Annotated in this window: 109 protein-coding genes, 1 tRNA gene, 3 pseudogenes and 2 riboswitches (1 of these 115 running past the window's edge); of the genes and pseudogenes, 40 read left to right on the top strand and 73 right to left on the bottom strand. The window is 72.9% G+C overall.

What is annotated here, in order from left to right:
* The 4 genes from EV384_RS21700 to EV384_RS21685 form a co-directional block, all read left to right on the top strand.
* Nucleotides 1–335 carry the 3' portion of a helix-turn-helix transcriptional regulator gene (locus EV384_RS21700; RefSeq protein ID WP_207232399.1) on the top strand. 163 nt of this gene lie to the left of the window's left edge, so only the last 335 of its 498 coding nucleotides appear in the window; its start codon lies off the left edge, out of view; it ends in the stop codon at nucleotides 333–335.
* A 5-nt stretch (nucleotides 336–340) separates the two neighbouring features.
* Nucleotides 341–751, top strand: a complete 411-nt coding sequence (locus EV384_RS21695; RefSeq protein WP_130336070.1) for a VOC family protein — start codon at nucleotides 341–343, stop codon at nucleotides 749–751.
* 212 nt (nucleotides 752–963) lie between these two features.
* Nucleotides 964–1,335, top strand: a complete 372-nt coding sequence (locus EV384_RS21690; RefSeq protein ID WP_130336068.1) for a pyridoxamine 5'-phosphate oxidase family protein — start codon at nucleotides 964–966, stop codon at nucleotides 1,333–1,335.
* Nucleotides 1,336–1,579: 244 nt separating this feature from the next.
* The gene (locus EV384_RS21685; RefSeq protein WP_242624195.1) at nucleotides 1,580–3,973 is read left to right on the top strand and encodes an ATP-binding cassette domain-containing protein; all 2,394 of its coding nucleotides are present in this window, start codon (nucleotides 1,580–1,582) and stop codon (nucleotides 3,971–3,973) included.
* A 131-nt stretch (nucleotides 3,974–4,104) separates the two neighbouring features.
* On the opposite strand, the pseudogene EV384_RS21680 reads toward EV384_RS21685, so the two are convergent.
* Nucleotides 4,105–4,308, bottom strand: a pseudogene (locus EV384_RS21680) (DnaB-like helicase N-terminal domain-containing protein); the annotation flags it as partial.
* A gap of 732 nt (nucleotides 4,309–5,040) precedes the next feature.
* Here EV384_RS21680 and EV384_RS21675 point away from each other — a divergent pair.
* The 3 genes from EV384_RS21675 to EV384_RS21665 all read left to right on the top strand — a co-directional run bounded on the left by EV384_RS21675 (nucleotide 5,041) and on the right by EV384_RS21665 (nucleotide 8,516).
* Nucleotides 5,041–6,054, top strand: coding sequence for a tyrosine-type recombinase/integrase (locus tag EV384_RS21675; RefSeq protein WP_130336064.1), 1,014 nt, complete (start codon nucleotides 5,041–5,043; stop codon nucleotides 6,052–6,054).
* 9 nt (nucleotides 6,055–6,063) lie between these two features.
* A complete protein-coding gene (locus tag EV384_RS21670; protein WP_130336062.1) occupies nucleotides 6,064–7,140 on the top strand; it encodes a DNA glycosylase AlkZ-like family protein in 1,077 nt (358 codons plus the stop codon).
* Between the two features lie 400 nt (nucleotides 7,141–7,540).
* A riboswitch (ZMP/ZTP riboswitch) is annotated at nucleotides 7,541–7,624 on the top strand.
* Nucleotides 7,625–7,637: 13 nt separating this feature from the next.
* Complete coding sequence (locus tag EV384_RS21665) at nucleotides 7,638–8,516, top strand: bifunctional 5,10-methylenetetrahydrofolate dehydrogenase/5,10-methenyltetrahydrofolate cyclohydrolase (RefSeq protein WP_130336060.1); 879 nt, start codon at nucleotides 7,638–7,640, stop codon at nucleotides 8,514–8,516.
* A 52-nt stretch (nucleotides 8,517–8,568) separates the two neighbouring features.
* Here the strand turns inward: EV384_RS21665 and EV384_RS21660 are convergent, their stop codons facing one another.
* Entirely contained in the window at nucleotides 8,569–9,348 is a 780-nt protein-coding gene (locus EV384_RS21660) for an endonuclease/exonuclease/phosphatase family protein (RefSeq protein WP_130336058.1), read from the bottom strand.
* Between the two features lie 196 nt (nucleotides 9,349–9,544).
* Here EV384_RS21660 and EV384_RS21655 point away from each other — a divergent pair, with 196 nt between their 5' ends.
* Nucleotides 9,545–10,318 (top strand): sulfite exporter TauE/SafE family protein, encoded by a 774-nt coding sequence (locus EV384_RS21655; RefSeq protein WP_278045627.1) that lies wholly within the window; start codon nucleotides 9,545–9,547, stop codon nucleotides 10,316–10,318.
* Between the two features lie 45 nt (nucleotides 10,319–10,363).
* Here the strand turns inward: EV384_RS21655 and EV384_RS21650 are convergent, their stop codons facing one another.
* Nucleotides 10,364–10,963 carry a malonic semialdehyde reductase gene (locus EV384_RS21650; protein ID WP_130336056.1) on the bottom strand — a complete coding sequence of 200 codons (600 nt, stop codon included), beginning with the start codon at nucleotides 10,961–10,963 and terminating at the stop codon, nucleotides 10,364–10,366.
* Between the two features lie 99 nt (nucleotides 10,964–11,062).
* Between EV384_RS21650 and EV384_RS21645 the strand changes: the two genes are divergently transcribed.
* Both EV384_RS21645 and EV384_RS21640 read left to right on the top strand, forming a co-directional pair.
* Nucleotides 11,063–11,425: a winged helix-turn-helix transcriptional regulator gene (locus tag EV384_RS21645; RefSeq protein ID WP_130336054.1), complete on the top strand. Its 363-nt coding sequence runs from the start codon at nucleotides 11,063–11,065 to the stop codon at nucleotides 11,423–11,425.
* A 25-nt stretch (nucleotides 11,426–11,450) separates the two neighbouring features.
* Nucleotides 11,451–12,230 carry a GNAT family N-acetyltransferase gene (locus EV384_RS21640; protein WP_130336052.1) on the top strand — a complete coding sequence of 260 codons (780 nt, stop codon included), beginning with the start codon at nucleotides 11,451–11,453 and terminating at the stop codon, nucleotides 12,228–12,230.
* Between the two features lie 30 nt (nucleotides 12,231–12,260).
* On the opposite strand, the gene def is transcribed toward EV384_RS21640, so the two are convergent.
* Nucleotides 12,261–12,770, bottom strand: a complete 510-nt coding sequence (gene def, locus EV384_RS21635; RefSeq protein WP_130336050.1) for a peptide deformylase — start codon at nucleotides 12,768–12,770, stop codon at nucleotides 12,261–12,263.
* Between the two features lie 605 nt (nucleotides 12,771–13,375).
* Between def and EV384_RS21625 the strand changes: the two genes are divergently transcribed.
* Nucleotides 13,376–14,500 (top strand): NAD-dependent epimerase/dehydratase family protein, encoded by a 1,125-nt coding sequence (locus EV384_RS21625; RefSeq protein ID WP_130336048.1) that lies wholly within the window; start codon nucleotides 13,376–13,378, stop codon nucleotides 14,498–14,500.
* 74 nt (nucleotides 14,501–14,574) lie between these two features.
* Here EV384_RS21625 and EV384_RS21620 read toward each other — a convergent pair whose 3' ends face one another.
* From EV384_RS21620 to EV384_RS21575, 11 genes are all read right to left on the bottom strand, one after another.
* A complete protein-coding gene (locus tag EV384_RS21620) occupies nucleotides 14,575–15,837 on the bottom strand; it encodes a hypothetical protein (RefSeq protein ID WP_130336046.1) in 1,263 nt (420 codons plus the stop codon).
* Nucleotides 15,834–16,511: a carbohydrate deacetylase gene (locus tag EV384_RS21615; protein WP_165440012.1), complete on the bottom strand. Its 678-nt coding sequence runs from the start codon at nucleotides 16,509–16,511 to the stop codon at nucleotides 15,834–15,836. Before EV384_RS21615 ends, EV384_RS21620 begins: the two co-directional genes overlap by 4 nt.
* 11 nt (nucleotides 16,512–16,522) lie before the next feature.
* On the bottom strand, nucleotides 16,523–17,578 hold the full coding sequence (locus tag EV384_RS21610) for an aminoglycoside phosphotransferase family protein (protein WP_165440011.1): 1,056 nt from the start codon (nucleotides 17,576–17,578) through the stop codon (nucleotides 16,523–16,525).
* Nucleotides 17,575–18,711, bottom strand: coding sequence for a hypothetical protein (locus EV384_RS34950; RefSeq protein WP_165440010.1), 1,137 nt, complete (start codon nucleotides 18,709–18,711; stop codon nucleotides 17,575–17,577). The genes EV384_RS21610 and EV384_RS34950 overlap by 4 nt, the downstream gene beginning before the upstream one ends.
* Nucleotides 18,712–18,740: 29 nt before the next feature.
* A complete protein-coding gene (locus tag EV384_RS21605) occupies nucleotides 18,741–19,673 on the bottom strand; it encodes an aminoglycoside phosphotransferase family protein (protein ID WP_165440009.1) in 933 nt (310 codons plus the stop codon).
* Between the two features lie 71 nt (nucleotides 19,674–19,744).
* Nucleotides 19,745–20,779, bottom strand: a complete 1,035-nt coding sequence (locus EV384_RS21600; protein ID WP_130336038.1) for an aminoglycoside phosphotransferase family protein — start codon at nucleotides 20,777–20,779, stop codon at nucleotides 19,745–19,747.
* Between the two features lie 82 nt (nucleotides 20,780–20,861).
* The gene (locus EV384_RS21595; RefSeq protein WP_130336036.1) at nucleotides 20,862–21,827 is read right to left on the bottom strand and encodes a phosphotransferase; all 966 of its coding nucleotides are present in this window, start codon (nucleotides 21,825–21,827) and stop codon (nucleotides 20,862–20,864) included.
* Nucleotides 21,820–23,679: an ABC transporter ATP-binding protein gene (locus EV384_RS21590; RefSeq protein ID WP_130336034.1), complete on the bottom strand. Its 1,860-nt coding sequence runs from the start codon at nucleotides 23,677–23,679 to the stop codon at nucleotides 21,820–21,822. Before EV384_RS21590 ends, EV384_RS21595 begins: the two co-directional genes overlap by 8 nt.
* Entirely contained in the window at nucleotides 23,676–26,240 is a 2,565-nt protein-coding gene (locus tag EV384_RS21585) for a glycosyltransferase (protein ID WP_130336032.1), read from the bottom strand. The genes EV384_RS21590 and EV384_RS21585 overlap by 4 nt, the downstream gene beginning before the upstream one ends.
* A 311-nt stretch (nucleotides 26,241–26,551) precedes the next feature.
* Nucleotides 26,552–27,319: a TetR/AcrR family transcriptional regulator gene (locus tag EV384_RS21580; protein ID WP_130336030.1), complete on the bottom strand. Its 768-nt coding sequence runs from the start codon at nucleotides 27,317–27,319 to the stop codon at nucleotides 26,552–26,554.
* Nucleotides 27,320–27,354: 35 nt separating this feature from the next.
* Nucleotides 27,355–27,867 (bottom strand): MarR family winged helix-turn-helix transcriptional regulator, encoded by a 513-nt coding sequence (locus EV384_RS21575; protein ID WP_207232397.1) that lies wholly within the window; start codon nucleotides 27,865–27,867, stop codon nucleotides 27,355–27,357.
* 51 nt (nucleotides 27,868–27,918) lie between these two features.
* Here EV384_RS21575 and pip point away from each other — a divergent pair, with 51 nt between their 5' ends.
* Nucleotides 27,919–28,866 (top strand): prolyl aminopeptidase, encoded by a 948-nt coding sequence (gene pip / locus EV384_RS21570; RefSeq protein ID WP_130336028.1) that lies wholly within the window; start codon nucleotides 27,919–27,921, stop codon nucleotides 28,864–28,866.
* Between the two features lie 31 nt (nucleotides 28,867–28,897).
* Here pip and EV384_RS21565 read toward each other — a convergent pair whose 3' ends face one another.
* Nucleotides 28,898–30,160: a chorismate-binding protein gene (locus tag EV384_RS21565; RefSeq protein WP_130336026.1), complete on the bottom strand. Its 1,263-nt coding sequence runs from the start codon at nucleotides 30,158–30,160 to the stop codon at nucleotides 28,898–28,900.
* Nucleotides 30,161–30,283: 123 nt separating this feature from the next.
* On the opposite strand from EV384_RS21565, the gene EV384_RS21560 reads away from it, so the two are divergent.
* Nucleotides 30,284–30,484 (top strand): DUF5999 family protein, encoded by a 201-nt coding sequence (locus EV384_RS21560; protein ID WP_088962150.1) that lies wholly within the window; start codon nucleotides 30,284–30,286, stop codon nucleotides 30,482–30,484.
* Between the two features lie 122 nt (nucleotides 30,485–30,606).
* On the opposite strand, the gene gcvP is transcribed toward EV384_RS21560, so the two are convergent.
* Nucleotides 30,607–33,432, bottom strand: a complete 2,826-nt coding sequence (gene gcvP, locus EV384_RS21555; RefSeq protein ID WP_130336024.1) for an aminomethyl-transferring glycine dehydrogenase — start codon at nucleotides 33,430–33,432, stop codon at nucleotides 30,607–30,609.
* A gap of 76 nt (nucleotides 33,433–33,508) precedes the next feature.
* Nucleotides 33,509–33,606, bottom strand: a riboswitch (glycine riboswitch).
* 126 nt (nucleotides 33,607–33,732) lie between these two features.
* The gene (locus EV384_RS21550; RefSeq protein WP_130336022.1) at nucleotides 33,733–34,620 is read right to left on the bottom strand and encodes an NAD-dependent protein deacetylase; all 888 of its coding nucleotides are present in this window, start codon (nucleotides 34,618–34,620) and stop codon (nucleotides 33,733–33,735) included.
* Nucleotides 34,621–34,792: 172 nt separating this feature from the next.
* Here EV384_RS21550 and EV384_RS21545 point away from each other — a divergent pair, with 172 nt between their 5' ends.
* Both EV384_RS21545 and EV384_RS21540 read left to right on the top strand, forming a co-directional pair.
* A complete protein-coding gene (locus EV384_RS21545) occupies nucleotides 34,793–35,452 on the top strand; it encodes an NAD(P)H-binding protein (protein ID WP_130336020.1) in 660 nt (219 codons plus the stop codon).
* Nucleotides 35,453–35,602: 150 nt separating this feature from the next.
* Entirely contained in the window at nucleotides 35,603–36,307 is a 705-nt protein-coding gene (locus EV384_RS21540) for an SDR family NAD(P)-dependent oxidoreductase (protein ID WP_130336018.1), read from the top strand.
* A gap of 43 nt (nucleotides 36,308–36,350) precedes the next feature.
* On the opposite strand, the gene EV384_RS36815 is transcribed toward EV384_RS21540, so the two are convergent.
* From EV384_RS36815 to EV384_RS21465, 15 genes are all read right to left on the bottom strand, one after another.
* Nucleotides 36,351–37,043 carry a DivIVA domain-containing protein gene (locus EV384_RS36815; RefSeq protein WP_130336016.1) on the bottom strand — a complete coding sequence of 231 codons (693 nt, stop codon included), beginning with the start codon at nucleotides 37,041–37,043 and terminating at the stop codon, nucleotides 36,351–36,353.
* Nucleotides 37,040–38,206, bottom strand: a complete 1,167-nt coding sequence (locus EV384_RS21530) for a globin domain-containing protein (protein ID WP_130336014.1) — start codon at nucleotides 38,204–38,206, stop codon at nucleotides 37,040–37,042. The genes EV384_RS36815 and EV384_RS21530 overlap by 4 nt, the downstream gene beginning before the upstream one ends.
* Before the next feature lie 2 nt (nucleotides 38,207–38,208).
* A complete protein-coding gene (locus EV384_RS21525) occupies nucleotides 38,209–38,607 on the bottom strand; it encodes a group I truncated hemoglobin (RefSeq protein ID WP_130336012.1) in 399 nt (132 codons plus the stop codon).
* 477 nt (nucleotides 38,608–39,084) lie between these two features.
* The gene (locus tag EV384_RS21520) at nucleotides 39,085–39,675 is read right to left on the bottom strand and encodes a MerR family transcriptional regulator (protein WP_207232396.1); all 591 of its coding nucleotides are present in this window, start codon (nucleotides 39,673–39,675) and stop codon (nucleotides 39,085–39,087) included.
* A 209-nt stretch (nucleotides 39,676–39,884) separates the two neighbouring features.
* Nucleotides 39,885–40,349, bottom strand: coding sequence for a bifunctional nuclease family protein (locus EV384_RS21515; protein WP_130336010.1), 465 nt, complete (start codon nucleotides 40,347–40,349; stop codon nucleotides 39,885–39,887).
* Nucleotides 40,350–40,559: 210 nt separating this feature from the next.
* The gene (ftsR, locus tag EV384_RS21510) at nucleotides 40,560–41,261 is read right to left on the bottom strand and encodes a transcriptional regulator FtsR (protein ID WP_207232395.1); all 702 of its coding nucleotides are present in this window, start codon (nucleotides 41,259–41,261) and stop codon (nucleotides 40,560–40,562) included.
* A 50-nt stretch (nucleotides 41,262–41,311) separates the two neighbouring features.
* Nucleotides 41,312–41,764, bottom strand: coding sequence for an oxoglutarate dehydrogenase inhibitor Odhl (gene odhI, locus EV384_RS21505; RefSeq protein ID WP_007071101.1), 453 nt, complete (start codon nucleotides 41,762–41,764; stop codon nucleotides 41,312–41,314).
* A gap of 216 nt (nucleotides 41,765–41,980) precedes the next feature.
* Entirely contained in the window at nucleotides 41,981–42,361 is a 381-nt protein-coding gene (gene gcvH, locus EV384_RS21500; protein WP_130336006.1) for a glycine cleavage system protein GcvH, read from the bottom strand.
* A 57-nt stretch (nucleotides 42,362–42,418) separates the two neighbouring features.
* A complete protein-coding gene (locus EV384_RS21495; RefSeq protein WP_130336004.1) occupies nucleotides 42,419–43,372 on the bottom strand; it encodes a DUF881 domain-containing protein in 954 nt (317 codons plus the stop codon).
* A gap of 10 nt (nucleotides 43,373–43,382) precedes the next feature.
* Nucleotides 43,383–43,715, bottom strand: a complete 333-nt coding sequence (locus EV384_RS21490; RefSeq protein ID WP_007071104.1) for a small basic family protein — start codon at nucleotides 43,713–43,715, stop codon at nucleotides 43,383–43,385.
* The gene (locus tag EV384_RS21485; protein ID WP_130336002.1) at nucleotides 43,712–44,656 is read right to left on the bottom strand and encodes a DUF881 domain-containing protein; all 945 of its coding nucleotides are present in this window, start codon (nucleotides 44,654–44,656) and stop codon (nucleotides 43,712–43,714) included. Before EV384_RS21485 ends, EV384_RS21490 begins: the two co-directional genes overlap by 4 nt.
* Nucleotides 44,653–45,294: a cardiolipin synthase ClsA gene (gene clsA, locus EV384_RS21480; RefSeq protein WP_423202911.1), complete on the bottom strand. Its 642-nt coding sequence runs from the start codon at nucleotides 45,292–45,294 to the stop codon at nucleotides 44,653–44,655. Before clsA ends, EV384_RS21485 begins: the two co-directional genes overlap by 4 nt.
* A 325-nt stretch (nucleotides 45,295–45,619) precedes the next feature.
* Nucleotides 45,620–46,099 carry a MarR family winged helix-turn-helix transcriptional regulator gene (locus EV384_RS21475; RefSeq protein ID WP_130335998.1) on the bottom strand — a complete coding sequence of 160 codons (480 nt, stop codon included), beginning with the start codon at nucleotides 46,097–46,099 and terminating at the stop codon, nucleotides 45,620–45,622.
* 48 nt (nucleotides 46,100–46,147) lie between these two features.
* Complete coding sequence (locus EV384_RS21470; RefSeq protein WP_130340720.1) at nucleotides 46,148–47,335, bottom strand: PP2C family protein-serine/threonine phosphatase; 1,188 nt, start codon at nucleotides 47,333–47,335, stop codon at nucleotides 46,148–46,150.
* Nucleotides 47,336–47,491: 156 nt separating this feature from the next.
* Nucleotides 47,492–48,238 carry an SAM-dependent methyltransferase gene (locus EV384_RS21465; protein WP_130335996.1) on the bottom strand — a complete coding sequence of 249 codons (747 nt, stop codon included), beginning with the start codon at nucleotides 48,236–48,238 and terminating at the stop codon, nucleotides 47,492–47,494.
* A gap of 130 nt (nucleotides 48,239–48,368) precedes the next feature.
* Here EV384_RS21465 and EV384_RS21460 point away from each other — a divergent pair, with 130 nt between their 5' ends.
* The 3 genes from EV384_RS21460 to EV384_RS21450 all read left to right on the top strand — a co-directional run bounded on the left by EV384_RS21460 (nucleotide 48,369) and on the right by EV384_RS21450 (nucleotide 50,004).
* Nucleotides 48,369–49,250, top strand: a complete 882-nt coding sequence (locus tag EV384_RS21460) for a universal stress protein (RefSeq protein WP_130335994.1) — start codon at nucleotides 48,369–48,371, stop codon at nucleotides 49,248–49,250.
* A 71-nt stretch (nucleotides 49,251–49,321) separates the two neighbouring features.
* The gene (locus EV384_RS21455; protein WP_130335992.1) at nucleotides 49,322–49,531 is read left to right on the top strand and encodes a phosphatidylethanolamine-binding protein; all 210 of its coding nucleotides are present in this window, start codon (nucleotides 49,322–49,324) and stop codon (nucleotides 49,529–49,531) included.
* The gene (locus tag EV384_RS21450) at nucleotides 49,528–50,004 is read left to right on the top strand and encodes a hypothetical protein (RefSeq protein WP_130335990.1); all 477 of its coding nucleotides are present in this window, start codon (nucleotides 49,528–49,530) and stop codon (nucleotides 50,002–50,004) included. The genes EV384_RS21455 and EV384_RS21450 overlap by 4 nt, the downstream gene beginning before the upstream one ends.
* On the opposite strand, the gene EV384_RS21445 is transcribed toward EV384_RS21450, so the two are convergent.
* On the bottom strand, nucleotides 50,001–50,201 hold the full coding sequence (locus EV384_RS21445) for a hypothetical protein (RefSeq protein WP_130335988.1): 201 nt from the start codon (nucleotides 50,199–50,201) through the stop codon (nucleotides 50,001–50,003). The genes EV384_RS21450 and EV384_RS21445 overlap by 4 nt on opposite strands.
* A gap of 133 nt (nucleotides 50,202–50,334) precedes the next feature.
* On the opposite strand from EV384_RS21445, the gene EV384_RS21440 reads away from it, so the two are divergent.
* The gene (locus EV384_RS21440; RefSeq protein ID WP_130335986.1) at nucleotides 50,335–50,988 is read left to right on the top strand and encodes an HhH-GDP family DNA glycosylase; all 654 of its coding nucleotides are present in this window, start codon (nucleotides 50,335–50,337) and stop codon (nucleotides 50,986–50,988) included.
* Nucleotides 50,989–50,991: 3 nt separating this feature from the next.
* On the opposite strand, the gene EV384_RS21435 is transcribed toward EV384_RS21440, so the two are convergent.
* The 7 genes from EV384_RS21435 to EV384_RS21410 all read right to left on the bottom strand — a co-directional run bounded on the left by EV384_RS21435 (nucleotide 50,992) and on the right by EV384_RS21410 (nucleotide 57,991).
* Complete coding sequence (locus EV384_RS21435; protein ID WP_165440008.1) at nucleotides 50,992–51,168, bottom strand: hypothetical protein; 177 nt, start codon at nucleotides 51,166–51,168, stop codon at nucleotides 50,992–50,994.
* Between the two features lie 79 nt (nucleotides 51,169–51,247).
* On the bottom strand, nucleotides 51,248–52,525 hold the full coding sequence (locus tag EV384_RS21430; RefSeq protein WP_130335982.1) for a hemolysin family protein: 1,278 nt from the start codon (nucleotides 52,523–52,525) through the stop codon (nucleotides 51,248–51,250).
* A 42-nt stretch (nucleotides 52,526–52,567) separates the two neighbouring features.
* Nucleotides 52,568–52,765 (bottom strand): hypothetical protein, encoded by a 198-nt coding sequence (locus EV384_RS21425; protein ID WP_089014379.1) that lies wholly within the window; start codon nucleotides 52,763–52,765, stop codon nucleotides 52,568–52,570.
* A gap of 54 nt (nucleotides 52,766–52,819) precedes the next feature.
* Nucleotides 52,820–54,583 carry a selenocysteine-specific translation elongation factor gene (gene selB / locus EV384_RS21420; RefSeq protein ID WP_130335980.1) on the bottom strand — a complete coding sequence of 588 codons (1,764 nt, stop codon included), beginning with the start codon at nucleotides 54,581–54,583 and terminating at the stop codon, nucleotides 52,820–52,822.
* Nucleotide 54,584: 1 nt separating this feature from the next.
* Nucleotides 54,585–55,883, bottom strand: a complete 1,299-nt coding sequence (gene selA, locus EV384_RS21415; RefSeq protein WP_130335978.1) for an L-seryl-tRNA(Sec) selenium transferase — start codon at nucleotides 55,881–55,883, stop codon at nucleotides 54,585–54,587.
* Between the two features lie 22 nt (nucleotides 55,884–55,905).
* Nucleotides 55,906–56,001, bottom strand: a tRNA-Sec gene (locus EV384_RS34945).
* A gap of 436 nt (nucleotides 56,002–56,437) precedes the next feature.
* A complete protein-coding gene (locus EV384_RS21410) occupies nucleotides 56,438–57,991 on the bottom strand; it encodes an OFA family MFS transporter (protein WP_130335976.1) in 1,554 nt (517 codons plus the stop codon).
* 258 nt (nucleotides 57,992–58,249) lie between these two features.
* Between EV384_RS21410 and EV384_RS21400 the strand changes: the two are divergent.
* A pseudogene (locus EV384_RS21400) lies at nucleotides 58,250–58,502 on the top strand (ISAzo13-like element transposase-related protein); the annotation flags it as partial.
* Between the two features lie 156 nt (nucleotides 58,503–58,658).
* On the opposite strand, the gene nrfD reads toward EV384_RS21400, so the two are convergent.
* The 4 genes from nrfD to EV384_RS21375 all read right to left on the bottom strand — a co-directional run bounded on the left by nrfD (nucleotide 58,659) and on the right by EV384_RS21375 (nucleotide 65,444).
* On the bottom strand, nucleotides 58,659–59,921 hold the full coding sequence (gene nrfD, locus EV384_RS21395; protein ID WP_242624194.1) for an NrfD/PsrC family molybdoenzyme membrane anchor subunit: 1,263 nt from the start codon (nucleotides 59,919–59,921) through the stop codon (nucleotides 58,659–58,661).
* Nucleotides 59,918–60,961: a 4Fe-4S dicluster domain-containing protein gene (locus EV384_RS21390; protein ID WP_130335974.1), complete on the bottom strand. Its 1,044-nt coding sequence runs from the start codon at nucleotides 60,959–60,961 to the stop codon at nucleotides 59,918–59,920. The genes nrfD and EV384_RS21390 overlap by 4 nt, the downstream gene beginning before the upstream one ends.
* A complete protein-coding gene (gene fdh / locus EV384_RS21385; RefSeq protein ID WP_242624193.1) occupies nucleotides 60,954–64,280 on the bottom strand; it encodes a formate dehydrogenase in 3,327 nt (1,108 codons plus the stop codon). The genes EV384_RS21390 and fdh overlap by 8 nt, the downstream gene beginning before the upstream one ends.
* Nucleotides 64,281–64,859: 579 nt before the next feature.
* Complete coding sequence (locus EV384_RS21375; RefSeq protein ID WP_130335968.1) at nucleotides 64,860–65,444, bottom strand: hypothetical protein; 585 nt, start codon at nucleotides 65,442–65,444, stop codon at nucleotides 64,860–64,862.
* Between the two features lie 749 nt (nucleotides 65,445–66,193).
* Here EV384_RS21375 and EV384_RS21365 point away from each other — a divergent pair.
* The 3 genes from EV384_RS21365 to EV384_RS21355 all read left to right on the top strand — a co-directional run bounded on the left by EV384_RS21365 (nucleotide 66,194) and on the right by EV384_RS21355 (nucleotide 69,229).
* Nucleotides 66,194–66,535: a hypothetical protein gene (locus tag EV384_RS21365; protein WP_130335966.1), complete on the top strand. Its 342-nt coding sequence runs from the start codon at nucleotides 66,194–66,196 to the stop codon at nucleotides 66,533–66,535.
* Nucleotides 66,532–67,185 (top strand): nucleotidyl transferase AbiEii/AbiGii toxin family protein, encoded by a 654-nt coding sequence (locus EV384_RS21360; RefSeq protein WP_130335964.1) that lies wholly within the window; start codon nucleotides 66,532–66,534, stop codon nucleotides 67,183–67,185. Before EV384_RS21365 ends, EV384_RS21360 begins: the two co-directional genes overlap by 4 nt.
* Before the next feature lie 250 nt (nucleotides 67,186–67,435).
* On the top strand, nucleotides 67,436–69,229 hold the full coding sequence (locus EV384_RS21355; protein ID WP_130335962.1) for a bifunctional metallophosphatase/5'-nucleotidase: 1,794 nt from the start codon (nucleotides 67,436–67,438) through the stop codon (nucleotides 69,227–69,229).
* A 50-nt stretch (nucleotides 69,230–69,279) separates the two neighbouring features.
* On the opposite strand, the gene EV384_RS21350 is transcribed toward EV384_RS21355, so the two are convergent.
* Complete coding sequence (locus EV384_RS21350; RefSeq protein WP_242624192.1) at nucleotides 69,280–69,471, bottom strand: hypothetical protein; 192 nt, start codon at nucleotides 69,469–69,471, stop codon at nucleotides 69,280–69,282.
* A gap of 110 nt (nucleotides 69,472–69,581) precedes the next feature.
* Between EV384_RS21350 and EV384_RS21345 the strand changes: the two genes are divergently transcribed.
* Nucleotides 69,582–70,616, top strand: coding sequence for an NAD(P)-dependent alcohol dehydrogenase (locus tag EV384_RS21345; RefSeq protein WP_130335958.1), 1,035 nt, complete (start codon nucleotides 69,582–69,584; stop codon nucleotides 70,614–70,616).
* Nucleotides 70,617–70,667: 51 nt separating this feature from the next.
* Here the strand turns inward: EV384_RS21345 and EV384_RS21340 are convergent, their stop codons facing one another.
* Nucleotides 70,668–71,834 (bottom strand): geranylgeranyl reductase family protein, encoded by a 1,167-nt coding sequence (locus tag EV384_RS21340; protein WP_130335956.1) that lies wholly within the window; start codon nucleotides 71,832–71,834, stop codon nucleotides 70,668–70,670.
* 138 nt (nucleotides 71,835–71,972) lie between these two features.
* On the opposite strand from EV384_RS21340, the gene EV384_RS21335 reads away from it, so the two are divergent.
* Nucleotides 71,973–72,209 (top strand): hypothetical protein, encoded by a 237-nt coding sequence (locus tag EV384_RS21335; RefSeq protein WP_130335954.1) that lies wholly within the window; start codon nucleotides 71,973–71,975, stop codon nucleotides 72,207–72,209.
* Between the two features lie 70 nt (nucleotides 72,210–72,279).
* Complete coding sequence (locus EV384_RS21330; RefSeq protein WP_130335952.1) at nucleotides 72,280–73,728, top strand: MFS transporter; 1,449 nt, start codon at nucleotides 72,280–72,282, stop codon at nucleotides 73,726–73,728.
* A gap of 217 nt (nucleotides 73,729–73,945) precedes the next feature.
* Here EV384_RS21330 and EV384_RS21325 read toward each other — a convergent pair whose 3' ends face one another.
* The 5 genes and pseudogenes from EV384_RS21325 to rho form a co-directional block, all read right to left on the bottom strand.
* Nucleotides 73,946–74,530: a hypothetical protein gene (locus EV384_RS21325; protein WP_130333472.1), complete on the bottom strand. Its 585-nt coding sequence runs from the start codon at nucleotides 74,528–74,530 to the stop codon at nucleotides 73,946–73,948.
* Between the two features lie 724 nt (nucleotides 74,531–75,254).
* Nucleotides 75,255–76,016: a hypothetical protein gene (locus tag EV384_RS21315; RefSeq protein WP_130335950.1), complete on the bottom strand. Its 762-nt coding sequence runs from the start codon at nucleotides 76,014–76,016 to the stop codon at nucleotides 75,255–75,257.
* 285 nt (nucleotides 76,017–76,301) lie between these two features.
* A complete protein-coding gene (locus EV384_RS21310; protein ID WP_130335948.1) occupies nucleotides 76,302–77,426 on the bottom strand; it encodes a DUF3626 domain-containing protein in 1,125 nt (374 codons plus the stop codon).
* Nucleotides 77,427–77,495: 69 nt separating this feature from the next.
* A complete protein-coding gene (locus EV384_RS21305; protein ID WP_130335946.1) occupies nucleotides 77,496–77,966 on the bottom strand; it encodes a VOC family protein in 471 nt (156 codons plus the stop codon).
* Between the two features lie 11 nt (nucleotides 77,967–77,977).
* A pseudogene (gene rho, locus EV384_RS21300) lies at nucleotides 77,978–79,222 on the bottom strand (transcription termination factor Rho); the annotation flags it as partial.
* 438 nt (nucleotides 79,223–79,660) lie between these two features.
* Between rho and EV384_RS21295 the strand changes: the two are divergent.
* From EV384_RS21295 to tsaA, 3 genes are read left to right on the top strand one after another with little or no spacing between them, the layout of a single operon-like run.
* A complete protein-coding gene (locus EV384_RS21295; RefSeq protein ID WP_165440007.1) occupies nucleotides 79,661–80,530 on the top strand; it encodes an MEDS domain-containing protein in 870 nt (289 codons plus the stop codon).
* Complete coding sequence (locus EV384_RS21290) at nucleotides 80,527–81,480, top strand: sensor histidine kinase (protein WP_130335942.1); 954 nt, start codon at nucleotides 80,527–80,529, stop codon at nucleotides 81,478–81,480. The genes EV384_RS21295 and EV384_RS21290 overlap by 4 nt, the downstream gene beginning before the upstream one ends.
* Nucleotides 81,477–81,887: a tRNA (N6-threonylcarbamoyladenosine(37)-N6)-methyltransferase TrmO gene (gene tsaA, locus EV384_RS21285; protein ID WP_130335940.1), complete on the top strand. Its 411-nt coding sequence runs from the start codon at nucleotides 81,477–81,479 to the stop codon at nucleotides 81,885–81,887. Before EV384_RS21290 ends, tsaA begins: the two co-directional genes overlap by 4 nt.
* Before the next feature lie 61 nt (nucleotides 81,888–81,948).
* On the opposite strand, the gene EV384_RS21280 is transcribed toward tsaA, so the two are convergent.
* Both EV384_RS21280 and EV384_RS21275 read right to left on the bottom strand, forming a co-directional pair.
* A complete protein-coding gene (locus EV384_RS21280; protein WP_130335938.1) occupies nucleotides 81,949–82,578 on the bottom strand; it encodes an MBL fold metallo-hydrolase in 630 nt (209 codons plus the stop codon).
* The gene (locus EV384_RS21275; RefSeq protein WP_130335936.1) at nucleotides 82,575–83,663 is read right to left on the bottom strand and encodes an S-(hydroxymethyl)mycothiol dehydrogenase; all 1,089 of its coding nucleotides are present in this window, start codon (nucleotides 83,661–83,663) and stop codon (nucleotides 82,575–82,577) included. Before EV384_RS21275 ends, EV384_RS21280 begins: the two co-directional genes overlap by 4 nt.
* Nucleotides 83,664–83,807: 144 nt before the next feature.
* Here EV384_RS21275 and EV384_RS21270 point away from each other — a divergent pair, with 144 nt between their 5' ends.
* Complete coding sequence (locus tag EV384_RS21270) at nucleotides 83,808–84,227, top strand: hypothetical protein (protein WP_130335934.1); 420 nt, start codon at nucleotides 83,808–83,810, stop codon at nucleotides 84,225–84,227.
* A gap of 27 nt (nucleotides 84,228–84,254) precedes the next feature.
* Here EV384_RS21270 and EV384_RS21265 read toward each other — a convergent pair whose 3' ends face one another.
* From EV384_RS21265 to EV384_RS21255, 3 genes are all read right to left on the bottom strand, one after another.
* Complete coding sequence (locus tag EV384_RS21265; protein ID WP_130335932.1) at nucleotides 84,255–85,544, bottom strand: MFS transporter; 1,290 nt, start codon at nucleotides 85,542–85,544, stop codon at nucleotides 84,255–84,257.
* The gene (locus tag EV384_RS21260; RefSeq protein WP_130335930.1) at nucleotides 85,541–86,203 is read right to left on the bottom strand and encodes a GntR family transcriptional regulator; all 663 of its coding nucleotides are present in this window, start codon (nucleotides 86,201–86,203) and stop codon (nucleotides 85,541–85,543) included. Before EV384_RS21260 ends, EV384_RS21265 begins: the two co-directional genes overlap by 4 nt.
* A gap of 77 nt (nucleotides 86,204–86,280) precedes the next feature.
* Nucleotides 86,281–87,387: a CapA family protein gene (locus EV384_RS21255; RefSeq protein ID WP_130335928.1), complete on the bottom strand. Its 1,107-nt coding sequence runs from the start codon at nucleotides 87,385–87,387 to the stop codon at nucleotides 86,281–86,283.
* Between the two features lie 262 nt (nucleotides 87,388–87,649).
* Between EV384_RS21255 and EV384_RS21250 the strand changes: the two genes are divergently transcribed.
* Nucleotides 87,650–88,819 (top strand): low temperature requirement protein A, encoded by a 1,170-nt coding sequence (locus tag EV384_RS21250; protein WP_242624191.1) that lies wholly within the window; start codon nucleotides 87,650–87,652, stop codon nucleotides 88,817–88,819.
* A gap of 44 nt (nucleotides 88,820–88,863) precedes the next feature.
* On the opposite strand, the gene EV384_RS21245 is transcribed toward EV384_RS21250, so the two are convergent.
* From EV384_RS21245 to EV384_RS21235, 3 genes are read right to left on the bottom strand one after another with little or no spacing between them, the layout of a single operon-like run.
* Nucleotides 88,864–89,721, bottom strand: coding sequence for an alpha/beta fold hydrolase (locus EV384_RS21245; protein ID WP_130335925.1), 858 nt, complete (start codon nucleotides 89,719–89,721; stop codon nucleotides 88,864–88,866).
* Nucleotides 89,718–90,668: an SDR family NAD(P)-dependent oxidoreductase gene (locus tag EV384_RS21240; RefSeq protein ID WP_130335923.1), complete on the bottom strand. Its 951-nt coding sequence runs from the start codon at nucleotides 90,666–90,668 to the stop codon at nucleotides 89,718–89,720. Before EV384_RS21240 ends, EV384_RS21245 begins: the two co-directional genes overlap by 4 nt.
* Nucleotides 90,669–90,684: 16 nt before the next feature.
* Entirely contained in the window at nucleotides 90,685–92,214 is a 1,530-nt protein-coding gene (locus tag EV384_RS21235) for a flavin-containing monooxygenase (protein ID WP_130335921.1), read from the bottom strand.
* 113 nt (nucleotides 92,215–92,327) lie between these two features.
* Between EV384_RS21235 and EV384_RS21230 the strand changes: the two genes are divergently transcribed.
* A complete protein-coding gene (locus EV384_RS21230; RefSeq protein ID WP_130335919.1) occupies nucleotides 92,328–92,990 on the top strand; it encodes a TetR/AcrR family transcriptional regulator in 663 nt (220 codons plus the stop codon).
* Between the two features lie 6 nt (nucleotides 92,991–92,996).
* Here the strand turns inward: EV384_RS21230 and EV384_RS21225 are convergent, their stop codons facing one another.
* Together EV384_RS21225 and EV384_RS21220 are read right to left on the bottom strand one after the other, a co-directional pair.
* Complete coding sequence (locus EV384_RS21225) at nucleotides 92,997–93,458, bottom strand: hypothetical protein (protein WP_130335917.1); 462 nt, start codon at nucleotides 93,456–93,458, stop codon at nucleotides 92,997–92,999.
* Nucleotides 93,458–93,934 (bottom strand): hypothetical protein, encoded by a 477-nt coding sequence (locus tag EV384_RS21220; protein ID WP_130335915.1) that lies wholly within the window; start codon nucleotides 93,932–93,934, stop codon nucleotides 93,458–93,460. The genes EV384_RS21225 and EV384_RS21220 overlap by 1 nt, the downstream gene beginning before the upstream one ends.
* A 43-nt stretch (nucleotides 93,935–93,977) precedes the next feature.
* On the opposite strand from EV384_RS21220, the gene EV384_RS21215 reads away from it, so the two are divergent.
* Nucleotides 93,978–94,976, top strand: a complete 999-nt coding sequence (locus EV384_RS21215) for a helix-turn-helix transcriptional regulator (protein WP_130335912.1) — start codon at nucleotides 93,978–93,980, stop codon at nucleotides 94,974–94,976.
* Nucleotides 94,977–95,009: 33 nt separating this feature from the next.
* On the opposite strand, the gene pdxR is transcribed toward EV384_RS21215, so the two are convergent.
* On the bottom strand, nucleotides 95,010–96,485 hold the full coding sequence (pdxR, locus tag EV384_RS21210; RefSeq protein ID WP_165440006.1) for a MocR-like pyridoxine biosynthesis transcription factor PdxR: 1,476 nt from the start codon (nucleotides 96,483–96,485) through the stop codon (nucleotides 95,010–95,012).
* Between the two features lie 28 nt (nucleotides 96,486–96,513).
* Here pdxR and EV384_RS21205 point away from each other — a divergent pair, with 28 nt between their 5' ends.
* Nucleotides 96,514–97,125, top strand: a complete 612-nt coding sequence (locus EV384_RS21205; RefSeq protein WP_130335910.1) for a LysE family translocator — start codon at nucleotides 96,514–96,516, stop codon at nucleotides 97,123–97,125.
* Between the two features lie 9 nt (nucleotides 97,126–97,134).
* Complete coding sequence (locus tag EV384_RS21200) at nucleotides 97,135–97,836, top strand: B3/B4 domain-containing protein (protein WP_130335908.1); 702 nt, start codon at nucleotides 97,135–97,137, stop codon at nucleotides 97,834–97,836.
* Nucleotides 97,837–97,911: 75 nt separating this feature from the next.
* Here the strand turns inward: EV384_RS21200 and EV384_RS21195 are convergent, their stop codons facing one another.
* Complete coding sequence (locus EV384_RS21195; protein ID WP_130335906.1) at nucleotides 97,912–99,171, bottom strand: WD40/YVTN/BNR-like repeat-containing protein; 1,260 nt, start codon at nucleotides 99,169–99,171, stop codon at nucleotides 97,912–97,914.
* A complete protein-coding gene (locus EV384_RS21190; protein ID WP_130335904.1) occupies nucleotides 99,164–99,700 on the bottom strand; it encodes an RNA polymerase sigma factor in 537 nt (178 codons plus the stop codon). The genes EV384_RS21195 and EV384_RS21190 overlap by 8 nt, the downstream gene beginning before the upstream one ends.
* Before the next feature lie 147 nt (nucleotides 99,701–99,847).
* Here EV384_RS21190 and EV384_RS21185 point away from each other — a divergent pair, with 147 nt between their 5' ends.
* Nucleotides 99,848–100,270 carry a VOC family protein gene (locus EV384_RS21185; RefSeq protein WP_130335902.1) on the top strand — a complete coding sequence of 141 codons (423 nt, stop codon included), beginning with the start codon at nucleotides 99,848–99,850 and terminating at the stop codon, nucleotides 100,268–100,270.
* Entirely contained in the window at nucleotides 100,267–101,226 is a 960-nt protein-coding gene (locus tag EV384_RS21180) for an RNA polymerase subunit sigma-70 (RefSeq protein WP_130335900.1), read from the top strand. The genes EV384_RS21185 and EV384_RS21180 overlap by 4 nt, the downstream gene beginning before the upstream one ends.
* Before the next feature lie 157 nt (nucleotides 101,227–101,383).
* Here the strand turns inward: EV384_RS21180 and EV384_RS21175 are convergent, their stop codons facing one another.
* Both EV384_RS21175 and EV384_RS21170 read right to left on the bottom strand, forming a co-directional pair.
* Nucleotides 101,384–101,989 carry an MBL fold metallo-hydrolase gene (locus tag EV384_RS21175; RefSeq protein ID WP_130335898.1) on the bottom strand — a complete coding sequence of 202 codons (606 nt, stop codon included), beginning with the start codon at nucleotides 101,987–101,989 and terminating at the stop codon, nucleotides 101,384–101,386.
* A gap of 40 nt (nucleotides 101,990–102,029) precedes the next feature.
* Nucleotides 102,030–102,440 (bottom strand): hypothetical protein, encoded by a 411-nt coding sequence (locus EV384_RS21170; RefSeq protein WP_130335896.1) that lies wholly within the window; start codon nucleotides 102,438–102,440, stop codon nucleotides 102,030–102,032.
* 69 nt (nucleotides 102,441–102,509) lie between these two features.
* On the opposite strand from EV384_RS21170, the gene EV384_RS21165 reads away from it, so the two are divergent.
* A complete protein-coding gene (locus EV384_RS21165) occupies nucleotides 102,510–102,938 on the top strand; it encodes an archease (RefSeq protein ID WP_130335894.1) in 429 nt (142 codons plus the stop codon).
* Nucleotides 102,939–102,944: 6 nt separating this feature from the next.
* Here the strand turns inward: EV384_RS21165 and EV384_RS21160 are convergent, their stop codons facing one another.
* Nucleotides 102,945–104,363: an RtcB family protein gene (locus EV384_RS21160; protein ID WP_130335892.1), complete on the bottom strand. Its 1,419-nt coding sequence runs from the start codon at nucleotides 104,361–104,363 to the stop codon at nucleotides 102,945–102,947.
* Nucleotides 104,364–104,440: 77 nt separating this feature from the next.
* Here EV384_RS21160 and EV384_RS21155 point away from each other — a divergent pair, with 77 nt between their 5' ends.
* Nucleotides 104,441–105,247, top strand: coding sequence for an SDR family oxidoreductase (locus tag EV384_RS21155; protein WP_130335890.1), 807 nt, complete (start codon nucleotides 104,441–104,443; stop codon nucleotides 105,245–105,247).
* 27 nt (nucleotides 105,248–105,274) lie between these two features.
* Here the strand turns inward: EV384_RS21155 and EV384_RS21150 are convergent, their stop codons facing one another.
* Nucleotides 105,275–105,865 carry a helix-turn-helix domain-containing protein gene (locus EV384_RS21150; protein WP_130335888.1) on the bottom strand — a complete coding sequence of 197 codons (591 nt, stop codon included), beginning with the start codon at nucleotides 105,863–105,865 and terminating at the stop codon, nucleotides 105,275–105,277.
* Nucleotides 105,866–105,913: 48 nt separating this feature from the next.
* Between EV384_RS21150 and EV384_RS21145 the strand changes: the two genes are divergently transcribed.
* Nucleotides 105,914–106,759, top strand: coding sequence for a class I SAM-dependent methyltransferase (locus EV384_RS21145; protein ID WP_130335886.1), 846 nt, complete (start codon nucleotides 105,914–105,916; stop codon nucleotides 106,757–106,759).
* 119 nt (nucleotides 106,760–106,878) lie between these two features.
* On the opposite strand, the gene EV384_RS21140 is transcribed toward EV384_RS21145, so the two are convergent.
* The 4 genes from EV384_RS21140 to EV384_RS21125 are packed head-to-tail and all read right to left on the bottom strand — an operon-like array spanning nucleotide 106,879 to nucleotide 111,855.
* Complete coding sequence (locus EV384_RS21140) at nucleotides 106,879–107,976, bottom strand: ABC transporter ATP-binding protein (protein ID WP_242624190.1); 1,098 nt, start codon at nucleotides 107,974–107,976, stop codon at nucleotides 106,879–106,881.
* Complete coding sequence (locus EV384_RS21135; RefSeq protein ID WP_130335884.1) at nucleotides 107,973–109,043, bottom strand: ABC transporter ATP-binding protein; 1,071 nt, start codon at nucleotides 109,041–109,043, stop codon at nucleotides 107,973–107,975. The genes EV384_RS21140 and EV384_RS21135 overlap by 4 nt, the downstream gene beginning before the upstream one ends.
* A gap of 15 nt (nucleotides 109,044–109,058) precedes the next feature.
* Nucleotides 109,059–110,048 carry an ABC transporter permease gene (locus EV384_RS21130; protein ID WP_130335882.1) on the bottom strand — a complete coding sequence of 330 codons (990 nt, stop codon included), beginning with the start codon at nucleotides 110,046–110,048 and terminating at the stop codon, nucleotides 109,059–109,061.
* 58 nt (nucleotides 110,049–110,106) lie between these two features.
* The gene (locus tag EV384_RS21125; protein WP_130335880.1) at nucleotides 110,107–111,855 is read right to left on the bottom strand and encodes an ABC transporter substrate-binding protein; all 1,749 of its coding nucleotides are present in this window, start codon (nucleotides 111,853–111,855) and stop codon (nucleotides 110,107–110,109) included.
* Nucleotides 111,856–111,866 lie beyond the last annotated feature (11 nt).

The following is a 111,866-nucleotide window of genomic DNA, read 5'->3' as shown; positions in this document are numbered from 1 at the left end:
GCGGCGTGAACATGTCGGCCGGGCACCTCAGCCGCCAGTTCCGGCTCGCCTACGGCGAGTCGCCGTACGGCTACCTCATGACAAGGCGCATCGAGCGTGCGATGGCGCTGCTGCGTCGTGGCGACCTCAGCGTCACGGAGGTCTGTTTCGCGGTCGGCTGCGCGTCGCTGGGCACCTTCAGCAGTCGCTTCACGGAGTTGGTCGGTGTACCGCCCAGCGTCTATCGACGCCGGGCGGCGCGCGCGACGGCGGGGATGCCGCCGTGTGTCGCGAAGCAGGTGACCAGACCGATCAGGAATCGAGAAGCGCCGGCCCCCGAGCCGCACTTAGCATGATCTTCATGGACGTCACCATTCACACGAGCTTCCTCCCGCATGTCGACCCGGACGCCTCCCTGGCCTTCTACCGCGACGCCCTCGGCTTCGAGGTCCGCAGCGACGTCGGACAGGGCAAGATGCGTTGGATCACGGTCGGCCCCGTCGACCAGCCCGGCACGTCCATCCTCCTGGCGCCGCCGGCCGCCGACCCTGGGGTCACCGAGGACGAGCGCCGCACCATCGCCGAGATGATGGCCAAGGGCACCTACGGCTGGATCCTGCTGGCCACCCGGGACCTCGACGGCACCTTCGAGAAGCTGCAGGCCGGCGACGCCGAGGTGGTCCAGGAGCCGACCGAGCAGCCGTACGGCGTCCGCGACTGCGCCTTCCGCGATCCCGCGGGCAACCTGATCCGCATCCAGGAGTTGCGCTGAGCCGTCCGGCGATCGCAGCCATGACCTGCAGCGACGGCACCGTGAAGGAGCCCGCGCACGACGTCGGTGGTGGCCGCCTGATGGCCGCCGTCACCGACTCCGATGGCAACGTCCCCGAGCTGCTTCACGACCGATGAGTTCCGACCCCCGCTCCCGGCGCTCAGCGTCGTCGCGACACCGAGCATCGGCTCACCCACGACAAAGAGGTATGGGTGGCCACTGCCTCGGCGGACGGTGCGCCGTACCTGGTGCCGCTGTCCTTCGACTGGGGCGGCGAGGCGCTGCTGGTGGCCACCACGACGGACAGTCCGACCGGCAGGAACCTGGCTGCCACCCGGGCCGTTCGGCTGGGGCTGGGCCACACCCGCGACGTCCATGTCCAAGGCGAAGTCGAGGTCGTCGAGATCGACGCGCTGCCGCAGGAGCGGGGTGACCGGTTCGTCGTACACACCGGCTTCGACCCGCGTGCGCTGGCCACGCAGAACCGCTGGTTCCGCATCTCCGCGCGCCGCATCCAGGCTTGGCGCGAGGTGAACGAGATGCCCGGCCCCGAGCTGATGCGGGACGGCCGCTCGTTGGTCTGACGCCCCGGCCGGGCGCGCCGCGTGGCCGAGGCCACAGGGGCTCCACGGGCCGAAGCGGCGTGGATACCTTGGTTCTTGGGCCGAGCGACACCCCGGCCGACACCGCCGATCAGGTAGACAGTGACCGTTGCCGCGACCGCGCCCACGACCCAGAACCAGACGTACTGCTCGAAGCTCGTCAGATAGAGCCAGGCGACGCCGACGGAGACCGCGAAGGCGGACCCGCCCAACAGATGGAGACACGATGAGCATGGTCACGAGGACGGACACGCAGTCGCCTGCGCTGCACGTTGCCGACAGCCACGAGCTGATCCGCGTGCAGGGCGCGCGCGAGAACAACCTCAAGGACGTCAGCATCGAGATCCCGAAGCGCCGGCTGACGGTGTTCACCGGCGTCTCCGGCTCCGGCAAGAGCTCGCTCGTGTTCGGCACGATCGCCGCGGAGTCGCAGCGGCTGATCAACGAGACCTACAGCGCCTTCGTGCAGGGCTTCATGCCGACGCTGTCGCGGCCGGAGGTCGACGTACTGGATGGCCTGACGACGGCGATCATCGTGGACCAGGAGCGGATGGGCTCCAACCCCCGCTCCACCGTCGGCACCGCCACCGACGCCAACGCGATGCTGCGCATCCTCTTCAGCAGGCTCGGGAAGCCGCACATCGGCTCGCCCAACGCGTACTCGTTCAACGTCCCCTCGGTGAAGGCCAGCGGTGCGATCACCATCGAGCGCGGCGCCGGCAAGACAAAGACCGAGAAGGCGACCTTCACCCGTCTCGGCGGCATGTGTCCGCGCTGCGAGGGCATGGGCTCGGTCACCGACTTCGACCTGTCTGCGTTGTACGACGACAGCTTGTCGCTCAACGAGGGCGCGCTCACCATCCCCGGCTACAGCATGGACGGCTGGTACGGCCGCATCTTCCGCGGCAGCGGCTTCTTCGACCCGGACAAGCCGATCAGCAAGTTCACCAAGAAGGAACTGCACGACCTGCTCCACAAGGAGCCGACCAAGATCAAGGTCGACGGGATCAACCTGACGTACGAGGGGCTGATCCCGAAGATCCAGAAGTCGTTCCTGTCCAAGGACGTCGACGCGCAGCAGCCGCACATCCGCGCCTTCGTGGAGCGGGCGGTGACGTTCACGACCTGTCCCGAGTGCGAGGGCACCCGGCTCAGCAAGGAGGCCCGGTCGTCCAAGATCAAGGGGAAGAACATCGCCGACGTCTGCGCGATGCAGATCAGCGACCTGGCCGACTGGGTCCGGGGCCTCGACGAGCCGTCCGTGGCCCCGCTGCTCACCGGGCTGCAACACCTCCTCGACTCGTTTGCGGAGATCGGGTTGGGATACCTCTCGCTCGACCGGCCGTCGGGCACCCTGTCCGGGGGAGAGGCACAGCGCACCAAGATGATCCGCCACCTCGGCTCGTCGCTCACGGACGTCACCTACGTCTTCGACGAGCCGACGATCGGGCTGCACCCCCATGACATCGAGCGGATGAACGACCTGCTGCTGCAGCTGCGGGACAAGGGCAACACCGTGCTCGTCGTGGAGCACAAGCCCGAGACGATCGCAATCGCCGACCACGTCGTCGACCTCGGCCCCGGCGCCGGCACGGAGGGCGGCACCGTCTGCTTCGAGGGCGCCGTGGAAGGGCTGCGGGGGAGCGACACCACCACCGGCCGCCATCTCGACGACCGGGCGACCCTCAAGGAATCGGTGCGTTCGTCCTCCGGCACCCTGGAGATCCGCGCGGCGTCGACGCACAACCTCCAGGACGTGGACGTCGACATCCCGCTCGGGATGCTCTGCGTGGTGACGGGCGTCGCCGGCTCCGGCAAGAGCTCGCTGATCCACGGCTCGGTCGCCGGCCGCGACGGCGTGGTGGTGATCGACCAGGGCGCGATCCGCGGCTCGCGACGGAGCAACCCGGCGACGTACACCGGCCTGCTCGACCCGATCCGCAAGGCGTTCGCGAAGGCCAACGGCGTGAAGCCGGCGCTCTTCAGCTCCAACTCCGAGGGCGCCTGCCCCACATGCAACGGCGCCGGCGTCATCTACACCGACCTGGGCGTCATGGCCACCGTCGAGTCCACCTGCGAAGAGTGCGAGGGAAAGCGGTTCCAGGCCTCGGTGCTGGAGTACCACATCGGCGGCCGCGACATCAGCGAGGTGCTCGCGATGTCGGTGAGGGAAGCCGAGGAGTTCTTCGGCGACGGCGAGGCGCGCATCCCGGCCGCACACAAGATCCTGTCCCGGCTCGCCGACGTCGGGCTCGGCTACCTCACCCTCGGCCAGCCGCTCACGACGCTGTCCGGCGGCGAGCGGCAGCGGCTCAAGCTGGCCACCCAGATGGCCGAGAAGGGCGACGTCTACGTCCTCGACGAGCCGACCACCGGCCTCCACCTCGCCGACGTCGAGCAGCTGCTCGGGCTGCTGGACCGGCTCGTCGACTCCGGCAAGTCGGTCATCGTCATCGAGCACCACCAGGCGGTCATGGCGCACGCCGACTGGATCATCGACCTCGGCCCCGGCGCCGGCCACGACGGTGGCCGGATCGTCTTCGAGGGCACACCCGCCGACCTCGTCGCCGCCCGCTCCACCCTCACCGGCGAGCACCTCGCGGTCTACGTCGGCACCTGACCGAGGCCCTCGCGGACACCGTGCGACGACTTCTCTCACCTGTTTCGACTCGTCCACTCCACGGTCGATACGCCCGAAGGGCCCGTCGAGTTCTGGCATCAGACTGCTGCAGTCGCGTTGCCTCTGGGCAACTACGACTCTCGCGGTGTCATCGTCACCACGGTGCCCGGTTCCGGGTCCAGCTCAATGTTCGTGACCGGTTTCAGCCCGGCGCGGTCGTTGTAGATGAGCTGGTGGATTGGACGGTAGAAGTCGCGAGTATCGAGAAGATCGATCGCGTCCGCGATGTCCTTCCTTTCCAACAGAAGGATGCCCGGCACCACCTGCTCGGCAGCTGCAGTTGCGGGGGAATGGTTCGGTCAGATCCATCGGCAGGGGCGGCGGGGGTCGACATGATCGACATTGTTCACTGCGGTACCCGTGACTCCAACCTGAGCCGGTTGACGGCCGAGCCTTCCGAAGCGATGCGCGCGCGTGCATTACTGAACGTAGCAGGAAACATGATCACGGCGACCTCGCAGCGGCCACCCGGTGGCTCAACTTATTGAGAGTGGCCCAGGATTAATGAGAAGGGAACATCGCTCGAACGCGCCGGAGCTCATCTGGTTGAACTCGTCCCACCTTAGATTCGATAATGTACATTATGTCAAGTAAGCGGGTTGGGTCCTCCTCCGGGGCGAGCGGACGCCGAGTCACACGGCAGGCCCCCATGAGGACCCGTTGACGGAACGGGTGCCACGACAGCCGGTCACGAGGCGTCGGCGAACCATCGTCCGGTGGTGCGGCCCGGAATGGTTCGACGGCCTGTGTGGCGACGCGACTGGACGTCGAATCGTTGCGGGACCCATCTGCCGGCGATGCTCACCTACGCCACCGGCAGCGGAAACCTGGTCGCAGACGTTCCGTCCGCAGCGCCCTCAGCCGCGGCGGTCGTCGCGGAGATGGCGACCGTGGGCCGGCGAATCCTCGGTGACAAGCTCGGAAGTCCTCCGTGTCGGCCGCGCGGTCGACACCGCTCCCCTCTTCCAGGATGGCCGAAAACCCGAATATCCTGCATAATATCCCTTATGCATGATAAACAGGACGAATCGGCAGGACGACTGATCGAGGAGTTCCTGACCGCGCGGGCCACCCGCAAGCCCTCCCCCCACACCCTGGCGGCGTACCGACGCGACCTGAACAGTGTGGCCACCCTGGTGGGCGAGGACAGCACCCCTCCCCTCCCCCTCGACCGGCTCATGATCAGTGCCCTCTCTCCCCGGGTCATGCGGGCCGCGTTCGCCCGGTTCGCCGCTCCCCGCGCCGCCGCCTCGGTGCACCGGGCCTGGTCGACGTGGAGCAGCTTCTTCACGTTCCTGGTGGCCGAGGGGGTCGTACCGGGAAATCCGATGCCGGCGGTGGGACGGCCCCGCGCCCCGCTCCCCCAGCCCAAGCCGCTACGGGGCGAGGACACCCCGGAGGAACTGCTCGCCGCGGTGGCCCGCGAGGACGGCCGGCAGCGCGATCCGTGGCCGGAGCGGGACGTGGCGGTGCTGGCTTTGGCGCTCTGCGCCGGGCTGCGCCTGTCCGAGCTGCTGGCGCTGCGGGTGGCGTCGGTGGCCGGTCGGCCCGGGGAACGGCGGGTCGACGTGGCGGGCAAGGGCGGACGTCCGCGGGTGGTGCCGATCGAGGACGACCTGGATCGGGTCCTGCTGGACTATCTGGACAGTCGGGGGCGCCGGTTCGGGGCGCGCAGTGTGCGACCGGATTGTGCGCTGCTGGTGGACCGGCGGGGCGAGCCGTTGCGCCGGGGTGGGCTGCAGTACCTGGTGGAGTCCTGTTACCGGCGGGCCGGCATCGGTGACCGGGTGCCGCGCGGGGCGCGGCTGCACGCGCTGCGGCACACGTTCGCGACCCGGTTGGCGGAGGACGGGGCGAGTGCGGCGGAGATAATGCGGTTGCTGGGGCACGCGTCGTTGGCGTCGTCGCAGACGTACATCGAGGTGACTGCGATTCAGCAGCGGGCGGCGGTGCGGTCGAACCGCACCAACCGGGCGTTGGCCGGGTTGACCGGGGGTGCCGCTGTCGGACCGGAGGTCTAGTCTCCCGCCATGGCTGTCCTGCGGATCGATGGTGTCGAGGCCCGGCGGATCGCAGTCCGTGCACAGTTGCTCGACGCCCACCCTCGCACCGACCTGGTGGATGTGGTGCGGCGGTTGACGTTCCTGCAGTTGGATCCGACGGCGGCGGTGGCACCGAGCGCCGACCTGGTGGCGTGGGGACGGCTCGGGTCGGCATACCGGCCGCAGGACCTGCTGTCGGCGGTGGAGCAGGACCGGGCGTTGTTCGAGCAGACGACTTATCAGGCGATGGTGCGGCCGATCACGGACCTCGGGCTGTACCTGGCGGAGATGGCGGCGTGCCCGCTGGACGGGCGGCGGCGGGACTGGTTGCGGGCCAACGAGTCGTTCCGCCGGTACGTGCTGGACCTGTTGCGGGATTCGGGGCCGCTGCTGTCGCGGGAGGTGCCGGACCGCAGCGAGGTGCCGTGGCCGTCGTCCGGGTGGACGAACAACCGCAACGTCACGCAGATGTTGGAGTTGTTGGCCGCGCGAGGTGAGATCGCGATTTCCGGGCGGGTGGCGCGGCAGCGCCGGTGGGATCTGGCGGAGCGGGTGTACCCGGTCGACACCCCGATGGTTCCGGTGGCGGAGGCGCTGCGGCTTCGCGACGAGCGGCTGCTGGGCTCGCTGGGCATCGCGCGGGCGTCGGTGGTCGGCCAGGCGGGTGAGCCGGCGGTGGTCGAGGGTACGTCCGGTGAGTGGCGGGTGGATCCGGCGGCGGTCGGTGCGCCGTTCGCGGGGCGTACGGCGTTGCTGTCGCCGTTCGACCGGCTGGTGCACGACCGTCGGCGGGCGCTGGAGCTGTTCGGCTTCGAGTATCGGTTGGAGATGTACGTGCCGAAGGGGCAGCGGCGGTGGGGGTATTTCGCGTTGCCGGTGCTGCACCACGACGAGTTGGTGGGGAAGGTGGACGCGACGGCGGACCGGAAGACGTCGATCTTGCGCGTGCACGCCGTCCATGAGGACGTGCCGTTCAGTGCGGAGGTGGCGGAGGCGGTGCGCGCCGAGCTGGAGGTGTTGGCGTCGTGGCTGGGTCTGACGGCCGTGGAGCACGCCCATCGCTAGTGCGATGTCCATGAACGTTGGCGGGGTTGGGACGCTGTCCTAGGGTTGCGGTCGGTGTTGCGCCTGCATGTCCCAACCCACGTCCATGCCGGCGACGGACGTCTGCGCGTGGGTGGAGCGCAGGTTGGGTGGGGTCTACGACAGCGGGGCCGGTGGCGGGAGAGAGGTCGGCGGATTGAGGCACCTTCGATGAGTTCGGCGGCCTCGAACAGCCCCATTGCGACGAGGTGGGTGCTGGCGTGGTTGTTTCCGACGTTGCGGCCGGCGTTCGAGGCGGCGGTGGCGGATCTGGGGGTGTTGTCGGCGGCGGACCGTCGGCGCCGGGCGGACGAGGTGGTGACGGCGCTTCCTGGTTGGTGGGCGGTGTCGGGTGCGGTCGGCGGGTGGGATGTGGCAGGCTGACCGCTGACGCGACTGGCGGCACCGGGGATGGCAGTAACCATCGGGGAGCTCGTCGCGGGGGTCGACCGCCTGGGCCTCCGCGGGCGGGGTGAGCCATGTCTTCTACGGGTACGACGGCCCGGATTCTGTCCGGTCAGCCGGTGGCGGAGCAGGTGTTGGCGGAGGTCGCCGAGGGGGTGCTGGCGCTGCGCGCGGCGGGGGTGACGCCGGCGCTGGCGACGGTGCTGGTGGGCGACGACGACGCGAGTGCCGGGTACATCCGGATCAAGCAGCGGCAGGCGGCGGAGCTGGGGTTCTCCTCCCCGCACGTGCATCTGCCGGCGTCGGCGTCGCAGGCGGATCTGCACCGGGTGCTGGCGGACTTCAACGCCGACAAGGACGTGCACGGGGTGCTGGTGCAGCATCCGATCCCGGGGCACCTGGACTACGACCGGGCGTTGCAGGTCCTGGATCCGGACAAGGACGTGGACGGGATGCACCCGGTGAACATGGGCCGGTTGGCGTTGGGCCTGCCGGGGCCGTTGCCGTGTACGCCGGCGGGGATCGAGGCGTTGCTGGCGTTCCACGGGGTGCCGGTGTCGGGCCGGGAGGTGGTGATCCTGGGTCGGGGCGCCACGTTGGGCCGGCCGTTGGCGATGCTGCTGGCGCAGAAGCGGCCGACGGCGAACGCGGCGGTGACGGTGGTGCACACCGGGGTGGCGGACTGGCCGCGGTACACGCGCCGGGCGGAGATCCTGGTGGCGGCGGCGGGGGTGCCGGGCATCATCCAGCCGGAGCATGTGCGCCCCGGCGCGGTGGTGGTCGGCGGCGGGGTCCGGTACGAGGGTCGGCGGCTGCTGCCGGACGTGGACGAGTCGTGCGCCGAGGTGGCGGGGGCGATCACCCCGCGGGTCGGTGGGGTGGGCCCGACGACGGTGGCGATGTTGTTCCGCAACGCGGTGCGGGCGGCGCAGCGGGCGGCCGGGATGGGTTGAGCCGCTCTGCACCGTGCTGGCCGCGGCCGGCCGTTCGCGGCGTGGGTGCCGGTCAGCCGAGGTCGACGACGAGGGGCCGGTGGTCGGAGATGGCCGACAGCGGGGTGTCGACGGCGGTGACGGGTGGGAGCCGGTCGAGGCCCTGCCGGTCGGCGAGGATGTGGTCGAGCTGGACGCGGGGTTGCCCGGCCGGGTAGGTGGGGCGGCGGCCGAGGGGGCGCCACCGGGACAGCAGCGCGGCGGGTCCGGCGGGGAGGTTGAGGTCGCCGAGGAGGATCCGCGGGGCGGGCAGGGCGCGCAGGGCGCGCACGACGCGGCGCAGTTGCAGGATGTTCCAGCCGGGGACGAAGGACAGGTGGGTGGCGGCGACGGTGAGCGGGCCGTGCGGGGTGTCCAGGACGGCGGCGAGGACGACGCGGGGTTCGTCGTGCAGCAGGACGAGGCCGCCGCCGGGGCCGGGGACGTAGATCGGGGACCGTACGGGGGCGGGGCGTAGCCGGGTGACCTGCCAGGAGCGGACGGGGTGGCGGCTGACCAGGCCGATGCCGTAGCAGGGTTCGCCGTGGCCGTCGTCGTCGTGGGTCAGGGGGCGGAACTGTTCGCCGGGGGTGCCGACGACGGCGGCGGCGAAGCGGTGTTCGGGGGCGCCGAGGGCGCGGGCGGCGATGGCGGTGAGGTCGTGGTTGCCGCTGCGGGACTGGTCGCGATCGACCTCCTGCAGGGCGAGGATGTCGGCGTCGAGGGCGGTCACGGCGGCGGTGAGCCGCTCGGGGTCGACGAGTCCGTCGGTGAGGGATCGCCCGTGCAGCAGGTTGAAGGTGGCCAGGCGCACCTGCACACCCTACGTCTCCATGGCAGGGTTGCCGGGTGCTCAAGGCGTTGGTGTGTTCGGTGCTGGTGTTCGTGGCGGTGGCGTCGGCCGGTCTGTGGTTGCGGCGGCGGCGGGGCCGGTGAGGCTCGCGGCGCTGCGGTGAGCCTGGCCACAGGTGGTCTCGCCGGTCCGCCGGGGGTGGGCAGAATGGCCGCCCGTGGACCCCTTGTCGCTGACCACCCTGCTGACCGCGGCCGCCATGGCGGGCTGGGTGGACGCGGTGGTCGGCGGGGGTGGGCTGTTGCTGCTGCCGGCGCTGCTGGTGGCCGCGCCGGGGCTGCCGGTGGCGACCGCGTTGGGCACGAACAAGCTGGCCGCGATCTTCGGCACGTCGACGGCGGCGGTGACGTACGCGCGGCGGACGAAGCTGGACTGGGCGGTGGCGGGGCCGTCGGCGGGGTTGGCGGTGGTGACGGCCGGGCTCGGCGCGGCCCTCGCGGGGGCGGTGCCGGCGGGGGCGTACCGGCCGGTGGTGCTGGCGGTGCTGGTGTCGGTGGCGCTGTTCGTGCTGGCGCGGCCCCGGTTGGGTGTGGTGGCGCAGCCGGCGCGGCGTACTCCGCGGCGGGTGGTGGCGGCGGTGGCGGTGGCCGGGCTGGGCATCGCCCTGTACGACGGGTTGATCGGCCCGGGTACGGGCACGTTCCTGGTGTTGGCGTTCACCGCCCTGGTGGGGGCGGACTTCGTGCACGGTTCGGCGATGGCGAAGGTGGTCAACGCCGGGACGAACCTGGGCGCGCTGGTGGTGTTCGCGTACACCGGGCACGTGTGGTGGCTGCTGGGCGCGGCGATGGCGGTGTGCAACGTCGCCGGAGCCGCGTTGGGCGCGCGGATGGCGCTGCGGCGCGGCTCCGGCTTCGTCCGGGTGGTGTTGCTGGTGGTGGTGCTGGCCCTGGTCGGGAAGCTGGGCTACGACCAGTGGCTGGCCGGCTGACCCGGCTGCTGGCCCGGCGGTTGCGCTGACCGGCGCGGCGGCGGGTCAGGCGTGCTTGACGACGTCGTCGTAGTCGAGGCGGGGCAGGCGGGGGAACCAGGCGTCCGGGCCGGGCTTGCCGATGTTGACCACGAGCACGGACTTCCAGCCGTTGTCGGCGAAGAACTCCTTGTCGAGGCCGTCGGCGTCGAAGCCGCCCATCGGTCCGGCGGCCAGCCCGGCGGCCCGGACGGCGAGCAGCCAGTAGCCGATCTGCAGGGTGGCGTTGAACCGCGCCATCCGCTCGCGGCCCTGCACGTCGCCGGCGAGGGCGTCGCGCATCTGCGCGCGGATCGGGAAGACCCGCGGGATGAACTCGTGGAAGTCGGTGTCGGCGGCCAGCACCGCGACGACGGGGGCGCTGGCGGTCTTGGCCTGGTTGCCCTCGTTCATGTGGGTGAGCAGCCGTTCGCGGGGCTCGCCGTCGCGGACGTAGAGCACCCGCAGGGGCTGGGTGTTCGCGGCGGTGGGCGGGTACTTGGCGAGTTCGAAGATGGCCCGCAGCTGCTCGTCGGTGACGGGCTCGTCGGTGAAGGTGTTGGCGGTGCGGGCGTCGGTGAACAGCTGCGCCTGCGCCTCGGGGTGCAGGGTGATCAGGTCGCTCATCAGGGTCCTCGCTCTGACAGGAGGGGTAACTCCCGCAACGGTAGCAGCTAGCTTTTTAGTAGCCCATTCCCGTGTGGGGGTGGCCGGTATTCTGTGGGGATGACGGTCAGGCCGGACGCCGGCGGTACGGCGCGCATGTGCGACGGGGGGCTCGCCGCCGTGTTCGCGTTCCTCGGCAAGCGGTGGAACGGCGTGCTGCTGGGCACCCTGGCCAACGGTCCGGCCGGCTTCGCCGAGCTGACCCGCGCGCTGCCCGGGATCAGCGAGTCCGTGCTCTCCGACCGCCTCGGCGAACTGGCCCGGGTCGGGCTGGTCTCCCGCACCGTGCGGGAGGGGCCGCCGCTGGGGGTGAGCTACCAGCTCACCGAGCGGGGCGCGGCGCTGCTGCCCGCCCTGGACGCCCTGGCGCGCTGGGCCCACGAGAACCTGCCCGTCGAACCGGGACGCCGCCTGGGCTGCTGACCGGCGCCTGTGTGATCATGATCGGATGCCCGTACGCGCCGAACACGACCGGGCCGTCCTGGCCGACCTGCTGGGCCGGGACCCGGTGCTGCACGCGTACCAGCTGGGTGACCTGGACGACTTCTTCTGGCCGTACACCTCGTGGTTCCGGCGTGGGGAGCAGGTGGCGCTGCTGTACCACGGCGTGGAGCTGCCGACGCTGCTGGCGTTCGCGCCACCGGAACGGACCGCGCAGCTGGCGGAGCTGCTGACCGAGCTGGCGCCGCTGCTGCCGGCCCGCCTGTACGCGCACCTGTCCCCCGGCCTGGGCCCGGTGCTGGCGCCCTGGTTCCGGGTCGACGCGGCCACGGCGCACCTCAAGATGGCACTGACCGATCCGGCGCGCCTTGCGGCGGTCCAGCCGGCCGGTGAGCCGCTGTCGCCGGCGGACCTCCCGCAGCTGCACGAGCTGTACGCCGCGGCGTATCCGGGCAACTGGTTCGATCCGCGGATGCTGGACACCGGCCAGTACGTGGGGATCCGGCAGGGCGGTGACCTTGTCGCGGTGGCCGGCGTGCACGTCTGGTCCCTCACCTGGCGGGTGGCGGCGCTGGGCAACGTCACCACCCACCCCCGGGTACGGAGGCGGGGGTTGGCCGGCGCGGCGGTGGCGGCGTTGTGCCGGCGGCTGCGCGCGAGCGTCGACCACGTCACGTTGAACGTGAAGGTGGACAACGCCACGGCGGTGCGGCTGTACGAGCGGCTGGGCTTCACCCGGGTCGCCGACTACGGCGAGTACGAGCTGACCGCCCTCGGTCGGATGTGACGGTCTGTCACGTCCCGCCGCCATGCCAGGTCAGCGGCGCCGGCTGGGTGAGTCGAAGCGGCCGGCGCGGATCTCCCGCAGCGCCTTGCGGCGGGTGTCGCCGCGCAGCGTGTCGACGTAGAGGCGGCCCCGCAGGTGGTCGGTCTCGTGCTGCAGGGCCCGGGCCAGGAACCCGCTGCCGGAGATGGTCAGCGGCTGCCCGTGCTGGTCGAAGCCGTGCGCGGTGGCGTGCATCGCCCGCGTGGTCGGGAAGTACAGCCCGGGGATGGACAGGCAGCCCTCGTCGTCGTCCTGCGGCTCCTCGGAGAGCTCCAGCGTCGGGTTGATCATGTGCCCGCGGTGGCCGTCGGCGTCGTAGACGAACACCTGCGCGCTCACCCCGATCTGCGGGGCGGCCACGCCGGCCCGGCCGGGCGCGCCGAGCAGGGTGTCCATCAGGTCGGCGACGAGGGCGCGCAGGTCGGCGTCGAAGCTGGTCACCGGCTCGCACGGGGTGCGCAGGACAGGGTCGCCGATGATCCGGATCGGGCGCATAGTCATGCCCGGAAGGCTAGCCGTCCGTTACGGCCGCCGGTGCGCGCACCCGCCGGTCAGGCGTCGGCGGGCCGGTCGCGGACGAGGACCTCGATGCCGTCGAGGATGCGCGCCAGGCCGAACTCGAAGGCCCGGGCCGGGTCGGCGGCGGCCTGGTACTCCTGACCGGGCGGCGAGTCGACCCGGGCGGGGTCCCGCCCTCGCGGCGAATCCGGCTCGCCGGGGCGTCAGCCGCGCGTCGTGTCCTGGTGGTGCCACTTCTCCCCCAGCTCGCCTGCCCCGGGTCGTCAGCGAAAACCACTATGAAGACTGCGGCTTTCGATCCCCTTTCGAGAAACTTATCCGTTATCGCACCCTAGGTTGGTAACGTTCTGACCGCCTGGAAGGACCGCTTCACCCTGAGGATTCCTCTCCTTCCATGTCGGACCGAATTGGGCGGTTAGTGAAACAGGCTGCACAACGTCGGAAGGGGCTTTCATGGCGGCCGATGCTGCTCTGCCGGCATGGCTGACCAGGGCGCACGCGCACCCGCATGCCGGACAGGAGGCGGTCGCCTGGCCCGAGTCCTCCACCAAGGGACTCGGACGAAGCCGTCAGGGAAAGGGCGTCCCATGCGTGTCGTGACAACGGGAGCCGCTGGCTTCATCGGCTCAACCCTGGTGGACCGCCTGTTGCGCGAAGGCCACAGCGTCCTTGCGGTGGACGACCTGTCCACGGGTCATCTCGACAACCTCGCCGACTCGGTCGGCGACCCACGCCTCCGACTCCTCCAGGGCGACGTGGCCGCCGATGCGACGCGCCGGGAAATGGAGTCGTACCAGGCCGAGGTGTTCTTCCACCTGGCCGCACAGATGGATGTACGCCACAGCGTGGCGGACCCGGTCGCGGATGCCCGCAGGAACGTGCTCGGCTCCCTGGCCGTCCTCGAGAGTGCCCGGGCGAGCGGAGCTCGCAAGCTCGTCTTCGCGTCATCGGGAGGCACGATCTACGGGGACCAGGTGCAGTACCCGGTCCACGAGTCCGCGCTCGTCGATCCGGTCTCCCCGTACGGCGCCGCCAAGGTCTGCGGCGAGACCTACCTGCGCGTCTACCGTCACCTCCACCGCCTGCAGACGACAGCGCTGGCCCTCGGCAACGTCTACGGACCCCGTCAGGATCCCCACGGCGAGGCCGGAGTCGTGTCCATCTTCGCCGCGGCTCTTCTCGACGGTCGGCCCACGATGATCTTCGGTGACGGCAAGGCGACCCGGGACTACGTCTACGTCGACGACGTCGTCGAGGCATTCGTGCTGGCCGCTGGTTCGGCCGGGGACGGGCTGCGGCTCAACATCGGCACAGGGCGGGAGACCTCGATACGCCACCTGCATCGGCTCATCGCCGAAGCAGTCGAGCGCCCGGACACGCCGAAGTTCATGCCCCCACGCGCCGGGGAACTGAACCGCGTCGCGCTCGCCAGCAGCGCAGCCGAACGCGTGCTCGGCTGGCGCCCGAAAATGGACCTGACAGAGGGCCTTGCTCAGACCGTGGCATGGCTTCGGGACAAGGCCACCGTCCGGCCCCTCCACGCGGTCGCGGTGCGTGACCTGGCCGCGTTTTCCGCGGTCGAGTCCCTCCCGTCTCCCGTCGGCAATCGAACGGTACGGCGACCGGAGACCACGCCTGCCCAGAACGGGCGCGGCTGGAAGCCGGAGGTCATCGAGGACGCTCCCCTCGCGGCGACCATCCGGTCTCGATGATGGCTTGACCGAGGCCCCACGACGAAACGTTCAAGAGGCGGGACGAGCCGCCCGCAGGCTTCTACGCACCCGGGTCATGCCGGCACCGGTGGGGCCGCCGGCGTGGCGAGCGAGTTGTCGAGGATCGCGGCAACGATCGGCCCGGCATCGAAGTAGGCCTCCGCGATCTCCCGGGCAGCGTGAGACTGGCGTCGGTAGTCGGCGTTGACTGCGGCCAGCGAGTCGACGGCCTCATCCGTACTGCGGAACCGGAACAGCCCCTCTCCGTTCGGCAGGTATCCACTCGGGCCGGTGTACTCGACCACGGCAGGCTTACCGCTTGCGAGGTAGCAGACGGTCCGATCGCTGATCCAAGCGTTCTCGAAGAAGGAGCAGGAGGGTTTCGCGCAGCTGAACTCCCCCCGCGACTCCCGTACGTACGCCTGGTATCGGTCGGGGGAGCCAGCCACCTCGGTCGCGCGGCGGATTCGCCAACCGTGCTGCCGGAGCAGCGCGACGTCCGTCGCATCGTCGACGTACGCGGTGACGCCCTTCGGCGCCGCGCGCTCGGGTTCCCACGTGGATCGCTCGGGCGCGCGCGGCAGGTGCTCATCTCCCTGCCCGAGGGCGAGGGCGAGTTCCAGCGGTTGGGCAGTCAGCCGGGGAAGGTTGACATGGGCCAGGAAGCTCACCCGCTTGTTGTTCTCGAAGACGAGTCCCTTGCCATCGGTGATCCACTCGCCGCTTCCCGCGCCGCCCCACCAACTCGATACGGTGGTGAAGGCCTCCGCGTCCGGCGTGTAGGCGACCGGCCACAGGCGCAGGCAGACGGGGGGCCGGACGTGTTGCCATTCGATGCCGCAGTCGGAGAACCCGGCAGCTGGCGTCCCGACCGTCTCGCCGGTGGTGAAGTACCGGTCGTGGACGGACAGCCGTAGCTGGCCCACCGATACCCAGAACTGCAGCAGTCCGGGATCGATGTCGACAAGCGCCCGCCGCCGGAACCGATCGGCGAGACCTTGATGGATGCCGTAGTCGAAGTTGAGGAGCAGGTCGGCGTCGCGGGCCATCCGCTCGAGCTGGATCGCGTCGCCCGTCGCGAACTCGAGGTCGCCGTTCTCGCGCGGCCGGTAGAGGACCACGTCCTGGTCGAGACCGAGGCGCCGGAGACGGTGCCGGAACCGGTTGACGAGATGCCGATCGAGGTCGGCCTGGTCGCTCGGCTCGAAGCGCTCCAGCCACCCGACCCGGCACCCCAGGTCCCGCAGTGTCGCGGCGTACTGCGCGAAGACCCAGAAATGACCGCCGACCGCGCTCGACTGGGCGACGTTCGTTGCGCTGAGCACCACGTAGGTCACAGCGCCTCTCTTTTCGAGCCGGTGAAGAGGTCCGCGAAGCCGACGAAAGTGATGTCGAGCGCGGTGGCGGCCCCTCGGATCCGCGGGTGCAGCAGTGTCGCGAGTTCGATCTCCCGCTCGCGCCGGTAGCTGGACCGCAGGTCGCCGTCGGCGTACCCGGGGTGGCAACCCACTTCCGACCAACCCGCGGGCAGCCCGGCCAGGATCCGGATCAGCCCCTCGACGCTGATCTGCTCGGGGTGGCTGCACCCGTCCCACTGACCGTAGAAACTCGACTCGTACGCCGGCAGCGCGTCCTCCCGCAGTGGCAACCCGTGCCCGACGGCAACCTCCCGGAAGGCTGGGCGTATCTGCGGATGACGATGGACGTTGCGGTGCGAGTCCAGGTGGGTGGGCTGGCGGCCGACAAGCTGCGAGAAGCGCTCGATCTGCCGCTCGACCTCCGCGCGGCAGGCCGCGGTGTCCGCAGGGTCGACGAGCGGGCGGCCGTCGGCGTCGGCGAGGTCGACGTGCAGTCCGACCGACAGTCCCGGCGCGTCCCGGACGGCGCCGGCCGCCGCCGCACTGGCCGCCCGATCCACGAGCAGGCTCGCGCTGGTCACGACCCCGTGCTCGTACGCCTCGAGAATGCCGCGGGTGACGCCTGGGCTCAGCCCCAGATCGTCCCCGTTCACGATGACATACCTCAATGGACTCCTGCCTTTTCTTCGTCAAGTTCGGGATCTACCTGGTGCCACCAGGTCAGGATGGACCGCAACTCCTCGGCGGCCCACGCCGCGGCCGGCCCGGCAGGCGCGTGCAGGAGGTCGAGCATTCGCCAGCTGACGAGCGTCGCGAGCCGGGCCCGCTCAAGCGCGGTCGACAGGTACGTGACCTCTGCTACGGTCGGCACGGGCCAGCCAGCGGCGGCGATGTGCGCCAAGTACCGGTCGAGGACTCGCCGGCGGGCGGTCGGTGGCAGGCGGAGGAGCAGCGTCGACAGGTCGTAGATCGCGGGCCCGACGCCGAGCCGATCCCAGTCGATCAACCGCAGCCAGCCCGCGCCGGCCACCACGTTCTTCGGCCAGAGGTCGCCGTGGACAAGAGTGTCCGGACCACCGACCTCGTTCAGGCGTATCAACAATGCTGGCGCCGTTTCCTGGGCGCACCGGACGGCTGTCTCGAGATCCATGAGGAGCGCGCCCGCGAGATGCGCCCGGATGTCGGGGTCGCCCCTGGCGGCGGCGAGTGCCAGCATCGCGTCGTTGAGCCGACCGGCGTAGGCGTCGCGTCCGAAATACGCGCCGTGGTGACGGACCTCGGCCAGCACAGGGTGACTGGCGAATCGGACGTGCATTGATGCCACGACATCAACCAGCCGGTCGATGTCGTCGGGTTCGGGCGCCACCGGGTTCCAGAACCGGCCGTCGAGCCACTCGTACACGCTCCAGGCGGTGTTGCCGTCCTGGTCGCAGGCACTTCCCAGCAGGGGCGGGCCGGCATCGGCCAGACCGACAGCGGGCAGCCACCGCAGCGCGAGGAGGCAGTCGCGGTGCGCGGTGGCCGGATCAAGGCGCTTCATCACCACCGACGCTGGCTGGCTGGTCGTCAGCGTCAGGTGGTAGACGTCCGCCGACAGCTCACGACAGTCGGACACGTCGAGATCGTCCCGGCGCAGCGCTCGGCGGAGGAGGCCGCCGAAGCGGGCGTGGCTCGGCGGACGCGCGTCCCGCACCTCACACAGCGGGCGGTGGACCGTCACGACAGGCAGGCTTCCAGGAAGGCGGGCAGGACGACCCGGTGGTCGAGGTGCTCCGCGGCGAGTTCGCGGGCGGCCCGGCTGTGCAACTGGTACGCGCCGTTCACCGAGTGGATCGCGTCCGCCGCCGACTCGCAGGTGTCGAAGGCGATCAGGCCGGTTCCGGTGGGTAGGTGTTTCTCGACGCCCGTGGCCTGCGCGACCACGGGTCGGCCCGCCGCGAGGTAGTGTGCGGAGCGGTCACTGAACCAGCCCGAGGTCGCGGCGAGGTAGGCATCCTTGGCGATGCCGATCTCCCCTCGGGAGGCGATCACGTAGTTCCGGTAGGCATCCAGGTGACCCGCGGCCCGTCCGGCCGCCACGACGTGCCAGCCCTGGCGCCTGGCCAGCGTCTCGTCGTCTGGATGCTGCCGGCGCAACGCCAGCTCGAACTCCTGATCGGGGACGCGACGCGGCAGGCTGGCGACGCGTTCGAACGACGCCCGCTTGCCCCGGTACCACCGTCCCTCGTGAAGGAGGTCGCCGAAGCTTTCCCACGAAGCGATCGTCGTGAAGCGCCCGCCGGTCAACACGTCGTGTTCTGTCCAGAAGTCGAGGACGACGGGCGGTAGCACGGGCCGCCAGTCGAGGCCGCAGGAAGGTACGTCGGTGGCGGTGGTTCCGATGTTCAGCCCCACGGTGGCGAACACATCGTGGCGGTCGAAGCCGAGTTCCTTGCCGTACACGGCACGCCACAGCTGCGTGTAGACGGGGTCCTGGTCGACGTAGACGCGCCGGCCAGTTGCTTCGAGCACGGAGTCGGAACGGATGTGTCCGGCCATGTTGAGCAGCAGATCGGTGCCGGCCAGTCGCCGGTCGAGTTCGCCGCGGGTGCCGGCGAGCGGCTCGCCGCGGTGGTCGATCTGCCACGACGAGCCCTGGAAGCCGAACCGCTGCATCGTCGCGGCAAAGACGTCCCGATTGATGCTGACCTCCGGCGGGCAGGCTCTGCCATGCTCGTCAACGCACCAGGCCGGATCGACCTGTTCGAGGTAGATCACGTCGTGGCCGAGGCGGCGCAGGCCCACCGCCCACTGCATCCAGGTCCAGGCCATCCCGGCGGAGAACGGGACCAGCGAGATGACCGCGCCGAGCACGATCCGGAGTTTCTGTCCGCTCCTGGGCATCATCGCATCCGCTCGAGCGCTGTTTCGGCTTCGTCGATCCACGCCTCGAGACGGCGCTCGGGCAACGACCAGCGCGGACTACGCCACAGGCGGACGTTCGTCTCGTGTATTTGGCAGGCGGCCATCACGGCCATCAGCTCCTTTTCCTGGCGGGGCAGGACATCGCCGCCGCCTGCCGCGTCGTGGTACCTGGCGCACAGCTTGGCTTCCTCGGCCGGTTCAAGTCCGTACTTGAGATGCACCAGATCGAGCAGTCCACATCCGATCCCGGCCATTTCCCAGTCGACGAAGCAGGTGCGTACCGGCTGTGCCGACCGGTCCACCAGGACGTTCTTGGGAGACAGGTCGTTATGCACCAGCGTCGGTGGCTGGACCGCAAGCAGCTCCGCGCCGGGCCGGAACGCTTCGACTACCCGTTCATGCCGCCGCCCGAGTCGGGTCGACTGCCATCGGACCGCCTCCAGCGCCCGCTGCGCCCAGGCGTTGAAGTACTGCGTGTCGAGGCGAAGCAGGTAGTCACCGGCGAGGAGATCGTCGCGTGCCTCGGCGAAGGCGCGGTGGAGCTCGCCGAGATGGCCGGCGGCGAGATACCAGTATTCGAGGTCCTGGTAGCGCAGGTCCCAATCGTCGACGTGTTCGAGGTAGAGGTCGTGGCGCCGGATCGCGGGGTTCCAGCCGCCCCCCAACCAGCGTGGGACGGGTAGGACGCGACCGGCGAACAGGTCGGCGTAAACGAGTAGTTCGCGGTCTCGGCGCTGCTTGTCGGGGTGATCCGCGTCCTCGTCACCGAGACTCTTGAGGAACAGCAGGTGGCTCCGGTCGCCGCGCAGCCGCGCCGTGACGACTTCGGCGGGACACAGGGAGGCGAACGGGCTGGCCGAACGGGAGACGTCTTCGACCACCACGGTCTGCTGCAGCAGGTCGCTCAGCACGGCCTGCACGGTGTTCGTCAACTGGACCGGATCTCGCCTGACCAACGCATGGCCAACTCCGCGGGTCGTCGTCATGGCGCCCGCCGCGCTGCGCCGTTTCGTCGCCGTAGCGCCCGGGCTGCGGCGACTTCAACCATCCGCACCAACTTGTGCACGCCGTCGACCGGGAACCCGCGGTCAGCGGCCTTGCCCAGCGTTTTCAGGTTCTTGTGTAGGTCACACCCGTCGAGCAGCACGTCGGCTTCCTCGCCCTCATGCACCCGCAGGCCGTGCTCGGCGGCCGCCATCCGGTAGGCCGCGACGAGAAGCTGCCGGCGTTGCTCGTCGAAACCGTCGCTCAGGTAGGCGAGGTCGTATCCGGCGGGCCCCAGGGCAGCCCCTTCCCAGTCGACCGGGCACATCGGCGGCTGCGCGCCGGGGCCGGCGCCGGCGCGCAGGAGAATGTTCTGTGGCCGGTAGGAGCCGTGGACGAGGGTCGGCGGCTGCGACGCGATGCGGCCAGCCAGCTCGGGGTACCCCTCAAGAGCCCGGACGACACGCCCGGCCAGTTCCGGCGCGTATGCGGCTGCCGCGCGTTCGGCCGTGGCGGCCGTGGAGAGGAAGAGGCCGTGCGTGAGTGGCTTCAACAGCCGGCAGCGGTGGAGCAACTCCGGGTGTGCGGCAACGTGGGCCTGCATCCGGCCGAGCCACGCGGCGGCCTGCACCCACACGCTGAACGGCTCGTCGCGGAGACAGGTGCCCTCCACGTGCTCGAGCAGCAGCCAGAAGCGGTTACGGCCGGGATCACTGACGGATCCGTAGTAGCGCGGAGTGCCGAGGTTCGCATCGGCGAGGAGGTCCCGGTAGACGGCGATCTCCAGGCTCCGGCGTTCCGCGAGATCCCGATCGTAACGGCGGGACGACAGGTCCTTCAAGAAGATCTTGACGACCCGTCCGTCGGCGAGTCCCACCGTCACCACTTCGGCAGGGTAGGAACTCGCCATGACGGATGCTGCTCGGTTGAGGGTCTGAACCGCTGACGGTCCATACTCGGCGCGCAGCATGGCCGTCACGAGGACGCGTAGGTCGTCGGTCACCGCACGGTCGCAACGCACCTCGGTGCTCATCCGGTCTCCTCCTGAGCCGTTCTTCTCGGGCAGTAGTTGGCCGAGCCAAGGGCCGGCACCTCACGGCGTCGGTTCTTCCGCGCTAGGCCTCTGCGTTCAGCGAACGTAGGCATTCGGGCAACATGAGGTTGTAGATGGCGATTTTGCCTAGGTCGCGCGGCGAGACGCCCCTGCTCGCCCACTCGAGCCACGTGATCAGGCCGAAAATTCGGCCGGCCGTCGCGAGCCGCCGGAGCCGGTCAGCGGGTGACCCGTACGTGAACCCCATCTGGTCCAGGATCCCGGACAGTTCCCGCCATCGCCCTTCCACCGCGAACTCGGCAAAATCTGCGGCGGGCACGCCGAATCCGGCGAACTCCCAGTCGAAGGCAATGAGTCGAAGACTTCCGCCGCGATCGTGAATCCTGATATTTTTCGATTGCAGGTCGCCGTGGACAAGGCCCGGCCGGACGTCCTCGATCAGCCATTCGACCGCGTCCCATTGACGATCCAGGGAATCGCAGTGGTGGACGGCAGTCCGGAGGCGAGACCGACCGTCTTTGTCGATCATGGCGATAACTGCCGCTGCGGAAATCGCATCACGCGCTTTGCGCAGTTGATTCCGGTAATACCCTGCATCGTGCCCGGGCAGCAGCTGGTCGAGTGGCATGTCCGAAGTGATGGAGTAGACGTCACCGAGCCAACGCGCGATGACGGCCCGATGTTCGGCGAGGCCTGCCGCGTACCGCTCGCCATCGACGTGCTCAAGGAAGGTCCAACGGCGACCGTCGCGGCCCGGAGCAATCCCGTGGCAGCGCGGGGTGCCGGGCAGCGCGGCGAGGACATGCTCGTAGAGGACCGGCTCCACGGCGCCGCTGGATGAGCGCTTGGCGATGATGTCGCCGCCGGCCGGGGCGCCGCCCACCAGGCGGCACACGTTCGGCTGCTTCTGGCGCTTCTTCAGCACGTCGATCCGCTCCGGTTTCCGGTGGCTGCGCCCGAGGCTGGTCCAGGCATCGACCAGCTCCTCGACCAGCGCCGGGTCAGGCGCCTTGCGCACCTTAGGCATCGGGGCGCACTCCCTCACTCATTCTCGTCACGCGGCCCGAAGCGACCTCGATCCGCTCGTCGCACCCGTCGAGGGTGCTCAACCGGTGCGCGATCATGAACGTCGTCCGGCCCTCCATGAGCCGGTACATCGTGTCCATGATCGCCGCCTCGGTATGTACGTCGACGGAACTCGTGGGCTCATCCAGGATCAGCACCGGCGCGTCCTTCAGGAACGCCCTCGCGAGCGAGATCCGCTGGCGTTCCCCTCCCGACAGCCGCGTACCGCGCTCCCCGACCCGGGTGTCGTAGCCATCGGGGAGACCCGCGATGAAGTCGTGGACTCCGGCGGCTCGGGCGGCGGCGACGATCTCCTCCCGACCGGCGTCGGGACGCGCGTAGGCGATGTTCTCGGCGACGCTCGTGGCGAACAGCAACGGCTCCTGGAGCACGATCGCGAACTGGTTCCGCAGGTCAGCGAGCCGATACTCACGCAGGTCGACCCCGTCGAGGAGGATGCGCCCCTCGGTCGGGTCGTAAAAGCGGTTGAGGAGGCTCACGAGCGTCGTCTTGCCGGCGCCCGTCGCGCCGGCGACCCCGACGCGGGTACCTGCTCCCACACGGAGGGAGACGTCCCTGAGGACGGGCCGCTGGCCGTCGTAGGCGAAGGAGACATCGTGAAAGACGATCTCTCCACCCGCGCGAGGAAGCGGGCGCGCTTCCGGCCGCTCCTTCACGTCGGGCTCCTTGTGGAGCAGTGCGAAGGCACGCTCGGCGCTGGCCAGGTAGCCCTGCAGCGAGCCGGCTTTCCTGCTCATGGTCTTGAGTGGCGCGTAGAGCTGCGACACGTACGTCATGACCAGCACGAGGTCACCAAGAGTGATCCTCCCCGTCTGGACGCTTCGCGTTCCGATGTAGAGAACCCCGGCGGTACCGACCGCCGTGGTCAACCCCATTACCAGTGAGTAGCGACTCGTGGCGAGGGTGTAGCGGATACGTGCCCACATCCCCTCGTGGAAGCGACGGACAAAGCGCTGCTCCTCGTGTTCCTCTCGCCCGAAGGCCTGCACGACCCGCACCGCCGAGAGAGCCTCCTGAACCACAGACATGGCGCCGCTCTCCAGCTTCTTCACTTGGCGGGACTGCTTGCGGAGCTGACGCCGGTAGCGCCATGACGCCAACAGGAGCACCGGAGAGATACCCAGGGCGACGACCGCGAGCTGCCAGTCGATCTTCGCCGTGACGTAGAGCATGGCGCCGAGAGTGAACACCGCCGTGATGAACGACGGGATCGTGTCCACCGCGATCTGCTGCGTGGCCGTGGCGTCGTACTGGATGCGGTAGGTCGAGTCGGTCGTGCCCCTCAGGTCGTGGTATGACACGGACAGCCGCTGCACGTGCCGGAACAGGCGCGTGCGAAGGTCGAGCAGCACGCGCTCGCCCACGAAGGTCCGCAGGACGGTGGTGGCGAGGTCCAAGAGCTGGGTGAGCAGCGCGACGGCCACGAAGAAGAGCGCGGCCGCGATCACGAGGGTCGCGTCGGACACCGCCGGCAGGATGCGGTCGAGCGCCGGCGGCGGGGGATGCGCGCCCAGCACGCTGTCGATAACGATCTTGAGCGGAACCGGTGTGAGTAGTGCCAGCGGCGTCGCGAGCATGCTGAGTACCAACAGCCCCAGTATCCGCAGCCAGTAAGGCCGCAATTCCCGGGCGAGGCGCCGGGCGAGTCGATGCTCGGCAACCGCGTTTTCCCGCACCGGTTGATCCCGGAACTCGGCTGTCGCCGGCTCGATGACGAACGGCGGGCCGTCTCGCAGCCGAGCTCCCAGGTCGCGGCCGTCCTTCCCCGTGCCGTCCAGGGGCGTTCGCGTCATCGTGCGTCTTCCCCAGCCCGGACGACGCGGCTACGAGAGGCGGCGGCATGGTCCGGACCGGGCTCGCCAGGCACGCCGATCGCTCGCATCGCGCTGACCGTCGCCGATCCGCACTCGATTGCCAGGCGGAGCACGACCGCGCCGAACACGGCCGCCAGCGCGGCCGCGGCGACAGCCGCGCCATCGACTGCGGCCGCCGCGGCAAGGGACCCGAACCCGGTGAGCAGAACCGTTGCCAGCCCGGAACAGCGCGGCCACACCCGGTAGCGGGCCAGCTGGCGACCGGCCCCGTGCTCCTCCACCGCCATCCGGACCCTTGCCGCGCCGAGCAGGCCGCCGCGTATGTGCAGCTCCCACCGGTCGAAATCACCGCCGCGACGGAAGACGGCGCCGGCGCACCGCAACCGCTCCTCGACCCATTCCAGCCACTCCGCTGCCGGCCACCAGCGCTCGCTCCACAGCGCGAGCACCGTCGTTCGCGGCAGGGCGACGCGATCGCCGCCGCGCCGGCGCCAAGGCGTGAGACCGTGCGCGAGGCGTCCCGACAGCCGGGCCAGCGGCTGGGCGAGATACAGGGCGGCGGTGAGGGCGCGCAGGCCCGCCGCGGCCCGGTGCGAGCGCGGCGGGGTGGGGAAGCGCGCCCGCGCGGCCCCGCGGACGGCCTGCGCCATGAGCGACGCCAGGCCCACCCCGAGTACGGGCAGCGCGAGCAACAGCGGCGGCCAGACGACGCCCAACGCGGCCAGTGCGGCCAGCGCGGCCAGCACCAGATTCCACTCCGGCATCAGCGGCAGCGACGCGAGGATCCCGTCCGCCGGGCGGTAGAGCCGCTGGAACAGGCCGCCGCCCCAGGTGCCGTGGTAGACCCGCCAGCGTACGGGCAGCGCGGTGTGCAGCAGGCCGAGGCCGTAGAGGCGCCCCCGCCACGAGAGGTGGCCCGGGCCGTTGTACTTCTCGGGCCACTTGCGCTCGAGGAGCGCCTCCGCCCGCCCGTACCCGCGCTGCTGTCGCCAGTAGGCGCGTAGCGAGTTGCGACGGTGGTGCCAGACCACGGCGGCGGGGTTGAAGCCCAGACTCCACCCCTGGTCCTGGAGCCGCCAGCAGACGTCGACGTCGTCGCCGGCGGTACGGAACTGCACGTCGAAACCCCCGATCGCCTCCAGGCAGCGCTTTCGGAACGCCATGTTGCAGCCCGGAATGTGCTCGGCTTCCCGGTCGGAGATCAGCACGTGGATCGGGCCGCCGGGGGCGTTCGCCACGCACTCGGCCACCGAACCGTCGCCGGGGGGCGGGATGTTCGGACCCCCGACGCCGGCGTGGTCGGTGCTCAGGAAGGTGAGCGCGAGCTGGGTCAGCCAGTCCGGATCGGGGCGGGCATCGTCGTCGGTGTAGGCGACGATCTCGCCGGTCGCCGCCCGCATGCCCGTGTTCCTCGCCGCGCTGAGGCCGCGGTTCTCGGTGCTGATCACCCGACAGGGGTATTCGGCGGCGATGGCCGCCGTGGCGTCGGTGGAGCCGTCGTTGACGACGATGACCTCGTAGTCGGGGTAGTCGAGTTTCAGCAGTCCGTCCAGGCAGTCCCGCAGCGTGGGCTCGCCGTTGTAGGTGCACACGACGACCGAGATCCGGGGCCAGTCCCCTGCCGCTCTGGGCGGCAGCGTCGTGAACGCCGCGCGCACCGCACTTAGCGCCGGCTTGGGCTGGCGGTCGCGCGTGGTGAGGCCGAAGTCCCAGTCGTCAATGTCGTGGCCGCCGCGGTGCCACTCGTCGGTCCACGCGAACACGAACGCGCCCGCGCAGCCCGCGGCCGCCGCCGTCTCGATCTGCCAGCGCAGCACGCGCGCCTGCTCCTCCGTGCCGTGGCGGCGGCTGTCGAACCCGACCTCCGCCATCACCAGCGGACGGTCGCCGGCCAGGTTCTGCAGCCGGGCGAGGTAGGCCTCCAGCGGCTGCTGGGATTCGAGGTACACGTTGAACGTGACCAGGTCGAGAAAGGGCAGTTCGAGGTATTCGGTGGACGGGAAGTTGACGTAGGTGACGAGTCCCTGCGGGTCCTCCTGTTTCGCTGCCCGGTGAAGGCGTTCCAGAAACCGCTCCACCCGGCGACGGCCGTGCCAGCGCACGATCGAGGCCGGGATCTCATTGCCGATGGTGTAGCAGAGCACCGCGGGATGGCCGGCGCAGGCGCGGACCCCCGCGCGCACACTCTTCTCGATCGAATGGGCGCGGCGCCGATCGTCGAGGAAGGTCAGGTGCTGCTCCCAGGGCAACCCGACCATGACCCGTAGGCCCTGGGCGGCCGCCGCGTCCAGCACCCACCGGGGTGGGACGGTGTACGTGCGGACGGCGTTGATGCCGTTGTCGACCATGGCCGCGAAGTCCGTCTCGAGCACCTGGGGCACGGGGAACTCGCAGTCGCCGTTGCGTGGCCGAAATGTCCCGTAGGTCACGCCGCGGATGTACAGCCGCTGGTCGCCCACGGACAGGAACTTCCCGCCGACCGTGGGGCGTAGCGGGTGGGCGGATGCCGAGCTGACCGCGGGACGTGCGGCTACCACCACCGGCGAGCCTCCTTTGCGCCGAAGAATCCGGGCTCACTGGTTCGTGGGGGCAATGCCAGGAAGTAGCGAGTCTGTCCGAATCACGAGCAAGATACCATTTGGGCGAAAGACGTCGCGTCCGCTACGGCATGGCCGCTAAAGATCATCCCTGGGCGTCAAGGGCACGACCGAGCAACTTCCCGTCCCGTCGTCGGAGTGCGGATCCTCGATGACAATCAGGACCACGGCATGACCGCGTCTACCGGCGGACCTGTGGCAACCCGGGGGCCAGCGGCATCCGCGTCGGGCCTCGGAGCTGATGCGACTCCCGGTCAGCGGGCGGTCGGACGGTCCCGGACGAGGACCTCGATGCCGTCGAGGACCCGCGCCAGGCCGAACTTGAAGGCCCGGGCCGGGTCGGCGGCGGCCTGGTACTCCTGCCCCGCGGCGGTGCCGACCCGCGCGGCGAGCGGGAACCGGCGCGGGTCCAGCGCCTTCTCCAGGTACGGGGCGTGGGCGTGCCACCACTGCTGTTCGGTCAGGCCGGTGCGCTGGGCGGCCTGGGCGGCCTCCACCGCGCCGCGTACCGCGCCGTGGACGTAGCCGTCGACGAGGGTGACCACGGCGTCCATCTCCAGGTCGGTCAGGCCGATGCCGTCGACCGCGTGCAGCTCGTACTCGTACTTGGCGATCAGGTTCGGGCCCAGCGGTGGGCGGGTGGTGGCGACCTGGAGCAGCCACGGATGGCGCAGGTACAGCGCCCAGTTCTCCCGGGCGATCTGCTCCAGCCGGCCCCGCCAGCCGCCGGGGACGTCCTCGGGCCGGGCGGTCTCGCCGTGGACGGTGTCGAGCATGACGTCGAGCAGCTCGCCCTTGCCCGGCACGTGCGTGTAGAGCGACATCGTGCCCACCCCGAGCCGTTCGGCGACCCGGCGCATCGACAGGGCGGCCAGCCCTTCGGCGTCGGCGACCTCGATGGCCGCCCGGACGATCCGGTCCACGCTCAGGTCGCCGCCCCTGCGGCTGGTCTTCTCCCCGGTGCGCCAGAGCAGGGCGAGGCTGCGGGCGGGGTCGCCGGTGCCGCTGTACTCGGTGGTCACCACCGGACCCTACCGGCGGCGACGCCGGCCGGCCGTCACCCCGCACCGTGCGGCCGCGCCCGGCTCCCCGGCGCGGGGGCCAGGCCGGTGTCGGCGATCCGGTCGCGCAGCGGCCGGCGGCGCAGCGCGGCGAGGACCGCGTACAGCTCGTCGGCCAGGGGCACCGGCAGCTCGACGTCGAGGTGCCGCATCGCGGTGGTGGTGGCCGCCCACTCGGCCTCGACCGCCGGCAGCAGCGCGTACGCCCGGTCGGTGAGCGTGACGATGCGCTGCCGGGCGTCCGCGCCGGGGGCGAGGGTGACCAGTCCGGCGCGGCTCATCTGGGCCACGGTCTGGCTGGCCGCGGAGTGGGTGACCCCGACCCGGGCGGCGAGGTCACGGATGGCGAGGGGGCCGTCGGCCACCAGCACCCGCACCAGCGGTGAGAAGCGCGGCCGGTAGTCGGTCAGGCCCAGGTCGGCGTAGACGGCGGCGACGTCGCCGTCGAGCAGCTCCAGCACGTGGCGCAGCAGGGTGCCCAGCGCCTCGCGGTCGGGGGTTGCGGTCACGTCCGCTAATGTAACAGCGCTGTTGTATCTGGTCCGTGGGAGGGAACCGGGATGTATCCACCGATCGAGCCGTACGCCCACGGCATGCTCGACGTCGGCGACGGCCAGCGCGTGTACTGGGAGACCTGTGGCAACCCCGACGGCCGCCCCGCGCTGGTCGTGCACGGCGGGCCCGGCTCCGGCGCCACCCCCGGCTGGCGCCGGATGTTCGACCCGGCCGCCTACCGGGTCGTCCTGTTCGACCAGCGCGGCTGCGGACGCAGCACCCCGCACGCCAGCGACCCGGCCGTGGACCTGTCGGTCAACACCACGCCCCACCTGCTGGCCGACATGGAGCGGCTGCGCGTCCACCTCGGGATCGACCGCTGGCTGCTGCACGGCGCGTCCTGGGGCTCCTCGCTCGCCCTGGCGTACGCCCAGCGCCACCCCGAGCGGGTCGCCGCGCTGGTGCTGTTCAGCGTGGTGGCCAACACCCGCCGCGAGATCGAGTGGGTCACCCGCGACATGGGCCGGATCTTCCCGGAGGAATGGGCCCGCTTCCGCGACGCGGTGCCGGAGGCCGACCGGGATGGCGACCTGTCCGCCGCGTACGCCCGGCTGCTCGCCGACCCGGACCCCGGGGTGCGCGACCGGGCGGCGCGCGACTGGTGCGCCTGGGAGGACGTGCACGTCTCCCTGGCCGGCGGCTACCGGCCCAGCCCCCGCTACGCCGACCCGGTGTTCCGGACGGGGTTCGCCCGGCTGGTCACCCACTACTTCTCCAACGGCGGCTTCATGCCGGACGGGTCGCTGCTGCGCGACGCCGGCAAGCTCGCCGGCGTCCCGGGCGTGCTGGTGCAGGGCCGGCTCGACGTCAGCGGCCCGCCGGACATCGCCTGGCAGCTCACCCGGGCCTGGCCCGACGCCCGGCTGGAGATCGTGGAGAGCGGCGGGCACGGCACCGGCCACGGCATGACCGAGACCGTCGTGGCGGCCCTGGACGAGTTCCGGCACCGCTGACCGCGCCCCGCGGGCCGGGGCGGTGGCCCGGTCAGCCGGCGGCGAGCAGGGCGCGCACCGGGGCGGCCTTCGCCGCCGCCTCGGCGACCTCCGCCGCCGGGTCGCTGCCCCAGGTGATGCCGCCGCCGGCCCACACGTGCAGCCGGTCGGCGTCCGCGGCGGCGGTGCGGATGGTCAGACCCAGGTCGATCCGGCCGGAACCCACCCAGCCGAACGCGCCCATGCTGGCCCCCCGACCGACCGGCTCCAGGGCCGCGATCCGGTCCAGCGCGGCGAGCTTCGGCGCCCCGGTCACCGACCCGCCCGGGCAGACCGCCCGCAGCAGCTCCGCCAGGCCCAGGCCGTCGGCGGCCGCCGCCGACACCGTCGACTCCGCCTGCCACAGATCGCACCACCGCCGTACGGCGAACAGCTCGTCGACCCGCACCGAACCGGTACGGGCCACCCGGGCCAGGTCGTTGCGCTCCAGGTCGACGATCATCACGTGCTCGGCGCGTTCCTTGGCCGAGGCGAGCAGCTCCCGCCGGCCGGCCGCGGTGGCCGGTCGGGTGCCCTTGATCGGCCGGGTCACCAGCCGTCCGCCGTCGACCTCGACCAGGGTCTCCGGGGAGGCGCAGCCGATCGCCCAGTCCAGGCCCGACAGCGTGCCGCCGTAGCGGGCGCCGGGCAGCGCGCCGAGTCGGGCCAGGGCGGGCAGCGGGTCGCCGGCGTACGGCGCGGCGGCGTGCCCGACCAGGTTGACCTGGTAGACGTCGCCCCGGCCGATGGCGGCGCGGACCGCCTCGACGGCGTCGGCGTGCTGGCCAGGGGTCCAGCTCTCCCGCCACCGCCCCAGCCACCACCGCTGCGCCGGGTCGGGCCGCCGGGCGGCCGTCGCCGGCCCGGCCAGCGTGCCTAGCCCCGCGGCCGGCGTGGCGGCCTGGTGGGCCTCGGGCGGCCGGTGCCGGTCGGTGTGGGTGTAGACGACGACCACCAGGTCGGGCAGTGCCGGCACGGGGGTGGCCGCCGCGGGCGCGCCGCCGGCCAGCAGCGCACCGGCGGCGGCGGAGAGGTACAGGGCGGCGCCGCAGACCCCGTCCGGGTCGTGGCGGGCCGGGCGGCCCAGGTCGGCGACGGCGACGCCGTGGCCGGTGAGGAACTCCTGCGCCAGCGCGGCCGGGTCGCCGCCGTCCCCGCAGCGCCATTCCAGCCGGTCCCGCTCGACGAGCCGGCCGCGGCAGTCGTCCGGCGTTCCGGGCACGGAGATCAGCGCCTGTGGGAGCGCTTCCACGCCGGTTGGCTCATTCTTCCTCATCCGTTCAGTGGATTTCGCGTGAACAAGACGGATGGCTGCTCGATACCGCGCACTTTCGCTTGGTACTGTGCGTCACTGGTCATGTGAACCATGACACAGTGCCCCCACAGTCCGGAGAACCCGATGTGCCAGCACCAACCCACCTGCCCCTCCGCCGAGGCGACCGACCGTGAAGCCGCCAGGGTCATCGCCTGCTTCCGTGAACAGGGCTGGAGCCTGCTCTGCAACGGTGTCATCGTCTTCGAGGACACCGGTGAACTGCTCCCCGACGGCAGCACCATCGCCCCTCACCGCGGTCCCGCCCGGCACGCCCTCGTCGCCTAACTGATCACTCAACGTAACCGAGCGTATCCGCCGACCCAGGCTAGTCCCCCGCGGGGGGACCGCACTCCCCAGGTTGGCGCGCCGGCCGGGGCGGCACGACGACCGCCCCGGCGCAGCCCGGCTCAGCTCTCGAACGCCTCCGGCGACGGGCACGAGCAGACCAGGTTCCGGTCGCCGTACGCCCCGTCGATCCGCCGCACCGGCGGCCAGTACTTCGCCATCCGGTCGACCGTCCCGGGGTACGCGCCCACCGACCGCGGATACGGGTGCGACCACTCGTCGCCGGAGACCATCGCCGCGGTGTGCGGCGCGTTCGCCAGGGGGTTGTCCCCCGCCGGCCACTCCCCCGAGCCCACCTTGTCGATCTCCGCCCGGATGGCGATCATCGCGTCGCAGAACCGGTCCAGCTCGGCCAGGTCCTCGCTCTCGGTCGGCTCCACCATCAGCGTCCCCGCCACCGGGAACGACATCGTCGGGGCGTGGAAGCCGTAGTCGATGAGCCGCTTGGCCACGTCGTCGACGCTGACCCCGGTCGCCTTGGTCAGCGGCCGCAGGTCGAGGATGCACTCGTGCGCCACCAGGCCCTTGTTGCCGGCGTACAGCACCGGGAAGTGGTTGCGCAGCCGGGCCGCCACGTAGTTCGCGGCCAGCACCGCCACCCCGGTCGCCCGGGTCAGCCCCTCGGCGCCCATCATCCGCAGGTACGCCCACGGGATCGGCAGGATCCCCGCCGACCCGTACCGGGCCGCGGAGATCGCCGGCCGGCTGTCGACGTGCGCGCCGGACGGGTCACCGGGCAGGAACGGCGCCAGGTGCGCGCGGACCGCCACCGGGCCGACGCCCGGGCCGCCGCCGCCGTGCGGGATGCAGAACGTCTTGTGCAGGTTCAGGTGCGACACGTCCGCGCCGAACTTGCCGGGCTTGGCGAATCCGACCAGCGCGTTGAGGTTCGCCCCGTCGACGTACACCTGGCCGCCGGCGTCGTGGACCTTCGCGCAGAGCTGCGCGATGCCCGTCTCGTACACCCCGTGCGTGGACGGGTACGTCACCATGATCGCGGCGAGGGCGTTCCGATGCTTGTCGATCTTCGCGTCGAGGTCGACCAGGTCGACGTTGCCGTCGGCGTCGCAGGCCACCACGACCACCCGCATGCCGGCCATCACCGCGGACGCCGCGTTGGTGCCGTGCGCCGACGACGGGATCAGGCACACGTCCCGGTGCCCCTCGCCCCGGTCCCGGTGGTACGCCCGGATGGCCAGCAGCCCGGCCAGCTCACCCTGCGACCCGGCGTTGGGCTGCACGCTGACCGCGTCGTAGCCGGTCACCTCCGCCAGCCACGCCTCCAGCTGCCCGATCAGCTCCCGGTACCCGGCGGTCTGCGACTCCGGCGCGAACGGGTGCAGGTGCGCGAACTCCGGCCAGGTGATCGCCTCCATCTCGGTGGTGGCGTTGAGCTTCATGGTGCACGACCCGAGCGGGATCATGCCCCGGTCCAGGGCGTAGTCGAAGTCCGACAGCCGCCGCAGGTAGCGCAGCATCGCCGTCTCCGAGTGGTGGCTGCGGAACACCGGGTGGGTGAGGAAGTCCGAGCTGCGACGAAGATCGTCCGGCAGCGCGTCACCGCCGGCGCCGTCGAAGGCGGGCACCCCGAACGCGTCCCACACCTTCCGCAGGTGCGCCGCGGTGGTGGTCTCGTCGCAGGAGATGCCGACGTGGTCGCCGTCGACCAGCCGCAGGTTCACCCCGCGCCCGGCGGCGTCGGCGACGACCGCTTCGGCGCGGCCGGGGACCCGCGCCAGGACGGTGTCGAAGAACGCGTCGTGCACGACCTCGACGCCGTCGACAGCCCGCAACCCGGCGGCGAGCCGCGCCGCCATGTCGTGGGTGCGCCGGGCGATGGCCCGCAGCCCGTCCGGGCCGTGGTAGACGGCGTACATGCCGGCCATCACCGCGAGCAGCACCTGGGCGGTGCAGATGTTGCTGGTCGCCTTCTCCCGCCGGATGTGCTGCTCGCGGGTCTGCAACGCCAGCCGGTAGGCGGGGTTGCCGTCCGCGTCGCGGGACACCCCGACCAGGCGGCCGGGCAGCATCCGCTCCAGGCCCGCCCGTACCGCCAGGTAGCCGGCGTGCGGCCCACCGAAGCCCATCGGTACGCCGAACCGCTGGGTGGTTCCGGCGGCGATGTCGACGCCGATCTCCCCCGGCGGGCGCAGCAGCGTCAGGGCCAGCAGGTCCGCGGCCACGGTGACCAGCGCCCCGACGGCATGCGCGGCCTCGACCAGTCCGGCGTGGTCGCGGACCGCCCCGGACGCGCCCGGGTACTGCAGGTGCAGGCCGAAGAACTCGGCCGGCAGCTCGTCGACGCCCAGGTCGAGCACCCGCACGTCGATGCCGAGCGGTTCGGCCCGGCTGGTGATCACCGCGATCGTCTGCGGCAGGGTGTCGGCGTCGACGACGTACACCGGGCTCTTGCTTCTGCCGGCGCGGCGGGCGAGGGTCATCGCCTCGGCCGCGGCGGTGCCCTCGTCGAGCATGGAGGCGTTCGCGACTGGCAGCGCAGTCAGCTCGGACACCATGCTCTGGAAGTTCAGCAGCGCCTCCAGCCGGCCCTGGCTGATCTCCGGCTGGTACGGCGTGTACGCGGTGTACCAGGCCGGGCTCTCCAGCACGTTGCGGCGGATCACCGCCGGGGTGTGGGTGCCGTGGTAGCCCAGCCCGATCATCGAGACGGCGACGGTGTTGCGGGCGGCCAGGGCGCGCAGCTCGGCGATCGCCTCCCGCTCGCTGGCCGGGGCGGGCAGGTCGAGGGTGCCGTGCCAGCGGATCACCTCGGGGATCGCCGCGTCCATCAGCTCGTCGACCGAGTCGTAGCCGACGGTCTCCAGCATGCGGCGTTCGTCGTCCGGGTCCGGGCCGATGTGACGGTCGGCGAACTGCTCAGCGGTCATGTTCGCTGCGCTCCTTGTGGGGGCGAGGTCGACAGGTCGGCCTCCCCCTGAGTCACGCGCGAAGCGCTCCACAGCGCCTGCCCACGAGGTCCTTTTGCCTGAGAGGTTCCGGGGAGGAATCTGCCCCTTCGGCGCCGCCCGGTGCTGCTGGGCGGTCTCTCCCGCGTGGGTGGTACCGGCATGGTCAACGCTACCAGCGCCGGTGTTCCCGGCGGATGTCGTACCCCCGGAGCAGCCTCATGGGCAGGTTGGAGGCGGCCCCGTGCCCGGGCCGGCGACCGCCGGCGCGTGCGGTGGGGGTCAGCGGGCGGCCGGGGCCGCTCCCGCCGGCACCGCGCCCGAGGTGGCGTCCCCGGCGGGGCCGGCGCCCAGCCGGTCGGCCAGCGCGGGCAGCAGCCGCCCCAGCGGCGCGTCGACGGTCAACGCCGCGTAGTCGTCACCGCGGGTGGGGCCCTGGTTGGCGATGGCCACCGGGATGCCGAGCTTCGCCGCCCGGATGACGAACCGCCGGCCCGACATCACTGTCAACGACGAGCCGAGCACCAGCAGCGCGCGGGCCCGCTCGACCCGGGAGAAGCAGTCGGCGACCCGGGCGGCGGGCACGGCCTCGCCGAAGAACACCACGTCCGGTTTGAGCATGCCGGTGCCGCAGATGCCGCAGTCGACCGTGCGGAACCCGGTCACCGCCTCGTCGGGCAGCTCCACGTCGCCGTCGGGGTTGACCGCGGCGACGTGCGCGTCGAAGCCCGGGTTGGCCTCCCGCAGCCGCCGGTCCAGCTCCTCCCGGGAGGTCAGGTTGCCGCAGTCGAGGCAGACCACCTCGTCGAGGCGGCCGTGCAGCTCCACCACCGCGCCGCTGCCGGCGGCGGTGTGCAGCCCGTCCACGTTCTGGGTGATCACGTCGGTGACCAGGCCGGCGCGTTGCAGCCGCGCCACCGCCCGGTGCCCGGCGTTCGGCGCCGCCCGGGCGATGGTGCGCCAGCCCAGGTGGCTGCGCGCCCAGTAGCGCCGCCGCGCGTCGGGGTCGCGGGTGAACGCCTGGTAGGTCATCGGGGTGTGCCGGCGGGCCACGCCGCTGGGGCCCCGGTAGTCCGGGATTCCCGACTCGGTGGACAACCCGGCCCCGCTGAGCACCACGACCTCACCGGCGCCCACCAGCCGGGCCAACGCGTCCAACGTCTCCGTCACCCGTCCATGCTGCCTCACGCGGCGGGCAACGACGACCGGCCGCCCGTGCGGGCGGGTACCGGCCTCATCACCGTGCGGTCGACCGGCGCGGGTGACCGCCTGCGCAGGTCCGGCCCCGGCCGGCCTCCCCGGGAGCGCGGCGGGCGGCGGGCCCGGCGGTTAGGTTGGGGGCATGCGCGTCGTCATCGCCGGAGGCCACGGCAAGATCGCCAAGCTGCTGGAACGGGACCTGGCCGGGCGCGGTGACAGCGCCGTCGGCCTGATCCGCAACCCCGACCACGCCGCGGTGCTGCGCGCCGCCGGGGCGGAACCGGTCGTCTGCGACCTGGAACACAGCGACGTCGACACCGTCGCCGGGCACCTGACCGGCGCCGACGCGGTGGTCTTCGCCGCCGGCGCCGGCCCGGGCAGCGGCGCCGCCCGCAAGGACACCGTCGACCGGGCCGCCGCCGTGCTGCTCGCCGACGCCGCCGCCCGCGCCGGGGTCCGCCGCTACCTGCTGGTCTCCTCGATGGGCGTGGAGCAGCCGCCCGCGCCGGGCACCGACGAGGTGTGGGCGGCGTACCTGCAGGCCAAGAAGGCCGCCGAGGAGGAGGTGACCGGGCGGGACCTCGACGTGACCGTGCTGCGCCCGGGCCGGCTCACCGACGACGGACCCGCCGGCCGGATCCGGCTGGACCGGCACGTCGAACCCGGCGCGGTCAGCCGCGCCGACGTCGCCCACGTGCTGCTCGCCCTCCTCGACGACCCGGCCACGACCGGGCTGACTCTGGAACTCGTCGGCGGGAACACCCCGATCGGCGAGGCCGTCCGGGCGGTCACCGCCCGCTGACCCGCTCCCGGGCACGGACCCGGGGGGTCCGGCTGACCGGTCCCTGCGCGCGGACCCGGAGGTGAATTCCCCCCCGTCCCCGGCTACCGGCCCGGAGCCTTCCCGCCGAGCGGCTGACACCGCCGCCCCGGCGTGCCAGACTGCCCAACCGTGGGAGACCAGACGGGCCCGGTCGCCGTGGTGACCGGCGCCAACCGGGGCATCGGCCGGGAGGTCGCAGCCCGGCTCGCCGCCGACGGCCACCGCACCGTGCTGGGCGTCCGCGACGTCGACAGGGGGCGCGCCGCCGCCCGCGGCATGACCGGCGACGTCACCGTGGCCGAACTCGACGTCGCCGACCCCGGCAGCGTCACCCGCTTCGCCGGCTGGCTGCGCCAGCACCACGGCCGCGTCGACGTGCTGGTCAACAACGCCGCCGTCACCTACGACACCTGGCAGGACCCGCTGTCGGCGGACCTCGACCTGGTCCGCGACACCCTCGACGTCAACGCCCTCGGCGCCTGGCGAGTCGCCCAGGCGCTCGCCCCGCTGATGCGCCACCGCTCACCCGGTCGGCGGATCGTCAACGTCTCCAGCGAGAGCGGCTCGCTGACCGGCATGGGCGCCGCCGCCCCCGCGTACGCGATGTCGAAGGCGGCGCTGAACGCGCTGACCCGGCTGCTCGCCGCGCAGCTCGCCGGCGACGGCGTCCTGGTCAACTCGGTCTGCCCCGGCTGGGTCGCCACCGACATGGGCGGACCCGCCGCGCCCCGCACCGTCGCCGAGGGCGCCGCCAGCGTGCTGTGGGCGGTGCGGATCCCCGACGACGGACCCACCGGCGGGTTCTTCCGCGACGGCCGTCCGCTGCCCTGGTGAGCGAGGTCGGCCCGCCGGTTGCGGACGGCGGGCCGACCCCGGCTCAGCGGTGGTGGCGGGGCAGGGCGACCTGCGGCTGCCCGCCGCCCACCGGCGCCGCGCCCGCGGTCTCCCGGACGATCCGGTCCATCGTCCGGGCCAGCTGCTCACTGCCGTCGTCGAGGTGCCGGGCCGCCGCCTGCATGTGGGAGATCATCATCTCGCCGAAGATCCGCAACGCCTCCCGCGCCGCCACCGAGTCGTCGAAGTTCGAGCCGGCGCTGCTGCGGTACTCCGCCACCGCCCGCTCGGCCTCCAGCTTCGCCTCCTCCGCCGCCGCCCGCAGGTAGCTCTCGTACTGCATCCGGGCGTACTCGGCGACCCGCCGGGCGTAGTCGTGGGCCTGCGCGATGATCTGCTCGGCCTCCCGCTGCGCCGCCGACAGCAGGTTGACCTCCCTCGCCGCCGGCACGGTCGCCGCCGCGCCGGCGCTGGGAATCACCCCGTGCCGGTGCAGCTCGACCCGGTCGGTGAGCCGTTCGTTCTCCGCCCGCAGGTGCGCGATCTGCGTCGACAGCAGATCCAACTCGTCGGCCACCTGCACCCGGAACCGGTCCACGTCGGCGTGGTCGTAGCCGCGCCGGGCGAACGACGCGGTGCCGAACTCCCAGCGGCGCACCCGGTCGGCGGTCATCCGCACCTGCGCACCGCCGGCGACCTGCGCGCCGTCGTACCTGCTGATCGGGGTCGCGCTCACCGGACACCTCCGGAATCGTCAGGCGCGGTCACGGTCCGCCACGCCGGCCCGTACCACTGCTTACCGAAGCCCTCGTGGTGCAGCTGACCGGCGTGGTAGCCGGCCCGGGTCAACGCCGCCACCGAGTGACCGACCATCTCGTCGGAGCCGCACACGTACACGTGCCGGGACCGCCAGTCGCCGTCGGCCAGCGCCCGGTCCGCCACGTGCGTGAACTCCCCCGGCCGCCGCGCGTCCGAACCCGCCACGTACGTCACCGACAACCACGGGTACGACGACGCCAACTTGTCGATCGCGTCGGTGTCGTAGAACTCGCTGCGCGAGCGGGCTCCCACGTACAGGTCCACCGTCCGCCCGGACCCCTCCGCCGCGACCTGCTCCACCAGCGCCTTCACCGGCGCCCAGCCGGTGCCGCCGGCCAGCAGCAGCAGATCACCCGACCCGGCCGACCACAGCGTCAACCGGTCCCCCACCGGGGCCGCCAGGTGAATCTGGTCGCCCACCGCGCACCCGTAGACCAGCCGCGACGACACCGCCCCACCCGGCGCCGCCCGCACGTGCAGCTCCAGGGTGCCGTCGGCGCGCGGCGCGTTCGCCGGCGAGTAGTACCGCCACGACCGCACCGCCGGATGGGACACCCCGATCGACTGGCCCGGCGTGAACGGCAGCAGGTACTGCGGCCGCACCGTCAACACCGCCACGTCGAACGCCCGCCGCTCGTGGGTGAGGATCTCCGCCACCCACCACGGCGGGTGCACCGCCTCCGCGGCCTGCGCCGCCTCCATCATCACCTGCGACACCAGCCCGTACGCGTCCGTCCAGTCCTGGGCCAGCTCGTCGGTCCACGCCTCACCCAGGAAGTGCCGCAACGTCGCCAGCAGCGCCTCGCCGACCGCCGGATAGTGCTCGGCCCGCACCGCGAACTTGCGGTGGTCGGCCCCGAGGTCCTGGAGGAACCCGACCAGGCGGTCCACCTGGTCCACATGGGACACGATGTGCCCCAGCGCGGTGACCAGCCGATCCCGCTGCCCGGCCATGCCCGTGGGGAACATCTGCCGGGTCTCCGGATACGCCAGGAACAGCGTCGAGTAGAAGTAGAGCGGCACCTGGTCGCCGTGCGCGGTGACCTGGGACCAGCTCAGCTTGAGCCGTGCCGCGTCCACGCTCAGGCGCCCGCCCCGGCGTCCGCGGACACCACCTGGTCCTGGACCTGCCCCAGCACGGTCCGCACGTCGCCGATGATGTCCGCCGGCACCCCCAGCTCGGTCAGCGTCGCGGCCAGGTGCTCACCCACCTTCGCGTAGTGCGCCGCCGGGATGCCCAGCGGCTGGTGCGCCTCGGCCAGCCCCCGGCCGGCGTACTCGTTCGGCCCGCCCAGCACCACGGTCAGCATCAGCGCCAGGTGCCGTCGCTGCTCCACCATGTCCACGTGCACGAAGTAGCCGGCGAGCTCCGGGTCGGCGAGCACCTTGTCGTAGAACAGCTCCACGGCGGCCTTGACCGAACTCGCGCCACCGATGCGCTCGTAGTGGGAGGTGGGGGTGACTTCTTCCGTAACCGTCACGGTCGTTCCTTCCGGGGTGAAGGGTCACGCGGGTCTCGCCGCGAGGGGCAACGGCCGCCGGCGTCCGCCGGCGTCCGTGCCGGGACGGGAACGCGACAGCGACCGTGACGGACCATAGCGCGCAGCATCGATGCGGTCACGGCCCCCCTATCGGATTTTTGACAGGATGCGATCACGCTACGTGACGGTTGTGCGGACCGTTCCTTCACCCGCCGCTACCGCGCCGCCACACTGCGTCCACCAGCGCGTTATCCGTGGACGAGACAGTCCACAGTCGACCGTGTCCGCCGCCGGCCGGCCGCGCCCGCCTGGCCACGCACGACACCGAGAACACCGACGGTCCCGCCCACCGGACTCACCGGACCCCATCGCAGCGTCCACATCGGAACACCCATCGTCACCAACGACAGATCGCGCCGGGCCTCAGCCACGACGCGATCCGAAAACACCCCGGGCGTGTCACCGCCCGACGACGGGTCAACCCGCCCGACGCCGCGCCCGACGCGCCGCCAACTCGTCCCCCGCCGACTCCGAGACCTCGGGCGCCGGCGCCGCCGGCTCCTGCCCGGCCGGCTCCGCCGGCAGATGCGACAGCGAACCCTGGATCTCCTTGAACGCTCCGCCGATCGCGATGCCGAACACGCCCTGGCCGCCCTGCAACAGGTCGACCACCTCCTCCGGCGACCGGCACTCGTACACCGTCGTCCCGTCCGAGATCAGCGTGATCCCCGCCAGGTCCTCCACCCCACGCGACCGCAACGCCTCGATCGCCTTGCGGATGTTCTGCAAAGAAACCCCGGCGTCCAGCAGCCGCTTCACGACCTTCAACACCACCAGGTCGCGGAAGGAGTACAACCGGGACGTCCCCGAACCCGACGCGTCCCGCACGCTCGGCACCACCAGGCCCGTCCGGGCCCAATAGTCCAACTGCCGGTAGCTGATACCCACCGCCTGGCAGGCCGTCACACCCCGGTAGCCCACCGCACCATCACCCTCGGTGCCCGGGTCGGGCGACGCCCCACCCGACCGCTGCGGCGTACCCGGATCAGGATCTCGCGACTCGTGCATCCGGACAACCTCCCCGCCCGTGCGGCGACACGCCGTTTTTTCCGGACGTGCACCCCTCGACACCGCAACCCTATAGCGGCCTTCAGGAGTTACCACGGAGGAACCGACGCGACACGCCGCGCAGCCACCCGGAAGATCACCTAAGACACCACATCGTCACCCACCGTGACGGCGGGTCGCCGGCCGTCGACACCCGACCGGGACGGGACTCAGCCCGCGAAGTCCTCCGGCCGCACCTGCTCCAGGAACTCGCGGAACTTCTCCACCTCGTCCTCCTGCTCGTCCGGGATCACGATCCCCGCCTCGCTGAGGACCTGCTCGGCACAACGAATCGGAGCCCCGACCCGCAACGCCAACGCGATGGCATCGCTCGGCCGCGCGGACACCCGCACACCGTCCCCGATCAGCAGATCGGCGTAGAAGACGTTCTCCTTCAACTCGGTGATCTCCACCGCCCGCAACGGCGCCTGCAACGCCGCCAGCACATCGCGCAACAGATCATGCGTCAACGGCCGGGCCGGCTTGACCCCCTGCTGCTCGTAGGCGATCGCCGTCGCCTCGACCGCGCCGATCCAGATCGGCAGATAGCGGTCCCCCTCGACCTCCCGCAGCAGGACGATCGGCTGGTTGCTGGGCAGCTCCACCCGAACTCCGACCACGCTCAGCTCGCGCACCGCCGCCTCCGTGTCGTTGTCACCTACGCCCGCACCGCGCCCTTCCCTGCACGGTACACGGACCGCGACACGGGAGTCCCATGCGCTACGTGCACCACGCGTCTCGACAGAAAGGGGTTACCCCGGCAAGCCTACGACACGCTTCCCGGGGCAGATCTTTCCGCTCTCACACGACGAAGGGCCGGGCGTCACCGACACCCGGCCCCACCGTCACCGACCCAACGTCGACCGCAACCCCACCCGCACCAGGGCCGCGTGCAACTGCTGCGACAACGCCACCAACTCCCGCGCCGTCTCCGCCGCCCGGGACCGCGCCGCCGGATCACTCTGCCGCGCCAACGGAGCCACCAACTGCGCGAACAGACCGACCTCCCGATCCGCCGCCGTCCGGTAACCCCGCAGATGCCGCGGCTCCAGCCCGTACGCCGCCAACCCCGCAACCGCCCGCGCGATGATCAGAGCGTCCGCGTCGAACCAACCCGCCGGATCGGACACCAGCACACCGAGCCGCTCCAACTCACCCAACGTCGACTCGTCGATCCCACTACGGGAGATCAGCTCCGCCCGCCCCAGGCGCAGCTCCGACGACTCGACCGGCTCCTGCTCACGCTGACCCGGCACCTCACCACCGGGACCGACCGCCACCAACGTCGGCCGCTGCCGACCCGCCGCCCCACCCGACGCGTTCCACTCCGTCAACTGGTCACGGATCACCCGCAACGGCAGATACTCGTCCCGCTGCGCGGTCAGCACGAACCGCAACCGCGCCACATCGTCCCAGCTGTACTTCCGATACCCCGCCGGCGTCCGCTGCGGCTCCACCAGACCCTCGGTCTCCAGGAACCGCAACTTCGAGATGGTGACGTCCGGGAACTCCACCCGCAACTGCCCCAGCACCTCACCGATACTCATCAGCGGGTGAGACCCGGCCGCCCCGGGCGGCGTCGAAGCCGCAGGCTCGTTCACCCCCGGCCGGCCTCCTCCTCCGGGCGCGGACCGGCGATGAACACCACCCGGAACTTGCCGATCTGCACCTCGTCACCATTGCTCAACGTGGCCGCCTCGACCCGCTCCCGATTCACGTACGTGCCGTTCAGGCTGCCCACGTCCCGCACCGTGAACGTGCCACCGTCCCGGTGGAACTCCGCGTGCCGCCGCGACACCGTCACGTCGTCCAGGAAGATGTCACTGTCCGGGTGCCGGCCACTCGTCGTCACATCGTGGTCCAACAGGAACCGGGCGCCCGCGTTCGGACCCCGGCGAACCACCAGCAGCGCCATCCCCGGCGGCAACGAACCGGACATCCGGCTCGGCACCACATCGGTGTCCGGACCCTCCAGCACTTCGTCGAGCGAGCCGAGATTGAGCGTCGAAGTGACGTCGAGTGGGGGGAACTCGTCGTCTGGGCGCGTCATGGGGACCACCTCACGGATCTGTTCGGTCGGCGTCGGGTAATGGCGGGTCTGGCCGCCGGGCAGTCACACCCGGCGGCTGGCTCCCCGTGCCCGGGAAGGCGCATTCCACAAACGCTCAACTATTGGGTTCTCGGTCGACTGGGCGAGCCTAGCCAGCGCCGAAATGCAGGGCAACCCGGACGCGCGGAGACAAGCCCCGCCCGCCCGGCACGACACTCAGCTCTCAGTGAGCTCGCGGTACGCGCCAGCGGTCAGCAGACCCTCGACCGCCGCCGGATCATCCGGAGTGATCTCCAACAACCACCCCGCACCGTACGGGTCCGTGTTGATCACCTCAGGGGTGTCGCCGAGCGCCTCGTTACGCGCCGCCACCGTACCGCTGATCGGCGCGTAGATCTCCGACACGCTCTTCGTCGACTCGATCTCACCAAGCGGCTCACCCGCCGCCACCACCGCACCCTCGTCCGGCAACTGGACGAACACGATGTCACCCAGGGCGTCCTGCGCGAAGTGCGTGATGCCGACCCGGACGGCGCCGCCGTCCGCACCAACCACCCACTCGTGCTCGGCGGTGTACCGCAGATCCTCAGGAATCACCAGCTGCGTCCTTCATCCATCGGTGCACCGGGGGAAACCGGTGCCGGCCGCGCCCGGTCAGGAAACCGGACGGGCGTGTTCCAGCTTGATCGGCGCGTGCAGCTGCGAAACCTCCACAACCTCACGATCCACCGGGGTCACGCTACCGCCGGCGTCGTTGACCGATGCGACCACCCCGCCGGGAATGTTCAAGGCCGTGCGCATCGTCGCCGGATCACCGATCACCAGGATCGTGTATGGGCCGCTCAACCGCCGCCCGTCCACCACCAGGCCGCCGTCCTCCGCGTCCACGAAATACGTCGACGCGATGATCCGCACCGCCGTCCCGTCCGCACCGGCGATCTGCATCGCCTCCGCGCCCGCGCCGCGCAGCTCCTCCACCGCGTCCAGGATCCGCGTCGACGAGATCGCCTTGCCGCTCCCCACGAAGCCCACCGACAGGCCCGGCCCCACCGCCGGCAACGTGCCCGCCAGGATGCCCAACTCGTCGGCCCGCCGCGTCGCCTCCTCCAGCGCCGCCTGCCGACCCTGCTCACCCGAGCGCAGCTGCCGCTGGCTCTCCTCCAACGCCTCGATTTCCTGCCGCAGCCGCCGCTCCCGGGAATCCAGATCCGACGAGATGCGGACCAGGTCCTCCTCCCGGGTCGCCGCCAGGGTCGGATCCGCCGAGGTCGTCTTCAACTGCACCACCAGGGTGAACCCCAGCAACGCCAGCAGCACGGCGATCATCGCCCCCGCCGACGTCAGCCGCCGCCGCACCGATCCCGCCGCCACCGCACCCACGGCCGGCGTGGACGCCTCCGGCTCGGCCTCGGGACCCGCCGGCGCCTCGGCCTCCCGCTCCGCCGGCTCGTGCGGCTCCCGCTCCGCCGGCTCGTCCGGCGCCAGCGGACTCAGCTCGTCGGGATCCGGCGCGTCCGGCCGCGGATCCGGCTCACCCGCCGGCCCCTCCGGCCGGGTCGGCTCCGCCGCCGGCCAACCGGTCCCGGTCTCCCTGTGCTCGTCACTCATCGCCATAAACCTACGCCCGGAACAGGTGCCGACGGATCGCCGCCACGTTTCCGAAGATGCGCACCCCGAGCACGACCACCACACCGGTGGAGAGCTGACCGCCCACCCCCAGCTGGTCGCCCAGGTACACGATCAGACCCGCCACCAGCACGTTCGAGATGAACGACACCACGAACTGCTTGTCGTCGAAGATCCGGTCGAGCTTCGCCCGCACCCCGCCGAACACCGCGTCGAGCGCGGCCACCACGGCGATCGGCAGGTACGGCTGCAACGCAGCGGGCACGGTGGGGTCGAGGTACACCCCGAGGACCACACCGGCGAGCAACGCCAGCACCGCGATCATCGGCCACCTCCGGAGGGGCTGGGAGAGGTCCCCGAGCCGGTCGGCCCGGGACTGGTCGAACCCGCGACGCCCGAGCCCGACGGCGACGGGCTCGGACTGACCGAGGGCTCGGCGTAGCGTAGCCGTGGCTGCGGCGCGGCCGGCAGGGTGAGGTCCTCGGCCTCCTTCACCCCGAACGACAGGCCCGTGCTCCGCGCGACCTCCCGCATCAGGCTCGCCGCCCGGCTGTCGTCGAACCGGTCCCGCATCGAACCCGGCCCGATCGCCGCCACCTCGTACGGGCCCGTCACCGGCCGGTAGTCGACGAGGATCGCCTCCCCCGCCGACCGGATCGTCGACGTCGCCGTCAACCGCTGACCGTTGACCGCGACCGCCTCCGCGCCCGCCGCCCACAACGCGTTGGCCACCTTCTGCAGGTCGGAGTACAACACCCGGGACGGCCCCGCGTCCGCGCCCGTCACCGCGTCCTTGTCCTCGGCGGCGTCGGCCAGCCGCACCACCACACCGTCACCCCGCACCCGGGCCAGACCGGTGCCGGCCTCCAGGTTGCGCAACCGGGACGCCTGCGAGCCACTCAGCGCCGCGTCCCGCTGCCGGCTCACCTCCTCGCGCAACTGGTCCGCGCGCGCGGTCAACCGGTCGGTCTCGCTCTCCCGCTGCTTGATCTCGGCGATCAGCCCGGCGCGGGCCTTCGCCCGGCCCGGCTCCTCCGCCATCGTCTCCCGGTAGGCGACGGAGAAGAGGAATCCGATCGCCACCACGACCACCACGGTCACCGGGCGGGCCGCCAACCGGCGGAGGCGGGACGGCGGGACCTCCCGACGGCGCGCCGCCGCATCCCCGTACCCGGGGTCGAGGGGGTTGCGGAACAGGTCGGTGAGGAAGTCCGGCGCGTACACCCGGGCCGAGGGGTCCCGGCCGTCGCGGGGGGTCGAGCTCATGCCGGCGCACCTCCCGAGCGGGAGCGCATCTCGCGGACCAAGCGGCTGGCCTGCACCACGTACATCGCGCCGGCCACCCAGTAGAGCACCAGCCCCCACCAGGCCAGCCCCCAGCCGATCGCGCCGGCGGCGGTCGCCGTGGCCGGCGCCGCCGCGGCGAGCAGCAGAATCGGGAACGCGGCCAGCAGCAGGAAGGTGGCGGTCTTGCCCACGTAGTGCACCGGCGGTGGCCCGTAGCCGTACCGGCGCAGCACGGCCAGCGAGCCGAGCAGGAGCAACTCGCGGGCGAGCAGCGCCCCGGTGAACTGCCACGGCACCACCTCCCGCGCGGTGAACGCCAGCAGCGTGGCCAGGATGTAGAGCCGGTCGGCGAGCGGGTCGAGCAGCTCCCCCAGCCGGCTGACCTGGTGCAGGCGGCGGGCGATCCAGCCGTCGACCCAGTCGCTGGTGCCGCCGATGGCGAGCACCACGATCGCCGCCACGTCCGCGCGGACGACCAGGAAGAGGTAGAGGAAGAGCGGTACGCCGACCAGGCGGACGAAACTGATCACGTTCGGCAGGGTGAGGACGCGGTCCCCCACGACCGCCGTCGTACCGCGGGAAGCCGAACGCTCCGCGCGAGCCGGGCGACGCGACACCGAACCCTCCCTTCGCAGCACGATCCGGCAGCCGACCGTGGTCGGCCGCTGCGGAGGAACGTGCGCGTTGCCGGCCGGTCAGCGCCGGCGCCCTCTGCGATCCCGGGCTGGGACCTCCCCCGATGCGGCCCACGATCGGGTTGATCGTGGGCCGGTGAGTTGCGCTGCCACTATATCGGGCCCTCTCTCGCGGCCCCGGGACCCAGCTCGCGTCGCTGCTCAGCTTTCGGTTTCTGTGAGGCCTCGCACTATCCGTAGGGCATCCTAGGACACTAGTTGAACGGCTGGGGGCAGGGCGGAACGCCTGATCGGCCCGGGCGATCGGTCAGGCGGTGCGGGCGGCGGAGGTGGAGTCGGTGCCGGTCTGCGGCACCGACATGGCCGCCGCGGCCTGGCTGAACGCGACCAGGGCCAGCAGCAGCTCGTGCTGCACCCGGTTGGGCATCCGGTCGAGGACGGCCTGCACGGCCTGGTGCCGGCGGTCCGTCAACTCCCGCAGCAGCGTCTCGGCCGCCGCGGTCGGGATCAACCGGACCTCGCGCCGGTCGCGGGGGTCCGCCACCCGGCGGACCAGACCCACCGCCTCCAGCCGGTCACAGAGCCGGCTCGCCGACGACGGCACCACGTCCAGCAGCTCGGCCAGCCGGTTCACGTTGGTCTCCGGGTGCGCCATGATCAGCGAGAGCACCCGCAGCTGGGTCGGCGAGACGCCGACGTTGTGCCGGGACGTCGCCGAATCGAGCACGCCGACGAGCGCCTCAGCGGCCGCGTCGATGGCCGCGGCAAGATTCGGAGGTCGCTCCACCCGCTGTCCCCTGCGATCGTCCCGCTCGTGTTCACTCCGCCGGTCGGTTCACCGCTCGCACCCGTCGTCCGCACGGCCGGAACCGCGCCAGTCCAGGCAGACGACGACCGCATCGTCACGGAGGTCCGCGTCGACGTGGTACGCGTGCAGTTCGCGCATCACCGTACCAACTGCCTCCGTCGCCGGCTGCAGCCGAGTCGACCGCATCGACCGCGCCATGGCCCTTTCCCCGTAAGGCTCCTGGCCAGCCGGCTCGGCGGCGTACACGCCGTCGCTGACCACGAAGAGCCGGTCCCCCAGCTCCACCGCGAACTCCTGCACGTCGTACCGGGTCTCGGCGAACATGCCCAGCGGCAGCTGCTGCTCCAGGGCGATCGGGGTGACCGTGCCCCCGCGCAGCCGCAGCACGTGCGGCGAGCCGGCGTCCACCGCCTTGACCACGCCGCGCCGGGTGTCCAGCTCCAGCAGGAGCGTCGCCACGTGCCGGCTGCCGCGGTGCTGGTAGAAGATGGTGTCCGAGGCCAGTTCGGCCTGCTCGACCAGGCTCCCGCCGGACCGGCGGGCGTTGCGCATCGCGTTCACGGTGACCGCGGTGAGCAGCGAGGCCGCCAGGCCGTTGCCGGTGCCGTTGAGCACGGTGACGGTGAGCCGGTCGCCGTCGACCGACCAGTCGAAGTGGTCACCGCCGACCGTGTACGCCGGTTCGAGCTGCCCGGCCAGCAGGAACGCGCCGTGCGCGATGCTGCGCCCGGGCAGCAGGTCCCACTGCATCTCGGCGGCCATGCTCAGCCGCTCCCGGCGCCGGGCCCGGCGGTAGCGGTCGGTCTCCCGGTCGGCCGCGCGCAGCGCCACCGCCAGCTCGCCCGCGATGTCCTGGGCCACCCGCACCGTCGCCGGGTCCGGCTGGCCGGTCAGCTCGACCAGCAGCACCCCGAGCCGCTCGCCCCAGACCGACAGCGGCAGGTAGACGCGGCACCGGCCGTTCTCGCCGGCGTCCAGCACCGGGTGCTGGCTGCTGAAGCAGCGCTGAGCCACGCCGTGGCAGGAGAGGAAGCCGGCGTCCGGCAGCTCCGGGTCCAGCACCGGCCAGAGCCCGCTGAACCGGTAGTCGGCGATGAACACCTCGCTGCGCGACGCCCCCAGCGCCGCGCGGATCGCCCGGTCGGCGGCCTCCGCCAACTGGTCGGGCGGCGCCAGGCGCAGGGCGCGCGACACCTGTCCGGCCACATCCGGCATGTGCATCCTCCGAGACGATTATTGCTCTGGGGCAAGCATCATACGGAGGTCGGCTGCCGTCCCGGACGCCCGGTTCCGACCGGCGCAGGGCAGCGCCCCGCCCGGCGGCCCGCCCCCTTGGCGGGACCCCGGTCGAGGGGCGTAAGAGAGTGACCGTCAGGAGGCCGGCTTCGTCGCCACCACGCCGTAGCAGGCGTCCGGCACCGCGGCCGGCTCGCCGTCCGGACGCCACCGGGCAACCGGCACGACGCCGTCGGCGGTCGGCTCCCAGCAACCCAGCAGCGGACCGAACGCGGCGGGCGGGCGCATCCGGAACGCAGGCCCCAGCAGCGCCAGGGCCTGCGGATACCCGGCCAGCTCCTCCCCGTCGAAGTCGACGGCGAGGAAGCTGCCCGGCGCGACCGCCACGTAGAGCTCGTCCAGGGTCCGGGAGAGCGTCTCGTCGTCGAGGAACGCGGCCAGCCCGAGGAAGACCACCCCGACCGGCCTCCTCCCCCAGCCCGGGACGAACCGGTGCAGCTGGGCCGGGTCGATCGTGCCGATGTCGGTGGCGTCGCCGAAGCCGTAGCCGGCGCGGTCGCTGCCGGCGAGGATGCGCTGGCCGAGCCGGATGGTCACCGGGTCGACGTCGGTGTAGAGGACGGTCGCCTCGGGGACGACCTCGTGCACGTTGCCCCGGGTCGGCACGCCGGCCCCGAAGACCAGGAAGCTGTCCACCCCCGCGTCGGCGATCGACCGGACCGCCCGGCCGAGGAACTCGCGCAGGGACCGGAAGATCAGCGCGCCGGGGCCGTGCGCCTCCTCGAAGGCGCGGGCCGCGGCCACGTCCACCGGGAAGTGGTGCTCGCCGCCGAGCCAGAAGTCGATCATGCGGGCGATGCTCGGCCGGTCGGGCTCGGCCATCGACGAGGCTCCCTTCCTCGGGCGATGGTCGACAGCGTACCCAGGGGGTCGGCTCCGGCGGTATCGCCCCGTGGACCGGTCGCGGGCCGCGATACTGGCCGCGGGCGTCCGGCGGCCAGGAGGTGCAGCGGTGAACTCGGCGAACGGCGCGGCGGTGGTGGTCGGCGTGGACGGCTCGGAGCCGTCGCTGCGGGCCGTCCGCCTCGCCGCGGCCGACGCGGCCCGCCGGCACCGCCCGCTGCGGGTGGTGCACGGCTTCATCTGGCCGCTGCTGCGCGTACCGGTGGATCCGCTCGCCGAGGGGCCGCCCGGCGGCGGCCTGCGGCACCAGGCGCAGGAGCTGGTGGCCGCGGCGGTGGCCGAGGCGGAGGCGGCGGCGCCGGGGCTGCGGGTCTCCGGGGAGATCATCGACGGCGAGGCCTCCGCCGTGCTGGTCGGCGAGTCCCCCACCGCCACGATGATCGGGCTCGGCGACCGGGGCCTGGGCGGCTTCGCCGCGCTGGTGGTGGGCGCGGTGGCGATCCAGGTGGCCTCCTACGCGGACTGCCCGGTACTGGTGGCCCGGGGCGAGGAGCACGCGGGCGGGCCGGTGGTGGTCGGGGTGGACGGCTCGGCGCTGTCCCGGGCCGCGGTCGAGTTCGCCGCGGAGGAGGCGGCGGTGCGCGGCACCCGGCTGCACGCGGTGCACGCCTACACCCACCCGGTCTCCGGCGGGCCGGGCGACATGCAGCCCCTGGTCTACGAGGAGCACCAGCTGCGCGGCGAGGAGGAGCGGGTGCTCGCCGAGTCCATCACCGGGCTCACCGAGCGGTACCCGGACGTGCCGGTCACCCGCGCGGTGGTGCAGGCCCGGCCGGTCGCCGCGCTCACCGAGGCCGCCCGCGACGCCCAGCTGCTGGTGGTCGGCAGTCAGGGCCGGAGCGAGCTGACCGGGCTGCTCCTCGGATCGGTCAGCCACGGCGTGCTGCATCACGCCGCGTGTCCCGTCGCCGTGGTCCGCGCCCCCGCCTGAGCCTCGCGGGCACGAATGACCCCGACGGCGCCGGGTAGACGACCCGGGCACGCCTACAGGAGGAGGCAGCAATGCCAGGACCACGGCCGGGCAGCAGCGCGTACGACAAGCAACGGGCACGGCTGCGCGATCTGATCGAGCAGTCCGGGCGGGCGGCGGACCAGGAGGCGAACCAGGTCGCCAACCGGATCCTGCAGGACGACCGCGGCCAGCGGGGCGTCGTACGGGGGGAACGGACGTTCGGCCCCAAGGGCGAACGCGAACCCGGCGATCCGAAGTGAACACGAGGGAACTGGTCGACGGCGCCATCGCCGGTGCGGTGGGCAGCGTCGCGTTGAACGTCGTCAGCTACCTCGACATGGTGGCCCGGGCGCGCCCGGCGAGCAGCATCCCGGAGGAAACGGCGCGCCGGCTGGCCAGCGTGGCACACGTCGACCTCGGGCCCGAGGACCGGGCGGCCAACCGCCGCTCGGGCCTCGGGCCCCTGCTCGGGTACGCCACGGGAATCGCGGCCGGGGCGGCCTTCGGGCTGCTCCTGGCCCGTCGGCGGATCCCGCTGCCGGTGGCGGCGGGCCTGCTCGGCGGGGGCGTGATGGCCACCACGGACAGCTCGATCACCGTGCTGGGGCTGAGCGACCCCCGGACCTGGCGGCGCACCGACTGGGTGGCTGACCTCATTCCGCACCTGGCGTACGGAATGGCGGCCGCAGCCACCTGGAAGCGGCTGCGACCGCCGTCGCGGCGTGCGCGTTAGGCGTCGCTCTCGTCGTCGGCGACCGACGCACCGGCCGGACCGTACGGCGAGACCTGACCCTTCGGCGTCGGTCGTCCCCGGTCTCCCTGGGACCTCCCGCGGTTGCGCGGTGCGCCGTCGGGGCCGGGCTCCTTGCTGTCCTGGACGGTCGGGTTGTGCCCGTTGCGGCGCATCTCGGGCTGCTGCACGTTCGTCACGGGTTGCTCCTTCCGGTGGACGCACACGGCGTAGGCCGCGCACCTGTGCGGGTTACCCGCCGCCGTCGGACGCATTCCGGGTCCCGGGCACGGCCGAAGGTCTGGGCCGACGCGGGACGGGTACACCTCCGGGATGCGGGACGATCGGAACGTGGCGCGGGTGCTGCTGGACCGGCAGGACCGGACGTACGCCGAGGAGGCGGGGATCCGGCTGGCCGACCGCCCCGGGCCGCTGTACCAGCTGCTGGTGCTCACCACGCTGTTGAGCACCCGGATCCGGGCCGGGGTGGCCCTCGCCGCCGCGCGGGAGCTCTTCGCGGCCGGCTACCGGACCCCGCAGGCGATGGAGGCGGCGAGCTGGCAGGACCGGGTCGACGCGCTCGGCCGCGGGCACTACCGACGCTACGACGAACGGACCGCCACCATGCTGGGCACCGGCGCCCGGCTCTGCCTGGACCGCTGGCACGGGGACCTGCGCCGGATGCACCGGGAGGCCGACGGCGACCGGCCGGTGCTGCGCCGGCTGCTCACCGAGTTCCCGGGCATCGGCCCCACCGGGGCGGACATCTTCCTACGCGAGGCGCAGACGGTCTGGCCGGACGTGCGCCCGTACGCCGACCGGCGGACCCTGGCCGGCGCGAAGCAGCTGGGGCTGCCGGCGAACCCGGGCGGGCTGGCCGGCCTGGTCGGCGACGCCGACTTCGGGCGGCTCGCCTCGGCGCTGGTACGGGTCGCGCTGGGCGAGGAGTCGGCGGGCGAGGTCAGCCGGAGCGCGGCGGCCCGCTGAGGCTCACTTGACCGGCCCCGCCGGCGGCTTGGTGAGGTGCCACGCCAGCAGCGCCGCGCCCAGGGCGAGCAGCACGACCCCGCCGGAGATCCCGCCACCCTCCTCGCCGCTGCTCTGGTGCCCGGTGACGCCGAAATAGATCACCGCGAGCCCGGCGAGCACGGCGACGAACGTCCGCATGCCTCGGTCCTTCACATTCCGGACGGTACGGCCCGTCCGCCTCGGCTCTGCGGCTTTCCGGCTGATTCCCCCGTCCGGGTCACTCCGGCCGGCCGCCGGCGGCCGGACCGCGTAGCCGCACCCGGCGGACCGCCCGGTCGGCCACCTCGACCACCGTGACGGTGAGCCCGGGCAGGCGCACCGTCTCCCCGGGCCCGTCGGGCACCCGCCCCAGCCGAGCCAGCACCAAGCCGGCGACCGTGGTGTAGTCCCGGGACAGCGGGAAGGTCAGCCGCACCCCGACGTCCGGCAGGTCGTGCAGCGGGAAGTCGCCGGAGAGCAGCAGCGCGCCGTCCGGCTCCCGGACCACCCCGCGCACGTCCCGGTCGGTCTCGTCGTAGAGCTCGCCGACCACCTCCTCGAGCAGGTCCTCCATGGTCACCAGGCCGTCGACCCCGCCGTGCTCGTCGACCACCAGGGCGATCTGCTCGTGACGCTGGCGGAACTGGCGCATCGCGTCGGCGACGGGAAGCGTCCCGGGCAGCAGCAACGGCGGCCGGGCCCGCTCGCCCGCGGTGGCGTCACCGGCATCGACCAGGTCGCGGATGTGCAGTACGCCGCACACGTCGTCCAGGCCGCCCGGCCCGACCACCGGGGCCCGGGACCGGCCGGCGGCCGCCAGTCGCCGCATCGCCTCCGGGGCCGGCGCCGACGCCGGCACGACCGTCACGTCCCGGCGCGGGACCAGGATCTCCCGCAGCGTCCGGCCGGCGATGTCGAACGCCCCGGACAGGATCTCCCGCTGCTGCGCGGACAGACCCCGCTGGCTGACCAGCATCTCGCGCAACTCCTCCTCGGTCACCTCCTCGCGGCTGGCCCGCGGGTCCCCACCGGCGAGCCGGACCAGCAGGTCGGTGCTGCGGCTGAGCAGCCACACCGCCGGCCGGGACAGCCGGCCCAGCAGGTCCAGCGGAGCGGCGCTGAGCAGCGCCCAGCGCTCCGCCCACTGCATCGCCAACCGCTTCGGCGCCAGCTCGCCGACGACGAGGGTCACGAAGGTCAGCACCACCGTCACCAGCACCACCGCGACCGGGCGGGCAGCCCGGCCGAGGAAGGCCAGCGGCCCGACCAGCGGCTCGGCCAGCGACACCGCGGCCGCCGCCGAGGCGAGGAAGCCGGCCAGGGTGATGCCGAGCTGGATGGTGGCCAGGTAGCGGTTCGGCTCCCGGGCCAGGCGGACCAGCCGCCCGCCGGTACGACCGGCGCGGCCCAGCCGCCGCAGCTGCCCCTCGCGGAGCGTCACCAGCGCCATCTCGCTGCCGGAGAGCGCCGCGTTCACCAGGACCAGGACGGCCACCAGGGCGAGCTGACCGGCCATCACACCCCCTCCCGCTCCACCGCACGCCCGCCGGGCACCCGGTCAGTCGTTCTCCAGGTCGTCCAGGGAGATGGCGTGGGTCATCAGCCACCGGGCCAGCGCGGCCATCCCGAACAGCCACAGCGGCGCCGACTCGGTGGTGCCGTTGGTGGCGAAGATGGCGAAGCGCAGGTCCGGCGCCCGGTACGCCTCGATGCGCCACCGGTGCTGCTTGTCCCGCCAGACCGCCGATGGGTCCATGGCGTCACGGTAGGCGACCGCGCCGGCCGGGCGGGTCGTCTTCGTCCGCGCCGGTCAGCCCGGCGGGGCGACCACCTCACGGGCGTCGTCGGGCAGCCGGCGGGTGGCGCCCCGCCGGTCGAGCAGCTCGAGCAGCGGCACGGCGACCCGGCGAGTGGTCTCCAGGGCCTGCCGGGCGGCGCTGAGGGTGAACGGCTGCGGCAGGCGTGCGAGGACCCGCACCGCGTCGTCGAGCGCGCCGGGGAGAAGCACCACGTTGTCGGCGAGCTTGAGCAGGGCACCGGCCCGCACCGCCGCGCCGATCTCCCGGGGGCCGAGCCCCAGGTCGGCGAGGTGGTGCGTCTCGGGGGCCTGGAAGGGGCGGTCGCCGTACTCGGCGCGGACCCGGTCGACGGCCCGGGCCACCGGCTCCGGCAGCGCGTCGACCGCCGCCGCGGTGACCCGGCCGGCGCGCAGCCGCAGCGGTGGCCGGAGCAGCGCCTCCACCAGTGCCCGGTCGGGCAGGGCGAGGCGCTGGCGCAGCACCTCCACCGGCACGCCGGGTTCGAGGGGATGTTCCCCGGCGTACCGGGTGACCTCCTCGGTGAGCCGGACGCCGAGGCGGCGCCAGTGCTCCGGGTCGGCCAGCCAGTCCCCGGTCACCAGCGCGACGGTGACCGGCACGCCCATCCGGGTCAGCTCGCCGGCCCGGACCAGGGCCCGGCGGCGCAGCTCCCCGGCGAGGTCGGGCCGGCCGTCCAGCCCGGCCAGCACCACCGCCCGGGCGGTCGCCGCGCCGCGGCGGCGCAGCGGCGGCGGGGCCACGTCCAGGACGGTCACCCCGCCGGCGACGTGGTGCCGGCCCGGGTCGCGCAGCAGCGCCCGGTCGCCGATCAGCAGCGGCAGCGGGCGGGCCAGTCGGAGCCGTACCGTGTCGGGGGCCAGCGGCCTGACCCGGGCGGGCACCGCGGCCGAGCCGACGTGCAGGGTGAGGGTGGCCGGCAGGTCGGCGGCCGGGTCGCCGGCGAGCCGCACGTCCAGCAGATCGGTCAGCCGGAAGCGGCCGGGGCTGAGCAGCGCGTCGCCGCGGGCGACCCGGTCCCGGGATACCCCGCGCAGGTTCACCGCCACCCGGGCCACCGCGTCCACCTGCTGGTGCGCGGCGTTCAGGGAGTGCAGGCCGCGGACCCGGACCGGTTCGCCGGTGGCGGCGAGTTCGAGCTGGTCGCCGACGCGCAGCCGGCCGCCGCCGAGGGTGCCGGTGACCACGGTGCCGCTGCCCCTGATGGTGAACGAGCGGTCCACCCACAGCCGGACCGGGGCGTCGAACGCCGGGGCGGGCAGCCGGGCGGCGAGGCGGTCCAGGGCGGCCCGCAGCTCGGGCAGGCCGGCGCCGGTCGCGCCGCTGACCGCGACGGCCGCCACCTCGCCCAGCGAGGTGGCCGCGATCTCCGCCCGGGCCTGGGCCAGCGCCGGCCCCGGGTCGGCGAGGTCCGCGCGGGTCACCGCCAGCAGGCCGTACGACACCCCGAGCGCGTGCAGGGCGGCCAGGTGCTCGGCGGACTGCGGCATCCAGCCCTCGTCCGCGGCGACCACGATCAGTGCGGCCGGCGCCGGCCCGACCCCGGCGAGCATGTTCGGCACGAACCGCTCGTGCCCGGGCACGTCGACGAAGGCGACGGTGCCGCCGGAGGGCAGAGTGGTCCAGGCGAAGCCGAGGTCGATGGTCATCCCCCGGCGGCGCTCCTCGGCCCAGCGGTCGGGTTCCATCCCGGTGAGCGCCCGGACCAGGGTGGACTTGCCGTGGTCGACGTGTCCGGCGGTGGCGACGACCCACACCTCAGTCGCCCACCCGCAGGACGGCCGCCCGGATCGTCCCGTCGGCCTCGGCCGGCACGCAGCGCAGGTCGAGCAGGAGCCGGCCGTGCAGCACCCGGCCGAGCACCGGCGGCTCGCCGGTACGCAGCGGCTCGGCGTACCGCTCGGGCAGGCTCAGCGCCCACGAGTCGAGTTCCACCCCGGGAGCGCCGCCGCCACCGACCACCGAGACGCAGGGCACCACCTCGGCCTTGCGGCCGTCCTCCCCGAGCCGGTCCCGCAGCCGTTCCGCCCGCTCACGCAGCACGGCGGGGTCGGCGTGCAGCGCCTCGCGGGTGGGGGTGGTCGGGGCGTGCAGGGTGGCGGCGAGGGCGGCCAGGGTGAGCTTGTCCGCCCGCAGGGCCCGGGCCAGCGGGTGCCGGCGCAGCCGCTCGACCAGGTCGGCGTCGCCGAGCAGCAGCCCGGCCTGCGGGCCGCCGAGGAGCTTGTCGCCGCTGGCGGTGACCAGCGCCGCGCCGGCGCGCAGGGTGCTGGCGGAGTCCGGCTCGTCGGGCAGCAGCGGGTCGGGGGCGAGCAGCCCGGAGCCGATGTCGGCCACCACCGGCACGCCGAGGGTGGCCAGCTCGCGCACCGGCACCGCCGAGGTGAAGCCGGTGACCAGGAAGTTCGACGGGTGGACCTTGAGCACGAAGCCGGTGCGCGGGCCGATCGCGGCGGCGTAGTCGGCCCGGGTGGTGCGGTTGGTGGTGCCCACCTCGCGCAGCCGCGCGCCGGTGCTCTCCAGCAGGTCGGGCAGGCGGAACCCGTCGCCGATCTCGACCAGTTCGCCGCGGCTGACCACGATCTCCGCGTCCGCGGCGAGGGCGGTGGCGGCGAGCACCAACGCGGCGGCGCCGTTGTTGACCACGTGCACGGCCGCCGCGTCGGGCACGGCGGCGGCGAGCGCGTCGAGGGTGTCCCGGCCGCGGCGGGCCCGCCGGCCGGTGCGCAGGTCCAGCTCCACATCGGTATGCCCGGCGGCGGCGACCATCGCCTCGACCGCGGCGGCCGACAGCGGCGCCCGGCCGAGGTTGGTGTGCAGCACGACGCCGGTGGCGTTCAGCACCGCCCGGGGCGCCGGCGCCGGCAGGTCGGCCAGCGCGGCGTCGCGTACCTCTTCGGGGGTGATGTCGCCGCGACGGGCGCGCTGCTGCGCGCGGACGATCGCGGCCTTGACCCGGTCGCGACCGAGCGTGCCGGCGGCGGCGGCGAACACCGGGTCGGCGAGGAGCGCGTCGGTGCGCGGCACCCGCCGACGCGGATCGGCCGTGCCGTCGGGCATGCGTCATCTCCCTGCGCCTGCTTGGCGGAGACGGACGGGAATCGAACCCGCCTGGCCCGGGTCCCGGACCACACCGGTTTTGAAGACCGGGAGGGGCACCAGCCGCCTGAACGCCTCCGCCCAGCAGTCAACCACATATGATCTCCATCCGCCGGGCGAAGGGAGTGACCGCGCCGGCCCGGCTCAGGGCCCCGACGTCTCGAAGGGCGGCCGCGGCTTGCCCGGGCTGGTCGGCAGACGGGTGATCGGCGGCAGCAGCAACCCGCTGCGGCGTTGGCGGTGCGCTGCGGGTGGCGTACGAAGGTCACATCCCCAGAGGGACCGCCTGGCCGGACTCGTAGGCCACAGTCAGCTGCTGCCCGCTAACCCGCTCACCGATGCCGCTGAGGCTTGGTCACGGCAAGCCGATGGGCGCCGCACAAGCCGGATCGTGCCGACGCCCGGCGGTACGACGCGCTGCACTACCTGAGGCGTTCGTGCTCTTCCCCGGCGGCGGAGGCGGGTGCGTGGGCGGCAGCCGCTGGAGCGGACGGGTCGCGTGACGGGAGCGGCGATCACTCGGTGATCAGCTTCGCGGCGGTGATGACGGTCTGTACCACGCCGTAGCCGAGCAGCACGGTGACCAGCGCCCACGATATCCAGAGCCGGGCCTGCTGCGGGGCCACGGCGTTGGCCGCGGGCCGGCTCTCCGGCCGCAGGGCGACGGGGTCGGTCCGTTCGGCGGGCGCTACGGGAACCGCTCCGCCAGTGTCCGGTTCGTGGAAACGTTCCGGGACGGGGCGGACCAGCAGGTTGGCGATGAATCCGACGGCCAGCACGGCGACCATGGTGAACAGCGCCGGCCGGTACGCCGAAGCGGTGAACGTGCCCGGTTTGCCCTGGGCGTCGAGGACGCCGTTGACGATCAGCGGCCCGGCCACGCCGGCGGCGGACCAGGCGGTGAGCAGCCGGCCGTGAATGGCGCCCACCTGGTGAGTGCCGAACAGGTCGCGCAGGTAGGCGGGGACGGTGGCGAAGCCGCCGCCGTAGAAGGAGATGATGATGCCGGCCAACAGCACGAACACCACCGTGGCGGTGTGTCCGACCAGCGCGAGCAGGGTGTAGAGCACCATGCCGAGGCCGAGGTAGGCCACGTAGATCGGCTTGCGGCCGATGATGTCGGACGTCCACGACCACCCGAACCGCCCGGCCAGGTTGAACAGCGACAACACGCCCACGAAACCCGACGCCGCCGCGATCGAGACGGCCGACACGCCGTTGTCGCGGAAGAAGTCCTGGATCATCGGGGCGGCCTGCTCCAGGATGCCGATGCCGGCGGTCACGTTGGTGAACAACACGATCCAGAGCAGCCAGAACGAGCGCGTGCGGATCGCGTTCGCCGCGGACACGCTCGCCGTGGTGACCAGTGGCTTGGCCCGGACCGAGGCGGGATCGAACCCGGCCGGGCGCCAGCCGGGTGGGGGAACCCGCACGTTCAGCACGCCGAGCATCATGATCAGGAAGTAGCCGACGCCGAGCGTGAGAAAGAGCCGTACCAGCGCGCTGCCCGAGGCCACCGCACCGGCGTTGGTGGGGTGGAAGCCAGGATCGTAGAGCGAAAGCAGCTGACGGGAGACCGGGCTGGCAAGCATCGCGCCGCCGCCGAAGCCCATGATGGCCATGCCGGTGGCGAGGCCGGGCCGGTCCGGGAACCACTTGATCAGGGTGGAGACCGGCGAGATATAGCCGAGGCCGAGTCCGATGCCGCCGATCACCCCGTAGCCGAGGTAAAGCAGCCAGAGCTGCTTGGTGGCGATGCCGAGCGCCCCGACCAGGAAACCCGCTGCCCAGAAACACGCGGAGGTGAACATCGTCTTGCGGGGTCCGCTGCGCTCCGCCCACGTGCCGCCGACCGCCGCGGAAAGCCCCAACATGACGATGGCGATGCTGAAGATGACCCCGATAGCCGTCTGGCTGGCCCCGAAATACGCGATGAGGGAGTTCTTGTAGACGCTGGTCGCGTAGACCTGCCCGATGCACAAATGCACCGCCAGCGCCGCCGGCGGAATGAGCCAGCGACTGTATCCGGGAGGGGCGACGGTATGGCGGGGGTCGAGCACCGACAACATGGGTATGTTCCCCTCCTGCGAATCATTGGGTATCCGCAGTGCGACAACTGTGGGCACGTGTCCCACTGAGAAGTGCGGCGGCCTACCCGAACCGGGCCGGATCAAACCCAGGCGCGGCCGGAGCGAGCCGGTGCAGGCCAGCGGACGATGAGGCGAGCCCACCTCCACTCGCGGGGCGCGGGGGGTCTGCCGAGCGAGGGGCGCCGCTCAGGCACCGCGGGCGAACAGGGCCAGGCGTACCCGGTTGGGGCTGCTGGTCTCGGTCATCAGGCTGGTGATGTGGGTCTTGACCGTCGCGGCGCCGATGTGGACCCGGTCGGCGACGGTATGTCCGATCTGGAGGCTGGCGAGGGGCCGTTGGGTCGGACGCGCAGGGCGGGCGGGGGCCGTAAACGCCTGGTGGAACTCGATGCACGCCCGCGGCCGGCGTTGCTGGCCCTGGTGGAGCCGGACATGCGTGGTTGACCCGATGTCGCCGCTGCGGTGGACGACCAAGTCCACCCGCAAGCTAACTGAACGGCGTTGGGGCTAGGGGCCTGTCCTGTCGATCATGGAAGCCGACCCCCACCGGCCCCGTGTCGGTTGTCGGTTTCCCCGCGGACCCACGGTTGTTGTGGCCATGAGCTGAACCCCGTATCGGCTCATGGGCCTGGCGCCTGAAGCGTGGCTACCCCGGATTCGGGCCGGCGCCCGGCCCGCTGTCGTCTGGTGTCTGCCCGTCGCGCTGCCGTGCGCGCTCCCGCTGCGGCACCACCGTGTACTTCGGGTCCTTCGCGGAGGCGACTCCGCCGTGGAAGATGCCGAACCGGGTGCAGAGGGCCGCGGCCAGCAGCGCCCCGCCGGAGAGCGCGGAGACCGCCCGGCTGCGCCGGCCGACCAGCGCGCCGGCCACCCCGGCGGCGGTCAGCGCCCGCCCGGCGCGCAGCAGCCGGCCGGCGGTGCCGACGGCGTACGGCTCGCTGAGCAGGCCGAGCCGGTTCTCCACCCGGTGCGAACCCCACAGCTCCAGGGCCGCGCCGGCCACCGCCATGCGCCGGGCCGGGCCGGCCTGCGCCAGCGGCGCGGCGATCAGCCCGACGCCAGCGCCGCTGGCCAGCGCGCTGCCCGCGAAGATGGTCGGCAGCTCGGGGTACGCCTCGTGCCAGGAAGGCACGGCCGTGTCGGCGAGCAGCACCCCGGTGTACGTGGCAAGGGCCGGCGCGGTGACCGCGGCGACCAGCCCGGCGGCGTGCCCGACCGGGGGCAGCAGCCGCCGGCCGAGGCCGAGCAGCCCGCGTTCGGGCAGCCAGGGTGCGGCCTCGGCGACCGCGGCGACCCCGGCGGCCGGGCCGAACGTGGTGAGGATCCAGGTGCCCACCGACATCGGCGAGGTCAGCTTCGCCACCCGCAGCATGTGGTGGAAGCGGCTCGGCTTGCCAAGGTCGTTGACGAGGAAGTACGCGCTGGCGCTGACCGCGGCCAGGGAGGTGACCCGGCCGGCCCGGCGCAACGCCGGCCGTCCGGTGAGCTGCCCGCCGGCGGCCAGCATGGACGACCCGGCGGCCAGACCCCCGGTGAAGAGGTACGCGGCGATGTCCCACTTCCACACCGGCGCCTTGAGGATGGGCCGGCCGTAGTAGGAGGTGAACTCGGCCGGCGGCACGTTCAGCTGCTCCCCGCCGCCACCCTTGCGGCCGCGGCGCCGCGAGTGCTCGACCGGCTCGACGTCACGCGGCGGATGCGGGGCCAGGCGCAGCTCGGCGGCGCCCGCATCGGTCCGGGCCACGCCCGCCCCGGCGGCGGTCGCCCGGGTGCCGTTCGCCTCCGGGCTCACCTTCGGCCCGTGGCCGGCGCGCGCGCCCGGTCCGCCGAAGCGTCCCGGGCCCTCGGTGGCGAGCCGCTCGCGGAAGCGGCGGAACAGGGCGCCCACCGGGGCGCGGTCCGGACTCACGATGAACCTCCGACGAACGCGGCGACGGCCGCCGCCACCATGGCCAGCGCGGCCAGGCCGGCCCGCTTGTACATCTTCGGCAGGTCGCGGGTGGTGACCACCGGGTCCGGGGGTAGGCCGTAGACCTCCGGCTCGTCGAGGAGCAGGAAGAACGCGCCGTCGCCGCCGACGCCGTCGGTCGGGTCGTGGCCGTAGAGCCGGGCCTCCGGCACGCCCCGGTCGTGCAGCGTGGCGACCCGCTGGGCGGCCCGCTCCCGCAGCTCGTCCAGCGGCCCGTACTGGATCGACTCGGTCGGGCAGGCCTGCGCGCAGGCCGGGGTCATGCCGGCGCCGAGCCGGTCGTAGCAGAGCGTGCACTTCCACGCCCGGCCGTCGTCCTTGCGCTGGTCGATGACGCCGTACGGGCAGGCGGAGATGCAGTAGCCGCAGCCGTTGCAGATGTCCTCCTGCACCACGACGGTGCCGAACTCGGTGCGGAACAGCGACCCGGTCGGGCAGACGTCCAGGCAGGCGGCGTGGGTGCAGTGCTTGCAGACGTCCGACATCATCAGCCAGCGGAAGTCGGTGCGCGACTCGGCGCCGGTGCCCCGGCCGGGCGGCTGGGCGCCCGGCATGCCGAGGAGCTCCGGCCCGGCGGCCATCCGGGCGGCGGCCTGCGGCTGCCCCGGGGGCACGCCCGGATCGGTGCCGCTGTCGTTGCCCAGCTCGGCGGCGATCGCCGCGGTGGCCGGGCTCGCCGCCGGCCCGGTCGGGTCGCCCTCGAACGGCGGGGTGCGGTGCCCCGCCGGGCGGGGCTGCTCGATGAAGGCCACATGCCGCCAGGAGTTGGCGGTCAGCGCGCCGGTGTTGTCGTACGACATGCCGAGCAGGTCGAAGCCGGACGCCGGGACGGCGTTCCACTCCTTGCAGGCCACCTCGCACGCCTTGCAGCCGATGCAGACGCTGGTGTCGGTGAAGAAGCCCATCCGGGGTTCGGCGTCGACCCAGCCGGCGTCGGGCGCCGGGTCCAGCGGGCCGTAGAGGCTGTTCGCGTCAGGCATCCCCGTCTCCGTCCTGCGCCGCCGCCTCGGGGGACTGCTCGTCGGTGCTGCCGGCCGCGTCCTCCCCGCCGAGCACGTCGGTGGTGACGATCGGCACCTTCCGGTCGGCGGTCATGCCGGCCCGGCGCTGGTACTCGGCGACCAGGTCGAGCAGGGCCGGGCCGGTGGGCCGCCGGCCGGGCCGGACGTCACAGGTGCCGACCTTGCTCTCCTGGATCAGCACGTTCGGGTCCAGGGTGATGCCGAACAGGTCGTTGGCCGAGTCGCCGGTGACCAGGCCCTCGCTGCCGAAGTGGTACGGCAGCCAGAGCTGGTGGATCACCCGGCCGTCCACCCGCAGCGGGGTGAGCCGGTCGGTCACCAACACCTTGGCCTCGATCACCGCGCGGCCGCTGATCAGGTGCGCCCAATCGAGGTGCTCCAGCCCCACCTCGGCGGCCAGCTCCGGGGACACCTCCACGAACATCTCCGGCTGCAGCTCGGCGAGCGGCCGTACCGTGCGGCTCATCCCGCCCGCGGTGTGGTGCTCGGTGAGCCGGCTGACCGTGAACACGTACGGGAAGACCTGGCTGTGCGGCTCCGGCGGGCTCGGGTTGATCCGGTTCAGCGGGTGCTCGTAGATCTTGCGGGTCGGGTTGGCCTGCTGCCCGTACAGCGGGTTGCGCATCGGCGACTCGGCCGGCTCGTAGTGCGTCGGCAACGGCCCGTCGAGCACCCCGCGCGGCGCGTAAAGCCAGGCCTTGCCGTCGCCCTGCATCACGAACGGGTCGTCCCCGGCGAGCGCCTCCGGCCCCGAGGCGTCGTCCGCCGGCCGGTACGTCGGCGGCTTGGTCTTCTCGAAGTCCGGCACGTCGTGGCCGGTCCACTCGCCCTTGTCCGCGTCCCACCAGACGTACTTCTTCCGCTCGCTCCACGGCCGGCCCTGCGGGTCGGCGGAGGCGCGGTTGTAGAGGGTGCGCCGGTTGGCCGGCCAGGCCCAGCCCCATTCGGGGGCGACCCAGCTCTGTTCGTGGCCGGGCTTGCGGCGGGCGGCCTGGTTGACCCCGTCGGCGTAGACGCCGCTGTAGATCCAGCAGCCGATCGCGGTCGAGCCGTCGTCACGGGCCTCGGCAAATCCGCCGAGCGGGCGCCCGGTGGCCACCTCGTACCCGTTGATCTCCCTGAGCACCGCCTCGGCGCTCGGCTCGGCGTGCGGGCCGTGCGTGGGGTAGTCCCAGGCGAGGTCGAGCAGCGCCCGGTCCCGGGGCTTGTCGGAGCCGGCCAGCTTCTCCCGCAGCACCCGCCCGAGGTGGTAGAAGAACCACAGCTCGGAGCGGCAGTCACCCGGCGGGTCGAGGGCTTTCTCCCGCCACTGCAGCAGCCGCTGGGTCTGGGTGAAGGTGCCCTCCTTCTCCACGTGCGAGGCGGCGGGCAGGAAGAAGACCTCGGTGCGGCACTCCTCCGGCACGATCTCGCCGGTGGCGATCTCCGGGCTGTTCTTCCAGAACGTGGCACTCTCGATCATGAACAGGTCGCGGACGACCAGCCAGTCGAGGTTGGCCATGCCCAGGCGCTGGGCCTTGCCGTGCGCCGAGCCGACCGCCGGGTTCTGGCCGAGCAGGAAGTAGCCCTTCACGTGGCCGTCGATCATGTTCAGCACCTGCTGATACGTCCCGTGGTCGCCGGTCATCCGGGGCAGGTAGCCGTAGCAGAAGTCGTTCTCCGGCGTGGCCGCGTCGCCCCAGTACGCCTTGAGCAGGCTGGCCGCGAAGGCCCGCGAGTTGCCCCAGAAGCCCTTCTGGCCGGGGTGGCGGATGCTGTCCACCCACCTGGCGAAGGTCGGGTGGTCGGCGTGGTGCGGCATCGGCAGATAGCCGGGCAGCAGGTTGAACAGCGTCGGGATGTCGGTGGAGCCCTGGATGCTGGCATGCCCGCGCAGCGCCAGGATGCCACCGCCCGGCCGCCCGATGTTGCCCAGCAGGGTCTGGATGATCGCGCCGGTGCGGATGTACTGCACGCCGACGCTGTGCTGGGTCCAGCCCACCGAGTAGACGAGCACCCCGGTCCGCTCCCGGCCGGAGTTCTCCGTCCAGGCCCGGGCGAGTTCCAGGAACTTCTCCTGGGGGATGCCGCAGACCCGCTCGACCATCTCCGGGGTGTAGCGGGCGAAGTGCCGCTTGAGGATCTGGTAGACGCAGCGGGGGTGCCGCAGGGTCTCGTCCCGGTGCGTCTCCGCCGCCAGGGGCGCGCCGTGCGACTCGTGCTCCATCCCGGCCGCGGTCTCCCGCTCCTTGCCCGTTCCCCTGGCCCGGGTGCGATTCCCGTGCCCCTCGTACTGCCAGCTGGCCTGGTCGTACGAGCCGGTCTCCGGGTTGTAGCCGGAGAAGAGCCCGTCCAGGTCCTCGGTGTCGGCGAACCGCTCGTCGACGATGGTGGCCGCGTTGGTGTACGCCAGCACGTACTCCCGGAAGTCCAGTTCGTTGTCCAGGATGTACCGCACCACGCCGCCGAGGAGCGCGATGTCGGTGCCCGCCCGGATCGGCAGGTACGTGTCGGCGAGCGCGCTGGTCCGGGTGAACCGCGGGTCGACGTGGAAGACCTTGGCGCCGCGCTTCTTCGCCTCCATCACCCACTGGAAGCCCACCGGATGCGCCTCGGCCATGTTGGAGCCCTGGATGACGATGACGTCAGAGTTGATCAGGTCCTGCTGGAAGTCCGTCGCGCCGCCACGACCGAAGCTGGTCCCCAGACCGGGGACGGTGGCGGAGTGTCAAATCCGGGCCTGGTTCTCGATCTGGAGCGCCCCCATCGCCGTGAACAGCTTCTTGATGAGGTAGTTCTCCTCGTTGTCCAGCGTCGCCCCGCCCAGGCTGGAGATGCCCAACGTCCGATTCAGCGGCCGACCGGAGTCGTCGACGTCCTCCCAGGTCTCGTCACGGGCGGCGAGGACCCGGTCGGCGATCATGTCGAGCGCCACGTCGAGCTCCAGGTCCTCCCACTCCGTGCCGTACGGCCGGCGGTAGCGGACCTTGGTCTGCCGCAGCGGACTGGTGACCAGGCTCTTGCTGGCCGACCCCTTCGGGCAGAGCCGACCACGGGAGATCGGACTGTCCGGGTCACCCTCGATCTGGGAGACCTGCCCGTCCTTGACGAACACCCGCTGCCCGCAGCCCACCGCGCAGTACGGGCAGACCGACCTGGCCACCGAATCGGCGGTCTCAGTGCGGGCGGTCAGCGACGTGGAGCGCGCGGACTTGGCCGCGGCGCCCCGGCCAAGCGGATCGGTGCCGGTGAGCTGCCGGTAGACCGGCCAACCCTCGATGAAGGTCCGGAGACCCAACCGGAACACCCCCCTCCCCCGCTGGCGGAAGCTGACCATCTGAACATAGGCCAGTGATCGGGTGCCCGCGACCCGAGTGGCAGATCATCTCGCGGCACCGGCCCGTCCCGTCCGGCATCCTCATCTGGGTGCACAGACAGCGGCGCCCCGGCCGGATGGCCGGGGCGCCGCTGGGCGTCGGTGTGCAGGTCGCCTCTCGGCGAGTGGCACGACGCGGCTCCAGCCGAACGGTATTCCGCGAAGGCAATTTAGGTGAGGCCCGGGGACACTGGACACACCGACGCTCTGCACAACGATGCCACCCGGTCCGGTGTTCCGGCACCCCCGGTGAGCGCCGTCACTGGGTCCGCGGTGGCTGCTGTTGGTGCCCGCGTGGCGTGGTTGCGGCGGGGGCTGGGGGCGACCGTCCCCGGCTTCGGGCGGTCAGGCTTGATCCGTCCGCCGGGAACGGTCGCCCCCAGCCCTGACCTTGGTCACCGTCCGTCCGGCGGTCACGGTTCTTTCGCCGGTACGTGGATACGCCGCTGGCCGGCACCCCGTGTCTCGGGGTGCCGGCCAGCGGCTTAATGCTTTATGGGGTCAGCTGTTCCAGTTGGCGGCGACGATGTGGGCGGCCTGCTTCTCCCACTGGGCGTAGGCGTCCGGGTAGGCCGACACCTGCACCGTCTGGGCGGCCTCGGTCAGCGGCATGTCCTGCCACCCGTCGACCTGCTTCAGACCCTTCAGGAACGCGGTGGTGGAGTACTCGGGGTCGGTGATCTGCTCCGGCGTACCCCAACCCGAGGACGGGCGCTGCTGGAACAGGCCCAGCGAGTCATGGTCGTTGCGGTCACCCAGATGACCCAGGTTCTCCAGCTTCGACTCCTGCAGGCTCGTGGCGATCGAGATCACCGCGGCCCGCTCCGGCAGACCCGCCTTCTTCGTCGCGGCGATGATCGCCTTCGCGTTGCCGGTCTGCTCATCGTTCAGCGAGATGTGCGACTGCTTGCCCTGCACACCATGCGGGATCAGCTTGCCGCTGTCCGGCTTGTCAGCCTGCACCGCGACCGGCTTGCCGGTGACGGGGCCGGTGTCGGCGTGAGCGGCGATCGGACCGGCGAACACACCACCGGCAAAAGCCAGACCAGCAACACCCAGCACGCTCTTACGCAGCATCGTGTTCATGGAAAGCTCCTTGGGGGTTGGCGCACACCCGGTGGGGGCCGGGACATGCGCAAGCACCGTCAGGCGCTCACTAAGTTCAAGGGGGGAAAGTCTCTGCCCGGTCCGACCGCGGAGCGGGGGCCTCTTCGCGGCGCCGGGACCATATGTAACGACCGGCAGGCCGCCATCATTCCGGGGCCCGACCATCGGCCCGGTCGAGCGGGCCAGGTACTCGGTCGTACGCCAGATGTAACGACCCCCGGCCCGCCACGATTCCGCCGTCAGGATGCCGCCGGTCACACCCAGAAACGGACACCCGACCCAGACCGTCCGCCACCTGCCGGCCGGAAACGGACACCCGGCACCAGATCCCCCATGTGGCGGAATCCGCGCCTGTCGGACATCGCCACATCGGGGACACGGAGTCGATCACGCCCAACCGGCACGGCGCGGGCCCGAGCCGGCAGGGCACCAGACGACGACCCGACCAGGGGCTGACGCCAGCAGGGGGCGGCACCGCGTACCCGGAAAAAGAACCGACCCCTACCCGGCGCCGGAGCGCGGAGCCCGCGCACAACGGGGGTGTGGCCCGCCGTGGCCGGTGCAGAGATCAAGCCTGACCGCCCGGAGCCGGGCACGGCCGGCCACACCCCCCACCGCAACCAACAACGGACCGCAACAGGCGCAGCCAGCCGCAGGAAAGAGGCACCACCAGGAAAACCCCACAACCGCAGAACAGCGCGCAGCCGAGTTGGCGTTACCCTGACACCATGCAGGCGCTCTCCCCCACGTCGACCCCGGTGGCCCCGCTGGCCCGACCGGGTCGCCCCGCCGTGGTGGCCCGCACCCTCGCCGAGCTGACCGGCCCCACCCGGGGCATCGTCGAGCTGCCGGTGCGGCTGATGTGGAGCAGTGAGCGCGTCTTCGACCTGGGTGACCCGGACGACCTGCTCTGGATGTACGAGAACGTGCTGCGCGAGACGACCCGCACCGACGACCTGCGGGCGCTGATCAACGGCCGGACGCTGCGCCGGGTATGGCGGCGGCTGAACCTGCCGCGGGGTGTACGCGTGGCGTGGGAGAGCCGGCACCGGGCCCTGCGTACCGCGTGACCCACCTGCACGACTTCTACCGGGAGGTGGCCCGGGTGGCCCTCGCGGCCGCCGGGCCGCACCGGTTCGTGCTGGGTGGCGGGGTGGCGTGGGCGGCGCACGGGCTGGTCACCCGCCCGACGGAGGACGTGGACCTCTTCGCGGACGTGGAGGGGGCGGCCGCCGCGGCGGCGGCCGGGGTGCGTACGGCGCTGGAGCGGGCCGGCTACGAGGTGGTGGACGCCGACCCGGACAGCGAGCTCGGTGAGCTGTTCGACGGGTTCGACCGGGACATGCGGGACTTCGTGGTGAGCCGGGACGGCCGGCAGATCCGGTTGAGCCTGGCCCGCCTCGACCGGTACCGCAGTCCGGTGGTGATGGACCTCGGCCCGGTGATGGACGTCCGCGACCTGGTGGCGAACAAGACCGCCGCGCTGGTCAACCGGCGCGAGGTGCGCGACTACATCGACGTCTCCTCGGCGCTGGACCACTACGACGTGGCGGAGCTGCTGGAGCTGGCCCGCCAGGTCGACCCGGCGCTGGACCTGGCCGACGTCCGCGCGGCGGGCCGCTACCTGGATCAGGTGCCGGACCGTCGGTTCGCGCGCTACGGGCTCGACGCGGCCCAGGTGGCCCGGGTGCGCCGCCGGATGGCCGCCTGGCCCCGGTGACGGCCGGCGGCCACCCGGCGGGGCGTCACCTGGTGAGCTTGCCGCCGGTGACGCCGAGGATCTCCCCGGCGGCGTGGCTGGACTCCTGAGAGGCGAAGACGGCCTCCGGATGGCCGCCGTGTTACGCGCCCGCGGCCGGTGACGCTGGTCTGGTGAAAGACCTCGGGCCGCTGTGGCAGGAGTGACTGCCGCTGGCTATGGTGCGCAACGGCGCCCACGAGGCGCGTCCACCCCCACCGAAAGGCACGGCATGACCTCCTCCTCCGGCGCCTCGCGCCGCCAGGTGCTCGCCGTCGCGGCCGCCGCCGCGACCGCTCCCCTGATCGCCGGCGCCCCGGCCCGGGCGGCCGAGTCGAAGGGCCCGAAGACCTGGGACCTGACCGTCCTGGGCACCTCGGACACCCACGGCAACGTCTACAACTGGGACTACTACAAGGACGCCGAGTTCGACGACAGCAAGCACAACGACGTCGGCGTCGCCAAGCTGGCCACCCTGGTCAACCAGATCCGCGCCGAGCGCGGCAGCAAGCCGACGCTGGTCCTCGACGCCGGCGACACGATCCAGGGCACCCCGCTGGCCACCTACTACGCCAAGCAGGAGCCGATCACCACCACCGGTGAGACGCACCCGATGGCCAACGCGATGAATGTGCTGAAGTACGACGCCGTCACGCTGGGCAACCACGAGTTCAACTACGGCCTGCCGCTGCTGGCGCAGTGGATCGGTCAGCTCGGCTTCCCGGCCCTGGCCGCGAACGCGATCAACGAGGCCACCGGCAAGCCCGCCTTCCTGCCGTACGTGATCAAGAACGTGGCCCTCGGCGGCTACGACTCCCCCACCCTGAAGGTCGGCATCCTCGGCCTGACCAACCCGGGCGTGGCGATCTGGGACAAGGCCAACGTCGAGGGCAAGCTGGTCTTCGCCGACATGATCGCCACCGCCGCCAAGTGGGTGCCGATCATGCGCGAGCGCGGGGCCGACATCATCATCATCTCCGCCCACGGCGGCGACAGCGGCACCTCCAGCTACGGCCCGGAGCTGCCGAACGAGAACCCGGTCGCGCTGATCGCCGAGCAGGTCCCGGGCATCGACGCGATCCTGTTCGGCCACGCGCACAACGAGGTCGTGCAGAAGTTCGTCACCAACACCGCCACCGGCGAGCAGGTGCTCACCTCCGAGCCGTCCAAGTGGGGCCAGCGCCTCACCCGGATGGACTTCACCGTCGCCAAGCAGAACGGCCGGTGGCGGGTGCTCAGCAAGTCCGCCACCATGCTGAACACCAACACCGTGGTCGAGGACCCGGCGGTGCTCGCGGCCGTGCGCGGCCAGCACACCAAGACCGTCTCGTACGTCAACACGGTCGTCGCCCGGTCCAGCGTGGAGCTGTCGGCCGCCGAGTCGCGGTACAAGGACACCCCGATCCTGGACTTCATCAACCACGTCCAGACCGAGGTGGTCATCGGGGCGCTCGCCGGCACCGCGTACGCGGGCCTGCCGGTGCTGTCGATCGCGGCGCCGTTCAGCCGTACCGCGATCTTCCCGCAGGGTGACGTGCGGATCCGCGACGTCGCGGGCCTGTACGTGTACGACAACACCCTGGAGGCGGTCGTGCTGACCGGCGCCGAGGTGAAGGCCTACCTGGAGTACTCGGCGAAGTACTTCAAGACCTTCGCGGTGGGCGAGACGGTCGACCCGGCGAACATCAGCGACCCGCTGGTGCCGGACTACAACTACGACGTGATCTCGGGTGTCGACTACGACATCGACATCTCGAAGCCGGTCGGCCAGCGGATCAGCCGCCTGGTCCTGCCGGGCACCGACACCCCGGTCGCCGCCGACGCGCAGTTCGTCATCGCGGTGAACAACTACCGCCGCAGCGGTGGCGGCAACTTCCCCGGCATCGTGAAGACCCAGGTCTACAACCAGCAGCAGGAGATCCGCCAGCTGCTGATCGACTGGGCGCAGGCCAAGGGCGTCATCGACCCGGCCGACTTCTTCGAGCCGAACTGGAAGCTGGTCCGCGCGGGCGTGCCGGTCTTCTGATCCGTACCGTGCGACGGGCCGTGGGTTCCCACCCGCGGCCCGTCCGCGTCTCAGCCGCCCGGGCCGAGGCGGAGGTTCCACTCGTCGGGGCTGCCGGCCGGCTCCGGCCGGTCCCGGCGGGGTTCGGTCTCGGTGAACTCGACCCGCTCGTCGGGGCCGACCCGCGGCGGCAGCTCACCGAAGCGCACGTGCCGCAGGAACGCGTACTCCTCGTCGGTGAACGACTCGGCCGGCTCGCTCATACCCGCATTGTGCGTCCGCCCGTCGACCCGCCGCATCAACCTGACGGCCGTGGGTAAGCCGCGCCGGCGGCCGTCGGCGACGGCCGCCGGCGACGAGGCGGAGGACAGACATGCGCGCGGTACGGATGACCGCTCCCGGGGTGCTGGAACAGGTGGAGGTACCAGCGCCGGACGCCGGGCCGGGTGAGGTGCTGCTGCGCGTGGGCGCGGTCGGCGCCTGCCACTCCGACCTGCACATTCTCGACGCCCGGGCCGGGATGTTCCCCACCCCGATCACCCTCGGCCACGAGATCGCCGGCACGGTCGACACCATCGGCGCCGGCGTGACCGGCTGGTCACCCGGGGACCGCGCCGCCGTGTACGGGATCATCGGCTGCGGTCGCTGCCGCGCCTGCCTCCGTGGCCTGGAGAACCAGTGCCGGGTCGTGGCCGTGGGTGGCATCGGGCTCAGCCGCGACGGCGGGCTGGCCGAGTACGTGGTGGTGCCGGCGTCCCGGCTGCTCCACATCGGTGACATGGAGCTGGAGCAGGCCGCCCCGCTCACCGACGCCGCGCTGACCCCGTACCACGCGGTGGAGCTGGCCCGGCCGAACCTGCGCCCCGGCACGTCCTGCGTGGTCATCGGGATCGGCGGGCTCGGGCACATGGCCGTGCAGATCCTGGTCGCCACCACGGCGGTACGGGTCATCGCGGTGGACACCAGCGTGGCCGCGCTGGACCTGGCCACCCGGCTGGGCGCCCACGAGGTGGTGCAGGCCGGCCCGGACACCGTCGAGAGGATCCGGGCGACCGTCGGCCCCCCGCCGGACGGGGCGGACGTGGTGCTCGACTTCGTCGGGGCGGACCCCACCCTGAGCACCGCCCGCCAGGTCGTCGCCACCGGCGGTCGGGTGATGCTGGTCGGTCTCGCCGGCGGGACGCTGCCCGTCCGGCCCGTCGCCGACGAGCCGCCCACCCTGCCGCTGGAGACCAGCGTGGAGGTCCCGTTCTGGGGCACCCGGGCTGAGCTGCAGGAGGTGATCGCGCTGGGCCGCGCCAGGCTGCTCCAAGCCGACGTGCAGATCTTCCCGTTGGAACGGGCGCCGGAGGCGTACGAGCTGCTGCGGCGGGGCGAGATCCACGGGCGGGCGGTGATCGTGCCCTGACCGGTCAGGAGTGCTGGAAGACCAGGGCCAGCACCTCGGCGAGCCGGGCCCTCACCGCGTCGCCCCCACCCCGGCCAGGGGCCCCGACCGGGCCGGGGGAAGGCGGTCCAGCAGGGCCAGGGCCGCCCGGACCGGTCGGCGGGCGAGAGTCTCGTCGAAGCTGGCCCGGCCCTGGCAGAACCGGACGAACATCCGCCAGCCGGCCGGCGTGGCCAGCAGCCCGTGGAAGACGTCCGGCCGCCGCTCGAAGACCTCCAGCAGCCGCTGCCCGGCCCGCATCGACGGCGCCAGAAGCCGGTCCACCTCCCGCTCGTAGCCGGCCAGGTCACCCCCGGCGACCGCCGCGCCGGCCAGCCGCCCGGACCGCAGCGCGTAGCTGATCCCCTCCCGGCTCCACGGCTCCAGCAGCCCCGCCGCGTCCCCGGCCACCAGCACCCGGCCGCGGCGCACCGGCGAGTCCTCCGCCCGGCAGCGGGTCAGGTGACCCGAGTCGTGCTCCGGGGTCACCCCGGACAGGCCCAGCCGGTCGACGAAGTCGCGCAGGTAGGCCCGGGTCCGCTCCCCCTCGCCCCGGGCGGCGATCACCCCGACGGTGAGCCGGTCGCCCTTCGGGAAGACCCAGGCGTACGAGCCGGGGACCGGCCCCCAGTCCAGCAGCAGCCGGCCCCGCCAGCGGCCCTGCTCCTCCGGTGACACCGGCAACTCCAGCTCCAGCCCGAGGTCGACCTGCCGGTGGCGGACGCCGACGTGCCGGGCGGTGACCCCGGATGAGCCGTCCGCGCCGATTACGGCCCGGGCCCGCACCGTCCCGCCGTCGGCCAGCCGCAGGCGTACCTCGTCGGGGTCCTGCTCGACCGCGCGGACGGCGACGCCCTCACGGACCTCGGCCCCGGCGGCGACCGCGGCGGCCCGGAGCCGCTCGTCGAACTCCTCCCGACGGACCATGGCGACCAGCGGCCCGGCGGCGTGCCGGCGGGTGAAGCCGCGTCGCCCGTCCCGGGTGAACGTCACCCGGTCGACCCGGTCGTGCACCGGCACCTCGATCCGGTCGGTGACCTCCGCCAGCGAGGTGCCGATCAGCCCTCCCCCACAGGTCTTGTAGCGGGGATGGGTGGCGCGCTCGACGACCAGCGTGCGCGCCCCGGCGCGGGCGGCGGCGTGCGCCGCGGAGAGCCCGGCGGGGCCGGCTCCGACGACGGCGAGATCCCAGACGATCACGGTTGCAGCCTAGGCCACCCCCGGGCCGGAACGCCCGGTGTGACTCCCCGATCGGGTGGGCATCAACGGACACCCGACGGGTAACCGCCGGGAGCAGGCCGCCCGCGGGTCGGGCGGGTCACGCCGAGGAGGAAAGCCATGCAGCAGGTACGACTGTCGGAGGTCGAGGAACGGGTGTACCAGGCGGTAACCGCGCTGGAGACCCGGGGACACGTCCCCTACCCCGACCTGATCGCCCAGGAGACCGGGATGAGCGAGGAGGAGCTGAACGCGCCGCTGCACCTGCTCACCGAGAAGGGCCTGCTGCACCGGGAGGACTCCCCGATGGCGGGGCTGGACTTCGGGCCGCGGTGGTGCGCTCGCCAGATGGCGTGACGTCCCGTTTGCCTCTTGAGGGCCCGGGTAGCGATCAGCAATGCGTGATCGACGGCCTTCGGGGGGCACCATGAGCACGGACCGGTCGTCGGCACCGGCCGACACCGGCGGGTACGACGAGCGGAAGCGCTGGCAGGCGCTCGGCGTCGGCCTGGTCGCCGCCTTCATGACGCTGCTCGACGTCAGCATCGTCAACGTCGCCGTGCCCTCGATGGACCGCGCGCTCGGCGCGACCCCCAGCGACCTGCAGTGGGTGCTGTCCGGGTACGCGCTCACCTTCGGGCTGGTGCTGGTGTCCGCCGGACGCTTCGGCGACGCCCGCGGCCGGCGCAACGCCTTCGTCCTCGGGGTGGCGCTGTTCACCCTGACCAGCGCGCTGGCCGGACTGGCCCGCTCGCCCGAATGGCTGGTCGCGGCCCGACTGTTGCAGGGCGCCGCGGCCGGCATGGTGAACCCACAGGTGACCGGCCTGATCCAGCAGCTGTTCCGGGGCGCGGAACGCGGTCGGGCGTTCGGCCTGCTGGGTGCCACCATCGGCATCTCCACCGCCATCGGGCCGCTGCTCGGCGGGCTGCTCATCCAGCTCGGCGGCGAGGAGCACGGCTGGCGTTGGGTGTTCTTCGTCAACGTCCCGGTGGGCATCGTCGCGGTGCTGCTCGGCTGGCGGCTGCTGCCGGCCCGCCCCACCGGCCAGCAGGACCGGCACCGCCTCGACCCGGTCGGGGTGCTGCTCCTCGGGATCGGGGTGACCCTGGTGCTGCTGCCGCTGGTGCAGCGCGAGCAGTGGCACACCCCGTGGAAGTGGGCGCTCATCCCGGCCGGCCTGGCCGTCCTGATCGGCTTCGGCCTCTGGGAACGGTGGTACGCCCGACACCGGCCACCGCTGTTCGACCTGCGGCTGTTCACGCTGCGCTCGTACACCCTCGGGGCGCTGATCGCGCTGCTCTACTTCGGCGGGTTCACCGCCATCTTCTTCATCTTCACCCTCTACCTGCAGAACGGACTCGGCTACAGCGCCCTCATCGCCGGCCTGGCGATCACCCCGTTCGCGCTGGGCTCCGCGGTGGCGTCGGCCCTCGGCGGCCGGGTCGTCACCCGGTACGGCCGGCCACTGGTCGCCATCGGCCTGCTCGTCGTGGTGATCGGGCTCGGGGCCACCGTCTGGGTGCTGCGCGGCTCGCCGTCCAGCTCGGTGCCGCTGCTGACCGCGGTGCCGCTGCTCCTCGCCGGGCTGGGCAGCGGGCTGGTCATCGCCCCGAACCAGACGCTCACCCTGTCGGAGGTGCCGGTGCCCCAGGCGGGCAGCGGGGCCGGCATGCTGCAGACCGGCCAGCGGATCGGCTCGGCGGCCGGGATCGCGGCCGTCGGGTCGTTGTTCTTCTCCTCGCTGGCCAGCAGCCGGGGCGACTGGTCGACGGCGTTCCGGCACTCGCTGCTGCTGGCCAGCGGCATCATCACGCTCGCGCTGGTGGCGGCGTTGATCGACATCGCTGGAGGGGATCGGGGTCCGGCCCGGTGAACGGCTTGTCCTGGTGGTTGCGGTGGGGGCTGGGGGCGACCGTCCCCGGCTCCGGGCGGTCAGGCTTGATCCCTGCGCCGGGGACGGTCGCCCCCAGCCTGACTGTGGTCGCCGTCCCTGCGCCGGTCACGGTGGATACATCGGTGGATACATGAAGATGCCGCTGGCCGGCACCCCGTGTCTTGGGGTGCCGGCCAGCGGCGTGGTGCTTTATGGGTCAGCTGTTCCAGTTGGCGGCGACGATGTGGGCGGCCTGCTTCTCCCACTGGGCGTAGGCGTCCGGGTAGGCCGACACCTGCACCGTCTGGGCGGCCTCGGTCAGCGGCATGTCCTGCCACCCGTCGACCTGCTTGAGACCCTTCTCGAACGCCAGGGTCGCGTACTCGGGGTCGGTGATCTGCTCCGGCGTACCCCAACCCGAGGACGGCCGCTGCTGGAACAGGCCCAGCGAGTCGTGGTCGTTGCGGTCACCCAGGTGACCCAGGTTCTCCAGCTTCGACTCCTGCAGGCTCGTGGCGATCGAGATCACCGCGGCCCGCTCCGGCAGACCCGCCTTCTTCGTCGCGGCGATGATCGCCTTCGCGTTGCCGGTCTGCTCATCGTTCAGCGAGATGTGCGACTGCTTGCCCTGCACACCGTGCGGGATCAGCTTGCCGCTGTCCGGCTTGTCAGCCTGCACCGCGACCGGCTTGCCGGTGACGGGACCGGTGTCGGCGTGAGCGGCGATCGGACCGGCGAACACACCACCGGCAAAAGCCAGACCAGCAACACCCAGCACGCTCTTACGAATGATCGTGTTCATGGGAAAGCTCCTTGGGGGTTGGCGCACACCCGGTGGGGGCCGGGACATGCGCAAGCACCGTCAGGCGCTCAGCAAGTTCAAGGGGGGAAAGTCTCTGCCCGGTCCGACCGCGGAGCGGGGGCCTCTTCGCGGCGCCGGGACCATATGTAACGACCGGCAGGCCGCCATCATTCCGGGGCCCGACCATCGGCCCGGTCGAGCGGGCCAGGTACTCGGTCGTACGCCAGATGTAACGACCCCCGGCCCGCCACGATTCCGCCGTCAGGATGCCGCCGGTCACACCCAGAAACGGACACCCGACCCAGACCGTCCGCAGCCTGGCGGGCCGGAACGGACACCCGGCACCAGATCCCCCATGTGGCGGTATCCGCGCCTGTCGGACACCCCCACATCGGGGACACGGAGTCGATCACGCCCGCCCGACCACTCCGCAGGCGGAGACCGGACCCGACCAGGCGCAAGCCCAGCCGCCCGGCGCGAACCCCAGCCAGGGGTGAAACCTCGTACCCAGAACAGCCGACGCGCGACCCGACGCCGACGCGCGGAGCCCGCGCACGACGGGGGTGTGGCCCGCCGTGACCGGCGCAGGGATCAAGCCTGACCGCCCGGAGCCGGGCACGGCGGGCCACACCCCCCACCGCAACCACAGTCGGAGCGCAACGGACGGAAAGAAAAACCGGCCGGCCCCAGAAGAAGGGACCGGCCGGTGAAGGAAAAGCTCAGCTCACCAGAGCTGCTGCACGATGTCCGCCGCCTGCTCCTCCCACTGGGCGTAGGCGTACGGGAAGGCGGAGACCTGGACGGTCTGCGCCGCGGCGGTCAGCGGCAGCTGCTGCCACCCACCCACGTTCTTCAGCGCGTTGAAGAACGCCTTGGCGGAGTAGTCCGGGTCGGTGATCTCCTCGGGCGAACCCCAACCGGACGACGGGCGCTGCTGGAACAGGCCCTGCGAGTCGTGGTCGTTGTACGCGCCGAGGTGACCGAGGTTGTACAGCTTCGACTCCTGCAGCGAGGTGGCCACGCCGATGACGGCGCCGCGCTCGCCCACGTCGGTCTCCTTGGCCGCCTTGACGATGGCCTTGGCGTTGGCGATCTGCGCGTCGTCGAGCGGGACGCGCGACTGGGCGCCCTCGACGCCGTGCGGAATGAGCTTGTCCCGGCTCGGCTTCTCGGAGGCCGGCTGGTTCACCTTGTGGGCGCCGGTGGTCTGCGCGGGCACGGCGGTTTCGGTCTTCTTGCCCGTTGCCAGGTCGATGGCGGCCACGGCGCCCGCATGGGGTCCGCCGGTCACCGGCGCGGCGATGGCGGTGGGGCCGAACGCCAGGGCGCCGATGGCGGCCACGCCGGCGACGCTCAGCGCGGCCTTGCTCTGCGGGACATTCGCGATCTTGCTCCGCGTTGCCTCCGCGATGGCGGGCAGCCGTCGGGAGAAGTCCTGCCTGGTCTTGGCGATGGCGGGGAGCCATCGAGTGAAGTGCTGCTTCACGATGGTTGCCCTTTCGATCGTTACGACGCGCTCCGGGGTGAGCGCACCTCGGGGGGAACTACCGGCCGGTACGGGTTTGCGGTCCGGCGCCACGGGGGACACAACCAGCTACGCGTGTCGGTCATTCCGGAAATGCCAGGCGCGGCTGAAGCCGCGACCCAGGTCACGAGGGGTATCCGACGAGCTGACCGCCAGCGGCTGCCGTGGGCATGAAGCCCGCTTTCCGGACGCACGGCGACGAACCGGCCGGCTGCCCACGAGCGGGTGGATTTTTCCGGGACGCGGTCAGCGGTTGGCGGGCGTACCGAACCGGACGAGAACGTGCCAGAGCTGCTTGAGGTGCTGGAGGGTGTCCTCCGTCGGGCCGCGGTCGGCCCAGCGCCCGGGCTCCGCGACGACCGACGCGGCGGCCCGGCCGATCAGGGCGGCGTGCACCGGCTCCCCGGGCCGGGCGAACTCCGCGTGCACGCGGGCGGCCAGCGGTGGGATGGCCGGTCCCCGGAACTCCGCGTCGATCCCGTCCACCGGCAGCTCGAAGCCGGCGTGCCAGAGCAGCGGGAATCCGTGCCGCCGGGCGATGCCCGCCAGCGTCCGCCCCGTGTCGGTGTCCCGGAACGACGGGTCGGCCACCAGCGCCTCCACGTCCCTCGCCAGGCTCAGCTCGCCGTGGATCTGCGCCTCGACGTAGTCGTCGAGCGCCCGCCCGGCAGCCCCGGGCCGCGCGGACTCGCGCTCCCGGCGGCGGACCAGCGTACGCAGCAGCATGGCCGTGTCCATGCCCGCCACTCCGAGGCTGACGCCCGTCCCGGCGGTGGCCTCGAGCAGCGCCGCGAGCACCGGCTCGACGACGTCGACCGTGCCCAGGTCCTTCGGGCCGAGGTGGCTGTCGCCGAAGCAGAGGGTGGCCCGGCCGAGGACCTCGGGACGCAGCCGCAGGTGACAGGAGCCGAACCGAGGGCATGCGCCGTCCGGGTGGTCGAGCAGGTTCAGGCCGCCGTACTTGGGGCGGTCGGCGGGGAGCACGTTGGCGCTCTGGTACGCCCCGCCGAACAGGGTCTCCTCCCAGCGGTCCCGGTCCCCGCCGGGGAAGGCGGTCAGGCCGCCGTTGGAGATGCCCGTCTCGAACTGGCTGCGGTAGACGCCCTCCTCGTCGAAGGCGGTCGCCACCGTACGGCCGTCGCGCAGCAGGCGGTCCGGGTGGAAGTTGAGTGTCAGCCGGCCGTGCGCGGCGACGGCGGCGATGACGTCCTCCGGTTGGTACGCGGCGCCGGATCCGGCCAGGTGCCGCGCGATGACGGCGAGCGCGGCCGGCCGGTCCCGCAGGGCGACCTGCCGGACGTGCCGCAGGGCGGCGGTCTGCGCCGGCGTGAGCGCGCGGGGTTCGGCCGTGGCGGTGCGCGGGACGGACACGGCCCGAGTATCGGCACGGTCCCCGCCGGGCGCACCTCAATTCCAGCCGCCCGGGGGCGCCGAGCGCGGTCAGGCCTCGCGGTCGGTGCCGAAACCCTCGAGATTGGTCCGCTCGTCCAGCGGGCGAAGCTCCTGGAAGACGGTGATGTGCAGGCCCGCCGGGGCGTCGAGCCGGGCGTTGAGCGACTGCCACGGTGTGACCGTGGGCGGGGCCACCTCGGCGGCGCCCGCCGCGACCAGCCGGTCGGTGACGGCCCCAGCGTCGTCCACTTCGAACGCGACCCGGATCCGTGGGGCGACCTGCCGGCCGACCTCCACCTCGTCGATCATCCGCTTCTGCGCCGGGTTGGCGATCTCCAGGGTGGCCCGCCCCGCCTCGAGGATCACCACCCGAGCGCCGTCCCCACCGGAGAACGCGGCCTGTTCGGGCAGGCCGAGGGCGTCGCGGAAGAAGGCGACCGCGGCCTCGTAGTCGTCGGCCTCCACGACCAGACGCAGCTGGCGGACGGTGGGCGGACGGTCAACTGGATCATCGGTCATGCGACCCGATACTAGCCCCGGGTCGGCGGGTCCAGCCGGGCGAGGAAGCGGTGGTTGTCCGGCGTGCCGGCGAGCTGACGGAGGAGCTGGTCGAGGGCCTGGTGCCGGTCCAGCCCGGACAGAGCCGTACGCAGGCCGCGCAACCGGTGCAACTCGGCGCCGGTAGCGAGCAGCTCCTCCCGGCGGGTGCCGGACGGTCGGATGTCGACGGCCGGAAAGGTACGCCGGTCGGCCAGTGACCGGTCCAGCCGCAGCTCGGCGTTGCCGGTGCTCTTGAACTCCTCGTAGATCAGCGTGTCGGCCGCTGATCCGGTCTCCACCAGGGCCGAGGCGACGACGGTCAGCGAGCCGCCCTCCTCCACGTTGCGGGCCGCGGCGAGCAGCCGCTTCGGCGGGTTGAGCGCGGCCACGTCGACGCCGCCGGAGAGCGTACGGCCGCCCGAGCGGGCGGCGAGGTTGTAGGCGCGGCCCAGCCGGGTCAGTGAGTCGAGCAGCACGACAACGTCGTGCCCCAGCTCGACCAGGCGCTTCGCCCGCTCGATCGCCAGCTCCGCCACCGTGGTGTGGTCCTGCGGCGGACGGTCGAACGTGGCCGCGATGACCTCGCCCTTCACCGACCGAGACATGTCGGTGACCTCTTCCGGCCGCTCGTCGACCAGCACCACCATCAGGTGGCACTCCGGGTTGTTGCGGGTGATCGCGTTCGCGATCGCCTGCAGCACCATCGTCTTACCCGCCTTCGGCGGCGAGACGATCAGCGCCCGCTGGCCCTTGCCGATCGGCATGACAAGGTCGATCACCCGGGTGGTCAGGATGTGCGGCTCGGTCTCGAGCCGCAGCCGCTCCTGCGGGTACAGCGGGGTCAGCTTGTAGAACTCCGGCCGCCGCCGCGCCTCCTCCGGCTCCATCCCGTTGATGGTGTCCAGCCGCGCCAGCGCGGCGTGCCGGCCCCGGCGCGGCTCGTCGGCGCGTACGGCCCCGGTGACCAGGTCGCCGCGGCGCAGGCCGTACCTCCTGAGCTGGGACAGGGAGATGTGGATGTCGTCGGGGGACGGCAGGTAGCCGTGGGCCCGGACGTAGGCGTGGTCGTCGTCGGTGTCGACGATGCCGCTGACCGGGGTCAGGGCGGTGGATTCGGTGGTCATCTGGTGCCTTTCTGATGAGGTGGCCGCCCCGCCGGTGACTGATGTCCGGCGGCGGGAAGCGGGCGGCGGACCGGGCGAATGCCGGGTCAGGGGTTGGCGGGCGCGGCGCCCGGCCGGAGGGCCGCGCCGTCACCGGCGGACAGTGCGGTGAGAGGGCGCCGCGGCCGCGGGCTCGACCGGCGGTCGGTGCCGTCCTGGGTGAGCTGGGCCGGGAAGGCGCGCATCGCCGTGATCGACCCCGGCGGCGACCGGCGTTCGGCCGGGGCGCGGCAACAGCGGCGACGAAGCCGGATCACGGCGAGAGCCGCGTCACGGAGAACAGGCGCGTCACGGTGACGCGGGAGGCGAATCGAAGCTCCGGGACGGTGCTGGACCGGGCGGAGCGGGATGAGTGGCACTCCGGGCGGCGTCGTCCGCCGGCATCCGGGTCCCTCCGCAGGGTAGCCGGGCGCACCCCCGTCCGGCAAGAAGGTGGCCCGACAGTGGCCCGTTAGGCCGATACCGGAGCCGGCGCTACAGTGGGGCCGCGCGGACCGGAAGGCGATGACAGTGACTGCTACCGCCGTGGTCGACCGGGTCCACCTCGGGGACCACGTCTGCTGGGCGCACGACGACAAGCGTGACGCGCTCGACGCCGTCACGCGCTTCACCGCCACCGGACTCCGCCTCGGCCACAAGGTCATCTGCTTCACCGACACCTTCACGCCCCGGACGCTGCGGGCGCACCTGGAGGACGCGGGGGTGCCGACCGAGACGGCGGTCGCCGTCGGCCAGCTGCGCATCGTGCCCGCGGTGGAGAGCTACGTGGGCCTGCTGTCGGGCGGTCGACTGGCCACCGAGTCGATGATCGAAACCCTCGTCGGCGAGATCGACCGCGCCCATCGGGAGGGCTACCCCGGGCTCCGGTTGGCCGGAGACATGGGCTGGACCGTCCGGACCGGCACCACGCAGCACGACCTGTCCCGGTACGAGGCACAGGTCAACCGGGTGTTCCTCGACCGGCGGGTGGCCGGGATGTGCCTCTACGATCGGCGGCTCTTCCCGCCGGAGCGGCTGCACGCGGTGGCCGCCGCACATCCGGGGACCGTCGGGCCGCACACCGATCGGGCCTGGACCCCGCTGCTGCGGGCGTACCGGATGGCCGACCCGCCGGGGCTGCGGCTGGAGGGGCAGGTGGACCGCAGCAACCAGGAGGCGTTCGCCGCCGTGCTCGCGGCCGTGACCGGGCCGGCCGCGCAGAGCCGGCCCGCGGTGCTCGACGTCTCCGGGCTGAGCTTCGCCGACGTACGCACCGCCACCGCCCTCGTCCGGGCCGACCGGGCCGCGGCGGCGGGCGTCCGGCTGGTGGGGTGCCGCCCGGGGCTGAGCCGACTGCTCGGACTGGTCCGGGAGAGCGAACCTGCGGTGCGGCCGGAATGAGCGCGCAGACCGGGCCAACGGCGGGCGGACTCATCCACGAGGGGCTCTTCTACACCGACGCCGCCAGCCTGCTGGAGACGACGGTGCCGTTCGTCCAGGACGGGCTCGCCGCCGGCGAGCCGGTGCTGGTGGCGACGCCCGGGGCCCAGCTGGCGCTGATCCGCGCCGCGGTCGGGCCGACCGGGGACGCCGTCCGGTACGCCGACATGACCGAGGCCGGCCGCAACCCGGGACGGATCATCCCCTGGGTGCTCCAGGCCTTCACCGACAAGCACGCCGGTCGGCGAGTGCGGATCATCGGCGAGCCGATCTGGGCGGGCCGCACCGACCAGGAGTACCCGGCCTGCGCGCAGCACGAGGCGTCGATCAACTGGGCGCTCGCCGGTCGCGAGGTCACCGTGCTGTGCCCGTACGACGCGGGCCGGCTCGACCCGGGGATGCTCGCGGAGGCCCGCTGCACCCACCCCGTGCTGGTCGACCGCGCCGGGCGGCGGCGCAGCGCGGGCTACGCCCCGGCAGACGTGGTCGCCCGGCACAACAAGGCGCTGCCCGTCCCGGCCGAGGAGGTCGCCGCCCTCCGGTACGACCTGGAGACGTTGCCGCGGGTACGCCGGGTCGTCGCCGACCACGCGACGGGCGCCGGCCTGGACGCCGACCGGATCGCCGACCTGCAGATCGCGGTGACCGAGTTGGCCACCAACAGCGTCGCGCACGCCGGCGGCACCGGCACCCTCCAGGTGTGGCTGACCGGTACGCACCTGGTCTGCGAGATCCACGACGACGGCTGGCTGGCCGACCCGCTCGCCGGCCGGCTGGCCCCGGCGCTCGACGGCATCGGCGGTCGGGGCCTGGTCATCGTGCACGCCCTCTGCGACCTGGTCCTGGTGCACACCACCGCCGCCGGCACCACCGTCCGGCTGCACATGCTGCGGGAGGAGGCCACGGCGTGAACGACGACGGGTACGCGCTGCACCCGGTCGGCCGGGTGGAGTCGCCGCTGACCGACCCGGCCCTGGCCCCGAAGCAGGGCGACGAGGGGGCGCCGGAGGCCTGGCTGGTCTTCGACGAGCGCGTCGCCCCGGCGCTGCGCGACCTGCGTGCCGGCGCCGACCTGCTGGTGCTGACCTGGCTGGACCGGGCCCGGCGGGACGTGCTGGCGGTGCATCCGCGCGGGGACCGCTCCCGCCCGGAGACCGGCGTCTTCAGCACCCGCTCGCCGCACCGGCCGAACCCGATCGGCCTGCACCGGGTCCGGGTCCTCGACGTGGACGGGCTGCGGGTCCGGGTCGCGGACCTGGAAGCGCTGCACGGCACCCCGGTGCTGGACGTCAAGCCGGTCCTCGACGGCGAACGCTGACCCTCCCCCGGCCGCCCCTGCTGCCGGCAAGGACCGGCGGCGCGGTCGCGGCGGTGAGCGATCAGTGGCCCCGGGCCAGCCACTCCTCCAGGTGGGGCGCCTCGGCGCCGATCATGGTGCTGTCGCCGTGGCCGGTGTGCACGACGGTCTCCGGTGGCAGGGAGAGCAGCCGGGTCCGGATCGACTCGATGATGGTGCCGAAGTCGCTGTAGGAGCGGCCGGTGGCGCCCGGCCCGCCGGCGAAGAGGGTGTCGCCGGTGAAGACCACGCCGAGTTCGGGGGCGTGGAAGCTGCACGCGCCGGGGCTGTGGCCGGGGGTGTGCAACACCCGCAGGGCGGTGCCGGCCACCTCGACGGTCGCGCCGTCGGCCAGCTCGCCGTCGGGCGGCGTGTCCGGGTGGACCAGGTCCCAGAGCACCCGGTCCGCCGGGTGTAGCAGCACCGGCGCGCCGGTGGCCCGGGCCAGCTCCGGCGCCACGCGTACGTGGTCGTCGTGGGCGTGGGTGGCCAGGACGACGACCACCCGGCGGTCGCCGACGACGCGCAGGACGGCCGCCACGTCATGCGGCGCGTCGACGACGACGCAGTCGGCGTCGTCGCCGACCACCCAGACGTTGTTGTCGACGTCGAAGGTCTGCCCGTCGAGGGAGAAGGTGCCGGAGGTGACGGTGTGATCGACGCGGACGGTCACGGGAAGACCACCACCGAGCGGAGCACGTCGCCGTGGTGCATCCGGGTGAACGCCTCCTCGACCTGGTCCAGGGCGATCTCCTCGGTGACGAAGGCGTCCAGGTCCAGGCGGCCCTGCAGGTAGAGCTCGGTGAGCAGCGGGAAGTCCCGGCTGGGCAGGCAGTCGCCGTACCAGCTGGACTTGAGGGCGCCGCCCCGGCCGAAGACGTCCAGCAGCGGCAGCTCCACCTTCATCTCGGGGGTGGGCACGCCGACCAGCACCACCGTGCCGGCCAGGTCGCGGGCGTAGAAGGCCTGCTTCCAGGTCTCCGGGCGGCCGACCGCGTCGATCACCACGTCGGCGCCGAAGCCGCCGGTGGCCGCGCGGATCGCCTCGACCGGGTCGTCGTCGGAGGCGTTGACGGTGTGCGTGGCGCCGAACTTGCGCGCCCAGTCGAGCTTGCGGGAGTCGGTGTCCACCGCGACGATCGTGGTCGCCCCGGCGAGGGCGGCGCCGGCGACCGCGGCGTCCCCGACGCCGCCGCAGCCGATCACCGCGACCGAGTCGCCCCGGGTGACCTGGCCGGTGTTCATCGCCGCGCCGAGACCCGCCATCACCCCGCAGCCGAGCAGCCCCACGGCGGCCGGCCGGGCCGCCGGGTCGACCTTGGTGCACTGCCCGGCGTGCACGAGGGTCTTCTCGGCGAAGGCGCCGATGCCCAACGCCGGCGACAGCTCGGTGCCGTCGGTCAGGGTCATTTTCCGGGCGGCGTTGTGGGTGTTGAAGCAGTACCAGGGGCGGCCCCGCCGGCAGGCCCGGCACACCCCGCAGACGGCGCGCCAGTTGAGCACCACGAAGTCGCCGGGCGCCACCCCGGTGACCCCCTCCCCTACCTGCTCGACGATGCCGGCGGCCTCGTGACCCAGCAGGAACGGGTACTCGTCGTTGATGCCGCCCTCGCGGTAGTGCAGGTCGGTGTGGCAGACCCCGCAGGACTGGACGCGGACGACCGCCTCACCCGGCCCCGGGTCGGGCACCACGATCGTGGTGACCTCCACCGGCTCGCCCTTGCGCCGCGACACGACTCCCCGGACTTCCTGGCTCACGGTGCCCTCCTGCCTGCGACTGCGATCACGCTCCCCCGCGAACCTACCGCCGGGCGCCGCCGTCGGCCCAGCGCCGTTCGGCGGGTTAGCACCGCCCGTACCGGGTAGGCCGGGGCACGGTTCTCGGCACCGACGGGAGTGGTCATGAAGCTGACGCATGCGCCGCTGCGGGTCAGCATCGGCGCGTTTTTCCTGAATTCCGGGCTCAGCAAGCGCAGCCTGGAGGGCCAGGCCGCCGAGGCGATGCACGGCATGGCCGTGGGGGCGGTCCCGCAGCTCCGGCAGCTGGACCCTGCCCGGTTCGCCAAGCTGCTGTCCAGGAGCGAGATCGCCCTGGGTGCCGCGCTGCTCACTCCGTTCGCACCGTCGTTCCTGGTCGGGCTGGGGCTGACCGCGTTCGGGGCCGGGCTGATGCAGCTCTACCTGAAGACGCCGGGGCTGCGGGAGCCGCGCAGCCTGAAGCCCACGCAGGCGGGCGTCCCCATCGCGAAGGACGTCTGGCTGGTCGGCGCGGGGCTGACCCTGGTGCTGGACTCGCTCACCCACCGACGCCTCCGCAGCTGACCGGGCCGCCGGCCCGGTGGCCAGGGGTCAGGCGGCCGCCGGGACCGGAACAGCGACCCGGTCCGCCGCGTACCGACGGCGGGCGGCGTTGCGGTAGCGCAGCACCTGCACCGCACCGAAGCCCCAGAGCAGGTACTGCACGGCGAAGGCCCAGCGGAACGCGTCCAGCGGCGGGGTGGACCGCCCGGCCGGGGTGGCCAGGTCGAGGACCACGCCGACGGCGAGCACCAGGGCGATCGAGGCGACGAAGCCGCCCACGTTGACGATCCCGGTGGCGCTGCCGATGCGGTGCACCGGGTTGGACGTGCGCGCGTAGTCGAAGCCGATGACCGAGCCGGGTCCGTTCACCGCCAGGACGACCACCAGGGTCACCAGCAGCCAGTGCGGCGCGCGTCCCGGCCACGCGAGCACCACGGCCCAGACGCCGGCGGTGGCCGCGGTGATGGCGAAGACCACCACCGAGCGGCGGAACGGGTGCCGGGCGCACAGGTGCGCGACGACCGGACCGCAGGCCAGGGTCGCGACGGTCATCAGGGTGAGCAGGGAGGCGGCGGCGGTGGGTGAGAGGCCCTGGCCCTGCACCAGGAACGGGTAGCCCCAGAGCAGCGCGAAGACCGAGCCGGAGAACTGGGTGACGAAGTGGGTCCAGAGGCCGAGGCGGGTGCCGGGCTGGGCCCAGGCCGCGGCGAGCCGCCGGCGCACGGTGGCCAGGTCCGGGGCGACGGCGGCGGCGAGTCCGGCGTGCGGGGTGTCCCGTACCGCCACGAGCACCAGCAGCAGCACGGTGGTGCCGAGCGCGGCGGCGGTGAGGAAGGCGGGGGTCCAGCTGGCGTGGTGCAGCAGCGCCACCAGGGGTACGGCGCCGAGGACCGCGCCGAGCTGCCCGACGGTGCCGGTGAGCTGCACCAGCAGCGGGTTGCGCCGCCCGGGGAACCAGAACGCGACGATCCGCAGCACGCTGATGAAGGTCATCGCGTCGCCGAGGCCGACCAGGACCCGGGCGGCGACGGCGAGCCGGACGTCGGTGGCGACGGCGAAGCAGAGCTGCCCGGCCACCATCAGCGCCCCGCCGGTGAGCAGCAGGCGGCGGGAGCCGAACCGGTCGAGCAGCACCCCGACGGGGACCTGCATGGCCGCGTACACGGCGAGCTGGGCGACGGAGAAGGTGGCCAGCGCCGACGCGTTGATGTGGAAGCGCTCGGCCGCGTCCACCCCGGTCACGCCGAGCGAGCTGCGGTGGAAGACCGCGGCCACGTACGCGGTGAGCGCGACGGCGTAGACCAGGACGGCGGGGCGGCGCGCGACGGCGGCGCTCACCGCAGGGTCCGCAGCACGGTCGCGGCGTTGTCGATGTGCGCGCGTACGGCGTCGAGCCAGGCCTTCGGGTCCTCGCCGTCGAGGGCGGCGAGCTGGCCGGCGTGCTCGGTGAGGGCCACCTCCGCCCAGCCGGGCGAGAGCCGGAAGCTGGCCTCGCCCATGCGCAGCTGCCGGTCGCGCAGCCGGTGGTACAGCTCGGCGAGGATCTCGTTGCCGGCGGCCTCGACAACGGTGGCGTGGAAGGCCCGGTCGGCGGCCATCAGCGCGGTCACGTCGCCGGCGGCGTGCGCCCGACGCATCTCGGTGAGCCAGCGGGCCAGGTCGGCCTTCAGCTCGGCGCGGCGCGGCCACACCCGCTCGGCGGCGTGCAGCTCGACCAACCGGCGGGCCTCGATGACGTCGGCGATCTCGCGGGCGGAGACCGGCCGGATCAGCGCGCCGCGCTTGGGGTAGAGGGCGACCAGCCCCTCCGCCTCCAGGCGGAGCAGCGCCTCCCGGACCGGGGTGCGGGAGACCCCGGCCGCCTCGGCGATCTCGCCCTCGCTGATCAGCGAGCCACCCGGGTACACCTGCTCCAGGATCGCGCGCTTCAGATGCCGGTAGGCCCGCTCGGCGGCGGACGGCGCGGTCGCGCGCGGCGAGGCGGTGGGATGCGTCATGTATCTATGGTGCGTCCCAGTCCGGCCTGGTGGTTCCGCCGGGCCCGCGAAGGTGGCCCACGCCACGTGCCGCCGCGTCAGTCGGGTCGCAGCGTGATGAGGCCGTCGTCACCGAGGACGAACCGGGTCCGGTACGGTGCGCCCAGCCCGTCCAGCAGCTCCGCCAGCCAGCGGGCCTCCGCCGGCCCGGCCGGCTCCAGGCGCATGCGTCGCATCCGCACCGGGGCGAGCCGCAACCGGCGCAGCTCCCCGGTGTCGGCGTCCAGCGTGGCCAGGTGCAGCAGCCGCAGCTCCGGCCGGTACGACTCCTCCCCGCCGATCCCCTCGTAGTCGTCGATCAGGTCGCCGCAGCCGTAGAGGACGAGCCGGTCCCGGTACCGCTCGACCGGGCGGGGGTGGTGCGACGAGTGCCCGTGGACCAGGTGCACGCCGGACTCCAGGAGGCGGTGCGCGAACCGGACGTGCTCGTCCGGCACCTGGTAGCCCCAGTTCGTCCCCCAGTGCACGGAGACCACCACCAGGTCCCCCGGCCCCGCCTCCCGGCCGATCCGGTCGGCGAGCGCCTCGGCCGTCGCCTCGGAGACCTCGGGCAGGTACGCCACGCCGGGTCGCCCGCCGGTCGCCGCCCACTGCGGCGGGACGCCGCTGGACGGGGCGCTCACCGACCAGACCAGCAGCCGCCGGTCGCCGTCGAGCGGCACCCGCGCGGGCCGCCAGGCCTCGTCCTCGTCCCGGCCCGCGCCGACCGGCGTGATGCCGGCCCGGCGCAGGCCGTCCAGGGTGTCGGTGAGCCCCTCCGCGCCGAAGTCGAGGACGTGGTTGTTGGCCAGCGCGCAGACGTCGAGCCGGGCCGCGGTGAGGCAGGCGAGGTTGTCCGGGTGCATCCGGTAGTGGATGCCCTTGCCCGGGGCGTACTCGCCGCGCCCGGTCACCGCCGTCTCCAGGTTGACGATCCGCACGTCCGGACGCAGGTCGTCGAGGAGGCCCAGCGCCGCACCCCACGGCCACTGCGGCGGGGCCGGGCGCGGAACCGGTCCGGCGACGGACTCGGCCAGCTCGACGTAGCGACGGGCGTCGGTGACCGCCGCCTCCCGCAACGCGGGCGGGCCCGGCCGGGGCAGGATCTGGTCGACGCCGCGACCGGTCATCACGTCGCCGGCGAGCAGCAGGGTCACCTCGGCCACGCCGGCCGTCTTCCCCGCCCGGGCGTCTCCCGCACCTGATCGGACCCGGGAATTGCGCCGGGCTGGCCGAATCGGCCCGGGAGCTGGGCTCGGCGCTGCGGCACCGGCGCCCGCTGCCGGAACGGCTGGAGGCGAAAACTGCTCGCGCTGCCCCGGACCGACGTCGGCGCGCCGCCGCGGCGCTGACCGGTTCCGCGATCGGGGCCGTCGGCCCGGTTATCGTGTGGGCGCAATCGGCGGGCCTGCGGCGAGGAGCACTCTCGTGACCACCAGCACCACGCACGTCCGCTCCTGGTACCGGCCGATGCGGGGCCGCCGGCCCGACGAGGAGCACCGGGTCGCCACCCCGCTCGAGCTCTTCTTCGACCTCTGCTTCGTGGTGGCGGTGGCCCAGGCCTCCGGCAGCCTGCACCACGACCTGTCGGAGAACCACCTCGGGCACGCGGTCACCAGCTACCTGACGGTCTTCTTCGCGATCTGGTGGGCCTGGATGAACTTCACCTGGTTCGCCTCGGCCTACGACACCGACGACGACGTCTACCGGATCACCACCCTGGTGCAGATCGCCGGGGCACTGATCCTCGCCGCCGGCGTGCCACGGGCATTCACCGACGCGGACTTCACCACCATCACCTACGGCTACGTGGTGATGCGGCTCGCCACGATCGTCAACTGGCTGCGCGCGGCCGCCGGCAACCCGGACCGACGGGCCACCGCGACGACCTACGCGGCCGGCGTCCTCGTCGTGCAGCTCGGCTGGCTGCTGCGGCTCGCCCTGCCGGACGGCTGGGGCCAGCCGGCGTTCCTGGTACTGGCCCTCGCCGACGTGCTGGTCCCGGTGGTGGCCGAGCGGCTCGGGAAGACCAGCTGGCATCCGCACCACATCGCCGAGCGGTATCAGCTGTTCACCCTGATCGTGCTCGGTGAGGCGATCCTCGCCATCTCGGTGGCGATCCAGAGTGGAGTGGACGCCGGGAATCCGAGGCTGTGGTGGCTCGCCGCGGCCGGTGCGGTGATCGTCTTCGCGCTCTGGTGGCTCTACTTCGACCGGCCGGGCCAGCTGCCACCCGGCTCCCTGCGGGGCTCCCTGTTCTGGGGGTACGGCCACTACCTGATCTTCGCCGCGATCGCCGCGGTGGGCGCCGGCCTCGCCGTCGCGGTCGACCAGGACCTGCACGTCGCCCACGTCTCCGGCCGGACCGCCGGGTACACCGTGGCGGTGCCCGTCGCGGTCTACCTGCTCGCCCTCTGGGCCCTGCACCTGCGCTGGAAGCGGGGTCTCGGCCTGGTGCTGTTCCCGGTGGCGGCCGTGCTGGCCCTGGTCACGCCGTGGCTGCCGGCGCCGGTTCCGGTGCTCGCCGGCCTGCTGTTCGTCCTGGTGGTGGTGACGCTCGTGCTGCGGCACCACGGGGCGGCCGACCGCACCGCCTGACCCGGCCAGGAGGAGAAGCGGGGCAGCACCCCGCCCTGGCGGGGTCAGGCCAGGTCGGCGTCCGCCCAGAAGTCGCGGAGCAGCGCGTGGAACTCCTCGGCCCGCTCGATCTGCGGCATGTGCCCGGTGTCGGCGAACAGGTGCGTCCGTGCCCGGGGCAGCCGGGACCGGGCGGCGGTCAGGTGGGTGGCGGGGAGGATCAGGTCCCGGTCGCCCCAGACCACCAGCGTGGGGACGTCCAGCGCGGCGACCGCGTCGAGCAGCTCGGCGCGCCACTGTGGTCGGACCCCCCGCCAGGTGCCGAGGCTGCGGACCAGCTCCAGCATCACCCGGGCGGCGTGCGGCTGGCGGGCCACCGCGAGCGCGGCCGCCACCCGCTCCTCGGTGGCGTACGCCGGGTCGCGGAAGATCGCCAGCTCGGTGCGGCGGGCGACGGCCGGGTGGGGGCGCCGCAGCAGCAGCCGGCCGAGCGGGCGCAGGGCGAGCAGCCGCAGCGCGACGGTCACCTCCCGGCCGAACCCGGCGCTGTTGACCAGCGCCAGGCTGGCCGCCCGGGACGGCTCGTCGGCGGCGAGCCGCATCGCCACCGCCCCGCCGAGGGAGTTGCCGACCAGGTGCGCCGGCCGGTCGACCCCGGCCGCGTCGAGGAACTCCGCGACGGCGGCGGCGAGCGCCGGCAGGGTGTGCGGGGCGTCCAGCGGCGCGGAGCCGCCGTGGCCGGGCAGGTCGACGCTGACCACCCGGTGGTCGGTGGCGAGCAGCTCGTGCTGGCCGGTGAAGTCGTCGAGGGTGCGCCCGATGCCGTGCAGCAGCACCACGGCGGGGCCGCTGCCGGAGATCCGGCAGCGGATCCGCCGCCCGGCCACCGTCAGCTCGTCGGCCGGCGGGAGGGAGACTGTCACGCCGGCCGCCCGGGGGTGGCCTCGGGCGTCAGCGGGTCGACCGCCGGCCGGGGCGCGGGCACCGGCTCCGCCGCCGGGGCGGGCTCCAGCCGGGACGTCGACCTGGCCGCGGGGCCGCCCGCGCCCCGGTTGAGGCCGGTGACCAGGACCCGGTGGTAGGAGGCGGGGGCGAGCCGGGCCAGCAGGTCGGGCAGCTTCGCCGACCAGCCGATCAGCACCCGCCCACGGCGGCGCTCCACCCCGCGCAGGATCACCTCGGCGGCCTTCGCCGGGTCGATGGAGAGCAGCTTCTCGAACTGTCTGCGGCCGGCCTCGTACTCCTCCCGGGAGACGCCGCTGCCGACCCGAGCGCTCTGCGCGATCCGGGTCCGGATGCCGCCGGGGTGCACGGAGGTGACCCCGACGCCGTCGTCGACCAGCTCGTGCCGCAGCGCCTCGGTGAAGCCGCGGACGGCGAATTTGCTGGCCGAATAGGCGGCCTGCCCGGCGGGCGCGATCAGTCCGAAGAGGCTGGAGACGTTGACCAGGTGGGCGCCCGGCTCGGCCTTGAGCGCGGGCAGCAGCGTGTGGGTCAGCCGGACCACGGCCCGGAAGTTGATGTCGACGACCCAGAGGAACTCGTCGAGCGTGACCTGGTCGAACCGGCCGCCCAGCGCGACGCCGGCGTTGTTGACCAGCAGCCGGATCCGGGGGTGCGCCCGGCGGATCGCCGTGGCCACCCGGTCGGTCGCGTCGGCGTCGGCGAGGTCGACCAGGTGAGTGTCGATCCGCCGGTCGGGGTGGGCGGCGCGGATCGCGGTGACCACCGCGTCGAGCCGCTCGGCGTCCCGGTCGAGCAGGACGAGGTCGGCGCCGCGCCGGGCCAGGGCGTGCGCCAGCGCCTCGCCGATGCCGCTGGCCGCCCCGGTGACCACCGCGGTGCCGCCGGGGAAGACGAAGTCACGCATGGAGTGCTCCTCTCGGTCAGGCGACGGGGGTGTCGGCGGGCGTGCCCGCCCCGCGCACGGCAGCGTTGGTCGGGGAGTCGTCGGGCGGGGCGCCGGCGCGGGAGAAGCGGACGCCCTCGTCGGTGAGCCGGCCGTGCCGCATCAGCAGCACGTCGCGGGGGTAGTTCTGGTGCAGCCGCCAGGGCGCCGTCGCGCCCTGCTTGGGCAGCTGGTCGACCGCGCGCAGCACGTACCCGGACTTCAGGTCGATGATCGGCTCCAGCTCGCCGGAGGCGGGGGCGACCGGGGTGACGATCTGCTGGCCGGTGGCGTCGAGGTGGCGCAGCAGCCGGCAGACGTACGTGGCGACCAGGTCGGCCTTGAGCGTCCAGGAGGCGTTGGTGTAGCCGATCGTCATGGCGAAGTTCGGCACGCCGGAGAGCATCATGCCCTTGTACGCGACGGTCTGCGCGAGGTCGAGCTCCCGCCCGTCCACCGCCAGGGTCATCCCGCCGAAGGCGAGCAGGTTGAGGCCGGTGGCGGTGACCACGACGTCGGCGGGCAGCTCCTCGCCGGAGGTGAGCCGGATGCCCTGCTCGGTGAAGGTGTCGATGGTGTCGGTGACCACCGCCGCCCGCCCGGCCCTGACCGCGTGGAAGAGGTCGCCGTCGGGGACGACGCAGAGCCGCTGGTCCCAGGGGTTGTAGCGGGGTGAGAAGTGCCGGTCGATGTCGTAGCCGACCGGCAGCCGGCCCTTGGCGGCGCGGCGCAGCAGCTTCCTGACGACGCCGGGGGCGCGCCGGCTGAGCTGGAAGTTGGCCACCCCGAGCAGCACGTTCTTCCACCGCACCACCGGATACGCGGCCTTCGCGGGGAGCCAGCGCCGCAGCGCGTCGGCCAGCACGTCGCGGGAGGGCAGCGAGATGACGTACGTCGGTGAGCGCTGGAGCATGGTGACGTGCCCGGCCCGCTCGGCCATCGCCGGCACCAGGGTGACCGCGGTCGCGCCGCTGCCGATGACCACCACCCGCTTGCCGGTGTAGTCCAGGTCCTCGGGCCAGTGCTGCGGGTGCACGAGCTGGCCGGCGTACCGGTCGACGCCGGGGAACTGCGGGGTGTAGCCCTCGTCGTAGCGGTAGTAGCCGGAGCAGGTGAAGAGGAACGCGCAGGTGAGCACGGTCTCCTCGCCGGTGTCGTCGCGGCGGGCGTGCACGGTCCAGCGGGCCTGGCCGCTGTCCCACTCGGCGCGGACCACCCGGTGGTGGAAGCGGATGTGCTGCTCGACGCCGTACTCGCGGGCGGTGTCCCGGACGTACGCGCGGATCGAGTCGCCGTCGGCGATCGCCTTCGGGTTCGTCCACGGCTTGAAGGAGTAGCCGAGGGTGTACATGTCGGAGTCCGAGCGGATGCCGGGGTAGCGGAACAGGTCCCAGGTCCCGCCGATGGCCCCGCGGGCCTCGAGCACCGCGTAGGTCTTCTCCGGACAGTTGCGCCGCAGGTGCACGGCGGCGCCGATGCCGGAGAGCCCGGCACCGACGATGAGGACGTCGACGTGGTCGGAGGCCATGACATCTCCGTTCGCGGGGCAGTGGACCGGACACTATCCACCGCCGTCGACGCCAGTCAACACCCTGTCGAATCGAGTCGACACAGTGTCGAGCGGGTGTACCATCAGCCGTCATGACCGCCGCCCGTACGCCCACCGGAACCGCGCCGACGCGCGGCCGGCGACCGGGCCGCTCGACGGGCGACGACCGGGAGCTGGCCATCCTCGCCACCGCCGAACGGCTGCTGACGCAGCGTGCCTTCGGCGACATCTCCATCGACGACCTGGCGAAGGGGGCCGGGATCTCCCGGCCCACCTTCTACTTCTACTTCCGGTCCAAGGACGCGGTGCTGCTCACCCTGCTCGACCGGGTCATCGAGGAGGCCGATGCGGCCGCGGGCGACGTGCTGGACCGACTCGCCGAGGACCCCCGGGCCCGCTGGCGGGAGCTGATCGGTCGGTTCCACGCCACCTTCGGCAGCCACCGCGCGGTGGTGCTGGCCTGCGCTCAGGTGCGCGGCACCAACGCCGAGGTGCGCCAGCTCTGGGCCGCCGTGCTGGAACGCTGGGTGCACGCGGTCGAGACCGCCATCGAGGGGGAACGCCGGCGCGGCGCGGCCCCGGACGGGCTGCCCGCCCGGGACCTCGCCATCGCGCTGAACTCGATGAACGAGCGCGTCTGGTACGCCACCTTCGCCTGCGACGGCCCGGCCGTGGCCGAGCGGGACGTGGTGGACGTCCTGCTCGACGTGTGGCTGACCGCGATCTACCGCACCACGACCCCGCCGCGGGCCTGAGCCGGCTCAGCCGGTCGACGCCCGGGTGAAGTCCATGATCCAGTTCGTCTCCCAGGTGCGCTCGCCGTCGGTGGAGAACGCCTGCTCCCAGCGGCACGAGGTGGGCGTGGTCCGGGACCAGATGAACCGGCAGCGGACCGCCCGCCCCTCGTCGGTGTCGTCTGCGAAGAAGGTGCCCACCCCGTCGACGAACCGGCCGACCACCGGCGGCAGCTCCAGGATTCCCCGCCGGCTGTGCATCCAGTAGATCGACCAGAGCCCGGTCGCCGGGTCGAGGATCCGCACGGTCGAGCCGGAGAAGCCCCGGGTGGGACAGCGCATCTCGTCGAAGCTGCCGGCGCCGTCGAAGAACCGGTGCGCCACCGAGGTGGCCGGGAACTCGTCCCACTCGTCGCTGCCGACGTGCCGCTGCTTCAGCCGCCGGTTGGTCACGTCCCAGGCCCCGACCAGGAAGTCGAAGTCGCCCATCAGAAGCCCACCGGCCCCTCGGCGCGGGTGTCGGCAAGGTAGCCGGCCAGGTCGGGCCGGTCCGGGGCGAGCATGTGGCGGACCCAGGCCGTGCGCTCGTGCTCCAGCACCCCCAGCTCCCAGACGCAGCCCACGCCGGGGCGGGGCATCGGCACGAAGTGCGCCGGGTCGTCGTCCGGGCAGTCCAGGGCGGGCTGGCCGGCGACGGCGATCCGGCACTCCACCACATTGTCCCAGAACCAGCTGTACGCCAGCAGGTAGGCGCCGCTGTCCGCACCCCGGTGCAGCACCACCCAGCTCGCCGGCGGGGTGCCGCCGTCGGGCTCGGGGAGCAGCCGGGGCAGGAAGGCGTACCCGGCCTCCACCACCTCCGGTTCGAGCCGGCGGTCGGGCTGGTCGATGTGGTAACGCTTGACGTGCCGGCCGGCGACCTCGACGGTCCCCGGCACGGTCAACTCCTTGTCGCGAAAAGCCATGCCGGGACGGTATTACCCCTTCCCTGACAGCTACTGTCAGTGGATGCGGGCCAGTCGCCTCCTGTCGATCCTGCTGCTGCTCCAGACCCACGGCCGGCTCACCGCCGCCGAGCTGGCGCAGCGGCTAGAGGTCTCCGTCCGGACCATCTACCGGGACGTCGAGTCGCTGCACGCCAGCGGGATCCCGCTCTACGGCGAGGCCGGGCACGCCGGCGGCTACCGGCTGGTCGACGGCTGGCGGACCCGGCTGACCGGGCTCACCGCCGAGGAGGCGGAGCGGCTGCTCTTCGCCGGGCTGCCCGGGCCGGCCGCCGAGCTGGGCTACGAGTCGGTCGTCGCCACCCTCCAGCTCAAGCTGCGGGCCGCGCTGCCGCCGCCGCTGGCCGACCGGGCCGCCCAGCTCCAGCAGCGGTTCCACCTGGACACCCCCGGCTGGTACTCCGACGGCGACCCCTCGCCGCACCTGGCCACCACCGCCGACGCGGTCTGGCGGCAGCAGCGGATCCGGGTCCGCTACCGGAGCTGGCAGGGCGAGGTGATTCGGGTCCTGGAGCCGTACGGCCTGGTGCTCAAGGGCGGCCGCTGGTACGTGGTGGCCGCCCGGCCGGAGCGCGCCGAGCCGGCCACCTACCGGGTGAACCAGATCCTCGAGCTGACCATCCTGGACGAGCCCTTCGACCGGCCCACCGACTTCGACCTGCCGGCCTGGTGGCGGGCGCACGTGGTGGAGTTCCGGGCCCGGCTGCACCGCGACGAGGCGGCCATCCGGCTCTCCCCGCGCGGGCGGGACCGGCTGCGGGAGGTCGGCAGCGACGCGGTGGTCGCCGCCGTCGACCGGAGCGCCGGCCCCCCGGACGACGCCGGCTGGGTGCGGGCGGTGGTGCCGATCGAGTCGCTCACCCACGCCCACGGCGACCTCCTCCGGCTCGGCGCCGAGGTGGAGGTGCTCTCCCCCGCCGAGCTGCGCGCCCGCCTCGCAGACACGGCCGCCGCGCTCGCCGCCCTCTACGCGCCGGCGCAGCCCGTACCCGTCGTGGGCTGACCGGCCGGCGGCGCGGGCGTGCCCGCCGCGATCTCAGCGCAGCTCGCGCAGGGCGGCGCCGAGGGTCGCGACCCCCCGCTCGAGGTCGCCGGGGGCGTTGGCGGCGTAGCCGAGGACCAGGCCGGGGGGCTGCGGTCGCTGGCCGTGCCAGGAGAGCGGCTGCACCTTGACGCCCCGGCGCAGGGCCGCGGCGGCGAGGTGCACGTCGGACACCTCCGGGCCGAGGGTGACCGACAGGTGCAGGCCGGCGGCGGCGCCGTGCACCACCGCGCCGGGCAGGTGCCGCCCGATCGCCCGGATCATCGCGTCCCGCCGCCGCACGTGCCGGCGCCGCAGCAGCCGCAGGTGACGTTCCAGCTCGCCGGAGTCCATCAGCTCGGCCAGTACCAGCTGGGGCAGCGCCGCGTTGCCGAGGTCGGCCATCCGCTTGGCGGCCACCAGCGCCGCGTGGTACCGGGGCGGCACCAGCACCCAGCCGGTCCGCAGCGCCGGGGCGAGCAGCTTGGAGACGCTGCCGGTGTAGCAGACCCGCTCCGGGAGCATGCCCCGCAGGGCCGGCACCGGCGGGCGGTCGTAGCGGTGTTCGGCGTCGTAGTCGTCCTCGATGATCAGGCCGCCCCGCTCCGCCCAGCGGATCAGCGTGCGCCGCCGCTCGCCGTCGAGCACCACCCCGGTCGGGAACTGGTGCGCCGGGGTGAGCAGCACCGCCGGGGCGCCGCTGGCGGCCAGGTCGTCGACCCGCAGCCCGTGCGCGTCGACGGCGACCGGCGGGGTGTCCAGCCGCCAGTTGCGCAGGTGCTGGCGTACCCCGAGGGAGCCGGGGTCCTCGACCGCCACCGTGTGGATGCCGTCGTCGTGCAGCACCTGGGCGAGCAGGCCGAGCGCCTGGGACACGCCGGCGACGATCACCACCGCCGCCGGGTCGACCCGGATGCCCCGGCTGCGGGCCAGCCAGGTGGCGACGGCGAGGCGCAGCGCGGGCGTACCGGTCGGGTCGCCGTAGCCGAACGCCGCCGGGGTGAGGCGGTGCAGCACCGACCGCTCCGCGCGCAGCCAGGCCGCGCGGGGAAAGGCCGCCAGATCCGGTACGCCAGGCGTCAGGTCGATCTCCGCCGGGGCGGTCCGGAGCGCGTCGAAGACGTCGGTCCCGGGCTGATCGGCGAAGACTTCGGTCGGCGCCGGGGGCGCCGGTGCGGGGGCGGGCACCGCTCCCGGGGTGGCCACGACCACGGTGCCGGCCCGGCCCCGCCCCACGACGTGCCCGTCCTCGGTCAACCGCTGGTACGCCTCGGTCACCACGCCCCGGGAGACGCCCAGCTCGGCGGCGAACACCCGGCTGGCCGGCAGCCGGGCGCCGACCGGCAGCCGGCCATCGGCGATCGCCGCGCGCAGCCGGGCGGCGAGCCAGTCCGCGAGCCCACCGGGGGGCGCCTGGCCGACGTCGAGCTGGAGGAAGTCCGAGCCCGCCGTTATGGACCGCTCGACATCCGCTGGTTTGGCTCTGTCCACCGGACCATTGTGGTCGCAGGGTGGACCGGTGAACAGCACCTTCCTCCTGACCACGCTGGTCGTGGCCGCCACCCCGGGCACCGGGGTGGTCTACACCCTCTCCGCCGGGCTCTCTGGCGGCCGCCGGGCCGGCCTTGTCGCCGCGCTCGCCTGCACGCTCAGCCTGGTGCCGCACGTGGCGGCGGCGGTCAGCGGCCTCGCCGCGCTGCTGCACGCCAGCACCCCGGTGTTCCGCGTGGTGACCTGGCTGGGCGTGGCGTACCTGCTCTGGATGGGCTGGTCCACGCTGCGCGAGCGGGGCCCGCTGCCGATCGACGGCGAGCCGGTCCCGACCCGGACGGCCCGGCTGGTCCGCGACGGGGTGCTGATGAACCTGCTCAACCCCAAGGTGACCGTCTTCTTCGTGGCGTTCCTGCCCCAGTTCGTGCCCCCGGACGCGCCCGCCGCCGCGCCGCGGATGCTCGCCCACGGGGCGGTGTTCATGCTGGTCACCCTGCTGGTCTTCACCGGCTACGGGCTGCTGGCCGGCACGGTACGGCACCGGGTGCTGGCCCGGCCCCGGCTCACCGCGCTGCTGCGCCGCGGCTTCGCCGGCAGCTTCCTCGCCCTCGGCGTCAGCCTCGTCCTCACCGCCCGATAGGAGCCCCCCGTGCGTTTCCGGCACTCCCCCGAGATCTGGTCGACCTTCCCGGAGCTGACCTGCGGCGTCCTGCACGCCACCGGGATCACCCCCGACGTGGACGTCGACGCGCGGCTGGCGCCGTTCGTCGAGACGGCACGGGCCCGGCTGGCCGACGGCCCGGAGAGCGGCTTCCCGGAGATCCGGGCTTGGCGGCGGGCCTTCGCCACGATGGGGCTGCCGCCGACCCGCTACCGCTGCGCGGCCGAGTCGCTGCTGCGCCGCTACCGGCGGGAAGGTTCGCTGCCCCGGCTGCACCCGCTGGTGGACCTCGGCAACGCCGTCTCGCTCGGGTACGCCGTGCCGGTGGCGGTGCTCGACGTCGCCCGGATCTCCGGCGACCTGGCGGTCCGGCACGCCACGGGCGAGGAGCGCTACCTGACCCTGGCCGGCGAGGAGGAGCGCCCGGAGCCGGGCGAGGTGATCTTCGCCGACTCGGCCGGGCGGGCGCACTCCCGGCGCTGGACGCACCGGCAGAGCGGCCGGTCGGCGGTCGGGGCCGCCACCGGCGAGGTGCTGATCATCGTGGAGGCGATGCACACCTCGGCCGGGGTCGACGTGCCCCGGATGCTGGCGGAGCTGGAGTCCGCGCTGGCCGAGGTCTGGTCGGCGCCGGCCCGGACGGCCGTGCTCAGCGCCACCGCACCGGTCTTCGAGCTCCCGGTCGGCTGAGCCGGCGACGACGCCCAGGTTCGCGGCGCGGCGGCTGCTCCCGGCGCTGTCGGGCGCCGGGAGCAGCCGGGGTGCTCACAGCTCGGGCGGGGCCACCCAGGACCAGGTGCGGCCGTCGGCGGAGAGCCAGGCGCCCTTGCTGTCCGGCCATCCGGTCTGCACGTACCCGCCGGGCACCGGGCGGGCGTCCGCGCCCGGCCCGAGGGTGGTGGGGCGGACCGAGCGGCCACCGTCGGCGCTGGCGAGCATCACCGGCTTCTCCGCCGCCGAGATGCCGGCCTGGATCAGCAGGACCCCGTCGGGGCGGACGGCCGCCCGGAGAGTGCGGTCGCCGACATCGGCGGTGCCGGCGGCGCGCTGCCAGGTGCCGCCGCCGTCGGCGCTGCGCCAGATCACCAGCCGCCCGGTCACCCGGCCGACCGCGTAGACGGTGCGGCCGTCGTACGTGGCGATCGCCGCCGCGCCGACGTCGTCGGTGGCGGTGAGGTGGTCGGGGAACTCGTGCCGCTGCCAGCTGCGGCCGCCGTCCCGGCTGACCTCGACAGCGCTGCCGGTCCAGACCGTCGGGCCGCCCTTGCCGTCTCTCGAGCCGGTCCAGCCGCTGACCCAGAGACCGGCCGCGTCCGGCAGACCGGCGACGTACGCGGCGTTCAGCAGCGTGGACCGCTTCGTCAGCTGGGCGATCTCGCCGGTGGTCGGGTCGACCGCGAGCAGCGGCTCGACGTCCGGCCCGGGCACCTGGTCCAGCACCCGCCAACCCGCCGGCAGCGCCGCCACCCGCCGGACGGTCACCTGCCGCCAGGTCGTCCCACCGTCCGTGCTGGTGGTCCAGGCGGACCGCCTGTCCGGCGCGGACCGGGAGAAGTACCAGGCCGCCAGGGTGCGCGGGCCCACCGCCCGCAGGTCCACCATGGCGTCGTCCGGCACCGGCAGCCCGCCGGTGCGCCAGGTTCGACCACGGTCGTCGGTCGCCGCGAACCGGACGGGGCAACCGGTCCGGCACTCCTTGTAACGCAGGTAGAGGTGGTCCAGGTCGCCGGCGGCCGGGCGGCCGGTGGAGACCTGCCGGCCCACCCCGGGCGTCGGCGTGGGCTGCGGCCCGGGCATGAACTCCGGGGTGCGGTCCGGTCCGAAGGCCGGCGCCGGGGACCGCTCCCCCGCCGGCCGGGCGGCGACCGCGATCCCCGACCCGGTGGCGACCACCGCCGCCGCGACGACCACCGCCGCGATCCGGGTGCGCCGTCGGCGTCGGGCGCGGGCCCACACCTGCTCGAAGTGCGGCTTGAACGCGGCCTGGACCGCGGCGTCGAATCCGGCGAAGTCCAGGTCAGGCATGGCGGGCCTCCCGCTCGACGAGGGTGTGGACCGGGCCGGCCGGCTCGGTCTCGGCGAGGTGCCCGGCCAGGGCGCGGCGGGCCCGGACGAGGCGGGTCTTGACCGCCTCCACCGAGCAGCCCATCGCGGCGGCCACCTCGGTCACCGGCAGGTCCGCGAGGTGGTGCAGCACGACGGTCTCCCGGGCCTGCCGGGGCAGCTTCTGCAGGGCCGCCACCAGGGCGACGTGGTCCGGTGACAGGGCCGGTGCGCTCTGCTCGGCGAGGTGCAGGCGACCGGACCGGGCGATGCGGTGCAGGATCGACCGGCGGCGGAACCGGGACCGGGCGACGTTCAGCGCCACCGTCCGCAGCCAGGCCTCCGGGTTCTCCACCTGGCGCAGCTGGCCGGGTCGCGCCAGGGCCCGGACGAACGCCTCCTGCACGACGTCCTGCGCCTCGGCGTAGTCGCCCGTCATCGCGTACACCTGGGCCACCAGGCGGGCCGCCGAGGTGGCGTACACCTGTCTGATCTGTTCCTGCGGGTCCACATCGTCCCCTCCCGTGTCGGTCGCTGCACCCGGTACGACCCGTCAGCGGGCGGCGAGGTGACATTCTCATCGGAACACCGATGAGTCCCCGACCGACCCGACGTTGTACGTCACGACAGCCGTCACCGAAGGCCAGGGAGGCCGATCATGGACTGGAAGCTCGAACTCGTCGTGGTGCCCGTCTCGGACGTGGACCGGGCCAAGGCGTTCTACCTGGACCAGACCGGGTTCCGGCTGGACGTGGACCACTCCGCCGGCGAGGACTTCCGCGTCGTGCAGCTCACCCCGCCCGGCTCTGCCTGCTCGATCGCGCTGATGCGCAAGCCGGACGCCGCGGGCTCGGTGAGCGGCCTGCACCTGGTCGTCCCGGACATCGACGCGGCGTGGGCGGAGCTGGTGGAGCGGGGCGCGAAGCCCAGCGAGGTCTTCCACTTCGCAGCGGGCGGCGTGCAGACCTCCGGGCCCGACCCGGAGCGACGGGACTACGGCTCCTTCCTGTCGCTGCGTGACCCGGACGGCAACGAGTGGCTGATCCAGGAGGTCGGCCGGGCCGGGGCGGTGGCAGCGTGACCGCCGACCTGCGCCCCGCGCCGGCCGACCCCGACTTCGCCGCGCTCACCGAACGCCATCGGCGCGAGTTGCACGTGCACTGCTACCGGATGCTCGCCTCCTTCGACGACGCCGAGGACGCCGTCCAGGAGACGTACCTGCGGGCGTGGCGGGGGCGGGACGGCTTCGACGGGGCGCAGGCCCGGGCCTGGCTCTACCGGATCGCCACCAACGTCTGCCTGGACCTGCTACGCCGCACCGGCCGGCAGCCACGCGCCGTGCGGTCGTACGCGGAGGTGCCGTGGTTGCAGCCGTACCCGGACCGGCTGCTGGACCGGGTCGCGCCGGGCGACGAGCAGCCGGACGCGGTGGCGGTGACCCGGGAGACCATCGAGCTGGCGTTCCTCGCCGCCATGCAGGTGCTGCCGGCCCGGCAGCGGGCCGCCTTCCTGGTCCGCGACGTGCTCGGCTGGTCGGCGGCGGAGACGGCGGAGCTGCTGGAGACCAGCGTGGCGGCGGCGAACAGCGCCCTGCAGCGGGCCCGGGCCAGCCTGCAGTCCCACCTGCCGGCCCGGCGGGCCGACTGGGCGGCCAACCCGGCCGACGAGCGGGAACGGGAGCTGCTGGCCAGGTTCATCGACGCCCACGAACGCTGCGACGCCACCGCCGCGCTCGCCGCCGCCGCGCCGGACCTCCGGATCACCATGCCGCCGGCGCCGATGTGCTTCGACGGGGTCGCGGCCATCGCGCCGCTGCTCGAGCGGGCCTTCGGGCCGGAGCGGGAGGGCGACTGGCGGCTGCTGCCGACGTACGCCAACCGGCTGCCGGCCGCCGCGAGCTACCTCCGGCGCCCCGGCGACCAGGTGTTCCGGGCGTTCAAGCTGGACGTGCTGCGGGTGCGGGACGGGCGAATCGTCGAGATCACCACCTTCGGCCACGCGCTGTTCCCCGCGTTCGGCCTGCCGGCGGAGCTCTGAACCCGGCCGGTGCCACGGCCACGGCAGCCTACCGGGAACCCCGGTCGCCGGGCGGAGTCCCGCCCGGCGACCGGCCGGCGTGGGGGGCCGGTGCCGAGCGGGCCGGGACACCGGACGGCCGCGCCGCCACCCCCGCCGGCACGGGCGCGGTGGCGGATCAGGCGGTCTCGCCCGGAGCGAGGTAGCGGTAGCGGTCGCCCAGGGTCTCGCCGAACCAGCCGTTCACGCTGGCCAGGCCCCGCTCGTTGAGCTGGGCGTCGTGGATCGGGACGACCCGGCGCGCGTCGACCGCCCCGGCGAAGTCGATCGCCTCGGTGAGCTTCAGCCAGGACGCCTGGGCCGGCACCAGCAGCGTGTCGACCGGTCGACCGGGCGGGTGCAGCGAGTCCCCCGGGTGGTAGAGCGCCTCCTCGACCAGGTAGCCGAGGTTGGCGCAGTCCGGCTCCCCGTCGTGGATGGTGGCGTGCCGACCGCCGACCGCGGTGACGGCGAAGCCGGCGGCGGTGAACCGGTCGCCGGCTCCGACCCGGGTGACCGGCAGCGGAGCCACCGCCGGCAGCCGTGCCTCCCGGGGCGCGAAGACCGGCACCCCGAGGCCGGCGAGCCGCAGCACGTCGACGTGGTCGGTGTGCTCGTGGGTGACCAGCACCGCGTCCGCGCCGACGAGGGCGGAGGGCTCGCTCCAGGTACCCGGGTCGATCACGAGGACCCGGCCGTCGTGCTCGATCCGGACGCAGGCGTGGGTGAACTTGGTGATCCGCACCCGTCGGAACCTACCGTCGTCGCCCGGCCCGGGGTGCCCGTCAGTCGCCCGGCCGCCGCTGCGGATCCTGGCGGGTCGGGCCCGCGTCGCCGCCGGTGAGCTCCTCGAACTCGGCCGGGCTGAGCTCCCCGGCCCGCAGCCGGCGCGCGTTCGCGGCGAAGCGGGCCGTCGCCGCGCCCCGCGCGTCCGGCTCGGGAAGGAGGCCCTCGTCCGCGAGGATCGCCGTCCCCTCGTCGGCGACCTGACGTGGGTCGGCGGTGTCGACCGGGTCGCCATGCAGCTCCCGCAGGGCCACCGCCAGCTGGGCGTCGGCGGCGTCCCCGGTGCCCCACCGCCGCGCGAGCCCGACGGTGCGGCCGAGGGTGTCCGCACCGACCTTCTCGCTGCGCAGGACGGCCCGCATCATGCTGCGGAAGATGACGGTCACGGCGTCGGCGTCGTCTGCGATCATGTCCGCAACCTAGCCGCCGGCTCCGACAATTCACCGTGACCTACCGTGGCGGGCCGGCATGATCGGGGGATGGACCGACGACCGCCGCGGGGGCACCGCATGGTGCCGCACACCGCCGACGTCCGGATCGAGGCGTGGGCACCGGACCGGGAGGGGTGCGTGGCGGAGGCGGTCACCGCGCTGGTCGACACCTTCGTCGATACCACCGGCGCGACCCCCGAGGCCACGGTGGAGTTCCAGGTCCCGTCGGGCGACGACCCGGACCTGCTGGTGGGCGTCCTCAATGAGGTGATCTTCCGGCTGGAGACGGAGGGTGACGTGCCGCTCGCGACCGAGGTGCGGGCGGCCAACGACGGCGGCCTGCTGGTGCGGTGGCACACCACCGGCTCCGACGCGGTGGAGCTGGTCGGCGCGGTGCCCAAGGCGGTGTCGCTGCACGAGCTGCGCTTCGGCCGCGGCCAGGAAGGCTGGTCCGGCGCGGTGACCCTGGACGTGTGAGCCGCCTCAGCCCTTCACCACGCCGATGGGGACGAGCCGCGCCACCCGCCGGCACAGCCCGGCGCCCTCGGCCGCCGCCACCACGGCGGTGATGTCCTTGTACGCGGCCGGCATCTCCTCGGCCAGCCCCCGCCGGGACGCCCCGCGCACCGCGATGTCCTGCGCCTCCAGCTCGCGCCGTGGGTCGTGCCCGCGTTCCGCCTTCGTCGCCTGCTTGCGGCTCTGCACCCGGCCGGCGCCGTGGCAGGTGGAGGCCCACGCCGGCGCGCCGGGGACGCCGGTGAGGACGTACGAGCCGGTCCCCATCGAGCCGGGGATGAGCACCGGCTGGCCGACCTCGCGCAGGTCATCCGGCAGGTCGGCGTGGCCGGGCGGCAGCGCCCGCGTGGCGCCCTTGCGGTGCACGCAGAGCTGGCGCGCCGCGCCGTCCACCTGGTGCGTCTCGATCTTGGCGAGGTTGTGCGAAATGTCGTACACCAGGTTCAGGTCGCCGCCGGTGACCTGTTGGAAGACCTGTCGGGCCGCGTGGTGGAGCAGCTGCCGGTTGGCCCGGGCGTAGTTGGCCGCGGCGGCCATCGCGCCGAGGTAGGCCCGCCCCTCGTGGGACGAGACGGGGGCGCAGGCGAGCTGCCGGTCGGGCACGTGGATGCCGTACCCGCGCATCGCCTTCTCCATCTCGTGGACGTAGTCGGTGCAGATCTGGTGGCCCAGCCCCCGCGACCCGCAGTGGATCATGACGCAGACCTGGCCGGCGCGCAGCCCGAACGCGCTGGCCACGGCCTCGTCGTAGACGTCCTCGACGACCTGCACCTCAAGGAAGTGGTTGCCGGAGCCGAGGCTGCCGACCTGGCGCGCGCCGCGCTCCACCGCCCGCTCGCTCACCTGTGCCGGGTTCGCGTCGTCGACCGCGCCGTAGTCCTCGCACCGGTCCAGGTCGTGCTGGCCGCCGAACCCGCGCTCGACGGCGTAGCGGGAGCCCCCGCGCAGCACCGCGTCGAGTTCCGCGCGGTCGGTCAGGTGCCACACCGCGCCCTTGCCCATGCCGCGCGGCGTCGCCTCGCCGAGGCCGTCCATCAGCGCGTCCAGCCGGGGCCGCAGCTCGGCGCGGTCGAGCTCGGCGGTGAGCAGCCGCACCCCGCAGGAGATGTCGAAGCCGACCCCGCCGGGCGAGACCACCCCGCCGTCCTCGATGTCGGTGGCCGCGACCCCGCCGATCGGGAAGCCGTAACCCCAGTGCACGTCCGGCATGGCGTACGAGGCGCCGACGATGCCGGGCAGGGTGGCCACGTTCGCCACCTGATCCAGCGACTTGTCGGCCCCGGCGTCCGGCAACAGCGACCGGGAGGCGAAGACCACGCCTGGAACCCGCATCGGATCGTGCCGGTCGATCCGGAACCGGTACGGCGACTCCTCGACCAGCTCCATGCCGCCCCGGCTACCCCGGTGCGGGGCGGTTACACCCGACCTGGTTGAGCACGTCCGGTCCGGGTAGTGCGGCCAGCATGCCCCAGCGATACGAGGACTACCCGAGGATCGCCGTCGTCACCGGCGCGGACTCCGGCATCGGCAAGGCCTGCGCGGTGACGCTCGCCGCGGCCGGCTTCGACATCGGCCTCACCTGGTACGGCGATCCGGCGGGCGCCGAGCGCACCGCCGCCGAGGTACGCGGGACCGGCCGGCGCTGCGAGGTGGCCGAGCTGGACCTGACCCGGCTGCCCGACGGCACCGCGGTGGTGGACGAGCTGGCCGACCGGCTCGGTGGGATCGGCGTGCTGGTCAACAACGCCGGCACCGGGATGGCCACGCCCTTCGTCGAGGTGGCGTGGGAGCAGTGGCGGGAGGTGCTCAGCGTCGACCTGGACGGGCCGTTCCTCTGCTCGCAGCGGGCCGCCCGCCGGATGCGGGCGGCCGGCGCGGGCGGTCGGATCGTCAACCTCACCAGCGTGCACGAGCACGCGCCCCGGGTCGGCTCGTCGGCGTACTGCGCGGCGAAGGGTGGGCTGGGGCTGCTCACCCGGGTGATGGCCCAGGAGCTGGCGGCGGACGGGATCACCGTCAACGCGGTCGCCCCCGGGGAGGTCGCCACCCCGATGACCGGCCAGGAGGACGTCGACCCGTTCACGCAGGAGCGTCCGGGGGTGCCGGTGGGGCGGCCGGGGGACGCGCGGGAGGTCGCCGCGGTGGTGGCGTTCCTCGCCTCGCCCGCCGCCGCGTACGTGACCGGGGCGTCGTGGGTGGTGGACGGCGGCATGCTGCTGATGGGTCCGCAGGCCGCCGCCCTGCCGTCCGACGACTGGCGATCGGTCTGAGGTCGCCGCGTCCCCGTGCGGCCGACATCACCGCTGCGGGGCGTCGTCGGGGGCGTGCAGGTGGGCCCGCTCGCCGTCGTGGTCGAAGATGGTGAGGATCTCCACGGGACCGGCATGGGCGCCGATGGCGTGCGGGACCATGGTCGAGAACTCGGCGGCGTCGCCCGCCCGGACCAGGATGGTCCGCGCACCCAGTCGCAGGCAGGCGGTGCCGGACAGGACGGTGAACCACTCGCGGCCGGGGTGCACTCCCAGGTGCTCCGCTCCCGTCGGCCGCTCGGGCGTGATCCGCATCTTCGCCACGGTCACGCCGTGGAGAGCGTCTTCGCGGGACAGCAGCCAGGTCGTCAGCCCTCGGGTGTGCGTCGGCTGCGGTCGGATCACCACGTCCTCGTCGTCGACGGCCTCGACGAGCTGATCGAGCGTGGTGCCGAGCGCCCGGGCGATGGGGACCAGCTGGTCGAGGGCGATCCTGCGGTGCCCGGTCTCGAGGCGGCTCAGGGTGGAGGGGCTGAGGTGGCAGCGGGCGGCGAGGGCGTCCAGCGACCAGCCGCGAGCCAGTCGCAGGCCGCGGATGCGCTGGCGGATCACGGTGTCGAGGGCGACTTCTTGCGTCACACGCAAGATTGTATGCCGCAGGCGCACAGGGCGGTTAGCGTCGGGGGCATGGCACACCACTCTTCCCACCACCACGGCGGCGGACCGGCACATCACGACGAGGCAGGGCTGGCGGACCTGCTGGACCTGGACGCGGAGGTGCTCGGCCCGTACCTGGACGAGGTGACCGCGTGGGTCGGGCGGCACGCCTCGGACGCGCCGCGCACGGTCGTCGACGTGGGTGCGGGCACCGGCACCGGCAGCCTGGCGCTGGCGCGCCGGTTCAGCTCCGCCGCCGTGGTCGCGATCGACAGGTCGGCGGTGATGCTGGACCGCGTCCGCGGGGCGGCCCGCGAGCAGCGGCTGGCCGATCGGCTGCGCGTGGTGCGGGCCGACCTGGACGTCGCCTGGCCCGAGGTCGGCGCGGCGGACGTCGTCTGGGCGGCCTCGTCGCTGCACGAGGTCGCCGACCCCGACCGGGTGCTCCGCGACGTCCACGCCGCACTGAACCCCGGTGGCCTGCTGGTGGTCGTCGAGATGGACGCCCTGCCCCGCTTCCTGCCCGACGACGTCGGGCTGGGCCGGCCCGGCCTGGAGTCACGCTGCCACGAGGCCCTGGCGCAGGCGGGCTGGAACGCGCACCCGAACTGGCGGCCGCACCTGGCGGGGGCCGGTTTCGAGATCGCCGCGCAGCGCAGCTTCACCGTCGAGGCGACCCCGGCGCCGCCGAGCACCGGGCGCTACGCGCACGCCTACCTGCGCCGCATCCGCTCGGCCCTCGACGGCCGGCTGGCCAGCGACGACCTCGGCACCCTCGACCGTCTCCTGGCGGACGACAACCCCGACAGCCTCCTGCGCCGCCGCGACCTGACGGTCCGGGGCAGCCGGACCGCCTGGGCGGCCCGTCGCCCGTGACCTCGCCCCGCGCCCGGGTCACTGCCGGCCGTCACCTGCTCGCCGGCGTCCCGGCCGTGGTCACCCCCGGGCTGGCCACCATGAGCCAGCAGGCCCGTCCGCGGTGGGTCGGCGCCGGCTCACCCCAGCGTCTCCGCGGCATCAGGAGTGGCGGCGACCGGCCCCTGCTCGGGGTAGTGGCAGGCGGTGAGTTGCCGGCCGCCGTCGCGGCTGACCAGGGCGGGTTCCTCGGTGGCGCAGCGGTCCTGAGCCTTCCAGCAGCGGGTACGGAACCGGCAGCCCGAGGGCGGGTTCAGCGGAGTCGGCACGTCCCCGGTGAGCCGGATGCGTCCGGCCGGGCCGAGGGTGGTCACGTCGGGGATCGCCGACAGCAGCGCCCGGGTGTAGGGGTGCTGGGGGCGTTGGTAGATGTCGTCGCGGTCACCGATCTCGACGATCTTGCCCAGGTACATGACCGCGACGCGGTGGCAGAAGTGCCGCACCACGGCCAGGTCGTGGGCGATGAACACGAACGCCAGGTCCAGGTCGCGTTGCAGGTCGCGCAGCAGGTTGATCACCTGCGCCTGGATCGACACGTCCAGGGCCGAGACCGGCTCGTCGGCGACGATCAGCTTCGGCCGCAGCGCCAGGGCGCGGGCGATGCCGATGCGCTGGCGCTGCCCGCCGGAGAACTCGTGCGGGTACCGGTTGTAGTGCTCCGGGTTCAACCCCACCAGCTCCAGCAGTTCCTGGACCCGCTTGCGGACCCCGCCGGGCGGGGTGATCCCGTTGACCTGCAACGGCATCGCCACGATCCGACCCACGGTGTGCCGAGGATTCAACGACGCGTACGGGTCCTGGAAGATGATCTGCAGGTCCTGCCGCAACGGCCGCAGCTCACCCCGCCGCGCATGGGTGATGTCCCGCCCCGCGAACTCGATCGACCCCGCGGTCGGCTCCAACAACCGCACCAACATCCGACCCGTCGTCGTCTTCCCACACCCCGACTCCCCCACCAGGCCCAGCGCCTCGCCAGGCCGGACGTTGAGGTCGACGCCGTCCACCGCCCGCACCAGGCCCCGGCTGCGGAACGCGCCGCGGACCGGGAAGTGCTTCGTCAGGCCACGCACCCGCAGCAGCGGCTCCGCCTCGGGCCGGGCCGGCCGGGCGCCTGCGGCGGTGAGCACCGGGCCGGCCGGGATGCCGCCGGCGGGGCCGTTGCCGGATTCCGTGCTCATCTGGCCACCCCCACCTGGGAGATCTCGTCGCGGTAGATGCGCTGGCGGTCGGCCTGCGGCAGGTGGCACGCCACCAGGTGCCCACGCTCGACCACCTGCCTCAGCTCGGGCACCTGAGTGAAGGAACGGGCGCCGTTGCGACCGGCGTACCGGCAGCGGGGATGGAACGCGCACCCCGACGGCAAATTGATCAACGACGGCGGGTTACCCGGGATCGGCAACAGGTCCGCGTCCGCATCACCGTGCAACGACGGCACACTCGACAACAACCCCCACGTGTACGGATGCTGCGGACGCCGCAACACCTGCTCCACGCTCCCGCACTCCACCGCCCGGCCCCCGTACATCACCAGCACGTCGTCGGCCACCTGGGACACCACCCCCAGGTCATGGGTGATCAGCACGATCGCCGAGTGGAACTCCGCCTGCAGATCAGCCAACAGATCCAAAATCTGCGCCTGCACGGTCACATCCAACGCCGTCGTCGGCTCATCCGCGATCAACAGATCCGGATCGTTCACCAACGCCATCGCGATCATCACCCGCTGCCGCATCCCACCCGAGAACTCATGCGGAAACTGATCGAACCGCCGCGCCGGCTGCGGAATCCCCACCCGACCCAACATGTCCACCGCCCGCTGCCGGGCCTCCCGCTTCCCCGCCCGCGGGTGATGCACCCGGTACGCCTCCGCGATCTGCCGCCCCACCGTGTAGTACGGATGCAGCGCCGACAACGGATCCTGAAAGATCATCGCCATGTCCCGGCCCCGCAGCCGCCGCACCTCCTCCTCCGGCAGACCGACCAACTGACGGCCGCCCACGGAGATCTCGCCGGTGATGGTGGCGCGCTTGGCGTCGTGCAGGCCCAGGACGGCCAGCGAGGTCACGCTCTTGCCCGAGCCGGACTCCCCCACGATGCCCAGCGTGCGGTCCCGGTCGACGGCGAAGGAGACGCCGTCCACGGCGCGGACCACCCCGTCGGTGGTGTCGAAGTGCACCCGCAGGTCGTCGACCCGCAGGTAGGGATCCCCACCCTGCCGGGGCACCGGTACGTCCCTTCCGGTCATCACCTGCTCCTCTCGTCAGCTCAGCCGGACCCGCGGGTCGATGACGGCGTAGAGCACGTCGACCACGATGTTGGCGACCACGATGAAGACCGCCGCCAGCAGGACGGTGGCCATGACCACCGGCAGGTTGAGGAACTGCACCGCTTCCACGGTGGCCTTGCCCAGCCCCTGCAGGCCGAAGATCGTCTCGGTGATGAAGGTCCCGCCGAGGCTGGTGCCGATGTCCAGACCGGCGATGGTGACGATCGGCGTGATGGCGGCCCGCAACGCGTGCCGGGTGTGCACCTGCCGCGCCGACAGCCCCTTGGCCCGGGCGGTACGGACGAAGTCCTCGGAGAGGGTCTCCAGCATCTGCGCGCGGGACAGCCGGGCGTAGAGCGCCGAGTTGAGGAACCCGAGGGTCACCCAGGGCAGCAGCAGCCCGACCGCCCAGCGGGCCGGGTTCTCGGTCAGCGGTGTGTAGTTGGGGAACGGCAGCAGCCCGGTCGAGTAGACGAGCAGGTAGAGCAGGATCAGGCCGAAGAAGTAGACCTGCATGGACGCCCCGGCCAGGGTGACGCCGATCGCGGCCCGGTCGAAGACGGTCCCCCGGCGCAGCGCCGAGACCATGCCCAGCGAGACGCCGAGCAGCAGCCAGATCACCGCGCCGCCGAAGACGATGCTGAAGGTCACCGGGGCGCGCTGGGCAATGATCTCGGTGACCGGCTGGTTGTTGCGGAACGAGTAGCCCAGGCAGGGTGCCGGGCACTCCTGCCGGAAGTCCCCCGAGCCGTACGTGCGGCCGACGGCGATGCCGCGGACGAAGTCGACGTACTGCCAGGGCAGCGGCCGGTCGATGCCGAGGCGCTGCTCCACCTGGGCGATGTCCTCGGCGGTGCAGTTCTTGCCGCACATCACCTTGGCCGGGCTGCTCGGCACCGCGAAGAACAGCCCGAAGGTGACCAGGCTGATGACGGCGAGGGTGACGACCGCGACGAGCAGTCGGCGGACGATGAATCGGAACACGAACACCTCCCCGGGGGGCCCGGGGTGGGGGCGGCATTCGCGCCGCCCCCACCGTCGGTCACTGCTTCACATAGATGGTGTTGAGCTGGATGATGCCGAAGGCGTCACTGAGGAAGGCGTTGCCGATCTTCGATCCGCGCAGTTCGTAGGTGGCGTCGTAGTAGCAGGGCACCACCGGCGCGTGCTCCCGCATGATCTTCTCGTCCAGGGCCATCCAGGCCGCGTCCTGCTCGGCCGCGGGCAGGTTCCGCACCCGGTCGATCTCCGCGTTCACCCCGGGCTCGTTGAGGTACGAGAGGTTGTTGTTGCCCTCGGGCCCGATCTCCCGACCGTCGTAGAGCGGCGGGATGACCGTCGAGCCGGTCGGCCAGTCCGAGCCCCAGCCGCTGAGGTAGAGGTCGTACGGGTTGTTCTTCCGGCCGATCTCGTCGTAGTAGCTGCTCTGCTCGATGGGCTTCATGACGATGGTGAAGCCCATGTCGGTGAGGTTCTTCCGGATCGCCTCGGCCTGCTGGGTACGCAGCTCGGTGTTGACGTGGGCCAGCACCAGCTTCGGGCCCTTCCCGCCGAGCAGCTCCCGCACCTTCTGCTTGTCACCGGTCACCGGGGCGTTGAAGACGTCGTACTTCTTCCAGCCGGCGGTGGTGGGCGACATCAGCGTGGTGGCCGGTGAGCCGGCGGCCTGCCCGCCGATGGCCTTGAGCGCGGCGTCCTTGTCCACCGCGTAGTTCAGCGCCTTGCGGACGTTCAGGTCGGTGACCCGCTGGGTGTTGATGTCCAGCACCCAGGTGTACTGCGTCGGACCCTTGATCACCCGCTCGGCGACCGTGCCGGAGGTGGTGCGGGGCAGCACCGCGGGCGGCACGTCGGTCCAGCTCAGCGAGGCCTGGTCGGCCGGCGCGTCGGCCACGAGGCGCTCGGCGATCTGCGCCTGCTCCAGTCCGAACGTCACCTTGATCGCGTCCGGGTAGGCGGTGCGCAGCGGGTCGGTCTGCGGGTCCCAGTGCGGGTTGCGCTCCAGCTCCAGGGCCACGTCCCGCTGGTAGGACTTCACCCGGTACGGGCCGGACGAGAAGGGCCGCAGGTCGTAGTTGGCCCGGGTGTCCTTGGCCGCCGGGACCGGGGCGCTGGTGGGCAGCGCCGCCGCGTACGGCATGTCGCAGTGCGGCTCCTGGAAGGTGAACCGGATGGTCCGGTCGTCCGGCGTCTCGATGCCGTCCGGCGCGGGCCTGCCCCCGTCGTACGGCCCCTGGTATTTCGCGTTGTACGCCCCGCCCGGGTAGAGCCACTGCTGGATGTAGTGCGGCCCCTCGTTGAGGTTGGCCGAGTACGACCGGGCGATGCCGTACGCGACGTCCTTGCTGGTCACCGGCGAGCCGTCCTCGTATTTCACCCCCTCGCGGAGGGTGAACTCCCACACCTTGCAGTCCTTGTTCACGTCCTTGCCCGGGTCGGTGGCCAGGTCGCCGACGAGCAGCAGCTTGCCGGTGCCGTCCTCCTTGTAGCCGTTCAGCGACCGGTAGATCAGCCCGCCGGTGACCTGCTGGACGTTGACGTAGTTGCGGGCCGGGTCGAGGTGCTCGAAGTCGGCGACCTGCATGACCGTCAGGGTGCCGCCCTTGGTGGCCCCGTCGACCGCCTTGGCCGGTCCCTGGTTGTCGGCGGCGTCGTAGGAGATCGAGCCGGTCTGGGTCTTCGCCTTGTCGTCGTTCCCGCCACCGCCGGAGTCGGTGGTGGGGCTGCAGCCGGCGGCGACGAGCGCCGCGGCGAGGACCCCACAGGTCAGGGTCCGGGTTTTCGCTCGCATGGTGTGCTCCC

The sequence above is a fragment of the Micromonospora kangleipakensis genome (assembly GCF_004217615.1).
GTDB lineage: Bacteria > Actinomycetota > Actinomycetes > Mycobacteriales > Micromonosporaceae > Micromonospora > Micromonospora kangleipakensis.
This window is presented reverse-complemented; position numbering and strand designations above follow the sequence as displayed.

Bases quoted from the DNA above. Each gene is read 5' to 3' on its own strand.
- EV384_RS21695 (WP_130336070.1), top strand. From the start codon at position 341: ATGGACGTCACCATTCACACGAGCTTCCTCCCGCATGTCGACCCGGAC.
- EV384_RS21685 (WP_242624195.1), top strand. From the start codon at position 1,580: ATGAGCATGGTCACGAGGACGGACACGCAGTCGCCTGCGCTGCACGTT.
- EV384_RS21675 (WP_130336064.1), top strand. From the start codon at position 5,041: ATGCATGATAAACAGGACGAATCGGCAGGACGACTGATCGAGGAGTTC.
- EV384_RS21670 (WP_130336062.1), top strand. From the start codon at position 6,064: ATGGCTGTCCTGCGGATCGATGGTGTCGAGGCCCGGCGGATCGCAGTC.
- EV384_RS21665 (WP_130336060.1), top strand. From the start codon at position 7,638: ATGTCTTCTACGGGTACGACGGCCCGGATTCTGTCCGGTCAGCCGGTG.
- EV384_RS21650 (WP_130336056.1), bottom strand. From the start codon at position 10,963: ATGAGCGACCTGATCACCCTGCACCCCGAGGCGCAGGCGCAGCTGTTC.
- EV384_RS21645 (WP_130336054.1), top strand. From the start codon at position 11,063: ATGACGGTCAGGCCGGACGCCGGCGGTACGGCGCGCATGTGCGACGGG.
- EV384_RS21640 (WP_130336052.1), top strand. From the start codon at position 11,451: ATGCCCGTACGCGCCGAACACGACCGGGCCGTCCTGGCCGACCTGCTG.
- def (WP_130336050.1), bottom strand. From the start codon at position 12,770: ATGACTATGCGCCCGATCCGGATCATCGGCGACCCTGTCCTGCGCACC.
- EV384_RS21625 (WP_130336048.1), top strand. From the start codon at position 13,376: ATGCGTGTCGTGACAACGGGAGCCGCTGGCTTCATCGGCTCAACCCTG.
- EV384_RS21600 (WP_130336038.1), bottom strand. From the start codon at position 20,779: ATGAGCACCGAGGTGCGTTGCGACCGTGCGGTGACCGACGACCTACGC.
- EV384_RS21595 (WP_130336036.1), bottom strand. From the start codon at position 21,827: ATGCCTAAGGTGCGCAAGGCGCCTGACCCGGCGCTGGTCGAGGAGCTG.
- EV384_RS21590 (WP_130336034.1), bottom strand. From the start codon at position 23,679: ATGACGCGAACGCCCCTGGACGGCACGGGGAAGGACGGCCGCGACCTG.
- pip (WP_130336028.1), top strand. From the start codon at position 27,919: ATGTATCCACCGATCGAGCCGTACGCCCACGGCATGCTCGACGTCGGC.
- EV384_RS21565 (WP_130336026.1), bottom strand. From the start codon at position 30,160: ATGAGGAAGAATGAGCCAACCGGCGTGGAAGCGCTCCCACAGGCGCTG.
- EV384_RS21560 (WP_088962150.1), top strand. From the start codon at position 30,284: ATGTGCCAGCACCAACCCACCTGCCCCTCCGCCGAGGCGACCGACCGT.
- gcvP (WP_130336024.1), bottom strand. From the start codon at position 33,432: ATGACCGCTGAGCAGTTCGCCGACCGTCACATCGGCCCGGACCCGGAC.
- EV384_RS21545 (WP_130336020.1), top strand. From the start codon at position 34,793: ATGCGCGTCGTCATCGCCGGAGGCCACGGCAAGATCGCCAAGCTGCTG.
- EV384_RS21520 (WP_207232396.1), bottom strand. From the start codon at position 39,675: ATGCACGAGTCGCGAGATCCTGATCCGGGTACGCCGCAGCGGTCGGGT.
- ftsR (WP_207232395.1), bottom strand. From the start codon at position 41,261: ATGAGTATCGGTGAGGTGCTGGGGCAGTTGCGGGTGGAGTTCCCGGAC.
- odhI (WP_007071101.1), bottom strand. From the start codon at position 41,764: ATGACGCGCCCAGACGACGAGTTCCCCCCACTCGACGTCACTTCGACG.
- EV384_RS21495 (WP_130336004.1), bottom strand. From the start codon at position 43,372: ATGAGTGACGAGCACAGGGAGACCGGGACCGGTTGGCCGGCGGCGGAG.
- EV384_RS21490 (WP_007071104.1), bottom strand. From the start codon at position 43,715: ATGATCGCGGTGCTGGCGTTGCTCGCCGGTGTGGTCCTCGGGGTGTAC.
- EV384_RS21485 (WP_130336002.1), bottom strand. From the start codon at position 44,656: ATGAGCTCGACCCCCCGCGACGGCCGGGACCCCTCGGCCCGGGTGTAC.
- EV384_RS21470 (WP_130340720.1), bottom strand. From the start codon at position 47,335: ATGCCGGATGTGGCCGGACAGGTGTCGCGCGCCCTGCGCCTGGCGCCG.
- EV384_RS21465 (WP_130335996.1), bottom strand. From the start codon at position 48,238: ATGGCCGAGCCCGACCGGCCGAGCATCGCCCGCATGATCGACTTCTGG.
- EV384_RS21455 (WP_130335992.1), top strand. From the start codon at position 49,322: ATGCCAGGACCACGGCCGGGCAGCAGCGCGTACGACAAGCAACGGGCA.
- EV384_RS21440 (WP_130335986.1), top strand. From the start codon at position 50,335: ATGCGGGACGATCGGAACGTGGCGCGGGTGCTGCTGGACCGGCAGGAC.
- EV384_RS21435 (WP_165440008.1), bottom strand. From the start codon at position 51,168: ATGCGGACGTTCGTCGCCGTGCTCGCCGGGCTCGCGGTGATCTATTTC.
- EV384_RS21430 (WP_130335982.1), bottom strand. From the start codon at position 52,525: ATGGCCGGTCAGCTCGCCCTGGTGGCCGTCCTGGTCCTGGTGAACGCG.
- EV384_RS21425 (WP_089014379.1), bottom strand. From the start codon at position 52,765: ATGGACCCATCGGCGGTCTGGCGGGACAAGCAGCACCGGTGGCGCATC.
- selA (WP_130335978.1), bottom strand. From the start codon at position 55,883: ATGCCCGACGGCACGGCCGATCCGCGTCGGCGGGTGCCGCGCACCGAC.
- EV384_RS21410 (WP_130335976.1), bottom strand. From the start codon at position 57,991: ATGTTGTCGGTGCTCGACCCCCGCCATACCGTCGCCCCTCCCGGATAC.
- EV384_RS21390 (WP_130335974.1), bottom strand. From the start codon at position 60,961: ATGCCTGACGCGAACAGCCTCTACGGCCCGCTGGACCCGGCGCCCGAC.
- EV384_RS21375 (WP_130335968.1), bottom strand. From the start codon at position 65,444: ATGAACACGATGCTGCGTAAGAGCGTGCTGGGTGTTGCTGGTCTGGCT.
- EV384_RS21365 (WP_130335966.1), top strand. From the start codon at position 66,194: ATGCAGGCGCTCTCCCCCACGTCGACCCCGGTGGCCCCGCTGGCCCGA.
- EV384_RS21355 (WP_130335962.1), top strand. From the start codon at position 67,436: ATGACCTCCTCCTCCGGCGCCTCGCGCCGCCAGGTGCTCGCCGTCGCG.
- EV384_RS21350 (WP_242624192.1), bottom strand. From the start codon at position 69,471: ATGAGCGAGCCGGCCGAGTCGTTCACCGACGAGGAGTACGCGTTCCTG.
- EV384_RS21345 (WP_130335958.1), top strand. From the start codon at position 69,582: ATGCGCGCGGTACGGATGACCGCTCCCGGGGTGCTGGAACAGGTGGAG.
- EV384_RS21335 (WP_130335954.1), top strand. From the start codon at position 71,973: ATGCAGCAGGTACGACTGTCGGAGGTCGAGGAACGGGTGTACCAGGCG.
- EV384_RS21330 (WP_130335952.1), top strand. From the start codon at position 72,280: ATGAGCACGGACCGGTCGTCGGCACCGGCCGACACCGGCGGGTACGAC.
- EV384_RS21325 (WP_130333472.1), bottom strand. From the start codon at position 74,530: ATGAACACGATCATTCGTAAGAGCGTGCTGGGTGTTGCTGGTCTGGCT.
- EV384_RS21305 (WP_130335946.1), bottom strand. From the start codon at position 77,966: ATGACCGATGATCCAGTTGACCGTCCGCCCACCGTCCGCCAGCTGCGT.
- EV384_RS21290 (WP_130335942.1), top strand. From the start codon at position 80,527: ATGAGCGCGCAGACCGGGCCAACGGCGGGCGGACTCATCCACGAGGGG.
- EV384_RS21270 (WP_130335934.1), top strand. From the start codon at position 83,808: ATGAAGCTGACGCATGCGCCGCTGCGGGTCAGCATCGGCGCGTTTTTC.
- EV384_RS21260 (WP_130335930.1), bottom strand. From the start codon at position 86,203: ATGACGCATCCCACCGCCTCGCCGCGCGCGACCGCGCCGTCCGCCGCC.
- EV384_RS21240 (WP_130335923.1), bottom strand. From the start codon at position 90,668: ATGCGTGACTTCGTCTTCCCCGGCGGCACCGCGGTGGTCACCGGGGCG.
- EV384_RS21235 (WP_130335921.1), bottom strand. From the start codon at position 92,214: ATGGCCTCCGACCACGTCGACGTCCTCATCGTCGGTGCCGGGCTCTCC.
- EV384_RS21230 (WP_130335919.1), top strand. From the start codon at position 92,328: ATGACCGCCGCCCGTACGCCCACCGGAACCGCGCCGACGCGCGGCCGG.
- EV384_RS21225 (WP_130335917.1), bottom strand. From the start codon at position 93,458: ATGGGCGACTTCGACTTCCTGGTCGGGGCCTGGGACGTGACCAACCGG.
- EV384_RS21220 (WP_130335915.1), bottom strand. From the start codon at position 93,934: ATGGCTTTTCGCGACAAGGAGTTGACCGTGCCGGGGACCGTCGAGGTC.
- EV384_RS21215 (WP_130335912.1), top strand. From the start codon at position 93,978: ATGCGGGCCAGTCGCCTCCTGTCGATCCTGCTGCTGCTCCAGACCCAC.
- EV384_RS21195 (WP_130335906.1), bottom strand. From the start codon at position 99,171: ATGCCTGACCTGGACTTCGCCGGATTCGACGCCGCGGTCCAGGCCGCG.
- EV384_RS21185 (WP_130335902.1), top strand. From the start codon at position 99,848: ATGGACTGGAAGCTCGAACTCGTCGTGGTGCCCGTCTCGGACGTGGAC.
- EV384_RS21170 (WP_130335896.1), bottom strand. From the start codon at position 102,440: ATGATCGCAGACGACGCCGACGCCGTGACCGTCATCTTCCGCAGCATG.
- EV384_RS21165 (WP_130335894.1), top strand. From the start codon at position 102,510: ATGGACCGACGACCGCCGCGGGGGCACCGCATGGTGCCGCACACCGCC.
- EV384_RS21160 (WP_130335892.1), bottom strand. From the start codon at position 104,363: ATGGAGCTGGTCGAGGAGTCGCCGTACCGGTTCCGGATCGACCGGCAC.
- EV384_RS21155 (WP_130335890.1), top strand. From the start codon at position 104,441: ATGCCCCAGCGATACGAGGACTACCCGAGGATCGCCGTCGTCACCGGC.
- EV384_RS21145 (WP_130335886.1), top strand. From the start codon at position 105,914: ATGGCACACCACTCTTCCCACCACCACGGCGGCGGACCGGCACATCAC.
- EV384_RS21140 (WP_242624190.1), bottom strand. From the start codon at position 107,976: ATGAGCACGGAATCCGGCAACGGCCCCGCCGGCGGCATCCCGGCCGGC.
- EV384_RS21135 (WP_130335884.1), bottom strand. From the start codon at position 109,043: ATGACCGGAAGGGACGTACCGGTGCCCCGGCAGGGTGGGGATCCCTAC.
- EV384_RS21125 (WP_130335880.1), bottom strand. From the start codon at position 111,855: ATGCGAGCGAAAACCCGGACCCTGACCTGTGGGGTCCTCGCCGCGGCG.